Origin of the sequence: Pseudomonas sp. S31 (assembly GCF_016648105.1) — a bacterium.
In the GTDB taxonomy this organism is placed as follows: Bacteria; Pseudomonadota; Gammaproteobacteria; order Pseudomonadales; family Pseudomonadaceae; genus Aquipseudomonas.
Genome location: NZ_JACVVE010000016.1, coordinates 1 through 112,428, shown reverse-complemented (window position 1 = coordinate 112,428; position 112,428 = coordinate 1). Strand labels below are relative to the sequence as shown.

Annotated in this window: 104 protein-coding genes, 2 tRNA genes, 5 pseudogenes and 1 riboswitch (1 of these 112 only partly in view); of the genes and pseudogenes, 54 read left to right on the top strand and 57 right to left on the bottom strand. The window is 64.1% G+C overall.

The annotated features are described in order from the left end of the window. Positions 1 to 303: the end of a glycosyltransferase family 4 protein gene (locus tag IAE37_RS14180; protein WP_201174589.1), read on the top strand. It extends 921 nt beyond the left edge of the window; the window shows 303 of its 1,224 coding nt (coding positions 922-1,224); its start codon lies off the left edge, out of view; the stop codon is at positions 301 to 303. Between the two features lie 32 nt (positions 304 to 335). Here IAE37_RS14180 and IAE37_RS14175 read toward each other — a convergent pair whose 3' ends face one another. Both IAE37_RS14175 and IAE37_RS14170 read right to left on the bottom strand, forming a co-directional pair. Next, on the bottom strand, positions 336 to 818 hold the full coding sequence (locus tag IAE37_RS14175; RefSeq protein WP_201174588.1) for a glutathione peroxidase: 483 nt from the start codon (positions 816 to 818) through the stop codon (positions 336 to 338). A 147-nt stretch (positions 819 to 965) separates the two neighbouring features. After that, positions 966 to 1,451 carry an FKBP-type peptidyl-prolyl cis-trans isomerase gene (locus IAE37_RS14170; RefSeq protein ID WP_201174586.1) on the bottom strand — a complete coding sequence of 162 codons (486 nt, stop codon included), beginning with the start codon at positions 1,449 to 1,451 and terminating at the stop codon, positions 966 to 968. On the opposite strand from IAE37_RS14170, the gene IAE37_RS14165 reads away from it, so the two are divergent. After that, complete coding sequence (locus IAE37_RS14165) at positions 1,450 to 1,752, top strand: DUF3565 domain-containing protein (protein ID WP_201174584.1); 303 nt, start codon at positions 1,450 to 1,452, stop codon at positions 1,750 to 1,752. The genes IAE37_RS14170 and IAE37_RS14165 overlap by 2 nt on opposite strands. Positions 1,753 to 1,783: 31 nt before the next feature. Continuing rightward, a complete protein-coding gene (pta, locus tag IAE37_RS14160) occupies positions 1,784 to 3,871 on the top strand; it encodes a phosphate acetyltransferase (protein WP_201174582.1) in 2,088 nt (695 codons plus the stop codon). A gap of 103 nt (positions 3,872 to 3,974) precedes the next feature. On the opposite strand, the gene IAE37_RS14155 is transcribed toward pta, so the two are convergent. The 8 genes from IAE37_RS14155 to IAE37_RS14120 form a co-directional block, all read right to left on the bottom strand. Beyond that, positions 3,975 to 4,682: an OmpA family protein gene (locus IAE37_RS14155; protein WP_201174580.1), complete on the bottom strand. Its 708-nt coding sequence runs from the start codon at positions 4,680 to 4,682 to the stop codon at positions 3,975 to 3,977. Between the two features lie 111 nt (positions 4,683 to 4,793). Continuing rightward, positions 4,794 to 5,435, bottom strand: coding sequence for an MBL fold metallo-hydrolase (locus IAE37_RS14150; protein WP_201174578.1), 642 nt, complete (start codon positions 5,433 to 5,435; stop codon positions 4,794 to 4,796). Between the two features lie 123 nt (positions 5,436 to 5,558). Continuing rightward, complete coding sequence (locus tag IAE37_RS14145; RefSeq protein ID WP_201174576.1) at positions 5,559 to 6,251, bottom strand: sensor histidine kinase; 693 nt, start codon at positions 6,249 to 6,251, stop codon at positions 5,559 to 5,561. After that, positions 6,248 to 7,855 carry a tetratricopeptide repeat-containing response regulator gene (locus tag IAE37_RS14140; protein WP_201174574.1) on the bottom strand — a complete coding sequence of 536 codons (1,608 nt, stop codon included), beginning with the start codon at positions 7,853 to 7,855 and terminating at the stop codon, positions 6,248 to 6,250. Before IAE37_RS14140 ends, IAE37_RS14145 begins: the two co-directional genes overlap by 4 nt. A 162-nt stretch (positions 7,856 to 8,017) precedes the next feature. Beyond that, positions 8,018 to 10,735, bottom strand: coding sequence for a LuxR C-terminal-related transcriptional regulator (locus IAE37_RS14135; protein ID WP_201174572.1), 2,718 nt, complete (start codon positions 10,733 to 10,735; stop codon positions 8,018 to 8,020). Positions 10,736 to 11,001: 266 nt separating this feature from the next. Further along, positions 11,002 to 12,366, bottom strand: coding sequence for a DUF1329 domain-containing protein (locus tag IAE37_RS14130; RefSeq protein ID WP_201174570.1), 1,365 nt, complete (start codon positions 12,364 to 12,366; stop codon positions 11,002 to 11,004). 23 nt (positions 12,367 to 12,389) lie between these two features. Beyond that, positions 12,390 to 14,309, bottom strand: coding sequence for a DUF1302 domain-containing protein (locus tag IAE37_RS14125; protein ID WP_201174568.1), 1,920 nt, complete (start codon positions 14,307 to 14,309; stop codon positions 12,390 to 12,392). Positions 14,310 to 14,635: 326 nt separating this feature from the next. Next, positions 14,636 to 16,318, bottom strand: coding sequence for a fatty acid--CoA ligase (locus IAE37_RS14120; RefSeq protein ID WP_201174566.1), 1,683 nt, complete (start codon positions 16,316 to 16,318; stop codon positions 14,636 to 14,638). Positions 16,319 to 16,502: 184 nt separating this feature from the next. Between IAE37_RS14120 and IAE37_RS14115 the strand changes: the two genes are divergently transcribed. From IAE37_RS14115 to IAE37_RS14095, 5 genes are all read left to right on the top strand, one after another. Beyond that, complete coding sequence (locus IAE37_RS14115; RefSeq protein ID WP_201174564.1) at positions 16,503 to 17,468, top strand: 2-hydroxyacid dehydrogenase; 966 nt, start codon at positions 16,503 to 16,505, stop codon at positions 17,466 to 17,468. Between the two features lie 79 nt (positions 17,469 to 17,547). Further along, positions 17,548 to 18,546, top strand: a complete 999-nt coding sequence (locus IAE37_RS14110) for a class I SAM-dependent methyltransferase (protein WP_201174562.1) — start codon at positions 17,548 to 17,550, stop codon at positions 18,544 to 18,546. Between the two features lie 38 nt (positions 18,547 to 18,584). Beyond that, positions 18,585 to 18,706: riboswitch (yybP-ykoY riboswitch) on the top strand. 87 nt (positions 18,707 to 18,793) lie between these two features. Then, a complete protein-coding gene (locus IAE37_RS14105) occupies positions 18,794 to 19,378 on the top strand; it encodes a TMEM165/GDT1 family protein (RefSeq protein WP_201174560.1) in 585 nt (194 codons plus the stop codon). Positions 19,379 to 19,481: 103 nt separating this feature from the next. Then, positions 19,482 to 19,952: a hypothetical protein gene (locus IAE37_RS14100; RefSeq protein ID WP_201174558.1), complete on the top strand. Its 471-nt coding sequence runs from the start codon at positions 19,482 to 19,484 to the stop codon at positions 19,950 to 19,952. Between the two features lie 68 nt (positions 19,953 to 20,020). Then, positions 20,021 to 20,311 (top strand): PA4642 family protein, encoded by a 291-nt coding sequence (locus IAE37_RS14095; protein WP_201174556.1) that lies wholly within the window; start codon positions 20,021 to 20,023, stop codon positions 20,309 to 20,311. Positions 20,312 to 20,372: 61 nt separating this feature from the next. On the opposite strand, the gene mqo is transcribed toward IAE37_RS14095, so the two are convergent. Continuing rightward, positions 20,373 to 21,878, bottom strand: coding sequence for a malate dehydrogenase (quinone) (mqo, locus tag IAE37_RS14090; protein WP_201174555.1), 1,506 nt, complete (start codon positions 21,876 to 21,878; stop codon positions 20,373 to 20,375). A 748-nt stretch (positions 21,879 to 22,626) separates the two neighbouring features. Between mqo and IAE37_RS14085 the strand changes: the two genes are divergently transcribed. After that, entirely contained in the window at positions 22,627 to 23,211 is a 585-nt protein-coding gene (locus tag IAE37_RS14085) for a YajG family lipoprotein (protein WP_201174553.1), read from the top strand. 73 nt (positions 23,212 to 23,284) lie between these two features. On the opposite strand, the gene IAE37_RS14080 is transcribed toward IAE37_RS14085, so the two are convergent. Continuing rightward, positions 23,285 to 23,491, bottom strand: coding sequence for a hypothetical protein (locus IAE37_RS14080; RefSeq protein ID WP_201174551.1), 207 nt, complete (start codon positions 23,489 to 23,491; stop codon positions 23,285 to 23,287). Positions 23,492 to 23,648: 157 nt separating this feature from the next. On the opposite strand from IAE37_RS14080, the gene IAE37_RS14075 reads away from it, so the two are divergent. Further along, the gene (locus tag IAE37_RS14075; protein ID WP_201174549.1) at positions 23,649 to 23,909 is read left to right on the top strand and encodes a hypothetical protein; all 261 of its coding nucleotides are present in this window, start codon (positions 23,649 to 23,651) and stop codon (positions 23,907 to 23,909) included. A 24-nt stretch (positions 23,910 to 23,933) separates the two neighbouring features. On the opposite strand, the gene IAE37_RS14070 is transcribed toward IAE37_RS14075, so the two are convergent. Continuing rightward, positions 23,934 to 25,103, bottom strand: coding sequence for a 1-acyl-sn-glycerol-3-phosphate acyltransferase (locus IAE37_RS14070; RefSeq protein WP_201174547.1), 1,170 nt, complete (start codon positions 25,101 to 25,103; stop codon positions 23,934 to 23,936). Between the two features lie 118 nt (positions 25,104 to 25,221). Here IAE37_RS14070 and IAE37_RS14065 point away from each other — a divergent pair, with 118 nt between their 5' ends. The 4 genes from IAE37_RS14065 to IAE37_RS14050 all read left to right on the top strand — a co-directional run bounded on the left by IAE37_RS14065 (position 25,222) and on the right by IAE37_RS14050 (position 27,219). Beyond that, the gene (locus IAE37_RS14065; RefSeq protein ID WP_201174544.1) at positions 25,222 to 25,407 is read left to right on the top strand and encodes a CPXCG motif-containing cysteine-rich protein; all 186 of its coding nucleotides are present in this window, start codon (positions 25,222 to 25,224) and stop codon (positions 25,405 to 25,407) included. Beyond that, positions 25,407 to 25,667 carry a putative signal transducing protein gene (locus tag IAE37_RS14060; RefSeq protein WP_201174543.1) on the top strand — a complete coding sequence of 87 codons (261 nt, stop codon included), beginning with the start codon at positions 25,407 to 25,409 and terminating at the stop codon, positions 25,665 to 25,667. Before IAE37_RS14065 ends, IAE37_RS14060 begins: the two co-directional genes overlap by 1 nt. Positions 25,668 to 25,682: 15 nt before the next feature. After that, complete coding sequence (locus IAE37_RS14055; RefSeq protein WP_201174540.1) at positions 25,683 to 26,303, top strand: SOS response-associated peptidase; 621 nt, start codon at positions 25,683 to 25,685, stop codon at positions 26,301 to 26,303. Between the two features lie 100 nt (positions 26,304 to 26,403). After that, positions 26,404 to 27,219 (top strand): M48 family metallopeptidase, encoded by an 816-nt coding sequence (locus IAE37_RS14050; RefSeq protein WP_201174538.1) that lies wholly within the window; start codon positions 26,404 to 26,406, stop codon positions 27,217 to 27,219. A gap of 103 nt (positions 27,220 to 27,322) precedes the next feature. Here the strand turns inward: IAE37_RS14050 and IAE37_RS14045 are convergent, their stop codons facing one another. Continuing rightward, positions 27,323 to 27,880: a hypoxanthine-guanine phosphoribosyltransferase gene (locus tag IAE37_RS14045; protein WP_201174536.1), complete on the bottom strand. Its 558-nt coding sequence runs from the start codon at positions 27,878 to 27,880 to the stop codon at positions 27,323 to 27,325. Positions 27,881 to 28,039: 159 nt separating this feature from the next. Between IAE37_RS14045 and upp the strand changes: the two genes are divergently transcribed. Next, entirely contained in the window at positions 28,040 to 28,678 is a 639-nt protein-coding gene (gene upp, locus IAE37_RS14040) for a uracil phosphoribosyltransferase (RefSeq protein ID WP_201174534.1), read from the top strand. A gap of 2 nt (positions 28,679 to 28,680) precedes the next feature. Then, a complete protein-coding gene (locus tag IAE37_RS14035) occupies positions 28,681 to 29,955 on the top strand; it encodes a uracil-xanthine permease family protein (protein WP_201174532.1) in 1,275 nt (424 codons plus the stop codon). Between the two features lie 132 nt (positions 29,956 to 30,087). Here the strand turns inward: IAE37_RS14035 and hemH are convergent, their stop codons facing one another. After that, positions 30,088 to 31,101, bottom strand: coding sequence for a ferrochelatase (gene hemH / locus IAE37_RS14030; RefSeq protein ID WP_201174530.1), 1,014 nt, complete (start codon positions 31,099 to 31,101; stop codon positions 30,088 to 30,090). 13 nt (positions 31,102 to 31,114) lie between these two features. Continuing rightward, positions 31,115 to 32,020 carry a TIGR01777 family oxidoreductase gene (locus IAE37_RS14025; RefSeq protein WP_201174528.1) on the bottom strand — a complete coding sequence of 302 codons (906 nt, stop codon included), beginning with the start codon at positions 32,018 to 32,020 and terminating at the stop codon, positions 31,115 to 31,117. A 195-nt stretch (positions 32,021 to 32,215) separates the two neighbouring features. Here IAE37_RS14025 and IAE37_RS14020 point away from each other — a divergent pair, with 195 nt between their 5' ends. From IAE37_RS14020 to IAE37_RS14000, 5 genes are all read left to right on the top strand, one after another. Beyond that, on the top strand, positions 32,216 to 33,202 hold the full coding sequence (locus tag IAE37_RS14020; protein ID WP_201174527.1) for an NAD(P)/FAD-dependent oxidoreductase: 987 nt from the start codon (positions 32,216 to 32,218) through the stop codon (positions 33,200 to 33,202). Positions 33,203 to 33,346: 144 nt separating this feature from the next. Next, positions 33,347 to 34,315: a YbgA family protein gene (locus IAE37_RS14015; RefSeq protein WP_201174526.1), complete on the top strand. Its 969-nt coding sequence runs from the start codon at positions 33,347 to 33,349 to the stop codon at positions 34,313 to 34,315. After that, positions 34,305 to 35,174, top strand: coding sequence for a MerR family transcriptional regulator (locus IAE37_RS14010; RefSeq protein ID WP_201174525.1), 870 nt, complete (start codon positions 34,305 to 34,307; stop codon positions 35,172 to 35,174). The genes IAE37_RS14015 and IAE37_RS14010 overlap by 11 nt, the downstream gene beginning before the upstream one ends. A 9-nt stretch (positions 35,175 to 35,183) precedes the next feature. Next, positions 35,184 to 36,608, top strand: coding sequence for a deoxyribodipyrimidine photo-lyase (gene phrB / locus IAE37_RS14005; protein WP_201174524.1), 1,425 nt, complete (start codon positions 35,184 to 35,186; stop codon positions 36,606 to 36,608). A gap of 17 nt (positions 36,609 to 36,625) precedes the next feature. Then, entirely contained in the window at positions 36,626 to 37,327 is a 702-nt protein-coding gene (locus tag IAE37_RS14000) for an SDR family NAD(P)-dependent oxidoreductase (protein ID WP_201174523.1), read from the top strand. 21 nt (positions 37,328 to 37,348) lie between these two features. Here the strand turns inward: IAE37_RS14000 and IAE37_RS13995 are convergent, their stop codons facing one another. The 6 genes from IAE37_RS13995 to hemA form a co-directional block, all read right to left on the bottom strand. After that, positions 37,349 to 37,867, bottom strand: coding sequence for an acyloxyacyl hydrolase (locus IAE37_RS13995; protein WP_201174522.1), 519 nt, complete (start codon positions 37,865 to 37,867; stop codon positions 37,349 to 37,351). A 116-nt stretch (positions 37,868 to 37,983) separates the two neighbouring features. After that, on the bottom strand, positions 37,984 to 38,781 hold the full coding sequence (gene murI, locus IAE37_RS13990; RefSeq protein WP_201174521.1) for a glutamate racemase: 798 nt from the start codon (positions 38,779 to 38,781) through the stop codon (positions 37,984 to 37,986). After that, positions 38,774 to 39,529, bottom strand: a complete 756-nt coding sequence (locus IAE37_RS13985; protein ID WP_201174520.1) for a molybdopterin-synthase adenylyltransferase MoeB — start codon at positions 39,527 to 39,529, stop codon at positions 38,774 to 38,776. The genes murI and IAE37_RS13985 overlap by 8 nt, the downstream gene beginning before the upstream one ends. Beyond that, positions 39,523 to 40,353 carry a peptide chain release factor N(5)-glutamine methyltransferase gene (gene prmC, locus IAE37_RS13980; RefSeq protein ID WP_201174518.1) on the bottom strand — a complete coding sequence of 277 codons (831 nt, stop codon included), beginning with the start codon at positions 40,351 to 40,353 and terminating at the stop codon, positions 39,523 to 39,525. Before prmC ends, IAE37_RS13985 begins: the two co-directional genes overlap by 7 nt. Next, positions 40,353 to 41,435, bottom strand: coding sequence for a peptide chain release factor 1 (gene prfA / locus IAE37_RS13975; RefSeq protein WP_201174515.1), 1,083 nt, complete (start codon positions 41,433 to 41,435; stop codon positions 40,353 to 40,355). The genes prmC and prfA overlap by 1 nt, the downstream gene beginning before the upstream one ends. Beyond that, positions 41,432 to 42,709 (bottom strand): glutamyl-tRNA reductase, encoded by a 1,278-nt coding sequence (gene hemA, locus IAE37_RS13970; protein ID WP_201174513.1) that lies wholly within the window; start codon positions 42,707 to 42,709, stop codon positions 41,432 to 41,434. Before hemA ends, prfA begins: the two co-directional genes overlap by 4 nt. A gap of 218 nt (positions 42,710 to 42,927) precedes the next feature. On the opposite strand from hemA, the gene IAE37_RS13965 reads away from it, so the two are divergent. The 11 genes and pseudogenes from IAE37_RS13965 (at position 42,928) to IAE37_RS13920 (ending at position 53,019) form a co-directional block, all read left to right on the top strand. Beyond that, entirely contained in the window at positions 42,928 to 44,649 is a 1,722-nt protein-coding gene (locus IAE37_RS13965) for a tetratricopeptide repeat protein (RefSeq protein ID WP_201174511.1), read from the top strand. Between the two features lie 3 nt (positions 44,650 to 44,652). Then, positions 44,653 to 45,270, top strand: a complete 618-nt coding sequence (gene lolB / locus IAE37_RS13960; protein WP_201174510.1) for a lipoprotein insertase outer membrane protein LolB — start codon at positions 44,653 to 44,655, stop codon at positions 45,268 to 45,270. Between the two features lie 4 nt (positions 45,271 to 45,274). After that, positions 45,275 to 46,135 (top strand): 4-(cytidine 5'-diphospho)-2-C-methyl-D-erythritol kinase, encoded by an 861-nt coding sequence (gene ispE / locus IAE37_RS13955; RefSeq protein ID WP_201174509.1) that lies wholly within the window; start codon positions 45,275 to 45,277, stop codon positions 46,133 to 46,135. A gap of 20 nt (positions 46,136 to 46,155) precedes the next feature. After that, positions 46,156 to 46,230, top strand: a tRNA-Gln gene (locus IAE37_RS13950). A gap of 48 nt (positions 46,231 to 46,278) precedes the next feature. Continuing rightward, entirely contained in the window at positions 46,279 to 47,220 is a 942-nt protein-coding gene (locus IAE37_RS13945; RefSeq protein ID WP_003247410.1) for a ribose-phosphate pyrophosphokinase, read from the top strand. Positions 47,221 to 47,340: 120 nt separating this feature from the next. Then, a complete protein-coding gene (locus IAE37_RS13940; RefSeq protein ID WP_201174508.1) occupies positions 47,341 to 47,940 on the top strand; it encodes a 50S ribosomal protein L25/general stress protein Ctc in 600 nt (199 codons plus the stop codon). Positions 47,941 to 48,021: 81 nt separating this feature from the next. Beyond that, on the top strand, positions 48,022 to 48,606 hold the full coding sequence (gene pth, locus IAE37_RS13935; protein ID WP_201174507.1) for an aminoacyl-tRNA hydrolase: 585 nt from the start codon (positions 48,022 to 48,024) through the stop codon (positions 48,604 to 48,606). Between the two features lie 22 nt (positions 48,607 to 48,628). After that, entirely contained in the window at positions 48,629 to 49,729 is a 1,101-nt protein-coding gene (ychF, locus tag IAE37_RS13930; protein ID WP_201174506.1) for a redox-regulated ATPase YchF, read from the top strand. A 113-nt stretch (positions 49,730 to 49,842) separates the two neighbouring features. Beyond that, a pseudogene (locus IAE37_RS28820) lies at positions 49,843 to 50,094 on the top strand (tyrosine-type recombinase/integrase); the annotation flags it as partial. Positions 50,095 to 50,130: 36 nt separating this feature from the next. Further along, complete coding sequence (locus tag IAE37_RS13925) at positions 50,131 to 50,487, top strand: hypothetical protein (RefSeq protein WP_236409956.1); 357 nt, start codon at positions 50,131 to 50,133, stop codon at positions 50,485 to 50,487. 485 nt (positions 50,488 to 50,972) lie between these two features. Then, positions 50,973 to 53,019 (top strand): annotated as a pseudogene (locus IAE37_RS13920) (TOTE conflict system archaeo-eukaryotic primase domain-containing protein). Between the two features lie 230 nt (positions 53,020 to 53,249). On the opposite strand, the gene IAE37_RS13915 reads toward IAE37_RS13920, so the two are convergent. The 3 genes from IAE37_RS13915 to IAE37_RS28815 all read right to left on the bottom strand — a co-directional run bounded on the left by IAE37_RS13915 (position 53,250) and on the right by IAE37_RS28815 (position 55,527). Then, entirely contained in the window at positions 53,250 to 53,840 is a 591-nt protein-coding gene (locus IAE37_RS13915; protein ID WP_201174505.1) for a hypothetical protein, read from the bottom strand. Further along, positions 53,837 to 55,120, bottom strand: coding sequence for an AAA family ATPase (locus IAE37_RS13910; RefSeq protein WP_201174503.1), 1,284 nt, complete (start codon positions 55,118 to 55,120; stop codon positions 53,837 to 53,839). The genes IAE37_RS13915 and IAE37_RS13910 overlap by 4 nt, the downstream gene beginning before the upstream one ends. 185 nt (positions 55,121 to 55,305) lie before the next feature. Beyond that, on the bottom strand, positions 55,306 to 55,527 hold the full coding sequence (locus tag IAE37_RS28815) for a hypothetical protein (RefSeq protein WP_236409955.1): 222 nt from the start codon (positions 55,525 to 55,527) through the stop codon (positions 55,306 to 55,308). A 54-nt stretch (positions 55,528 to 55,581) separates the two neighbouring features. Between IAE37_RS28815 and IAE37_RS13900 the strand changes: the two genes are divergently transcribed. Then, positions 55,582 to 57,303: a SulP family inorganic anion transporter gene (locus IAE37_RS13900; RefSeq protein WP_201174501.1), complete on the top strand. Its 1,722-nt coding sequence runs from the start codon at positions 55,582 to 55,584 to the stop codon at positions 57,301 to 57,303. A 119-nt stretch (positions 57,304 to 57,422) separates the two neighbouring features. Here IAE37_RS13900 and IAE37_RS13895 read toward each other — a convergent pair. From IAE37_RS13895 to ehuR, 9 genes and pseudogenes are all read right to left on the bottom strand, one after another. Further along, positions 57,423 to 57,749 (bottom strand): annotated as a pseudogene (locus IAE37_RS13895) (DUF2955 domain-containing protein); the annotation flags it as partial. A gap of 78 nt (positions 57,750 to 57,827) precedes the next feature. After that, positions 57,828 to 58,646 (bottom strand): polyphosphate kinase 2, encoded by an 819-nt coding sequence (gene ppk2 / locus IAE37_RS13890; RefSeq protein WP_201174499.1) that lies wholly within the window; start codon positions 58,644 to 58,646, stop codon positions 57,828 to 57,830. 148 nt (positions 58,647 to 58,794) lie between these two features. Next, a complete protein-coding gene (locus IAE37_RS13885; protein ID WP_201174497.1) occupies positions 58,795 to 60,177 on the bottom strand; it encodes an aspartate aminotransferase family protein in 1,383 nt (460 codons plus the stop codon). Between the two features lie 12 nt (positions 60,178 to 60,189). Then, positions 60,190 to 61,656 (bottom strand): NAD-dependent succinate-semialdehyde dehydrogenase, encoded by a 1,467-nt coding sequence (locus IAE37_RS13880; RefSeq protein ID WP_201174494.1) that lies wholly within the window; start codon positions 61,654 to 61,656, stop codon positions 60,190 to 60,192. 36 nt (positions 61,657 to 61,692) lie between these two features. After that, positions 61,693 to 62,712, bottom strand: coding sequence for a N(2)-acetyl-L-2,4-diaminobutanoate deacetylase DoeB (doeB, locus tag IAE37_RS13875; RefSeq protein ID WP_201174492.1), 1,020 nt, complete (start codon positions 62,710 to 62,712; stop codon positions 61,693 to 61,695). A 3-nt stretch (positions 62,713 to 62,715) separates the two neighbouring features. Then, entirely contained in the window at positions 62,716 to 63,906 is a 1,191-nt protein-coding gene (doeA, locus tag IAE37_RS13870; RefSeq protein ID WP_201174490.1) for an ectoine hydrolase DoeA, read from the bottom strand. Between the two features lie 36 nt (positions 63,907 to 63,942). After that, on the bottom strand, positions 63,943 to 64,935 hold the full coding sequence (gene eutC / locus IAE37_RS13865) for an ectoine utilization protein EutC (protein ID WP_201174488.1): 993 nt from the start codon (positions 64,933 to 64,935) through the stop codon (positions 63,943 to 63,945). A 31-nt stretch (positions 64,936 to 64,966) separates the two neighbouring features. Then, positions 64,967 to 65,938, bottom strand: coding sequence for a hydroxyectoine utilization dehydratase EutB (eutB, locus tag IAE37_RS13860; protein WP_201174486.1), 972 nt, complete (start codon positions 65,936 to 65,938; stop codon positions 64,967 to 64,969). Positions 65,939 to 66,146: 208 nt separating this feature from the next. Continuing rightward, on the bottom strand, positions 66,147 to 67,541 hold the full coding sequence (ehuR, locus tag IAE37_RS13855) for a MocR-like ectoine utilization transcription factor EhuR (RefSeq protein WP_201174596.1): 1,395 nt from the start codon (positions 67,539 to 67,541) through the stop codon (positions 66,147 to 66,149). A gap of 241 nt (positions 67,542 to 67,782) precedes the next feature. Here ehuR and ehuB point away from each other — a divergent pair, with 241 nt between their 5' ends. From ehuB to ehuA, 4 genes are all read left to right on the top strand, one after another. Next, a complete protein-coding gene (gene ehuB, locus IAE37_RS13850; protein ID WP_201174484.1) occupies positions 67,783 to 68,637 on the top strand; it encodes an ectoine/hydroxyectoine ABC transporter substrate-binding protein EhuB in 855 nt (284 codons plus the stop codon). 62 nt (positions 68,638 to 68,699) lie between these two features. Further along, positions 68,700 to 69,359, top strand: coding sequence for an ectoine/hydroxyectoine ABC transporter permease subunit EhuC (ehuC, locus tag IAE37_RS13845; protein WP_201174483.1), 660 nt, complete (start codon positions 68,700 to 68,702; stop codon positions 69,357 to 69,359). After that, positions 69,356 to 70,012, top strand: a complete 657-nt coding sequence (ehuD, locus tag IAE37_RS13840) for an ectoine/hydroxyectoine ABC transporter permease subunit EhuD (RefSeq protein ID WP_201174482.1) — start codon at positions 69,356 to 69,358, stop codon at positions 70,010 to 70,012. Before ehuC ends, ehuD begins: the two co-directional genes overlap by 4 nt. A 59-nt stretch (positions 70,013 to 70,071) precedes the next feature. Then, positions 70,072 to 70,866 (top strand): ectoine/hydroxyectoine ABC transporter ATP-binding protein EhuA, encoded by a 795-nt coding sequence (ehuA, locus tag IAE37_RS13835; RefSeq protein ID WP_201174594.1) that lies wholly within the window; start codon positions 70,072 to 70,074, stop codon positions 70,864 to 70,866. Positions 70,867 to 70,953: 87 nt separating this feature from the next. On the opposite strand, the gene IAE37_RS13830 is transcribed toward ehuA, so the two are convergent. From IAE37_RS13830 to IAE37_RS28810, 4 genes and pseudogenes are all read right to left on the bottom strand, one after another. Then, the gene (locus IAE37_RS13830) at positions 70,954 to 73,380 is read right to left on the bottom strand and encodes a TonB-dependent siderophore receptor (RefSeq protein ID WP_201174481.1); all 2,427 of its coding nucleotides are present in this window, start codon (positions 73,378 to 73,380) and stop codon (positions 70,954 to 70,956) included. A 163-nt stretch (positions 73,381 to 73,543) separates the two neighbouring features. After that, positions 73,544 to 74,500, bottom strand: coding sequence for a FecR domain-containing protein (locus IAE37_RS13825; protein ID WP_201174480.1), 957 nt, complete (start codon positions 74,498 to 74,500; stop codon positions 73,544 to 73,546). Continuing rightward, a complete protein-coding gene (locus IAE37_RS13820; protein WP_201174479.1) occupies positions 74,497 to 75,000 on the bottom strand; it encodes a sigma-70 family RNA polymerase sigma factor in 504 nt (167 codons plus the stop codon). Before IAE37_RS13820 ends, IAE37_RS13825 begins: the two co-directional genes overlap by 4 nt. 93 nt (positions 75,001 to 75,093) lie before the next feature. After that, positions 75,094 to 75,388 (bottom strand): annotated as a pseudogene (locus IAE37_RS28810) (Fic family protein); the annotation flags it as partial. 101 nt (positions 75,389 to 75,489) lie between these two features. On the opposite strand from IAE37_RS28810, the gene IAE37_RS13815 reads away from it, so the two are divergent. The 3 genes from IAE37_RS13815 (at position 75,490) to IAE37_RS13805 (ending at position 78,916) form a co-directional block, all read left to right on the top strand. Continuing rightward, positions 75,490 to 75,879: a YybH family protein gene (locus IAE37_RS13815; protein WP_201174477.1), complete on the top strand. Its 390-nt coding sequence runs from the start codon at positions 75,490 to 75,492 to the stop codon at positions 75,877 to 75,879. Between the two features lie 93 nt (positions 75,880 to 75,972). Next, positions 75,973 to 77,472 carry a purine-cytosine permease family protein gene (locus IAE37_RS13810; RefSeq protein WP_201174475.1) on the top strand — a complete coding sequence of 500 codons (1,500 nt, stop codon included), beginning with the start codon at positions 75,973 to 75,975 and terminating at the stop codon, positions 77,470 to 77,472. 13 nt (positions 77,473 to 77,485) lie between these two features. Continuing rightward, positions 77,486 to 78,916, top strand: coding sequence for an aldehyde dehydrogenase family protein (locus IAE37_RS13805; protein WP_201174474.1), 1,431 nt, complete (start codon positions 77,486 to 77,488; stop codon positions 78,914 to 78,916). Between the two features lie 167 nt (positions 78,917 to 79,083). On the opposite strand, the gene IAE37_RS13800 is transcribed toward IAE37_RS13805, so the two are convergent. The 3 genes from IAE37_RS13800 to IAE37_RS13790 all read right to left on the bottom strand — a co-directional run bounded on the left by IAE37_RS13800 (position 79,084) and on the right by IAE37_RS13790 (position 83,362). Further along, on the bottom strand, positions 79,084 to 81,483 hold the full coding sequence (locus IAE37_RS13800; RefSeq protein WP_201174470.1) for a DUF3772 domain-containing protein: 2,400 nt from the start codon (positions 81,481 to 81,483) through the stop codon (positions 79,084 to 79,086). A 56-nt stretch (positions 81,484 to 81,539) separates the two neighbouring features. Further along, positions 81,540 to 82,589 carry a bifunctional DNA-binding transcriptional regulator/O6-methylguanine-DNA methyltransferase Ada gene (gene ada / locus IAE37_RS13795; protein ID WP_201174467.1) on the bottom strand — a complete coding sequence of 350 codons (1,050 nt, stop codon included), beginning with the start codon at positions 82,587 to 82,589 and terminating at the stop codon, positions 81,540 to 81,542. Between the two features lie 146 nt (positions 82,590 to 82,735). After that, entirely contained in the window at positions 82,736 to 83,362 is a 627-nt protein-coding gene (locus IAE37_RS13790; protein WP_201174456.1) for a DNA-3-methyladenine glycosylase family protein, read from the bottom strand. 173 nt (positions 83,363 to 83,535) lie between these two features. Between IAE37_RS13790 and IAE37_RS13785 the strand changes: the two genes are divergently transcribed. The 3 genes from IAE37_RS13785 (at position 83,536) to IAE37_RS13775 (ending at position 87,548) form a co-directional block, all read left to right on the top strand. Next, on the top strand, positions 83,536 to 84,051 hold the full coding sequence (locus tag IAE37_RS13785; RefSeq protein ID WP_201174452.1) for a sigma-70 family RNA polymerase sigma factor: 516 nt from the start codon (positions 83,536 to 83,538) through the stop codon (positions 84,049 to 84,051). Then, on the top strand, positions 84,038 to 84,994 hold the full coding sequence (locus IAE37_RS13780; protein WP_201174448.1) for a FecR domain-containing protein: 957 nt from the start codon (positions 84,038 to 84,040) through the stop codon (positions 84,992 to 84,994). The genes IAE37_RS13785 and IAE37_RS13780 overlap by 14 nt, the downstream gene beginning before the upstream one ends. A gap of 97 nt (positions 84,995 to 85,091) precedes the next feature. Next, entirely contained in the window at positions 85,092 to 87,548 is a 2,457-nt protein-coding gene (locus tag IAE37_RS13775; RefSeq protein ID WP_201174446.1) for a TonB-dependent siderophore receptor, read from the top strand. Between the two features lie 71 nt (positions 87,549 to 87,619). Here the strand turns inward: IAE37_RS13775 and IAE37_RS13770 are convergent, their stop codons facing one another. The 3 genes from IAE37_RS13770 to IAE37_RS13760 all read right to left on the bottom strand — a co-directional run bounded on the left by IAE37_RS13770 (position 87,620) and on the right by IAE37_RS13760 (position 90,307). After that, positions 87,620 to 88,780 carry an MFS transporter gene (locus IAE37_RS13770; RefSeq protein ID WP_201174444.1) on the bottom strand — a complete coding sequence of 387 codons (1,161 nt, stop codon included), beginning with the start codon at positions 88,778 to 88,780 and terminating at the stop codon, positions 87,620 to 87,622. Positions 88,781 to 88,849: 69 nt separating this feature from the next. Next, complete coding sequence (locus IAE37_RS13765; protein WP_201174442.1) at positions 88,850 to 88,993, bottom strand: hypothetical protein; 144 nt, start codon at positions 88,991 to 88,993, stop codon at positions 88,850 to 88,852. 99 nt (positions 88,994 to 89,092) lie between these two features. After that, positions 89,093 to 90,307, bottom strand: a complete 1,215-nt coding sequence (locus IAE37_RS13760; RefSeq protein ID WP_201174440.1) for an MFS transporter — start codon at positions 90,305 to 90,307, stop codon at positions 89,093 to 89,095. 180 nt (positions 90,308 to 90,487) lie between these two features. Here IAE37_RS13760 and IAE37_RS13755 point away from each other — a divergent pair, with 180 nt between their 5' ends. Both IAE37_RS13755 and IAE37_RS13750 read left to right on the top strand, forming a co-directional pair. Next, positions 90,488 to 91,429 (top strand): FecR family protein, encoded by a 942-nt coding sequence (locus IAE37_RS13755; RefSeq protein WP_201174438.1) that lies wholly within the window; start codon positions 90,488 to 90,490, stop codon positions 91,427 to 91,429. 95 nt (positions 91,430 to 91,524) lie between these two features. Further along, a tRNA-Met gene (locus IAE37_RS13750) sits at positions 91,525 to 91,601 on the top strand. Positions 91,602 to 91,657: 56 nt separating this feature from the next. Here the strand turns inward: IAE37_RS13750 and IAE37_RS13745 are convergent. From IAE37_RS13745 to IAE37_RS13735, 3 genes are read right to left on the bottom strand one after another with little or no spacing between them, the layout of a single operon-like run. After that, positions 91,658 to 92,239 carry a D-Ala-D-Ala carboxypeptidase family metallohydrolase gene (locus IAE37_RS13745; protein ID WP_201174437.1) on the bottom strand — a complete coding sequence of 194 codons (582 nt, stop codon included), beginning with the start codon at positions 92,237 to 92,239 and terminating at the stop codon, positions 91,658 to 91,660. A gap of 50 nt (positions 92,240 to 92,289) precedes the next feature. Next, the gene (gene rimI / locus IAE37_RS13740; protein ID WP_201174436.1) at positions 92,290 to 92,745 is read right to left on the bottom strand and encodes a ribosomal protein S18-alanine N-acetyltransferase; all 456 of its coding nucleotides are present in this window, start codon (positions 92,743 to 92,745) and stop codon (positions 92,290 to 92,292) included. Beyond that, entirely contained in the window at positions 92,742 to 93,530 is a 789-nt protein-coding gene (locus IAE37_RS13735; RefSeq protein WP_201174435.1) for an energy transducer TonB, read from the bottom strand. The genes rimI and IAE37_RS13735 overlap by 4 nt, the downstream gene beginning before the upstream one ends. 285 nt (positions 93,531 to 93,815) lie before the next feature. On the opposite strand from IAE37_RS13735, the gene mksB reads away from it, so the two are divergent. From mksB to mksF, 3 genes are read left to right on the top strand one after another with little or no spacing between them, the layout of a single operon-like run. Beyond that, the gene (gene mksB, locus IAE37_RS13730; RefSeq protein WP_201174434.1) at positions 93,816 to 95,093 is read left to right on the top strand and encodes an Mks condensin complex protein MksB; all 1,278 of its coding nucleotides are present in this window, start codon (positions 93,816 to 93,818) and stop codon (positions 95,091 to 95,093) included. Then, positions 95,083 to 95,790, top strand: coding sequence for an Mks condensin complex protein MksE (gene mksE / locus IAE37_RS13725; RefSeq protein WP_201174433.1), 708 nt, complete (start codon positions 95,083 to 95,085; stop codon positions 95,788 to 95,790). The genes mksB and mksE overlap by 11 nt, the downstream gene beginning before the upstream one ends. Further along, a complete protein-coding gene (gene mksF, locus IAE37_RS13720) occupies positions 95,787 to 98,618 on the top strand; it encodes an Mks condensin complex protein MksF (protein WP_201174431.1) in 2,832 nt (943 codons plus the stop codon). Before mksE ends, mksF begins: the two co-directional genes overlap by 4 nt. A 125-nt stretch (positions 98,619 to 98,743) precedes the next feature. Here the strand turns inward: mksF and IAE37_RS13715 are convergent, their stop codons facing one another. The 5 genes from IAE37_RS13715 to rplU all read right to left on the bottom strand — a co-directional run bounded on the left by IAE37_RS13715 (position 98,744) and on the right by rplU (position 102,431). Continuing rightward, positions 98,744 to 99,205 carry a CreA family protein gene (locus IAE37_RS13715; protein WP_201174430.1) on the bottom strand — a complete coding sequence of 154 codons (462 nt, stop codon included), beginning with the start codon at positions 99,203 to 99,205 and terminating at the stop codon, positions 98,744 to 98,746. After that, a complete protein-coding gene (gene proB / locus IAE37_RS13710) occupies positions 99,202 to 100,320 on the bottom strand; it encodes a glutamate 5-kinase (RefSeq protein WP_201174429.1) in 1,119 nt (372 codons plus the stop codon). Before proB ends, IAE37_RS13715 begins: the two co-directional genes overlap by 4 nt. A gap of 85 nt (positions 100,321 to 100,405) precedes the next feature. Next, the gene (gene cgtA, locus IAE37_RS13705) at positions 100,406 to 101,632 is read right to left on the bottom strand and encodes an Obg family GTPase CgtA (protein ID WP_201174428.1); all 1,227 of its coding nucleotides are present in this window, start codon (positions 101,630 to 101,632) and stop codon (positions 100,406 to 100,408) included. A 188-nt stretch (positions 101,633 to 101,820) separates the two neighbouring features. Further along, positions 101,821 to 102,078: a 50S ribosomal protein L27 gene (gene rpmA, locus IAE37_RS13700; protein WP_003247464.1), complete on the bottom strand. Its 258-nt coding sequence runs from the start codon at positions 102,076 to 102,078 to the stop codon at positions 101,821 to 101,823. Between the two features lie 38 nt (positions 102,079 to 102,116). Beyond that, positions 102,117 to 102,431, bottom strand: a complete 315-nt coding sequence (gene rplU, locus IAE37_RS13695; protein ID WP_023533254.1) for a 50S ribosomal protein L21 — start codon at positions 102,429 to 102,431, stop codon at positions 102,117 to 102,119. Between the two features lie 244 nt (positions 102,432 to 102,675). Between rplU and IAE37_RS13690 the strand changes: the two genes are divergently transcribed. From IAE37_RS13690 to IAE37_RS13680, 3 genes are all read left to right on the top strand, one after another. Next, the gene (locus tag IAE37_RS13690; RefSeq protein ID WP_201174427.1) at positions 102,676 to 103,644 is read left to right on the top strand and encodes a polyprenyl synthetase family protein; all 969 of its coding nucleotides are present in this window, start codon (positions 102,676 to 102,678) and stop codon (positions 103,642 to 103,644) included. A 162-nt stretch (positions 103,645 to 103,806) separates the two neighbouring features. Further along, on the top strand, positions 103,807 to 104,148 hold the full coding sequence (locus tag IAE37_RS13685) for a zinc ribbon domain-containing protein YjdM (RefSeq protein WP_133331179.1): 342 nt from the start codon (positions 103,807 to 103,809) through the stop codon (positions 104,146 to 104,148). A gap of 81 nt (positions 104,149 to 104,229) precedes the next feature. Continuing rightward, on the top strand, positions 104,230 to 104,475 hold the full coding sequence (locus tag IAE37_RS13680; protein WP_201174426.1) for a PA4570 family protein: 246 nt from the start codon (positions 104,230 to 104,232) through the stop codon (positions 104,473 to 104,475). 131 nt (positions 104,476 to 104,606) lie between these two features. On the opposite strand, the gene IAE37_RS13675 is transcribed toward IAE37_RS13680, so the two are convergent. The 5 genes from IAE37_RS13675 to IAE37_RS13655 all read right to left on the bottom strand — a co-directional run bounded on the left by IAE37_RS13675 (position 104,607) and on the right by IAE37_RS13655 (position 109,239). Then, positions 104,607 to 105,224 (bottom strand): FKBP-type peptidyl-prolyl cis-trans isomerase, encoded by a 618-nt coding sequence (locus IAE37_RS13675; protein WP_201174425.1) that lies wholly within the window; start codon positions 105,222 to 105,224, stop codon positions 104,607 to 104,609. A gap of 86 nt (positions 105,225 to 105,310) precedes the next feature. Then, complete coding sequence (locus IAE37_RS13670) at positions 105,311 to 105,616, bottom strand: DUF6482 family protein (RefSeq protein WP_136916691.1); 306 nt, start codon at positions 105,614 to 105,616, stop codon at positions 105,311 to 105,313. Between the two features lie 115 nt (positions 105,617 to 105,731). After that, complete coding sequence (locus tag IAE37_RS13665) at positions 105,732 to 106,220, bottom strand: TIGR00645 family protein (RefSeq protein ID WP_133331171.1); 489 nt, start codon at positions 106,218 to 106,220, stop codon at positions 105,732 to 105,734. Between the two features lie 82 nt (positions 106,221 to 106,302). Further along, positions 106,303 to 106,641, bottom strand: coding sequence for a PA4575 family protein (locus IAE37_RS13660; RefSeq protein WP_201174423.1), 339 nt, complete (start codon positions 106,639 to 106,641; stop codon positions 106,303 to 106,305). Positions 106,642 to 106,800: 159 nt separating this feature from the next. Further along, positions 106,801 to 109,239, bottom strand: coding sequence for a Lon protease family protein (locus tag IAE37_RS13655; RefSeq protein ID WP_201174421.1), 2,439 nt, complete (start codon positions 109,237 to 109,239; stop codon positions 106,801 to 106,803). A 252-nt stretch (positions 109,240 to 109,491) separates the two neighbouring features. Between IAE37_RS13655 and IAE37_RS13650 the strand changes: the two genes are divergently transcribed. From IAE37_RS13650 to IAE37_RS13640, 3 genes and pseudogenes are all read left to right on the top strand, one after another. After that, on the top strand, positions 109,492 to 109,980 hold the full coding sequence (locus IAE37_RS13650) for a DUF3015 domain-containing protein (RefSeq protein WP_133331165.1): 489 nt from the start codon (positions 109,492 to 109,494) through the stop codon (positions 109,978 to 109,980). 74 nt (positions 109,981 to 110,054) lie between these two features. Next, positions 110,055 to 111,908 carry an Lnb N-terminal periplasmic domain-containing protein gene (locus IAE37_RS13645; protein WP_201174420.1) on the top strand — a complete coding sequence of 618 codons (1,854 nt, stop codon included), beginning with the start codon at positions 110,055 to 110,057 and terminating at the stop codon, positions 111,906 to 111,908. A gap of 104 nt (positions 111,909 to 112,012) precedes the next feature. After that, positions 112,013 to 112,428, top strand: a pseudogene (locus tag IAE37_RS13640) (GreA/GreB family elongation factor); the annotation flags it as partial.

Here is a 112,428-nt window from a genome sequence, read left to right as displayed (position 1 = left end):
TACGACGAGGCCGCCGCCGCCCAGCATATCCGCCATGGCCACAGCGGTGCGCTGGCCATGCCGGGCGACCAGGCGGGCTTCATCGACGCCGCCTGCTGGTTGCTGGAAGAATCCGAGACCTTGCGCCGGGTTCGCCTCAACGCCCGGCAGCACGCCAGCCGCCAGGGTTGGCCGGCCATCGTCGAACAGTTCGAGGTCCACCTGCGCGATGCCTGCCATGCAGCAGGCGCGAACATCGGCCAACCTGCCGACGCGGCGCTGGCGATCAAGCCAGGATCGGCGGGCCGCGCTGGCCAGGGATAAGGAAGAGCGGGCTGCCAGGCAGCCCGGGTGGGTCAGCCCAGCGCTTTCTCGATGGCCTGCACTACGGCCGGGTCATCGGGCGTGGTACGCGGGGCGAAACGCGCCAGTACACGGCCATCCTTGCCGACCAGGAATTTCTCGAAGTTCCAGCTGATGTCCCCCGGGAACTCGGCGCCTTCGCCTGCCAGCAGGCGGTACAACGAATGGCGTTGCGGGCCGTTGACCTCGAGCTTGCCGCCCAGCGGGAAGCTCACCCCGTAGTTGAGGTCGCAGAACTCGCGGATTTCCTTCTCGCTGCCCGGCTCCTGCGCGGCGAACTGGTTGCACGGCAGGCCGAGCACCTTGAAGCCCTTTTCCCTGTACAGCTGGTAGAGGTTCTCCAGGGCTTTGTATTGCGGCGTCAGCCCGCACTTGGAGGCGACATTGACCACCAGCACCACCTGGCCCTTGAACGGTGCGAGGGGCAGATCCTCGCCGTTCAGCGCCTTCAACGTCAGGTCGTGAAATGCACTCATGTTGTGTTCCCCTCTCAGGTTCCCATAGACCGCGGGGCAAAATCCGCCCACTAAAAAGGCGCCCGTTCAAACCATCCACCTCCCATAGGGAAGGCAGGTCGGCTTGCCCGAGCGCCTTGGCGACTTTCTGAGCTTAGCGCAGAAAAATCAGTGGTGATGGCCACCTTCACCATGGACGTGACGGTGCGCGATTTCTTCTTCGCTGGCGTCACGAACGTCGACCACCTTGACCTTGAAGTTCAGGCGCTGGCCGGCCAGTGGGTGGTTGCCGTCGACGGTGACGTCGTCGCCGTCGATGTCGCGAATGGTCACGATTTGCATCTGGCCATCTGGCGCCGAGGCGTGGAACTGCATGCCGACTTCCAGTTGGTCGACGCCTTCGAACAGGCTGCGGTTCAGGGTGCTGACCAGCTCGGCCAGGTATTCGCCGTAGGCGTCTTCCGGCTCGATGGCGACGTCCAGTTCGTCACCGGCCTGCTTGCCTTCCAGGGCTTTTTCCAGGCCCGGAATGATGTTGGCGGCACCGTGCAGGTAAACCAGCGGCGCACCGCCGGCGGAGCTGTCGATGGTCTCCCCGGCGTCGTTGGTCAGGGTATAGTCGATGGAGACTGCCTTGTTGGCGGCGATCAGCATGGGGCAAGACCTTTTGCAAAAGAATGTAGAACGGACAAGTGTAACCAAGGCATCGCCCGATTGCGAACGCACCTCGGACGAGCAACGGCCCATCAGTCGGATCGAAGGCTTTCACCAGGACGAAGACGGCCACTGGGTGGTCGAGCTGACCTGCGGCCATACCCAGCACCTGCGCCACCAGCCGCCGTGGCAGGCGCGCCCGTGGGTGCTCGACGCCGAGCAACGGGCGCAGCGCATTGGCCAGCCATTTGCCTGTGGTTGGTGCGCACAGGCGACCGATAGCGCTACCCTTGGCCGTTGACCCCTTGCACCGCTTATTTCGAGAAGCACGCATGCAGACATTTTTCATTGCGCCGACCGACTTCGGTGTCGGCCTGACGTCGATCAGCCTCGGCCTGGTCCGCACCCTCGAGCGGGCCGGCCTGAAGGTCGGTTTCTTCAAACCGATCGCCCAGCCTCACCCTGGCGACACCGGGCCCGAGCGCTCCACCGAGCTGGTGGCGCGAACCCACGGTATCAACCCACCACTGCCGTTGAGCCTGGCCCAGGTCGAGCGCATGCTCGGCGACGGCCAGCTCGACGAGTTGCTCGAGGCAATCATCCGCCTCTACCAGCAGGCCTGCGTGGGCAACGACGTGGTGGTGGTCGAAGGTATGGTGCCAACCCGCCACGCCAGCTATGCCGCGCGGGTCAACCTGCACCTGGCCAAGAGCCTGGATGCCGAGGTGATTCTGGTCTCGGCACCGGAAAACGAGGTGCTCAGCGAACTCTCCGGCCGCGTCGAACTGCAGGCCCAGCTGTTCGGCGGGCCGCGCGACCCGAAGGTGCTCGGCGTGGTGCTGAACAAGGTCCGTACCGACGAAAGCATGGCAGACTTCGCCACGCGCCTGCGCGAGCACTCGCCCCTGCTGCGCGGCAACGATTTCCGCCTGCTCGGCTGCATCCCTTACCAGGCCGAGCTGAACGCCCCGCGCACCCGCGATGTGGCCGAACTGCTCGGCGCCCAGGTGCTCAACGCCGGCGACTACGAGCAACGGCGCATGAACAAGATCATCATCTGCGCGCGCACCGTGGCCAATACCGTGCCGCTGCTGACCCCCGGCACCCTGGTGGTGACCCCGGGCGATCGCGACGACATCATCCTCGCCGTGAGCCTGGCGGCGATCAACGGGGTGCCCCTGGCCGGTCTGCTGCTCACCAGCGACAGCAAGCCTGACAGCCGGATTCTCGAACTGTGCCGGGGCGCGCTGCAGGCCGGCCTGCCGATTCTGTCGGTGAGCACCGGCTCGTACGACACCGCCAACCAGCTCAATTCGCTCAATCGCGAGATCCCGGTGGACGATCGTGAACGCGCCGAATTCATCACTGACTTCGTCGCCAGCCACCTCGACGCCGCCTGGCTCCATCAGCGTTGTGGCACGCCACGCGAACCGCGCCTGTCGCCGGCAGTGTTCCGCTACCAGTTGATCCAGCGCGCGCAGCAGGCCAACAAGCGCATCGTCCTGCCCGAGGGGGCCGAGCCACTGCTGGTGCAAGCCGCCGCCATCTGCCAGGCACGCGGCATCGCCCGCTGCGTGCTGTTGGCCAAACCCGAGCAAGTCGAGGCCGTGGCCCGGGCCCAGGGCATCAGCTTGCCGCCCGACCTGGAGATCCTCGACCCCGAGCGCATTCGTGGCCGTTATGTCGAGCCCATGGTCGAGCTGCGCAGGAGCAAGAACCTGAACGCCCCGATGGCCGAACAGCAGCTCGAGGACCCGGTGGTGATCGGCACCATGATGCTGGCCCTCGACGAAGTCGACGGCCTGGTCTCGGGCCTGGTCCACTCCACTGCCAACACCATCCGTCCGGCGCTGCAGCTGATCAAGACCGCACCGGGCAGCAGCCTGGTGTCATCGGTCTATTTCATGCTGTTCCCCGAGCAGGTGCTGGTGTACGGCGACTGCGTGATGAACCCTCACCCGAGCGCCGCCGAGCTGGCGGAAATCGCCCGGCAGAGCGCCGAATCGGCGCAGGCCTTCGGGATCGCTCCACGCGTGGCGATGATCAGCTATTCGCACGATTCGGCGAGCGACGAGGAGGTGGAGAAGGTGCGCGAGGCCACGCGCCTGGCGCAACAGGGCCAACAGCCACTGCTGATCGACGGCCCTCTGCAATACGACGCTGCGGCTAACCCGCAGGTGGCTCGCCAGCTGGCGCTGCAAAGCCCGGTAGCCGGGCAGGCCACGGTATTCGTGTTCCCTGACCTGAACACCGGCAACACCACGCACAAGGCCGTGCAACGCAGTACCGAAGGGGTCAGCCTGGGGCCGATGCTGCAGGGCCTGCGCAAGCCGGTGAACGACCTGCCGCGCGGGGCACAGGTCGACGATATCGTGCACACCATCGCCCTGACGGCGATCCAGGCCAGCGTCGCCGACTGAGCGCGCGCCCTTCCCCCCTGCGCATCACCCTGTAGGAGCGGCCTTGTGCCGCTCCTACAGGTCAGATCCGGCCAGGCCGGGGGTCAGGTCAGGTCAGGTCAGGTCAGGGATACTGCTGCACGGTGCCCTGCTGGTCATACTGCTGACCAGGGATCGGCTTCAGGTTGACCTCGACGCGGCGGTTCTGCGCACGGCCGTTGGCATCGGCGTTGCTCGCGATCGGCTGGTCCGGGCCCATGCCACGGACGGTCACTCGCGAGCCATCGACGCCCTGGGAAGTGAGGTAGGTGCTGACCGCCTGCGCACGGCGCTGGGACAGGTCCATGTTGTGCTGGCGGCTACCGGTGCTGTCGGTGAAGCCGACCACTTCGATGGTGTTCTGGTTGAACTGCTTGAACGAGTTGGCCAGGTTGTTCAGGGGGGTGTAGAAGCTCGGCGCGATGTTGGCCGAGTCGGTGGCAAAGGTGATGTTGCCCGGCATGATCAGCTTGATCTGGTCACCTTGACGCTGCACTTCGACGCCAGTATTGGCCATCTGCGCACGCAGCGCGGCTTCCTGCTTGTCGGCGTAGTAACCATAACCGGCGGCGGCCGCGCCCACCGCGGCGGCGCCGATCAGCGCACCCTTGCCACGGTTGTTGTGGTCGATGGCGGCACCTGCTACGGCACCTGCCAGGGCACCCAGGCCACCATACTTGGCGGTCTTGCTCATGCCGGAGGAGCCTTGGGAATCGTATGGGTTCTGCCCGGCACAACCGGCCATCAGGGCCGCGGTGGTTGCGACGATAATCAGACGACGCATGGTGAACATGGACAAGCTCCTACTGAAATTCATAAGTGCGGCGGATCGCGAACGGATCATCGCCAGGGTTGGATCGTGCGACGGCAAAAAAATTCCATTGTGCCAGCAGATACCCTAGCCCTATGCCCGCACGAACGGGTTCTCGCGCATCTCGTCACCCAGACGCGTGTCCGCACCATGGCCAGTCACCACGATGGCGTCTTCATCCAGGCGGTACAGACGCTCCTTGATCGAGCGCACGATGGCGCGCTGATCGCCACCCCACAGGTCGGTGCGGCCGATACCGCGACGGAACAGGGTGTCGCCAGCGATCAGCAGCTTGGCGTCGGCGAACCAGAAACTCATCGAGCCTGGGGTGTGCCCCGGCGTGTGCAGGGCCACCCCGCAGCCACACGCCAACGCTTCATCGTCACCTAACCAGCGGTCGGGTGCCGGCACCGGGGTATAGGGCACGCCGAACATCTGGCATTGCATTTCCAGGTTGTCCCACAGCGGCTGGTCGTCCTTGTGCAGGTGCAAGGTAGCACCGGTCAGCTCCTTGAGCTTGCCGGACGCGAGGAAATGGTCGAAATGGGCATGGGTGTGGATGATGCTCACCAGGGTCAGGCCATGGGCCTGCAGGCGGGCGAGGATCTTCTCCGGGTCACCGCCCGGGTCGACGACGATGGCCTTCTTGCTGACTGGGTCGCCGATCAGGGTGCAATTGCATTGCAGCGGGCCGACGGGGAAGGTTTCGCGGATGAGAGAGGGTTGGGGCGGCATGAGGTTTACCAAGGAGATCATGACAGCGTGTAGCTTACCGTTTATTGGAGCCTGCATTCCAAACTGACCTATCCACAGGCTCATCACCACCTTGGGAAGCAGCCAAACACGCGCTGCTATTCCTCACGGCAAATACAAGCGGAACAGCCCCCCACCCAACGCCCCACCATTGCTGATCTCGATCCGCCCATGCACACCATCGCGCTCGTGCAGGGCGGCGATCCGTGCCGCGAAGTACAGTCCCAGGCCGGTGCTGCCGCTCTGCGCGTCGATGCCCTGCACGTAGTCCTGCTGGCGTTCGAGCATGCGCTGTGGATAACCCGGTCCGTCGTCGTTGACGCTGATCACCAGTTGCTCGTCCAGCTCCTCGATGCCGATCAACAGGGCGTGGCCGGCGTAGCGGATGGCGTTGGTCAGCACGTTGGCCACCACCGAGGCGACCAGCTCGCGGTCGAAGAAGCCCAGCGGGTTCTCCGTGTCGATGCGCCAGGTGGCGAGGATATCGCGGTGCTCCAGCACCTCCTGGTGCCCAGCCAGCTGGGCCTCGATGAAGTCTTCCAGTTCGTGGTAGTCCGGGCACAGCGGCAGCTGGTTCACGCCCAGTTTGTACAGGCCCAGCATCTGCACCAACATGCCGTTGAGGTGACGGAATTCGTGCTCGATCACGCCCTGCTCGCTGCCCTGGCGCAGCCCTTCGGGCAGCCGCGCGAGGAACTGGTCGTGGGCCTGGATCAACGCCGACAGGGAGTTTTTCAGGTCGTGCACGGTGGAGGCGATCACCGTGGAAAAGTCCAGCCCCTGGTCTACCTGGCTCATGCGCCGAACACCCGGATGTGCAACTTGCGATAACGATCATGGCGGCTGTCGCTGGTCGGAATCCCGGCGACACTTTGCAGACAGGCCCGGCACTCCTGCATGAGCTCGGCAGAAGGCGATTCACCGCCGATACGCAGCAGCGCTTGGGCGGTGTTGAGCGCGATGCTGATGTTCTTGGGCTGCAGGGCCAACGCCTTGCGGAACATCCCCAGCGCTTCGTTGAGCTGCCCGCCCTGGTAGCTGCGCACGCCTTGGCGGTTGAGGTCGACAGCCTCGGTGACGGCGCCGAGCACCGTTGGGTCGTCGGTCAGCTTGGCCACGCTCTGCATGACCTTGGGATCGTCACCGTAGGTTTCCACGCACCCCTTGAGAATCGCGCCACCGGCCGACTCCTGGCCCAACGCCTGCAACTGCTTGGCCACGGTCAGCGCCGCCTCGACGGAGAAGAACTGCTCCATCTTGTCCAGGCGCTGCATGGCTTGCTCGGTGAGCTTGGCAGCCGTCTCGGCGTCGCCGGCCTGCTGCAGGCTGGCCGCCTTCATCAAGCGCGCGCGCACCTGCAGGCCCTGATCCTCGACGTTTTCCTTGGCCACTTCACCGAGCACGGTGTTGATCTCTACCCGGGTGCGCGCGTCCAGGCCGAAGCCCGCGTTCTTGTTCATCAGCGCCTGGACCAGGCCGAGGTTGCTCTCGGCATCCTTGTAGCGCGAGCTCTGCCCCTGGTTCACCGCGTGGCGGTAGGCCTTGGAGGCACTCTCGAAATCTTCGTTGTCCAACGCCAGCTTGCCCAGCGCCGCCTGGCGGCGCACCGCCAGCGGCGACAGGCGTACGGCTTCCTCGAGCATGTTCTGCGCACGCTTGGTTTCGCCCTGGGCCACCAGCACTTCGGCCATGCCATCGTACAGCGCCGGCATGATCGGGAAGGCTTTCAGCGCCTGCTCGTACACGCCCTGTGCCTGGTCGTGCTGGCCCCGCTTGTGCAACAGGTTGCCCAGCGCCGAATACACCCAAGGCTGTGGGCGGCTGGCGAGGATCGACTTGAGGAACTTCTCCAGCTCGTCGAAACGATTGAGGTCGCGCAGCGCATCGGCCCGATAGCGCAGGCACAGCGGCGCGAAGCGCGGGTCCTGCTTGCACAGTTCGGCACAGGCCGCCAGCACCTCGGCCGGGCGACCACGATCCAGGGCCTGGAGGATCGGCTTGAGCAAGGTCTTGCGCTGCGTCAGCTTCTCCAGGCGCTGGGCCAGGCCGACGCGGTTGAAGGGCTTGGTCAGGTAGGCGTCGGGCTCGTGTTCCAGGGTGCTGAGCACGATCGACTGGCTGCTCTCGGCCGTGACCATGATGAACACGCATTCATGGCTGATCAGCTTGTCGAGAATCAGGTCCTCCAGCACCTGCTGGCCATTCTTCTTGCCATCGCCAAGGTGGAAATCCTGGAGGATGAAGTCGTAGCGCTTCTGCCCACACATGCGCAGCGCCTGTTCGCCGCTGTCGGCGGTATCGACGTCACGCACGCCCAACTCACGCAACATGGACCGGGTCGAGGTGCGGAAATCGGTGAAGTCGTCGACGATCAGAAAAGTTTTTTGCCCGTACTGCAGCATCAACGCGACCTGTCTGGGGTGATGGGAAAAGGGTGCGTGGCGATGCATCCCGCCGAATGCTTTATCGGCAACGGGGCTGGAAAGATGAGCGCGGAGCGTCGGACACATCAATAAGTGGCATCTTGCCAGTATTTTATCGGGCAATCCGCCCCAGGGCTACCTTCACGGCAACAGGCCCAGCGACTGCGCCCGGGCAACCGCCTGGGTACGCCGCTCCACGCCGAGTTTGCCGTTGATATGGCTGGCGTGGGTCTTGACCGTGTGCAACGAGATGAACAGCCGCTCGCTGATCTGCTGGTTCGAACAACCCTTGGCGATCAGCTCGAGCACGGCCAGTTCGCGCCCGCTCAACGCTTGCGCGCTGCCGCTATCGGCCAACGGCAGTTCCGGCAGGAACGCCAGCAACTGCGTGCGGGCAGGGCAGCCAGGGCTGGCCAGCAATTGCTCACGCAGCCAGCAAGGATGCTCTTGCAGCAACCGTTGGAAGGTTTGCAACACGCCGCCCCGGGACGCCTCCAGGGCCTGGCCCATCAACTCGGCAGCCTGGGCGTCATGCCCCTGACCAAGCCGCAGCGCCATCGATTGGCACAGTGCATGCGCCGTCAGCAACGTACCGCCACTGGCACGACCGCGCTCGACCAGGGCCTGCAGCCGCCGGGCCGCCTGCTCGGTGCGCCCCAGGGCACGTTCGAGCAAGGCCTGCTGCAGTTCGATATGCAGGGGCAGCAACGGGTGGAACTCCGGCGCCGCTGCCGGCTGCTCGCCGCCGTAGGTCTGGCCCAGGCGCAACAGCCACGACTCGGCCAGGTCGGTGCGGCCCTGGGCCAGCCAGAGCTCGCACTTCACCAGGGTAATCATGGCCAGGTAGAAGATCGGCGGCACGTCCCAGATGTGCATCAGCCGCTCGGCCTCGGCCAGCTCGGCGAAGGCCTCGGCGAACTGCCCCTCGCGGCCGTCCAGCGAAGCGATCACGCAATGCCCGATGAGCACGCTGATGTCCCGGCATGCACGGGCTTCGCTGAGCCCGGCACGCAAGCGCGCGCGCCCCTGGCTGTTCTGCAGGCGTGCGACCAGCAGGTAGCCTTCGTACAGGGTGAGCCGGGCACGCACCGCATACAGCCGCTGCGCCGACAAGCCCTGCAGCCGCTGCTGCCCCTCACGCACTTCGTCCAGGGCCCGCAGCACCTCGCCGCGGGCGTGCAGCACGCGCGCCCGGTCATAGTGGGCCAGGGCCTCGAACAAGGGATTGCCGACCCGTTGGGCCAGCTCCAGGGCCTCGCGGTTCCAGCCACGGGCGCGCCAGAAATCGGCATCGGCGATGGCCAGGTTGGACAGTGTCGAGAGGCATACCAGACGTTGCCCGTAACGTTTGTCCGGCAGGCTTTGTAGGGCCTCGCCACAATACGCCAGGGTCCGCGCGCGGTCACCGCGGCCTCGGGCGATCACCCCGCTGAGCGCCAGCCACTGGGCCAGCATCGAGCGCTGCGCGGTGGCCGAGGGTGCCGGCAGGAAACGGCTGAGGTAGCCTGACAGTTCTTCGGCGGCATCCAGCTGACAGGCCAGGCCCAGGGCCCAGCTGTACAGCACGATCAGGCGCGGCGTACTGATCAGCAGGCTGTCGGGCAGGTCCATCTTCCAGCGCAGCAACATGCCGACGTTCTGCTCGGCCAGCAGTTGCTCTTCCGACAGGCTCTGTACCAGATTGGCGGCCACGTCGAGGTGACCGGCCCGCAGGGCCTGCTCCACCGCTTCGTCCAGCAGGCCCTGGCCCTGGAACCAGCGGCAGGCACGCAAGTGCAGGCGTGCCAACGGTTCGCTGGCCTGGCGGCTGCGCAACAGGTCGGAAAACAGGTGGTGATAGCGGAACCAGTAGCCGTGTTCGTCCAGCGGCACCAGAAACACCTGGTGGGCCTGCAGGTAGCGCAGGATCGCCTGGCTGTCGTCGCGCTCGCGCAGGGCGTCGCACAACTGGGCACAGAACCGGTCCTGGCAGGCGGTATCGTCGAGAAATGCCTGCACATCCGGCGGCAGCAGGTCGATCACCTCTTCCAGCAGATAATCGCGTATCAACCCTTCGCCGCCGTGCAACGCCTGGGGCAAGGCCTGCTCGTCGCCAACCTCGCTGGCCGCCAGTTGCCAGAAGCGCAGCCCCGCCACCCAGCCGTCGCTGCGCTGGATCAGGTTGTCCAGAGCCTGTCCGCGCAGGCCGGTGGGCTGGCAGCCGATCACTTCCAGGGCTTCGTCGGCGGTCAGGCGCAGGTCCTGTTCGTTGAGTTCGACCAACTGCCGTGACAGGCGCAGCCGCGCCAGGTGCCAATCGGGGCGCTGGCGGCTGGTGACCAGCAGCACCAGGCCAGGCGGCAGGTGATTGAGGAAGAACTGCAGGCAACGGTCGAGCACCGCCCCCTGGGCCAGGTGGTAGTCATCGAGCACCAGCAGCAACGGCGTGTCGGGCTGCAGGTACAGGGCCAACTCGTCGAGCAGGCCGTCGAGCCATTCCTCGAAGGCGAACGGCTGGTGGCGCTGACGCATTTTCAGCAAGCCCATGGCCTGGCCTCCCAGGGCCGGGCAATACTGCTGCAGCCCTTCGAGCAGACGCTCCAGGAAGCGCCCGGGGTCGGCGTCGCGCTGGCTCAAGCCGAGCCACAGGCTGCGCCAGTGCTCGGGCAACGCCTGGCTGAACTCGATGGCCAACGAGCTCTTGCCGAACCCTGCCGGGGCGTTGACCAACAGCAAGCGCCCGCCAAGCCCGGCCTGCAAGCGCTGGCACAGGCGCGGGCGCAGCACATGCCCGTCCGGCAGTGGCGGCCGGAAGAAACGCCCGTCCAGCAGGCCCAGGGCCTGGCTGGCGAATCCATGCGTACGGGACAGATCTGTCATGGCCGGCTCGTTCTGGTTGGCAAACTACGGCGGTAAACGGATTGTTTGCGAGACTAGCCGGTAACGCGGCATATTTGAAGATGATGGGCGCAATTGCGTAGGGAAAGACTACGACAAAAAGCGACAAGGCCGATTGAAACCAGCTAGGGCGGGGGTTTGGCGGGGTATTCAGGGGTTTTATCGGGGATTTGCAGGGGGCTGAAATCGAGCGCCGCGCGGGCGGCGCTCGGTCTACCAGGCGCTGGAGATATAACGGCAAGCCGCTATCAGCGCACCCCATCCTGACGCAGCGCCGCTGGCTGGAAATCGCCCTTGCTGGCACTGAAACCGAAGTCGTAGGCGCGCTTCTCCTCGTTCTTCATGCCCAGCGCCAGGTAGCGGCCGGACTGCAGGTCGTAGATGGCTTCCAGGGTGTACCAGGGCACCTGCACGTTGTAGTAGTCCTGGGCGTGGGCCTCCGACACCCGCCAGAGCTGGCCACGGCCGTCGTACTGGTCGATCACCGCGGCCTGCCAGGTGTCTTCGTCGATGTAGAAGTCACGCTTGGCGTAGATATGCCGCTGCCCCGGTTTCAATGTCGCCACCACATGCCAGACCCGGCGCAATTCGTAGCGGGTCAGGTCCTGGTTGATGTGCCCGGCCTTGAGAATGTCGGCGTACTTCAGGCTCGGCGAGTCCAGCTTGTAGGTGTTGGAGGCGATATACAGTTCTTTCTTGCCCTCCAGCTTCCAGTCGTAGCGGTCGGGGGCACCGTTGTACATGTCCAGGTTGTCCGAGGTACGCAGGCCATCGGCAGCGGTGCCCGGCCCATCGTACGACACCTGCGGCGCCTGGCGCACGCGGCGCTGGCCGGCGTTGTAGATCCACGCCTTGCGCGGCTCCTTGACCTGGTCGAGGGTCTCGTGCACCAGCAGCACCGTCCCGGCCAGACGCGCCGGCGCGGTGACCTTCTGCTTGAAGTAGAACAGCACGTTGCCCGGGTCGTTCGGGTCGTAGTCCTTCATCCGATCACGAAAGACGAACTGGTCCTGGAAGTTCACCAGGCTGTAGGAGCCGTTCTGCTGCGGCGTGGCCTGGGTCACCAGACGGGTCACGCTGCCCCCCCGGTAGCGGGTGATGTGGTTCCAGATCACCTCGACGCCGCTCTTGGGAATCGGGAACGGCACAGCGGTACGGAAGTTGTTCAAGCCATTGCCGCCTTCGACCAGGGTGGTCTTGGTGGCGTTTTCCTTGATGGCGGCGAATACCTCGTCCGGCACGGTAGAGCCGCGGTGGGTCTTGTACACCGGGATCTTGTAGGTCTGTGGGTAGCGTTTGAACATCGCCACCTGCCCTGGCGACAGCTTGTCCTGGTACTTGTCGACGTTCTGCGCGGTGATGGTGAACAGCGGTTGCTCATTGCCGTACGGGTCGGCCAAGAAACCCTTGGCATCGACACTGCCCGCGGTCTTGGCCAGGGGCGCCCAGGCACCGATGCTGCCATCGGCATTGCCGGCCTTTTCCGCGCCCATCGGGGTCAGGGTGGTGCCGAGCTTGGCCGCTTCGTCGGCGGAAACCGCAGCCATGACGCTGGTCGCTAGCACCGACAGGCCCAGTACACCGGCCTGCAACAGACTTCTGGTCTTGTTCATCTCGTGTCGTCCTGGATCAGTTCTTAGAAGTTCACGCCGAAGCTGAGGGCGACGAAGTCGCGGTCATCCACGGTGCTGTACTTGCCGTCGAAGAAGTTGGTGTACGACAGGCTGGCGGTATAGGTGTTCTGGTACTCGGCATCCAGGCCCAGGCTGATCGCCTTGCGCCCTTCCTCGAAGTTGCCGCCCGGGCCCGGCGAATAGCCGTCGACGTCGTGCGACCAGGCCACGCTCGGGCGCAGGTTCACCCCGGCGAAGACGTTGTTGTAGTCCCAGATGGCGCGTACGCGGTAACCCCAGGAGTCGGTGGTGGTGTAGCCATCGTTCTCGCAGTAGCGCGAGACGTTGTTGGCGTCGCTGGTGCCCAGGGTGCTGCTGTTAAGCGCCTCGCACTGGCCGTTGGGCAACGGGCCCGGGCCGAACACCGGGTCGCGGCCGTAGCGGATCTTGCGGGTGCTTTCCAGGCCGCCGACGTGGGTCCAGCCGATTTCGCCGACCATGGTCAGGCGTTCGGCGCCCATCACCTGGTCGAAGAAGTGAGTGAAGGTGGTCTGCAGCTGGGTGATTTCCTTGCGCCGGTAGCCGGACTGGTCGGCACCCGGCGTGCCCTGGAGCACGGAGACGTCAGGATTGAGCGGGGTCAGCCCGGAGTAGAGGATGTCGGTGGTGTTGATCTGCACCGGGGCGTTCGGCCGGTAGCTGATCTCGCCGCTCCAGGCAGTGCCGGTCGGCAGCGTGGTGGAGAAGCTCAGGCCATACAGGCGGATGTCCTCGGGATACTCGACGTAGTAGCTGGAGTTGCCGGCCACCACCAGCGGCATCAGCGACGGCATCAGGTTGGCCAGTACCGAAGCCGGTACCCCAGCACCGACCAGGGCGGCAGCCAGGTTGTTCGGGTCAAAGTACTGGGCATCGGCGCCATGGCCGCTGAAGATCGGCGCGCGGCTGTGGTAGTTCATGAAGTAGCCACCGAACTCGGTGTTCAACGGCTCGAACATGTAGCGCATGGCCACGCCGAACTGGCCGCTGTCACGGGCATCGCGGTCGGCGCCGCGGCGCACGATCACGCCCTCATCGGGCGAGCCCCAGGTCACGTTCTGCGCCCCCAGGGTGCCGAGCACCGGCGCCGACAACGGGCCGAGGGCGCCGCTCAGGGTCGATTGCTTGGCCAGCACCGCCAGGTTGTTGTTGCAACCGTCGGCGATCACATCGGGCTGAGAGAAGAAGGTGCCACAGTTGTCGACCACCGTCTGGTCCCATTCCAGCTGGTAGAAGCCCTCGACCGACAGGTTGTCGGTGACGCTCTGCGACAGGTAGAACATGTTCACCGGGATCAGGCCTTCCTTGATTTCCGCACCTGGGCGGCGGAAGGCCGATACATCGATCGGGTTGATGGCGTTGATACCGCCGCCGATGAAGGTGCTTTCACCCCAGCTCACCACCTGCTTGCCCAGGCGCACGGTGCCCGGCAGGTCGGCGATGTTGTAGTTGTGGTAGACGAAGGCATCGAGCAGCTCGGCACCCGACGACTTGGCCCCTTCCTTGCGGTTGGAGTCGCTGATGTCCTTGAACTCGCGGCCCTCGTCCTTGAGTTCGAAGTCGTACCAGTACTTGCCCCGGACGAACACACCGGTGTCGCCGTACTTGAGCTCCAGGTCATGGATGCCCTTGAAGATCTTCGAGAAGGTCTCGCCCTTCTTGAAGTTCAGGTGGCCATCGTCGGAGGTCTGCGACAGCCCCTTGCCGCCGTTGTTGGCACCGATCAGGTTCTTGTTGGGATTGGCGGTGGACCAGCTGGCGCCGATGGAGAGCGACGAGTCGAACTGCGCCTCGATCTCCCCGATGTTGAAGCTGACGGCAAAAGCAGGACTTGCGAGCGTGGAAGCAAGGCTGACGGCCAGGGGCAGCTTGGCCCGGCGCCAGTACAGGTTTGCAGATTTCATCGACGCTACTCCATGTTTTTGTTATGGCAGTGAGTCCCTTCAGAAACGGCCCGTGCGACCGGTATGCAGGCCTGCACCCGCAGCGACACGGCTTGCGCGTGTCGCCCTCCCCCATTTCTGAAAATTCACCTGACCCGACTATAGCCAGCAAGACCAGGTGCTTGATCCCTCTAAAGTGTGATTTGCACGGCCACTGCGACACTTGCCGACGCAGGTCGGAACCTGCGCGTAACAGGCGCGAAAGCATGGCGCATTTTTTTCATTTGGCAAGGCCAGATCCCTCTATCGCGCGGGTTTCGAAGCGTTTTGCGCAACCCGCACTGCCTTCACAGCGTGGACAGGAATGCGCTGTTGCTGGCCTGCCACTGGGTGATGTCCAGACGAATGCGCTTCTTGTCCAACTTGCCGACGCTGGTCTTGGGAATTTCAGTAACAATGGCGATCTGGCTGGGAATGGCCCACTTGTTGATGTGACCTTCCTCGACAAAGGGCTTGAGGTGATCCTTCAGCGCCTTGGCGTCCACCGCGAGCCCTTCGCGCACCACCAACAAGGCGAACGGGCGCTCCCCCCACTGCGGGTCGGCCACGCCCACCACCGCCACTTCGCGCACGGCCGGGTGGCGGCTGATCAGGTCCTCGAGGTCCAGCGACGATACCCACTCACCGCCCGTCTTGATCACGTCCTTGATGCGATCGCGGATATCGATGTAGCCCATACCGTCTAGGGTGGCGACGTCACCGGTGTGCAGCCAGCCGCCCTGCCAAAGCTCCTCGCTCTTCTCCGGCTCCTTGAAATAGCCCATGGTCAGCCACGGCGCTCGCAACACCAGTTCGCCCTGGGTCTCGCCATCGGCCGGAAGGAAATTGCCGCCACCATCGACGATCGCCGCCTCCACCAGCGGCACCGGCACGCCGGCCTTGATTCGGTAGGTGACGCGCTCGTCTTCGCCACCGGCCTGCAGCTCGTCGTTCAGGTGCGCGGCCGAGATCAGCGGGCAGGTTTCCGACATGCCGTAGGCAGCGGTCAGCTGAATGCCCCGGGCCAGCGCGGCCTGGTACAGCGAGCGGTTGAGCGCGCTGCCGCCGATGATGATCTTCCAGCCGCCGAAGTCCTGACCCTGGGACGACGGGCAGTTGAGCAGCATCTGCAGGATGGTCGGCACGCAGTGGGAGAACGTCACCTGCTCATCGCGCCACAGCTTCACCAGCATCTCCGGCTCGTAGCGGCCCGGGTAGACCTGTTTCATGCCGAGCATGGTGGCAGCATAGGGGATGCCCCAGGCGTGGACGTGGAACATCGGCGTGATCGGCATGTACACGTCGTTGCTGCCCAGCAGCCTGACGCTGTCGATGCTGCCGGTGACCGAGGCTTCGGCGAGGGTGTGCAGGACCAGCTGGCGATGGGTGAAGTACACGCCCTTGGGGTTGCCGGTGGTCCCGGTGGTGTAGAACGTGGTGGCCACCGAGTCTTCGTCGAAGTCGGGGAAATCGTAATGCGGGCTGGCGGCGGCGAGCAGTTGCTCGTACTCGCCCACCAGCTCGGGCAGGTCGGCGCTCTTGCTCTGGCCATCGGTCAGCAGCAGGGTCTTCTCGACCGTGGTCAACTGCCCGGCAATGGCCTGGTAAAGGCCGACGAAGTCGCTGTTGACCAGTACCAGGCGGTCCTCGGCGTGGTTCATGGTGTAAAGGATCTGCTCGGGCGACAGGCGCACGTTGATGGTATGCACCACGGCGCCGATCATCGGGATAGCGAACATGCATTCCAGGTAACGGTGGCTGTCCCAGTCCATCACCGCCACGGTGTCGCCGGCCTTGACCCCGGCCTCGGTGAGGACGTTGGCCAGCCGCGCGATGCGTTCGTTGAGCTGCGGGTAGGTCAGGCGCAACTGGTCGCGGTAGACGATCTCGCGGGTCTTCTCGTAGCGGCTGCCCGACATCAGCAGGCGTTTGATCAGCAGCGGAAAGGTGTAGGCGCCCTCGGCGGGCTTGATGATGCGCGTCTGCAACATGGTTATCCCTTTTCTGAACAGCGTGCCGGATAAAGTCTGCAACTACTGTAGACCGACAATGTGACGGCTAAATCAGCCGAAGGAATGATTTGCCGGTGCGAGGTATGAGCGGCAGGCGTTGACGAGTGGCAGCCGCGGGCTAGACACTGCGCTGACAACAATCGCCAAGCCACCGGAGCCTCCCATGCCCACCCCGCGTCGCGCCGTGTTCCTCGATCACCAGTCCCTCGACCTGGGCGATCTCGACCTCTCGCCTCTGCAGCAGCAGTTCGACGAATTCGAGCTGTTCGCCGCCACCCGCCCCGAGCAGGTGGCCGAACGCTTGCAGGGCGCCGTCGCAGTGGTCAGCAACAAGGTGGTGCTCGACGCCCAGGTCCTGGCAGCCAACCCGCAACTCGAACTGATCCTGGTGGCGGCGACCGGCACCAACAACGTCGACCTGGCCGCCGCCCGCGCCCAGGGCATCACCGTGTGCAACTGCCAGGGCTACGGTACCCCCTCGGTGGCCCAGCACACCCTGGCGCTGCTGCTGGCCCTGGCCACGCGCCTGTGCGACTACAACCAGGCGGTGGCTGCGGGCCAATGGGCCAAGGCCAAGCAGTTCTGCCTGCTGGACTTCCCGATCGTCGAACTGGAGGGCAAGACCCTCGGCCTGCTTGGCCATGGCGAGCTTGGCGGCGCGGTGGCGCGCCTGGCCGAAGCCTTCGGCATGCGTGTGCTGAGCGGGCAGATCCCTGGTCGCCCGGCCCGTGACGACCGCCTGCCGCTGGACGAGCTGCTGCCGCAGATCGACGCACTGACCTTGCACTGCCCGTTGAACGAGCACACCCGGCACATGATCGGCAGCCGCGAACTGGCCCTGCTCAAGCCCGGCGCCCTGGTGGTGAACACCGCCCGTGGCGGCCTGATCGACGAACAGGCCCTGGCCGATGCCCTGCGCGCCGGCCACCTGGGCGGCGCCGCCACCGACGTGCTCAGCGTCGAGCCACCGGTCAATGGCAACCCGTTGCTGGCCGATGATATCCCCCGCCTGCTGATCACCCCGCACAGCGCCTGGGGCGCGGTGGAAGCCCGCCAGCGCATCGTCGGCCAGCTCAGCGAAAACGCCCAGGCGTTCTTCGCCGGCCAGCCGCGTCGCGTGGTCAGCTGAAGCTGCCCGGCAAGCTCGGCAGCTGAGCACGGCAGCCGCCTCTGCTAAACTGCGCGACTTTTTCCAGGAGGCGTCGTCCATGGACCCGCGCAGTGAAGTGTTGCTCCGCCAGGCAGACCTGTTCCAGGGCCCGCTGCTGCTCGCCGGTGCCCCCGCCGACGGTCTGCTCGGCCAGTTGCCGCAGGCCCAGGCATGGGTCTGGCATGCGGGCGACCAGACCATGCTCGAAAGCCACTTCCCCGGTCGCAGCCACTACGGTGTCGAGGCGCCGGCGCTGGCCTTCGACGCCGCTGTGCTGTTCCTGCCCAAGTCGCGTGACCTGGCAGCCTACCTGATCAATGCCTTGGCCTCGCGCCTGGGCGGACGCGACCTCTACCTTGTGGGCGAGAAGCGCGGCGGCATCGAGGGCGCGGCCAAGCAACTGCAAGCCCTGGGCAAGCCGCGCAAGCTCGACAGTGCCCGCCACTGCCAGTTGTGGCAGGTGACCGTGGACCACGCCCCGGCGGCCAAGCCGCTGGAAAGCCTGGCAGAACGCTTCGAGCTGGACCTGGAGGATGGTCCGCTGCAGGTGGTGAGCCTGCCCGGGGTTTTCAGCCACGGCCGCCTCGACCGTGGCAGCGCGCTGCTGCTCAAGCACCTCGACGATCTGCCGGTCGGCCACGTACTGGACTTTGGCTGCGGCGCCGGGCTGCTGGGCGCCACGGTCAAGCGGCGCTATCCGCAAAGCCAGGTGACACTGCTCGACGTGGACGCCTTCGCGGTGGCCGCCAGCCGCCTGACCTTGGCCGCCAATGGCCTGCAAGGCGATGTCATCAGCGGTGACGGCATCGATGCGGCACCCGGTGAACTGAGCCTGATCCTGAGCAACCCGCCGTTCCACACCGGAGTTCACACCAACTACCAGGCATCGGAAAACCTGCTGAAAAAATCTGGCCAACATCTGCGAAAAGGCGGCGAAATTCGCCTTGTCGCCAACAGCTTCCTGCGTTACCAACCGCTGATCGAAGGCGCCCTGGGCAACTGCCAGACCCGCGCCGAAGCCGATGGTTTTCGCATCTACCAGGCAACACGCGGATAACATCAGGGCTTGCCGAAATCGATTCGGCTAGGCAGAATCCGCTCCGTCCTAGGGGAGTAGTCTCCCGCGAGCACCCAGCTCGCCCGGTACGCGTCAACATACTTGGCCCACAGGCCATGGCGCGTGCGACCCGAGGTCCGCACAGACGGGCCCAGGGTTTGACAAGACCTATGACACGCACACCTTACCCGGGGCGGGGAGGTCGTACGTGTCATAGCCGTGTCGACCCGCCCCCGTAGGAAACCTGATGCTGGAATCTCTGCTCGTCCCCACCGCGATCGTCGCCCTCGCCGAAATCGGCGATAAAACGCAATTGCTCGCGCTCATTCTCGCCGCCCGCTTCCGCAAGCCTTGGCCGATCATCGCCGGCATCATCGCGGCTACCCTCGCCAACCATGCTGCCGCCGGTGCCGTGGGCGCCTGGGTCAGCGGGTTCTTCACCGAAACGATGCTGCACTGGATCCTCGCCGCGAGTTTCACGGCTACCGCGCTGTGGACCCTGGTGCCGGACAAGATGGACGACGACGAGAATCCGGCCCGCCGCTTCGGCCCGTTCCTGACCACCCTGATCGCCTTCTTCCTGGCCGAGATCGGCGACAAGACCCAGGTCGCCACGGTGATGCTGGCCGCGCAGTACCCGCACCTGATCATGGTCATCATCGGTACCACCCTGGGCATGCTGATCGCCAACGTCCCCGTGGTCCTGGCCGGTAATTTCGCAGCCGACAAACTGCCGCTGGCATTGATTCGCCGCCTGGCCGCCGCGGCCTTCTTCGTGCTGGCGATCATCGCCGTGTACTCGGCGATGAAGGCCAGTGGCTGGGTTGGCTGAAGATAGACGCGGGGCTGCCTGGCAGCCCTGTTGTGGTGCGGGTGAAGCGGCATGCTAGAGTGCCTCCTCCTGCCAAGGAGCCATACAAGGAGCTACACAAGTCATGCGTGCGATCCTTCCCCTCCTGCTGGTGCTGAGCCTGCCCGCCGTCGCCGCGCCGATGCATGGCCAGTTCCTGCCACCGGACGACCAGTCGCTGCGCCAGGAAGCGCCGACCAGCCAGCAATTGCTGCAGGTCACCGACTATTCGGTGGTGGTCGGTGCGCAACGTCCGTCCGACCAGCAGCCGATCCCGATCACTTCATCGTTACAGATGCGCCTGAAGGGCAAGCCGCTGAGCAAGGGCGCGACGATCGGCCAGGTGCTGCTGACCTTCGACGGCGAAGCCGGCAAGAGCCTGAAGAAACCGGTATACGACGAACAGACCCGCACCCTGAACCTCAACTACCCGGTCAGCGATTACCGGGTGATCATGGACCTGCTGCGCAACGAGACCCTGTACGTGCAGTTCCTGACCTACGCCAACGGCCATGTCTGGGCCGACCTGCACACCGGCACCGTACGTACGCGTTGAGGCGCGCCGCCCCAGGGGGGTACACTGCCGGCCTTCGAAATTCCGTGATGATCCAGTTGGAGCCGGCAATGCGCAAAGACAAGAAGCAGGTGATTGGTGACGAGATCAGCGATGACTACGTCAAGACGTTCCTTCAGTTCGAACCCGCCGATGGCGTGACCTCGCCGTCGTTGCACAAGCTGGTCAAGGCCTACCGTGGCCTGCGTGTCGACGACTTCGAGCGCTTCGTCGGCTTCTTCGTCGAAGCCGGCTACGACCTGGACGGCAAGGACGAACATGGCAAGACCTTCGTTCAGCTGATCGAAGACCAGCGCAATGCGCCGGAGTACATCGAGATCATCGCCAACGCCCGGGGTTGATTTCGGCCTGTGCAGGCCACGAAAAAACGCCCCGAAGGGCGTTTTTTCGTTTCAGGCCGGCTTAGGCGTAATGCTTGGCCGGGCTGTTTTCCACCAGCTCCAGCGCCACGTCGTTGTCGGCGCTGATCTTGTGGTACAGCGCCGCATCGGTCGCCAGGGTCTTCTCGCGGGCCGGGAAGATCTCCTTGAGCTTGGCGGCCCAGGCGCCCTTGGCCTGCTCGGGGAAGCAGCGTTCGATCAGTTCGAGCATGATCGAGACGGTTACCGAAGCGCCTGGCGATGCGCCAAGCAGAGCCGCCAGGCTGCCGTCCTGGGCCGAGACCAACTCGGTGCCGAACTGCAGGATGCCTCCCTTCTTCGGGTCCTTCTTGATGATCTGCACACGCTGACCGGCCACTTCCAGGCGCCAGTCCTCGGCCTTCGCTTCGGGGTAGAAGCGACGCAGCGATTCGAGGCGCTGTTCCATCGACTGCATCACTTCGCTGACCAGGTACTTGGTCAGGTCCATGTTGTCGCGCGCCACGGCCAGCATCGGGCCGATGTTGCCCATGCGCACCGACAGCGGCAGGTCCATGAACGAACCATGCTTGAGGAACTTGGTGGTGAAGCCTGCGTACGGCCCGAACAGCAGCGACTTCTTGCCATCGACCACACGAGTGTCGAGGTGCGGTACCGACATGGGCGGCGCGCCGACCGCAGCCTGGCTGTAGACCTTGGCCTGGTGCTGCTTGACGATCTCCGGGTTGTCGCAACGCAGCCACTGGCCGCTGACCGGGAAGCCGCCAAAGCCCTTGCTCTCCGGGATGCCCGACAGCTGCAGCAGCGGCAGGGCCGCACCACCGGCGCCGAGGAACACGAAGCGGGCGTCGACTTCACGGCTACCGCCGCTGTTGACGTCCTTGATGCTGACGGTCCAGCCACTGCCGTTACGGCGCAGGCCGACGACCTTCTTGCTGTACTTGACCTGGGCGTCCGGGGCATCGCCCAGCACCTTGAGCAGCTTGTTGGTCAAGGCGCCGAAGTTGACGTCGGTGCCCTTGAGCACGCGGGTGGCGGCGATGCGCTGGTCGGCCGGGCGGCCCGGCATCATCAGCGGCATCCAGTCCTTCATCACGGCCTGGTCTTCGGTGTATTCCATCTCGGCGAAGGCATGGTGCTGCTTGAGCAGCTCGTAGCGCTTCTTGAGGAAACCGATGCCCTTGTCACCCTCGACGTAGCTCAGGTGCGGGACCGGGTTGATGAAGGAACGGGCCGAGCCGAAGTTGCCTTTCTTGCTCAGGTAGGCCCAGAACGAGCGCGAGACCTCGAACTGGGTATTGATGTGCACGGCCTTCTTGATGTCGATGCTGCCATCGGCGGCCTGGGGCGTGTAGTTCAGCTCGCACAGGCCGGCGTGGCCGGTACCTGCGTTGTTCCAGGGGTTGGAGCTTTCAGCGGCCCCGGAGTCCATCGCCTCGACGACCTCCAGCTTGAGGGTCGGGTCGAGCTCCTTGAGCAGTACGGCCAGGGTGGCACTCATGATGCCCGCGCCTACCAGTACCACATCAACCGATTCGTTCTGCGCCATTTAACGCGTCTCCACAATCTACAGCTACCTAATTGACAGCATAGGACCACTGGGGTCGCCAGGGATCGCCATGTCCGACTCTTCGCAGTTCTTGCAACTTCCGCGGACACCGCCAATCAGTCTTCGGGTTCAGGTATTGAACGCCGTTTGCCACGGGTGCGGCAATTCGACTTATGGTCAAGGGTACCCAGCGTGCGTTAGAGAAACGGTTCAACCACCCATTCGCGATGAGCGATCTTGCCGCCTGTTCAGGGCTGTTCGGGACACATCTGCCGCTTTTACACATGCCAGACTGTTCATTGCTCGCCACACTCTCGTGAAGTTGTGAAAAACCGTTTTTTCACGCTCTTTTGGAGTCGTGAACCTCAAAAGGGGACTGCGCGATGGCAACCCACAGGTTCATGCAGTGCGAAGGGCCGGGAAAAGCAGGCACGACAGCCGATGCAAGACCTGAGTGGAAGGCTCTCTGTGGGCAAGGCGGTGAAGGTGCCGGGGTCAAGCGGCGAATGCGGGGCCCGATCAGGAGACGTCCTTATAATCGGGGGGAGATTATAACGATGTCGCAGGCAGAAAGGTCGGAAATCGTGGTTTTTATTGCAGCGTTTGTCCGTTTATCGGCGTGCGCACGTGCATGCGTTGCCGTGCGCGCCCGCAAAAACCCGCCCTGGCGGGCCTTCGCGGCCGATGACTGGGCGCCGCGAGGCTAGGTATACTGTGCGCCTTTGCCGTCTTTTCTGGAGAAATGCGCATGTTGCAACGTCTGTTGTTCGGTGTGCTCGCCGTGGCCAGCCTGAGCCTGGTCGGTTGTGCCCACAGCCCGCAACAACTCAACCCGCAACCCCAGCTCACCGCCCAGCTCGCCCCGGTCGGCCACGGCCAGCCGGTCGTGGTCCGCGTGGTCGATGGCCGGGCTTCGCAGTCGCTGGGCACTCGCGGTGGCATGTACCCCGAGACCAGCACCATCAGCGTCAGCGGCAACGACGTGGTGCCCAAGCTGCAGGCCCAGGCCGAAGCAGCCGTACGCCTGCTGGGCTTCACTCCGACGCCCAATGCTGGCAACGCCCCGCAATTGACCGTGACCCTGGCCGAACTCAAGTACCAGTCGCCCAAGGACAACCTGTACGTGACCGAAGCCACCATCGGTGCGACCTTCCGGGCCGATGTATCCAACGCCAGCCGCCGCTACAGCGGCCGCTACGGCGCTTCGCTGGACCAGCGCTTCGGCATGGCGCCGAACCAGGAAACCAACACCAAGCTGGTGAGCGACGTGCTCAGCGACGCCCTGACCCGCCTGTTCAAGGACCCGACCATCGGTCAGGTACTGGCCGAGTAAGCCTCTGCGCGCAACACCAAAAAGCCCGCTGCCTGGTTCCAGGCAGCGGGCTTTTTCATGTGCGAGTCAGGCCCTAGGCCGCTTCTATATGGAAATCGAGCAGGCTGACGCCAGTACCGGCATCGACCTCGGGCAGGTCGTCATGGGCATGCCCGCCCAGGGCACAGTAGACCAGCCACTGGCGGTCCTGGACATTGATGGCGAAACCGTCGATCAACGCCTGCTGCTCTTCGCTCTGGGCGACGAGGTAGAGGCGATCCTGGTTTTCGGCGTGCAGCATGACAAGCTCCGTCTGATCGAAAGGCCGACAGGGTGGGCTATTCTTATGACGAGCTTGTGACACATGAAATTAAATGACAGTTGGTCGCCAAGCCCGGGCGCGCCCCAGGGGTTTGGGTAGAATGCCAGCCTTTCGTTGTTCCAACCGAGGTTGCTCGATGTCCTTGCACGTGCTCTGGGGGTTCCTGGTCGCCCACCCGACCAAGCTGATCAATCTGCTGGCATTGCTGCTGACCTGCCCGGGCGGACTGTTGCTGCAGAACGCGCGGCGCCGCGCGGCCGTGACCCGCGAGCGCCTGGCGGTGGACGAAGGCACGGTGGAGACGTTCGACCAGCGCGTGCCGCGCTACTACTACATCCTTGGCTTCTCGTGCCTGGCCATGGCCCTGCTGCTGTCGTGGTTCAGCACCTGGATCTGAACCCGCCAAGCAGGCACCTGCGGCTCAGGCCACCGGCGCCTGCTGCCTGACCTGGTACTGGTTGCGCACCGGAGTGGCGTACTGCAACACCAGGTAAGGCCGCTGCTCCTGCGGGCAGGCGTCCAGGCGGCGCTGCCACTCTTCCCTGGCCTTGGCCAGCTCTTCGGCCGGGAATACCTTCTCGGCGCTCGGCACCTGCAGGGCCTCGTCCTTTTCGTCCCACATCGCGTAGGCCAGGTAGTGCACCGGGAACAAGCGGTAGCCACCGAGGATCTGCCGGTCGATTTCCTGCGCCAGTTGCTTGGTGTCCTCGTAGTACTCGGTCACCGGCGGGGCGAAGTTGATGTGCACCCGGCCCTTGTAGCCGGTAATGCCCTTGGCGATGCTGTTGTCGTCCTCGCCCGGCGCTTTCTTGTAGGTGCCTGTGGTGGCGCGGATGTAAAGCTCGCGGGCCTTGGCCTGGTCGCATGGGTCGTATTCGTAGCTGATCGACACCGGAATCAGGTTCAGACCCTGGATGACCGCGCCGAACGCCTCGTCCTTGCGGCTCATGTGGAACATCTTGAGGATCGCCGAATCGGTGCGGTCGTCACCGTCCTTGGCGCGGCCTTCGGCCTGGGCGATCCAGATCGACACGCAGTCGTTGCGGATCGAGTGGTTGATGTAGGCCGAGAGCAGCTGGTAGGCGGCGAGCTTCTCGCGACGGCCGCTGATCGAACGGTGCACGATGAAGCTCTTGTTCAGGCGCATCATGTCGCTGACGAAGGGCTTTTGCAGCAGGTTGTCGCCAATGGCGATGCGCGGCGTCGGCAGGCCGGCGTGGTACACGGCATAGTTGACGAAGGCCGGGTCCATGACGATGTCGCGGTGGTTGGCCAGGAACAGGTAGGCCGTGCCTGACTTGAGCTGCTCGACGCCCGAATAGGTGACGCCATCAGTGGCGCGATCGATGGTTCGGTCGACGTAGTACTCGACCTTGTCCTGCAGGGTCGAGACGCAAGTGACGCCGGTGAACTCCTTACGCAGGCGGCGGGCGATCAGCGGCTTGAGCAGCCAGCCAAAGGCGCCCGCCGCACGCGGGAAGCGGAAGTGGGTGAGGATATCGAGGAATGCCGGGTCGCTGAGCAGGCGCGCCAGAACGGCAGGGACCTCAGCGTCGTCGTACGGTCGGATGGCATCGAATTCGCCCATCATGCTCTCTTGTTGGAAACGGCTAGGGTAATAAATCAGGGGGCCCAAGAAACGGCTCGGACACGCACAGCCCCTGTAGACAGATCGGCAATTATACGCACAAGTCAGCCCGGAGGCCGCGATGCTGGAAACCGACTTCTATGATTGTCCTTATTGCGGCGAACGGGTGGAGACCACCATCGACCTTTCCGCCGGCGACCAGGTGTATACCGAGGACTGCCAGGTGTGTTGCCAACCCGTGGTGTTCATCCTGCAGGTGCACGGTGACGAATGGATGCTCGATGTCAGACGCGAGGACGATGCCTGATGCGGCGGATCTACGAGCCGGAAAATTTGCTGGAAGCGCAAATGCTGGTGGGCATGCTCGCCAGTGAGGGCGTCGAGGTGCACCTGATCGGACGCGACCTGATCGGCGCCGTGGGCGAACTGCCGGTGCACGGTTTGCTTGGCCTGGCCGTTCCCGACGCGCAGGCCGACTACGCACGGCAACTGATCGATGCGTACAATGGTGCCCAGCCGCTCGCCGGCGACGAACCGGAGCACGTACCCGGTACCTTGATCTGCTAGGTTTTCAATTCGCCCATGTGTGGACGCTACGCCCTGTTTCGCTGGCCCCAGGCCCTGGCCAACCTGCCAGGCTTTCCCCAAGGCCAACCTGCGCAATGGAACATCTCGCCGGGCGCCTCGGTACTGATCCAACGCCAGGTCGATGGCCTGGCGCAGGTGGCCAGGGCGCGCTGGGGGCTGACCCCGGCCTGGCTCACAGACCTTTCCCGCACCCCCGCCCATGCACGCGCCGAAACCCTGGCCGAACAGCCCATGTTCCGCGAGCCGTTCCGTCAACGGCGCTGCCTGATGCCGGCCAACGGCTTCTACGAATGGCGCGGCACGGCGCGCAAGCGCCCGTACTGGCTGACCCCAGGCGAGGGTTCGTCGCTGTGCTTCGCCGCGGTTTGGGAGGCCTACCCGGTGCAGGACCAGGTCTGGCTGAGCTGCGCGGTGGTGACCCAGGCGGCGATGAACCAGCGCCGGCCGTTGATCCTCGATGAAGCCGGACAAGCGGCGTGGCTGGACCCCGACACCCCGCTGGCGCGCCTGCACGAACTGCTCGCCAGCCCACCTGCGACCCTGCGCGAGCGAGCCCTGGCGAATTTCGTCAACGATCCCAAGCTGGATGCACCGGAGTGCCTGACGCCGGCTTGAAGCCTTGGGTTGCCCTGCCGATATAAATCTTCTGTGCGGCTATAGCCGCCCTGGGCCACTGGGCCTAGGATACCGCCATGCAAAAAAGGGAGTGTTTTTCATGCGTAAGTCATTTGTTGTCAGCGCCCTGAGCGCCAGCATCCTGCTGGCCGGCTGCCAGGCGGTGAACACCACCAGCGGCGGCGCCGTGGGGGTCGAACGCAAGCAGTACATGTTCAGCATGCTGTCGACCGATGAGGTCAACCAGATGTACGCCCAGTCGTACACCGAAACCCTCGGCGAGGCCAAGACCAAGGGCGTACTGGAGCAATCCAGCAGCGATGCCAAGCGTGTGCAGGCCATCGCCAAGCGCCTGATCGCCCAGGCGCCGCAGTTCCGCCCGGATGCCGCGCAGTGGAACTGGGAAGTCAACGTGATCAAGAGCGACGAGCTCAACGCCAACTGCGGCCCCGGCGGCAAGATCATCGTCTACACCGGCCTGATCGACCAGCTCAAGCTGACCGATGCCGAGATCGCTGCGGTGGTTGGCCATGAAATCGCCCACGCCTTGCGCGAGCACAGCCGTGAGGCGATGTCCAAGGCCTATGGCGTGGCGATGGCCCGCCAGGGCGCCGGTGCCCTGCTCGGGCTGGGGGATGACACCCTGGGCCTGGCGGACCAGGTGGTGAACTACGCCATGACCCTGCCCAACAGCCGTGCCAACGAGAACGAAGCCGACCTGATCGGCCTGGAGCTGTCGGCCCGCGCCGGCTACGACCCGAATGCCGCGATCACCCTGTGGAACAAGATGAGCGCCGCATCCGAGGGCGCGCCGCCCGAGTTCATGAGCACTCACCCGGCGTCGGCCAGCCGCATCGCCTCGCTGCAGGCGGCCATTCCGAAAGTGATGCCGCTGTACCAGGCCGCGAAGAAGTAGCGCCTACGAGATCGCGCGCCGCCCGCGCGGCGCACGATCTACGCAACACCACAACTCTCAAGCCAACGATCCGGATACACCCCACCAATCCAGCAAGAAGCCCTCAAAGCCCCTTGACGGCGAAGATGCCGTTGGCGTTGCGCCAGTAGCCCTTGTAGTCCATGCCATAGCCGAAGATGTAGCGATCGACGCACGGCAGGCCCATGTAGCTGGCCTTGAGGTCCGGGCTGGCCTTGCGGTCGTGGTCCTTGTCGATCAGCACCGCGGTGTGCACGGCGCGGGCACCGGCGTGCTTGCAGAAGTCGATGATGGCGCTGAGGGTATGACCCTCGTCGAGAATGTCGTCGACGATCAGCACGTCGCGGTCGATGAACGACACTTCCGGCTTGGCCTTCCAGAACAACTCGCCACCGCTGGTCTGGTTGCGGTAGCGGGTCGCGTGCAGGTACGAGGCTTCCAGCGGGAACTGCAGGTGGGTCAGCAGCTTGCCGGCGAAGATCAGCCCACCGTTCATCACGCAGAAGACCACCGGGTTCTTGTCGTGCAGGTCATTGCTGATCTGCGCGCCGACCTTGGCGATGGCGGCCTCGACCTCGGCTTCGGTGTACAGGCAGTCTGCTTCGCGCATGACTTGGCGGATATGCTCGAGATCGGCGGACATGGCGCTCTCCAGGGGTGCATTTTGGAAAAGCGGGCAAAGGTACGCATCCGCTCGTCACAGATCAAGCATTTATGGACTAACGTCCAGAAAGACGCACGACAGCACAGGCTGAATAGATTAATCTAGCGCGGTTTTTTTGCCCGCCTTTCGGAGCCCCCTATGCCCACTCGTGAGATCCGCCATCCGCTGATCCGCCACAAGCTCGGCCTGATGCGCCGTGCCGACATCAGCACCAAGAACTTTCGCGAACTTGCCCAGGAAGTCGGCGCGCTCCTGACCTACGAAGCCACCCAGGACCTGCCCCTGGAAACCTACGAAATAGACGGTTGGAGTGGCAAGGTCCAGGTCGAGAAGATCGCCGGCAAGAAGATCACCGTGGTGCCGATCCTGCGGGCCGGCATCGGTATGCTCGACGGCGTGCTCAGCCTGATCCCGGGCGCCAAGGTCAGCGCCGTGGGCGTTGCCCGCAACGAGGAAACCCTCGAGGCGCACACCTACCTGGAAAAACTGGCACCGGACATCAACCAGCGCCTGGCCCTGATCATCGACCCGATGCTGGCCACCGGCAACTCGATGGTCGCCACCATCGATCTGCTGAAGAAAGCTGGCTGCAAGGAAATCCGCGCAATGGTGCTGGTGGCCGCGCCCGAAGGCATCGCCACGGTCGAGAAAGCCCACCCCGACGTGAGCATCTACACCGCCTCGATCGACCAGGGTCTCAACGAAGACAGCTACATCGTCCCAGGCCTGGGCGATGCCGGCGACAAGATCTTCGGCACCAAGCAGAAGGACGCCTGACCATGCAGGACGGCTTCAACGACCCGCTCTGGCGCCAGGTCGTTTCGGGCGCGCAGATGCTCTTCGTGGCATTCGGCGCCCTGGTGCTGATGCCGCTGATCACCGGCCTCGACCCGAACGTGGCCCTGTTCACGGCCGGTATCGGCACCTTGCTTTTCCAATTGGTCACCGGTCGCCAGGTCCCGGTATTCCTGGCCTCGAGTTTCGCTTTCATCACCCCGATCATTCTCGCCAAGGGCCAGTTCGGTCTGGCCGAGACCATGGGCGGGGTGATGGCCGCAGGCTTCGTGTACACCTTCATGGGCCTGATGGTGAAGATCAAAGGCACCGGCTTCATCGACCGCATGCTGCCGCCGGTGGTGATCGGCCCGGTGATCATCTCCATCGGCCTGGCCATGGCGCCGATCGCCGCTAACATGGCCATGGGCAAAGGCGGTGACGGTGCGGCATTGATGCCCTACAAGACCGCCATGCTGATCTCCATGCCGGCCCTGCTGACCACCCTGATCGTCGCGGTGTTCGGCAAGGGTATCTTCCGCCTGGTGCCGATCATCTCCGGCGTGCTGGTCGGCTTTGCCCTGTCGTTCGCCTTCGGCGTGGTCGACACCGCCAAGATCGCCGCCGCACCGTGGCTGGAAATTCCCAACTTCACCGCACCGGCGTTCAACTGGCAGGCGATCCTGTTCATCGTCCCGGTCGCCCTGGCACCGGCGATCGAGCACATCGGCGGGGTCATCGCGGTGGGCAGCGTGACTGGTCGCGACTACCTGAAGAAACCCGGCCTGCACCGCACCCTGCTCGGCGATGGCCTGGCCACCACCGCTGCCGGCCTGTTCGGCGGCCCGCCCAACACCACTTACGCCGAAGTGACGGGCGCGGTGATGCTGACCAAGAACTACAACCCGAAGATCATGACCTGGGCGGCGATCTTCGCCATCAGCCTGGCCTTCATCGGCAAGTTCGGCGCGTTGCTGCAGAGCATTCCGGTCCCGGTGATGGGCGGTATTCTCTGCCTGCTGTTCGGTTCGATCGCGGCGGTGGGCATGAACACCATGATCCGCCACAAGATCGATCTGGCCGAGGCACGCAACCTGGTGATCGTTTCGGTGACCCTGGTGTTCGGTATCGGCGGCGTGCTGATCGGCAGCGGCGACGGCCCGGACGACTGGGGCCTGAAGGGCATCGCCCTGTGCGCCATCGTGGCTATCGCCCTGAACCTGATCCTGCCGGGCAACGACAGCTGGAAACACAAGAAGCTGGACGACCATTTGCCTTGAGCCCCGAGCTGACCTGACCCTGCGCCTTCGCGGGCAAGCCCGCTCCCACAGGACTCCCGCGCCCCTCAAGCGAGCGCGATAATTGTGGGAGCGGGCTTGCCCGCGAAGAGGCCAGATCAGCCATCCAAGCAATCAGACCCTCTCGCACATCCCCGCAAGCACCCTCACCCACTCCGGGTGATCATTCAGACACGGCACCAGCACCAGCTCCTCGCCCCCCGCCTCGACGAACTGCTCGCTGCCGCGCATGCCGATCTCCTCCAGCGTCTCGATGCAATCGGCGACGAACGCCGGGCACATCACCAGCAGCTTTTTCACGCCGGCCCTGGCCAACTCATCCAGGCGCGTTTCGGTGTAGGGCTCGATCCACTTGGCCCGCCCCAACCGTGACTGGAACGACACCGACCACTTGCCGTCCGGGATCCCCATCTTCGTCGCGAACGCCCTGGCAGTGGCCAGACACTGGCCGCGGTAGCACACCGCGCGCATCTCGGCGCTGGCGTCCTTGCAGCAATCGGCCGCCTGGAAATCGTGGTTGCCCGTGGGGTCGAGCTTCTTCAGGTGGCGCTCCGGCAAGCCATGGAAGCTCAGCAGTAGATGGTCGTAGTCCTGTTGCAGGTAAGGCTCGGCGCTGGCGACCAAGGCCTCGATATACTCGGGGTGCTCGTAGAAGGGCTGCAACACCCGCAGCTCGAGCGGCAACTGGCGCTCGGCCACGGTCTGGCGCGCCAGCTCGACCACGGTGGTCACCGTGCTGTCGGCGAACTGCGGGTACAGCGGTGCCAGAGTGACCTTGCGCACGCCCTGGGCGGCCAGGCGCGCAAGCACCTCCGGCAGCGCCGGTTGGCCATAGCGCATGGCAATTTCCACTGGGCCGTGGGGCCAGTGCCCGGCCATCGCCGCTTGCAGGCGGCGGGTCAACACCACCAGCGGCGAGCCTTCGTCCCACCAGATCGAAGCGTAGGCATGCGCCGACTGCTCGGGGCGCTTGACCAGGATCAGCGACACCAGCAGCCGCCGCACCGGCCATGGCAAGTCGATGACGTAAGGGTCCATGAGGAACTGATTGAGGTAACGGCGCACATCGGCGACCGAGGTGGAGGCCGGGGAACCCAGGTTGACCAGCAGCAGGGCGTGATCGGTCATGCAGCGTCCTATGTCAGAGGCGGCTGGACAAGTCGTCCAACGCCGATTGCAGATCGTTGAAGCGGAAAGTGAAGCCTGCCGCCAGTAGCCGCACCGGGCGGGCGCGCTGGCCGCCGAGCAGCAGGGTCGACAGCTCGCCCAACCCGACCTTGAGCACCAGCCCAGGCATCGGCATGAACGCCGGCCGATGCAGCGCACGGCCAAGACGCTTGGCGAATTCGCGATTGCGCACCGGTTCGGGCGCACAGGCATTATAAGGACCGCTGGCGTCCCTGTGCTGCAAGAGAAAATCTATCAGGGCGACCTGGTCGTCTATATGCACCCAGGGCATCCATTGCCGTCCATCGCCCAAAGGCCCGCCCAGCCCCAGCTTGAATGGCAGGCGCAGGCGCGACAAAAAGCCGCCGTCGCTGGCCAGCACCAGGCCGGTGCGCACCAGTACCACACGCATGCCCAGGGCCTGCGCGCGCTGGGCGGTTTCTTCCCAGGCGATGCACAGCTGGCTGGCAAAATCCTCGCGTACCGGCGGCGACGCCTCGGTCAGTTCGCGCTCGCCGCCATCGCCGTACCAACCCACGGCAGAGCCCGAGAGCAGCACCTCGGGGCGCTGCTCGCGGCTGCCGAGCCATTCGAGCAAGCGCTCGGTCAGGGCGATCCGGCTGGCCCACAGCAGGTTGCGCCGGGACGCGGTCCAGGGGCGGTCGGCGATCGGCGCACCGGCCAGGTTGACCACCGCGTCCACCTGCTCGTCGGCGGCGATATCCCCCAGCTCGGCGATGCCGCGCACGCCGCTGCCACACAAGCGGGCGACCTGCTCGGGGCGGCGGCTCCATACCGTCAACCGGTGGCCCTTGGCGAGCCAGAACTGGCACAAGTGCTGGCCGATCAAGCCGGTACCACCTGTCAGCAATATATGCATGGCTGTGTCCTCGCAGAGTGCGGCCATGGTCTATTTTTAAGATCAAGGCACTTTTCTAGACCGAACGCTCTCGGATAAGGATAGGACATAGGCCAACCTGTCCTATGAAGCGGAATAACCTTATACAGATATTTAGCATTGTACAGGTTTAACTGACAGCGTAGTCTGCGTAAAGCAAGGTTCGAAGAGGCCATCATGACAGTACCTATTGCCATTATCGGTGCCGGTATCGCCGGCCTGTCCGCCGCCCAGGCCTTGCAGAAGGCCGGGCAATCCGTTCACTTGTTCGACAAAGGCCACGGCAGTGGCGGGCGCATGGCCAGCAAGCGCAGCGAGGCCGGCGCCCTCGACCTCGGCGCCCAGTACTTCACCGCCCGCGACCGGCGTTTCGTCGAGCAGGTGCAACAATGGGTGGCCGACGGCTGGGCCGCGCAATGGAAGCCGCAGCTTTACAACTACCGCGACGGCGAACTGACTCCCTCCCCCGACGAACAGACCCGCTGGGTGGGTGTGCCGCGCATGAGCGCGATCACCCGCGGCTTGCTCAAGGACGTCACGGTGAATTTCGGCTGCCGCATCGCCGAGGTGTTCCGCGGCAAGCAGTACTGGCACCTGCAGGACACCGAAGGCTGCAGCCACGGCCCCTACAGCCGCGTGGTGATCGCCGTGCCGGCCCCCCAGGCCACGCCGCTGCTGGCGGCCACGCCCAAGCTCGCCGCAGTGGCCGCGGGCGTGCAGATGGAGCCCACCTGGGCGATCGCCCTGGCGTTCCAGACGCCTCTGGACACGCCGATGCAGGGCTGCTTCGTGCAGGACAACCCACTCGACTGGCTGGCTCGCAACCGCAGCAAGCCAGGCCGTGACGAACACCTCGATACCTGGGTACTGCATGCCACCTCGGGCTGGAGCAAGCAGCACATCGACCTGCCCAAGGAAGAGGTGATCGAACAGCTCTGGGGCGAGTTCGCCGAGCTGGTCGGCTGCGTGGTGCCCGCCCCCACCTTTGCCCTGGCCCACCGCTGGCTGTATGCACGGCCGGCAGGCAATCACGAGTGGGGCGCGCTGGCCGATGCCGATCAGGGCCTGTATGCCTGTGGCGACTGGTGCCTGTCGGGCCGGGTCGAGGGCGCTTGGCTCAGCGGCCAGGAAGCGGCACGCCGGTTGCTGGAGCACCTGGAATGAACACCTGGAATGAGCACCTGGAATGAGCACTTGGAATAACCCGCTGCAGTGTTAACACCTAAATAGGGGTTTGCTTGCAGGGCTGGCTGTGCTGCAATGTACTTGTACAAGATCTAATTGATGTACAAGTTTATGGAGGCCGCCATGCAAGATCCTGCTGCTCATACCCGACCCCGCATCGGTATCAGTGCCTGCCTGACCGGCCACAGCGTGCGCTACAACGGCGGCCACAAGTCATCGGACCTGTGTCGATCGCAACTGGAGGCGCACTTCGAATGGGTACCGGTATGCCCGGAAGTGGCCATCGGCCTCAGCGTCCCGCGCGATCCGATCCGGCTGGTGGGCGATCCAGCACAGCCCAACGTGGTCGGCACCCGTACCCCAGGCCCCGATCTCGCTGGCAACCTGCGCAGCTATGGCGAGACGATGGCCGAGCAGCTCGACGATATCTGCGGATACATCTTCATGCAGAAATCACCTTCGTGCGGCCTCGAGCGGGTCAAGGTCTACCAGGACGACGGTCGCCCGGCGCACCAGGGCGGTCGCGGCGCCTATGCCGCCGCCTTCTGTGCCCAGCGCCCGGACCTGCCGGTCGAGGAAGAGGGGCGCCTGCACGACCCGGTGCTGCGCGAAAATTTCATCAGCCGCGTGTATGCCTACGCCGATTGGCAACGTCAGTTGGGCGAGGGCTTGAGCCGTGGCGCGTTGATCCGCTTCCATTCCCGCTACAAATACCTGCTGATGGCCAACAACCCCCAGGCCTATCGGCAAATCGGCAACCTGCTCGGCAGCCTGCGCCGCGAGGACGACCCGGCCGTGATCGGCCCGCGCTATTTCAGCCAATTGATGCAGGCCCTGCGCCGCTGCGCCAGCCGAGGTACCCATGGCAACGTGTTGCAGCACCTCAGCGGTTACCTGCGCGACGCCCTCACCCCCCAGGACAAGCACGAGCTGCAGGAAGTGATCGGCCAGTACCAGCAAGGCGTGGTGCCGCTGGTGGTGCCGCTGACCCTGCTCAAGCACCATCTGCGCAAACACCCGGACCCGTACCTGCTGCAGCAGGCGTACCTGCAGCCCCACCCTGAAAACCTGGGCCTGCGCAATGCCGTCTGACACCCTGCTGGCCATCGGTGAGCTGGCACGTCGCACCGGGGTCAACCCCGTGACCCTGCGTGCCTGGGAGCGGCGCTACGGCCTGTTGAACCCCACGCGCACGGCCAAGGGCCATCGCCTGTATTCCCAAGCCCAGGTCGAACGGGTCGAGGCAGTCCTCGCCTGGCTGGCGCGCGGCGCCTCGGTCGGCCAGGTTCGCGACCTGCTGGACCGCCAACCCGAGGCCGCCCCCCTGGGCGACTGGGCAGCCCGCCAAGCGCAAATCATCGAGGCGATCGCCAACCTGTCGCAACGCGCGCTCGACCAGCAGTTCAACCAAGTGATGGCCCTCTACCCGGCCGTCACTCTCTGCGAGCAGCTGCTGCTGCCGTTGCAACAGGCCCTGAACCTGCGCTGGCATACCTTTTTCAACGAACAGCTCGAGCGGGTGTTCTTTCACACCTGGCTGCGCAGCAAGCTCGGTGCTCGCGTGTACCACGACAACCAGGCCTTGCACGGCCCCGCGGTGCTGCTGGCCGAAGACCACGAGCGCCCGCAGGATCCCAGCTTGTGGCTGTATGCCTGGCTGCTCAGCAGCAATGGCATGCCGGTCGAAGTGCTTGAGCGTCCGGTCGCTGGCACGCAACTCGAACGCGCGGTCGCGGCGCTGCAACCGCGCGCCTTGCTCTTGCACCTGGGCCCACGCCTCGATGCCAAGGCCCTGCAACGCACCTTGGCAGGCCTAGCGCTGCCCACCCTGGCGGGCGGCGCCTGCCTGCCTCTTCACCAGGCGCAGCTGCGCGCCTTCGACGTGCCCGGCCTGCACCTGTTCGACACCCCGCAGGCCGCCTTGCGGACGCTGCAAACCCTGCATTCCTAGAGAGGCTCCATGCAACTGATCTGGCTGCGCAGCGACCTGCGCATCACTGACAACACGGCCCTGAGCGCCGCCTGCGAGCGCGGCCCGAGCATCGCCTTGTGGCTGATCAGCCCCGGCCAATGGCAGGCCCACGACGACGCCGCGTGCAAGGTCGACTTCTGGCTGCGCAACCTGCGCGAGCTGCGCCAGGCCCTGGACGCGCTGAACATTCCGCTGCTGATTCGCAAGATCGACACCTGGGACGAAGCTGCGCCCATGCTGCTCAAGGTTTGTCGACAGCACAAGGTCGAGGCGGTGCACTGGAATGACGAATACGGCGTCAACGAAACCTGCCGCGACGACGCCACGCGCAAGCTGCTGAGCGATGCCGGCATCCTCGCCCACAGTTACCTTGACCAGTTGCTGCTGGCCCCCGGCACCATCCTCACCCGCAGTGGCGGCTACTACCAGGTGTTCAGCCAATTCAAGAAAGCCTGCCTGGAACAGCTGCACCTCAGCCTGCCGTCACTGGCGCCGAAGGTGCGCCGCCAGGCGCCGCTGGGCATCGCCAGCGACCCGATCCCCCGCCATGTCGAAGGCTTCGACAAGCCTGCCGACGGCCTGCGCGACCTGTGGCCGGCTGGCGAAGACGAAGCGCAAGACCGCCTGACCAGGTTCCTCGACGAAACCGTCGAGGACTACCAGCACCTGCGCGACCTACCGGCCAAGCCTGGCACCAGTCAGTTGTCCGCCTACCTGGCAGCAGGGGTGATATCCCCTCGGCAGTGCCTGCACGCGGCATTGAGCAGCAACCGGGGTGAGTTCGACAGTGGCAGCGTGGGCGTGCAGACCTGGATCAACGAGCTTCTCTGGCGCGAGTTCTACAAGCACATTCTCAACGGCTACCCCGAGGTCTCGAAACACCGCGCCTTCCGCCCGCACACCGAAGCCTTGCCCTGGCGCGATGCGCCCGAGGACTTCAAAGCCTGGCAGGAGGGACGCACCGGCATCCCGATCATCGATGCCGCGATGCTGCAACTGCTGCACACTGGCTGGATGCACAACCGCCTGCGCATGCTGGTGGCGATGTTCCTGAGCAAGAACCTGCTGATCGACTGGCGCCTGGGCGAACGCCATTTCATGCGCCACCTGATAGACGGCGACCTGGCCGCGAACAACGGCGGCTGGCAATGGAGCGCCTCCACCGGGACCGATTCGGTGCCCTATTTCCGGATCTTCAACCCGGTTTCGCAGTCTCAACGTTTTGATCCCCAGGGGCGTTTCATCCGCCACTGGCTCCCTGACCTGAAAGCCTTGGACGACAAAACCATTCATGCTCCGCTCATGCTTTCCGATAATTTGACTAATACTTGTTACTACGACCCTATCGTCGATCTCGCAAGCAGTCGCCGGCGTGCATTGGAGGCCTTCAAAGCCCTGCCTCGCCGGCAGTAATAGAGGGGTAAGGGTAAATGGTTGAGCACTCACGGAATTTCTGGGTGACGGGGGCCAGCGCCGGGCTCGGGCTGGCATTGGTGGAGCACTTGCTCGAGCAAGGGCATCGGGTAGCCGCCAGCAGCAACGCCTGCCCGGCATTGGACCTTCTGGCCCAACGCCATGGCCCTGCCTTGCTGCGCCTTCCCGGGCAATTGCAGACGCACGCCGGGGCGCAAGCCATTAGCGAAAGAATCGCCAGTACCTGGGGAACGCTGGATGTCTTGATCGTCAACGCTGGCACCTGCGACTACCTGAGCGACGAGGTGCCAGACAGCGAGGTGTTCGACTCGATCGCCAGCAGTAACCTGCAAGCGGCCGAGCACTGCCTGGCCAGCGCCCTGCCCCTGCTGGCCGGAGGCGATGCACCGCAGGTGATGGCTGTGTTCAGCCGCTATTCGGCGCTGCAGCTGTACGCACCTTCGCAATCTCCGAACGCCACCAACAACGCGCCGCAATGGTTCCGCCTGCAGCGCGATACCCTCGACGCACTGGGCATCGCGCTGACCCTGGTGGCACCGCAATCGTTGAAGAAACCGGTCACGCCCATTCAGGCGCTGCCAGAACGATGGACGGCGCAAGGCGCGGCAGAAGAGTTATTGCGACGGCTGCCGCAGCGGGAAGCGGAACTGGTGCTGGAAGCGCTGGACATGAACGCGTTGTGGCCGCTGTCGCGCTGAGCGGCCACAGGCCAACCTGGCTTACAGCGCCATGCGGTAGTGCAGGCTGTAGGCCTCTACCCCATCGTTGGGCTGCTTGATCCCGGCGTTGGAGTAGTGAATGGCACGTACGCCGATCTCATGCCCGCCAGCGAAGCGCAGGCCAAAGCCGATGCGGTCCTCGAACTGGAACGACGAGCCCAGTTCGTTGCTCTCCAATTCGGTACTGGAAAACGCTGCTACACCGATGCCGGCCTCGATGTAGGGCTTAACCGACTCGCCGGCGAACTCGTACACGAACACCGGCGCGAACGACAGGCTGTGGTTGCTGGCGGTCTCGTCACCATCCCAATAGGTGTAGGCGCCATCCCAGTAACCGGTGAGCCGGCCGACGCTGGTCTGCCACCAGCTTGCATCCCAATTCGATTGCAGCCCCAGGCGATAGACCATGGTCGAGTCCCCCGTCTGCCCCACCGCAAACGTGACATCGGCAGCCTGCGCCGGCACCAGTTGCACCATCCCCAGGGCAGCGAGTGCCGCCAAGCCAATCAGTTTCTTCATGAGAAACGTCCTTTTTCCTATGCTGTTGTAAGTATTCAGGCCTTCATCAGGCATTAGCATAGAAATCGGCGCTGGAACGATAGTTCAGTTAAGACCGGTAAATTTTCACACATTTTTTACACACTGAGCGATGACACCGAGGCGTCCGCCTGCCAGAGCACGGGCAGTATGCGGCGCAAGGCTTGCGGATCGGCACTGCTCCAGAAACCGACACCACGCGCCGGCCCTTCGGCAAGCAGCCCACGAGAGCCCAGCAGGCGTTGCAACTGGCGGGCCACGGCGGCGCCGGTGTCGATGATCGCCACATCGGCCGGCACCATGCCAGCCAGCATAGGACGCAGGAACGGGTAATGGGTGCACCCCAGGATCAAGGTGTCGCAGCCGGCGTCCAGCAAGGGCTGCACGTAGCCTTGCAGCAATTGGCGCAGCTGCGCGCTGGCCAGGTCACCCGCCTCGATGCGCTCGACCAGGCCCGGACAAGGCTGGGTGACCACGCGTACATCGCTGGCGAAGCGATCGAGCAAGGCTGCGAACTTGGCACTCTGCAGGGTACCGGTGGTGGCCAACACCCCGACCACGCCGGAGCGGGTGGCTGCCGCAGCCGGCTTGACCGCCGGCTCCATGCCCACCAGCGGCCAGTCCGGGTACAGCTCGCGCAGGTCGGCGACCGCTGCCACGGTAGCGGTGTTGCAGGCCAGGACCATGGCCTTGGCCCCTTGCTCGCGGAAAAAGCCGGCAATGTGCCGGCAACGCTGGCGAATGTAGTCCGGGGATTTTTCGCCGTAGGGCACATGGCCGCAGTCGGCCACGTAGAGCAACGACTCATTGGGCAGCAGGCGCTGGATCTCGGCGAGCACCGACAGGCCACCGACCCCAGAGTCCATCACGCCCACCGGCGCCGAGCGCTCAGCCATGCTGGCTGCCGCAGACCGCGCAACCCGGGTCGCGCTTGACCCGCAGCTCGCGCATGCGGGTGGTGAGGGCGTCGATCAGCAACAGCCTGCCAACCAGCGGCTCGCCGAAGCCGGCCAGCAGCTTCAGGGCCTCCAGCGCCTGCAGGCTACCGACCAGGCCCACCAGCGGGCCGATCACCCCAGCTTCGCTGCAGGTCAGTTCGGCCTCGCTGCCGTGCCCGTACAAGCAGTGGTAGCAGGGGCTGCTGTCACGCCGTGGGTCGAACACCGAGAGCTGCCCTTCGAGGCGGATCGCCGCGCCGCTGACCAGAGGTTTTCCGGCCTTCACGCACGCCGCGTTGACCGCCTCGCGCGTGGCAAAGTTGTCGGAGCAGTCGAGCACCAGGTCGACTGCCGCCACGGCTTCGGCCAGGGTGTCCTCATCCAGGGCCTGGCGATGCGGCACCAGGTTCACCTCGGGGTTGATCGCCTGCAGGCGCTGGATCGCCGAGTCGACCTTGGCCATGCCGACCGTGGCGCTGTCGTGGATCACCTGGCGCTGCAGGTTGGTCAGGTCGACCGTGTCGAAGTCGGCCAGGTGCAACTCGCCGACCCCTGCGGCGGCCAGGTACAACGCCACTGGCGAGCCCAGCCCGCCCAGGCCGACGATCAGCACCTTGCCCTGCTTGAGCCGCAGCTGGCCGTCGATATCGACCTGAGCCAGCAGGATCTGCCGGCTGTAGCGCAACAACTCCTGGTCGGTCAGCATGGCAGGCGCCCCAGGGTAATGCGCTCATGGCCACCCAGGTCGCGACGGCTGGCGACCTCGGCGAAACCGTGTGTGCTCAGCAGTTGGCGCACCGCCTCGGCCTGGTCGTAGCCGTGTTCGAGCAGCAGGCGGCCACCGGGCAGCAGATGCTCGGGAGCCTGGGCCACGATCAGGCGCAGGTCGTCCAGGCCGTCGGGGCCGGCGACCAGGGCGCTGGAGGGCTCGAAGCGCACGTCGCCGGCAACCAGGTGCGGGTCTTCGGCGGCGATGTACGGCGGGTTGCTGATGATCAGGTCGAAGCGTTGCCCGGCCAACGCGCCGAACCAATGGCTGGCCAGCACCCGGACATTGCCCAGTCCCAGGCGCTGGCGATTGCGCTCGGCCAGCGCCACGGCTTCGTCGACCCGGTCCACCGCGGTCACCTGCCAGGCCGGGCGCTCATGGGCCAGGGCCAAGGCGATGGCGCCGGTACCGGTGCCCAGATCGAGCACCTTGGCCGGGCCGCCCGCTTGCAGTTCCAGCGCAGCCTCGACCAGCAGCTCGGTGTCCGGGCGCGGGATCAGGGTGTGCGGGGCGACCTCAAGGTCGAGTTTCCAGAACCCCTGTTGCCCCAGGATATAGGCCACCGGCTCACCGGCGCGGCGCCGCTGCAGGTAGCCGGCGAAGGTCTCGGCCGCCTCGCTGCTGACGATACGCTCGGGCCAGGTGTGCAGGAAGCTGCGCGACTTGCCGATGGCCGCAGCCAGCAACAGCTCGGCATCCAGGCGCGCGGTGGGCGAATCGGGCAATTGCGCGTTGCGCAGCAGGCTGGCGATGATGGTCATTATTCCCCCAGGGCCGCCAATTGGTCGGCCTGGTATTCGGCCAGCAACGGCTCGATCACGGCGTCGACGCCACCGGCAAGGATGTCGTCGAGGGAGTACAGGGTCAGGTTGATGCGGTGGTCAGTCACCCGCCCCTGCGGATAGTTGTAGGTACGAATGCGCTCGGAGCGGTCACCGGAACCGACCAGCAGCTTGCGCTCGCTGGCGATGGCGTTCTGCGCGGCGCTGGTCTGCATGTCGTTGAGCTTGGCCGACAGCCAGGACATGGCGCGGGCGCGGTTCTTGTGCTGCGAACGCTCTTCCTGGCACTCGACGACGATGCCGGTGGGCAGGTGGGTGATGCGGATCGCCGAGTCGGTCTTGTTGACGTGCTGGCCACCGGCGCCGGAAGCGCGGTAGGTGTCCACGCGCAAATCCGCCGGGTTGATCTCGATGGCCACTTGCTCGTCCGGCTCGGGCAATACCGCCACGGTGCACGCGGAGGTGTGGATGCGGCCCTGGGACTCGGTCTCCGGCACCCGCTGCACGCGGTGCGCACCCGACTCGAACTTGAGCTTGCCGTACACGCTGTCGCCCTCGACGCGGGCAATGATTTCCTTGTAGCCGCCGTGCTCGCCTTCGTTCTCGGAGAGGATCTCGAGGCGCCAGCCGCGCTTCTCGGCGTAGCGCGAATACATGCGAAACAAGTCGCCGGAGAAGATCGCCGCCTCGTCGCCACCGGTCCCGGCACGAATCTCCAGGAACACGTTGCGCCCGTCGTTGGGGTCCTTGGGTAGCAGCATGCGTTGCAGCTGCGACTCCAGGCCGACCAGCTGTTCCTTGGCTTCGCGCACTTCTTCCACCGCCATCTCGCGCAGGTCGGGGTCGGCGTCCTTGAGCAGGGCCTGGGCCCCCTCGAGGTCGTCCTGGACCTTGCGCCACTCTTTATAGGCAGCGAACACCGGCTCGACTTCGGCATATTCGCGGGAATAGGCACGGAAGCGGGTCTGGTCGGAAATGACTTCGGCGTCACCGAGCAGAGCGGTGAGTTCCTCGAAGCGGTCCTGGAGCGTATCCAGTTTGTTCAGCAGCGACGCTTTCATTGCGGGGATTTGTCCGTCGAGCCCTCGTTGAGGGCAAAGAGTTCCTGGGCCATGGCCAGCGCATCGACGCGCCCCTCGGCCGAGAGCTTTTTCAACTGCACGCTGGGCGCATGCAGGAGTTTGTTGGTGAGCCCCCGGGCCAGTTGGGCCAGTACTTCTTCGGGGTTGCCGCCATTGGCCAGCAGGCGCTGGGCTTTTTGCAGTTCTTCGTCACGCAGGCGTTCGCTCTGCTGGCGATAGGCGCGCAGCACATCGACCGCGGCCAGTTCGCGCAGGCGCACCATGAAGTCTTCGGCGCCCACCGTGACCAGTTCCTCGGCGGCCTGGGCAGCGCCCTGGCGGCTCTTGAGGTTTTCCGCGACAACCTCGTGAAGATCGTCGACGGTATACAGGTAGACGTCGTCGAGCTCGCCCACCTCAGGTTCGATATCGCGCGGTACGGCAATGTCGACCATGAAGATCGGCTTGTGCCGGCGCTGCTTCAGCGCACTTTCCACCGCGCCCTTGCCGAGGATCGGCAACTGACTGGCGGTGGAGCTGATGACGATGTCGCTGTTGGCCAGTTCCTGGGGAATGTCGGCCAGCAGTACGGCATGCGCGCCGAACTGCTCGGCGAGGATGCTGGCGCGCTCCAGAGTGCGGTTGGCCACGACGATGCGCCGCACCCCCTGCTCGTGCAAGTGCCGGGCGACCAGGGTGATGGTTTCGCCAGCCCCGATCAGCAGTGCCTGGCTACGGCCGAGATCGCTGAAGATCTGCCGGGCCAGGCTGACCGCGGCGAACGCCACCGACACCGGGTTCTCGCCAATGGCGGTGTCGGTGCGCACCTGCTTGGCGGCGCTGAAGGTGGCCTGGAACAACCTGCCCAGCAGCGGGCCGATGGTCCCGGCCTCCCGTGCCACCGCATAGGCCGACTTCATCTGGCCGAGAATCTGCGGCTCGCCGAGCACCAGCGAGTCGAGCCCGGAGGCGACGCGCATCATGTGCTTGACGGCATCGTGCTCCTCATGGACGTAGGCACTGGCGCGCAGCTCGTCGAGGCTCAGCTGGTGATAGTCGGCCAACCATTGCAGCACGGCATCGGCTGCCAGGTGGTCCTGCTCTATATAAAGCTCGCTACGGTTGCAGGTCGACAGGATCGCCGCCTCGCGGCTGGCGGTGAGCCGACACAACTGCTGCAGGGCGTCGACCAGCTGCTCTGGGGTAAACGCCACGCGCTCGCGTACGTCTACCGAGGCAGTCTTATGGTTGATACCAAGTGCAAGAAAGGCCATGCAAGGTCGCTGGTTGGGACGTGAAGCCGATAATTGTCCTACTTCGCAGGTTTTAGAACAACCACCGTTCGCTATCGACGTGATAGGTGACAGGACACGCTTGAGGAACCCTGCCGCCGTCCGAAGGTCGCAATTAACCAGACACGCCACAGGTGGGTTTGCCCCCGCGCTTGTGTCATCATGCTCCGACCGCCGGTTAGTCCTCCTAAGCCTCCTCTATGAACAGACCCTACGCATTGCTGCTTGCCTTCGCCCTGCTCCAGGGCTGCCAGAGCCTGGCCCCGCACAAGGCCGAGCCTCCCGTCGCCGAGGCAGGCAAGGACGCGGCCGAAAAGCCCGTGGTGTACGGCTCGTTCAAGCAGGACACGCTGTATAGCCTGCTGGTGGCGGAGCTGGCCGGCCAGCGCAACCGCTTCGACATCGCCCTGGCCAACTACACCGACCAGGCGCAGAAAACCCAGGACCCAGGCGTTTCCGAACGCGCCTATCGCATCGCCGAGTACCTCGGCGCCGATGAGCCGGCGCTGGAAAACGCCCTGATCTGGGCTCGCAACGACCCGCAGAACCTCGACGCCCAACGCGCCGCCGCCATCCAGCTGGCCCGGGCCGGCCGCTACGACGATGCCATGGCCTACATGGAAAAAGTGCTCCAGGGCCAAGGCGACACCCATTTCGACTTCCTCGCCCTGTCGGCTGCCGAAACCGACCAGAGCACCCGCGACGGCCTGATGCAGAGCTTCGAGCGGCTGCTGGTCAAATACCCCGACAACAGCCAGCTGGTGTTCGGCAAGGCCCTGTTGCTGAACCAGGACGGCAAGGCCGAGGAGGCCCTCGGCCTGCTCGAGGCACACCCCCCGCAGAACGGTGAAATCGCCCCGATCCTGCTTCGCGCCCGCCTGCTCCAGGCCCTCGACCGTGGCCCCGAGGCCCTGCCGCTGCTGCGCGGGGCGATCCGCGACAACCCCGACGACAAGCGCCTGCGCCTGACCTACGCGCGCACCCTGGTCGAACAGGACCGCATCGCCGATGCCAAGGGCGAATTCCTCAGCCTGGTCCAGCAGTACCCCGAGGACGACGAACTGCGCTACTCGCTGGCTCTGGTATGCCTGGAGAACAAAGACTGGGACGAAGCCGAGAACTACCTGCGCGAATTGATCGAGCGCGACAGCAATGTCGATGCCGCACACCTCAACCTCGGCCGTATCCAGGAAGAACGCAGCGACCCCGAAGGCGCCCTGCGTGAATATGCGCTGGTCGGCCCGGGCCCGGACTACCTGCCAGCGCAATTGCGCCAGGCCGACATCCTCATCGCCAATGGGCGCGGCAGCGAGGCCTCGCGCCTGCTCGCCGAAGCCCGCGAGGCGCAGCCGGACTATGCCATCCAGCTGTACCTGATCGAATCGGAAAGCTACAGCAACAACAACAAGGACGCCCAGGCCGACCAGGTGCTGCAGCAGGGCATCAAGCGCTTCCCGGACGATCTCAACCTGCTCTATACCCGCGCCATGCTGGCCGAGAAGCGCAACGACCTGCCGCAGATGGAACAGGACCTGCGCACCATCATCGCCCGCGAGCCGGAAAACGCCATGGCCCTCAACGCCCTCGGCTACACCCTGGCCGACCGCACCACGCGCTATGCCGAAGCCAAGGCGCTGATCGAGAAAGCCCACCAGCTGACCCCCGACGACCCAGCCGTGCTCGACAGCCTGGGCTGGGTGAATTTCCGCATGGGCAACCTCGACGAGGCCGAACGCTACCTGCGCCAAGCCTTCGAGCGCTTCCCCGACCATGAAGTGGCTGCCCACCTGGGCGAAGTGCTCTGGGCCAACGGCAAGCGCCGCGAAGCCCGCCAGGTGTGGGCCAAGGCCCTGCAAGCCCAACCCGACAGCAGCGTGCTGCGCCAGACCGTGCTGCGCCTGACCGGATCAGAGACCCTTTAAGCCATGTTCCTGCGCCACTGCATCACCTTCACCCTGATTGCCCTGCTCGCCGGCTGTGCCGGCTTCGGTAGCCGCGAGGCCCTCCAGGGCCACGGCGATCCCAAGCAGTGGCAAGCCCATAAAACCCAGCTGAGCAGCCTCGACGGCTGGCAGATCAACGGCAAGGTCGGTATCCGCGCGCCCCGCGACTCCGGGAGCGGCACGCTGTTCTGGCTGCAACGCCAGGACTACTACGACATCCGCCTGGCCGGCCCCCTGGGCCGCGGCGCCGCCCGCCTGACCGGGCGCCCCGGTGGCGTGGTGCTGGAAGTGGCCAACCAGGGCCGCTTCGAAGCCGACAGCCCCGAGGCACTGCTCGAAGAACAGCTGGGCTGGCAGTTGCCGGTCTCGCACCTGGTGTGGTGGGTGCGCGGCCTGCCCGCACCAGACACCAAGAGCCAGCTGACCCTGGACGGCGACAGCCGCCTGGCCAGCCTCGACCAGGATGGCTGGCAGGTGCAGTACCTGAGCTACACCGAGCAGAACGGCTACTGGCTGCCCGAGCGCATGAAACTGCACGGTGAAAACCTCGACGTGACCCTGGTGGTCAAGGACTGGCAGCCGCGCCAGCTGGGGCACTGATCGCATGCCCACGCTGACCCTGCCCGCCCCGGCCAAGCTCAACCTGTGGCTGCACATCATCGGTCGTCGCGCCGATGGCTACCACGAGCTGGAAACCGTGTTCCAGTTCCTCGACCACGCTGACCAGCTGAGCTTCGCCCTGCGCGAAGACGGCGTGATCCGCCTGCACACCGAAATCGACGCCGTCCCCCACGACAGCAACCTGATCGTGCGCGCGGCGCGCAAGCTGCAGGAACAATCCGGAACACCGCTCGGCGCCGATATCTGGCTGGACAAGGTGCTGCCCATGGGCGGCGGCATCGGCGGCGGCAGCTCGGATGCCGCCACCACCCTGCTCGGCCTGGCGCACCTCTGGCAACTCGACTGGGACGAAGACCGCCTCGCCGCTCTGGGCCTGACCCTGGGTGCCGATGTGCCGGTGTTCGTGCGCGGCCATGCAGCGTTCGCCCAGGGCGTCGGCGAGCAACTGACCCCGGTCGACCCGGAGGAACCCTGGTATGTCGTGCTGGTGCCGCAAGTGTCTGTCAGCACTGTAGAAATTTTTTCACATCCGCAGTTGACACGTGATTCCCTCCCCCTTAAGATGCGCCCCGTTCCCGAGGGAAACAGTCGAAATGACTGCCAACCGGTGGTAGAGCAGAGTTACCCGGAAGTTCGCAATGCGTTGAATTCACTGGGTAAATTCACCAATGCTCGATTGACCGGCACTGGAAGTTGCGTGTTTGGGGCCTTCCCAAGCAAAGCCGAAGCTGATAAAGTTCTGGCCCTTCTTTCAGCGACCCAAGCAGGGTTTGTGGCGAAAGGAAGCAATGTTTCGATGTTGCATCGCAAGCTGCAAAGTCTGATCAAGAAGTCGAGCGCATAAGCGTTCGCAGCAACAGATACAGGGGCGTCGCCAAGCGGTAAGGCAGCAGGTTTTGATCCTGCCATGCGTTGGTTCGAATCCAGCCGCCCCTGCCATTTTCCTTATACTCATCCAGGTATACCCTCAGCCTTCAGGTACTGCGCGTGTCCAAGATGATGGTCTTTACGGGGAACGCTAACCCCGATCTGGCTCGGCGTGTCGTACGTCAGCTGCATATCCCTCTCGGTGACGTCTCTGTCGGTAAATTCTCCGACGGTGAGATCAGCACTGAGATCAATGAAAATGTCCGCGGTAAAGACGTCTTCATTATTCAGCCGACTTGCGCCCCGACCAACGATAACCTGATGGAACTGGTAGTGATGGCCGACGCCTTCCGCCGCTCCTCAGCATCCCGAATCACCGCCGTGATTCCTTACTTCGGATACGCCCGCCAGGACCGCCGTCCGCGTTCGGCACGTGTAGCCATCAGCGCCAAAGTCGTCGCTGACATGCTCACTGTCGTCGGTATCGACCGTGTACTCACCGTCGACCTGCACGCTGACCAGATCCAGGGCTTCTTCGATATTCCCGTCGACAACATCTACGGCTCGCCCGTACTGGTCGACGACATCGAAGACCAGCGTTTCGAGAACCTGATGATCGTCTCCCCGGACATCGGTGGTGTCGTGCGCGCACGTGCCGTCGCCAAGTCCCTGGGCGTCGATCTGGGTATCATCGACAAACGCCGCGAGAAGGCCAATCACTCCGAAGTGATGCACATCATCGGCGACGTCGAAGGGCGCACCTGCATCCTGGTCGACGACATGGTCGATACCGCCGGCACCCTGTGCCACGCGGCCAAGGCCCTGAAAGAACACGGCGCTGCCAAGGTCTATGCCTACTGCACGCACCCTGTCCTGTCGGGCCGCGCGATCGAGAACATCGAGAAGTCGGTACTGGATGAGCTGGTGGTGACCAACACCGTCCCGCTGTCCGCCGCTGCTCAAGCCTGTGACCGTATCCGCCAGCTGGATATCGCACCGGTTGTCGCTGAAGCGGTGCGCCGCATCAGCAACGAAGAATCGATCAGCGCGATGTTCCGCTAAGCGGAACGCGTGTTGATATGAAGCGCCCCGCCCCAGCATCCGTTGGGGCGGGGCTTTTTTGCCATCCCCGTCTGGCGCTGGTCGCAAACGCCTTTCGGGAGGCTATTTTGGAGAAACAAAATGACTGATTTCACCCTGAACGCCCAAGCGCGTACTGACCTGGGGAAAGGTGCGAGCCGCCGCCTGCGTCACTCCGCCAACATCCCAGCCGTTGTATACGGTGGCGATAAAGAAGCCCAATCCCTGACCATCGTGGCCAAGGAAATCGCCAAGCTGTTCGAAAACGAAGCTGCCTTCAGCCACGTTATCGAACTGAACGTCGACGGCGCCAAGCAGAACGTCATCGTCAAGGCCATGCAGCGCCACCCAGCCAAAGGCTTCATCATGCACGCCGACTTCGTTCGCGTCGTTGCTGGCCAGAAGCTGACCGCTGTCGTTCCAGTGCACTTCATCAACGAAGAAGCACCGGTCAAGAAAGGCGGCGAGATCTCGCACGTTGAATCGCAGATCGAAGTTTCCTGCGAAGCCAAAGACCTGCCAGAGTTCATCGAAGTCGACCTGGCCAAGGCTGAAATCGGCACCATCATCCACCTGTCGGACCTGAAAGCTCCGAAAGGCGTAGAGTTCGTCGCTCTGGCCCACGGTGATGACAAAGCTGTTGCCAACGTTCACGCTCCGCGCGTTGCCGCCGAAGCTGCTGACGAAGGCGCTGCCGAGTAATCCACTCGCGCGCCGGTGTTGATCGGGTTACAGTGCGCCCCGCGCCCTGTAACCCACCAACTCCAAGGAAGAGCCCCTGACGTGACCGCCATCCAGTTGATCGTCGGCCTGGGTAACCCCGGCCCCGAATACGAACAGACCCGGCATAACGCAGGGGCTCTTTTCGTAGAACGCATTGCCAGCGCCCAGCGCGTTTCGCTGACCGCTGACAAAAAGTATTTTGGCCTGACGGCTAAGTTCAGCCATCAGGGCAACGACGTTCGTTTGTTGATCCCCACCACCTACATGAACCGCAGCGGCCAGTCCGTGGCGGCATTGGCCAATTTTTTCAGGATCAAACCTGAGGCCATCCTGGTGGCGCACGACGAACTCGACCTGCCTCCGGGCGTTGCCAAGCTCAAGCGCGGCGGCGGCCATGGGGGGCACAACGGCCTGCGCGACATCATCGCGCAGCTCGGCAACCAGAACGACTTCCACCGCCTGCGGCTCGGCATCGGCCACCCAGGCGACGCCAAACTGGTCTCCAACTTCGTCCTGGGCCGCGCGCCGCGCGCCGAGCAGGAGAAGCTCGACGCCAGCATCGATTTTGCCCTCGGCGTGCTGCCCGACGTACTGGCCGGCGACTTCGCCAAGGCCATGCGCGAGCTGCACGGCCAGAAGGCCTGATTTCCTAGAGAGGGGAATACCCATGGGTTTCAATTGCGGCATCGTCGGCCTGCCCAACGTCGGCAAGTCCACCCTGTTCAACGCCCTGACCAAGTCTGGCATCGCGGCGGAGAACTTCCCCTTCTGCACCATCGAGCCGAACAGCGGCATCGTGCCGATGCCCGATGCGCGCCTGGCGGCGCTGGCGGAAATCGTCAAGCCCAACCGCATCCTGCCGACCACCATGGAGTTCGTCGACATCGCCGGCCTGGTAGCCGGCGCCTCGAAAGGTGAAGGCCTGGGCAACAAGTTCCTCGCCAACATCCGCGAGACCGACGCCATCGCCCACGTGGTGCGCTGCTTCGAAGACGAGAACGTGATCCACGTTTCCAACAGCGTCGACCCCAAGCGCGACATCGAGATCATCGACCTCGAACTGATCTTCGCCGACCTCGACAGCTGCGAGAAGCAACTGCAGAAGGTTGCCCGCAACGCCAAGGGCGGTGACAAGGAAGCCCTGGCGCAGAAGGCCATTCTGGAAAAGCTGATCCCGCACTTCACCGAAGGCAAGCCTGCGCGCAGCCTGATGAAGAACATGGCAGACGATGAGAAAGCGCTGATCCGTGGCTTCCACCTGCTGACCAGCAAGCCGGTGATGTACATCGCCAACGTCGCCGAAGACGGCTTCGACAACAACCCGCACCTGGACGTGGTCAAGGCCATCGCCGAGGAAGAAGGCGCTGTGGTAGTGCCGGTGTGCAACAAGATCGAAGCCGAAATCGCCGAGCTGGACGATGGCGAGGAGAAGGACATGTTCCTCGAGGCCCTGGGCCTGGAAGAGCCTGGCCTGAACCGCGTGATCCGCGCCGGTTACGAGCTGCTCAACCTGCAGACCTACTTCACTGCCGGCGTGCAGGAAGTCCGCGCCTGGACCGTGCGCGTCGGCGCCACCGCCCCACAGGCGGCCGGGGTGATCCACACCGACTTCGAAAAAGGCTTCATCCGCGCCGAAGTGGTGGCCTATGACGACTTCATCCAGTTCAAGGGTGAAAGCGGTGCCAAGGAAGCCGGCAAGTGGCGCCTGGAAGGCAAGGACTACATCGTCAAGGACGGCGACGTGATGCACTTCCGCTTCAACGTCTGATGGGCTCCGTGGGATTCCACGGTACATGAAAGACTCCAGAACCCCCGTGATCGCCAGGCGATACGGGGGGTTTGTGTTTTTGGACCACCATTTTCATCCATTGAGATCCGAGCGAAGGCATCAATCCCGCCAGACATCGACAACTGCTACGCATCAAGCAGCAGCAAGACAACGCCACTACATTCGAGGCGGTCGCGCAGGCTTCCGCCAAGAAAAAAAACGGCCTGACGATCGCTGCGGCGGCCAAACGAAGCGTGGCCGGTATTTTTGAACTCGCCGTCTCGACGCTGAGAGCAGATACAGACCCGGTCTATCCAGTCCGGCGCGCCCTGCCCGCTAACAAAACCCAGCACAAACGTTACCTCAGATCCTTAAGATCGCTGTCCACAACAGCATCCCAGGTGACCCGAACCTTCAAGGTCACGCCGCTCTCGCGGTGGTTCTCCGCGAGGACTATTCGCATCCGGCAGCTCGCCCGATCACTGGCAGTGATGGATGCTCTCTATACTTATGGCCCTCGTGCGCCAGCAACTCCGTACTCCGCTGTCCTGCAGCAACCTATCCGCTTGGCCGAATCTTGCGCCAACCTGCGCCCGTCACTTTCTGAAGAGACGGGCGCTTCTGACACTGCTGCAGCCCTGATCGCACAAGGCTTTGCGGCAATTCCCCTTGTGACAATGGGCGTGACAAACGCCGATGTCATCAGCCGCAACGATGCAGATGATGGTGCCGCAGACCAAGGAATGGACTGCACCTGACTGACAGTCACGTATGCCCCGGTCATCGCATCGCTGCTTTCACCTTGCTCAGGATCTCGCGGCGCTGGTCTCGTCAGCCAGCGTAGCCTCCACCCACCCACCGGTAACGGTGCTCAGGAGGCCTGATCATGAGATGCCCTCGCTCCGGTCGTACGGAGCCGCCATTCCCGCGTCAGTGGACATCCTCACAGGTCGCAGGGGCCTTGATCCCTGATAACACTCAACATTTCTTGGCGGGATGACGTGAGGATGGACTTCAGGCTAGCTAAGAGAGGACACAGATCATGGCTGTAGTTGAAACGCGGGTGGGTGGAAGGTCAGTCCCAAGACTAGCGAAGCCGGCCCCATTCAAGCTTCACGAAAGCCTGACGTTGGACACCTCGTCATCGCAAGGGCTATTGTTTGGTAACCTCTACGCTTACTGGTTCACTGAGGATTGTAGCGAGGGGCTACAAGCTTCACCTGGGACGTAGAGGCTGAAGACGGTGATAGATACTAGCCTGGTGGCGAAGCTAAAGGCTGAGAATGCAAGATTGGTCGCCTTGCTGGATGCTCATGGCATCGATTGGCGTCTGCCGGCCGAGCCAGTCAAGATCGAGGTTGTTCAAACAGAACACACACAACAATTCGGCACAGAAGCAAAGCTTGCCCTATTCCGGAGCTTGTTTCGTGGTAGGACAGATGTTTATCCAATTCGCTGGGAAAGCAAGGCAGGAAAATCAGGATACACACCCGCCTGCGCAAATGAATGGAAACCTGGCGTTTGTGAAAAGCCCCGAATTAAATGCGGCGACTGCGGTAACCGTCAGCTACTTCCTCTCACTGATGAGATCGTTTATCGCCATCTGGCTGGTGAAGTGGTTATTGGCATCTACCCTCTGCTCCCGGATGACACCTGCTATCTTATGGCGGTCGACTTTGATGAAGCCGAATGGCGTGATGATGCACGAGCCTTCGCTCAGTCGTGTCATGAACTGAACGTACCAATGGCACTGGAAATATCCCGTTCAGGTAAAGGCGCTCATTGCTGGATTTTCTTCAAGCAAAGTGTTCCCGCTCATGATGCCCGACGTCTTGGTGCGGCAATCATCAGCCATGCATGTGAACGTACACGCCAATTGGCACTCACTTCTTATGATCGGTTGTTCCCAAATCAGGACTACATGCCTAAAGGCGGCTTCGGAAATCTCATCGCGCTTCCATTGCAAAAGCGAGCCAGAGCTCACAACAACAGCGTTTTTGTCGACAGCGAACTTGAACCTTATCTCGATCAGTGGGCTTTCTTAGCATCGGTTCAGAAAATGCCTCCGGAGGATATTCCGTTCGTTGTCACCCAAGCGATGGGGAAGCAGGACCCTACAGGAGTCATGTATGTTGACGACGACGGAGATGCAGAACCTTGGAAGGCTCGTGAGTCGAAGTCACCAAAATTGACGTGCCCATTGCCAGCCTCTATCAACGTCACGCTGGCTAACATGATTTACTTTGAAAAGTCGGCGTTGCCGCAACCATTAGCAAACCAGCTTGTCCGGCTAGCCGCGTTTCAAAATCCTGAATTCTACAAAACTCAAGCCATGCGCATGTCGGTGTGGAACAAGCCGAGAATCATCGGTTGCGCCCAGAACTTCCCCAAACATATTGCGCTGCCACGTGGCTGCTTGGATGCTGCGCTGGAGCTGCTAGGGGTAAATGGCATCACCCCTGAGTTTCAAGATGAACGCTTCGCCGGTGACCCGATTGACGTGAGTTTCCTCGGGACCTTGCGTCCAGACCAGGAAGATGCCATCGGCAAAATGCTGAATCACGATACCGGAATTCTTTGCGCACCTACGGCGTTCGGTAAAACGGTCAGCGCAGCTGCATTGATTGCTAGACGTGGCGTTAACACATTAATACTTGTGCATCGGACCGAATTATTAAGACAGTGGCAAGAACACGTGCAAGCGTTCTTGGGTGTTGGCAAGGGTATGGTTGGAACGATTTGGGGGCGGAAAAGCAAAACCTACAGGCATCATCGATATTGCCGTAATGCAATCGTTATCGCGAAAAGGTGAGATCAGCGATCACGTAAAAAACTACGGGCAAATTATCGTCGATGAGTGTCATCACCTAGAACGGACGGAGCATGTGGATACCATGGAGCTTGAGTTGAAACAGCGCGTGAATAACCTTTTCACACTTCATGGGCGAATGCCTAAAAAACAACGAATTGCTCGTATGCAAGAGCTTGAGCGCCTTGCCCCGGATGCACCACGAGTACTGTTGGCGACGGGAAAACTAGTCGGTGAAGGCTTCGATCATCCGCCATTGGACACGTTGGTGCTGGCAATGCCCATCTCATGGAAGGGAATCCTCCAGCAATATGCAGGACGGTTGCATCGGTCACATGCCGACAAAGCCGGCGTGGGAGTGATTGACTTCGTTGACGAAGGCAGTGCTGCGCTAATGAGAATGTGGGATAAGCGCCAAGCAGGTTACAAAGCGATGGGCTACCGTATGGCCGACGCCCTGGTTACCATGGATCTACTTTAAACGTGATTCGACGGCTCATAGGGCACCACCCCTTTGTAATCGCGAAACCATAAACATCTTCAAAAGCGGGTTTCAAAACGGGCACACATCCAGCTTGATAGCACCCAAATCCGGATTTCATAGGGCCTGCACCCAATGACTTCTGGTTTAACGTCTGGTTCTGTTTCTACGCCCCAATGAAAAAGCCCGTTGGAAGCACTTTCCAAGGGGCTTTGTTTTTCTCAGAGGACCTATTGAGCATCCAGCCTTTCCACCGCTGCGGCAATCAGGGGCGCTACCTCTCGAAGGCCATCCAAATTGATTTTACCCTCCTGGTACTTTGAGTACCAAGCACGACGCTGCCTTAGCACCCTCTCATCATCACGCAGATGAAGGCGCGTCAACGTTTCTGTCGCTGCAACCCGCAACTCCTCAGGTACCTTCTCAAGCACGACGACAAGTTGCAAAGAAGGTAACAGAACCTCAAACCATCCTTCACGAACCAAATGAGGATCTAAAATTTCGACCGACTTCCTCTTACTACTATTGATCCAGCCAGAGCAAAAACGGTAATTGGTCCATTCGTAGGAAAGCGACTCATCAGCATCGACCGGTAAAAAGTGATCTACGGTCCCAACTGGCTCATACATTGCGCTATAGCCGCATCGATCCTGGTATCCGTCTGCGAGAGCAGATCTGAAAGGACTCCAAAAATCTCTTGGCCTCGTTTTAGGCGTTCGACTGACTTTTGGATTATCTCTCAGCCATTGCTCTCCCTTCTTTCGACACTTCGTATCGAACTCAGCTGGTTCAGCTAAACGTTCTAGATCGATTTCGATCATGCTTGCTCCGAAGGATGCTGCCGAGGTACTTGCTTCGTTTCCACCAACCAGCGAGGCCAAAAATCATCGTGCCCGGCTAAAACACGCTCTAATTCTCTATGAATGGCTGCCTGCGACTTGAGCGTTGGAGGCAAAACAGCTTTTTCTCCGCGCATCCAAGCCTCAGCAGCTTCAATTGCAGATTCAGCTTCGATGGATCGCGCCTGACGTAACCCAAAGGAGTCAGAGACCAACCAGTTCACGACATCCCCCTGCTTTGCCCATTGCTCCTTGATCACACTGGCTTGACCGTCACACAGTTGGATGTTGAAAATTGCATCTTTGGACTCGTCGAACTCCGGCTCGACAGAGGCCAGCACTAATGGCGAGTGAGTTGCAACGATAAGCTGAACCGGGACCTTCTTACCGGTCAAAGCCTGCATGACTTTCAACAAAGCCGGGACCACACGACGCTGCCATTGTGGGTGTAGATGGCATTCTATCTCGTCAATGAGAAAGATGATTTCCTTTGCTTGCTTACGCCCGGTTTGCTCGCATGCGAAAATGTGCTCACGCCAAGTCCAGACCAGTAAATAAGCCAGTGCCGCAACACGTCGCATGCCCGCAGAAGCATGAATCAACGCCACATCTTGCCCATAAGGCATTCGTAGCGATGGGTAATCTTTTACGTCCAACCCCAATCGCACCGGTTTGCCCGGTTCAAGCCTCTCAGCTCCAGAAGGAGATAAGGTATCCAGTACCTTGATCAGATCGTCAAAAGCCGGGTCTTGCCCTTTTTGCCACAACACCCAATCCTGAATTAAGCCATTGCAATAGCGGATCCCTCCAGGCCCCTCAAGGCCATTCCAAACTTGATCAGGTGAAAAGTTAAATGCCCGAGGGCGTTCGCCTGCTTCTTCATCCTGCCAATAGTTGCGAACAGGGTCCCATGCAGAAAAACTACCATCGACCCCGGCATAAATTACGACGCCGGGAATGGGCGGTCTGCCCTTTTTGGTCGGCCACTGTTGCTCCACGCGCTTGAAAACACTGGTCTCGTCGAAATCGCCAGGAGTGGACTTACTATAGGCATAAGCAATGCTGCTCCGCTTGCTGCCGAGAGGAGGCACAGCTGGAACGCCTCGAGCCCAGGTACGTGTCAATGCCCACCAAGCGATGTCGAGCAGGAAGCTCTTGCCTAGGCCGTTGTCGCCCGTGATGAAATTAAGGCGAGCGTCGAACTCTATCGGCCCAAATGTCGCTGCGGGCCCTACTCCGCTGAGCGTAAGGCTCTTAAGCATGCATCAATCTCCTGCAGCAAAAAATCATGGCATGTCCCTGTCAGCTTCTTTAAGACCTAGGGAGCAGCCGTTTAGTCCAATTTGATCATGCCTGTCGTTTATCGACCACTCAACTGGGGCATTCAGCTCGAAATTTAGCGAGCGCTCACATCTCGCAGGCTATCGTTTTCTGGATGCCCTCCGGCTCAAATTCCGCTGGACTCAGCAGCCGCTCCGTCAACACCCTCCCCATCTGCAAATTGTGCGCACCGCTTGCCGATGCCCGATTCGCCGGGATTGCCGCAGATGTATTCGTCACGGGTGTCTTCAACTCCGCGTAGTAACTGAATGACATAGAGCAATGTCTCAGCAGAGAAACCGCAGCGCCGTGCATAGGATAATTCCCAAGCTATCTTGATCTGAAGCAATTGGTTTCAAGTTCAGAACTCTCCTCCAACAGTGAGAAAACTGAGGCTTCATACATGCATGAAACGCCTCCCCACTCCCGCGTCGACTGGCAACGCTGGCTCCCGGGCCTCGCCACCCTGCTGCACTACCAACCCGCCTGGCTACCCAAGGACATCGCTGCCGGTCTGGTGCTCACCACCATGCTGGTGCCGGTCGGCATCGCCTACGCCGAAGCCTCCGGGGTGCCGGGCATCTATGGCCTGTACGCGACCATCATCCCCCTGCTGGCCTACGCCCTGTTCGGCCCCAGCCGTATCCTCGTGCTCGGCCCCGACTCGGCCCTGGCCGCGCCGATCCTGGCGGTAGTGGTGCAGTACGCCGCCAGCGACCCGCAACGCGCCATTGCCATCGCCAGCCTGATGGCCCTGGTGGCTGGCGCCTTCTGCGTGATCGCCGGGCTGCTGCGCCTGGGCTTCATCACCGAGCTGCTGTCCAAGCCGATCCGCTATGGCTACATGAACGGTATCGCGCTCACGGTATTGATCAGCCAACTGCCCAAGTTCTTCGGCCTGAAAGTCGACAGCGAGGGGCCCCTGCGCGACCTCTGGCACCTTGGCCAGGCGCTCTTGGCCGGCCAGGGGCATTGGCCAAGCTTCATCGTCGGTGCCGGTAGCCTGGTGCTGATCCTGCTGCTCAAGCCCTTCAAGCGGATACCGGGCATCTTGATCGCCGTGGTGCTGGCAACGCTCGCCGTGAGCCTGTTCAACCTCGACCAGATGGGCGTCAAGGTACTCGGGCAATTGCCCCAGGGCCTGCCCAGCCTGGTGTTCCCGTGGGTCAGCGACATCGATCTGGTCGAAGTGCTGCTGGGCGGGATTGCCGTGGCCCTGGTGTCATTCGCCGATACGAGCGTGCTGTCACGCTCGTATGCCGCGCGGCTGAAAACGCCCGTCAATCCGAACCAGGAAATGTTCGGCCTGGGTGTGGCCAACCTGGCCTCGGGGTTGTTCCAGGGCATCCCGATCAGCAGCAGCTCGTCGCGTACACCGGTGGCCGAGGCAGCCGGCTCGAAAACCCAATTGACCGGCATCATCGGCGCGCTGGCGGTGACCCTGCTGCTGCTGGTCGCCCCCAACCTGATGCAGCACCTGCCCAACAGCGCCTTGGCCGCCGTGGTGATCGCTGCGGCGTTGGGGCTGTTCGAGTTCGCCGACCTCAAGCGTATCTTCCGCATGCAGCAATGGGAGTTCTGGTTGTCGTTCACCTGCTTCGTCGGCGTGGCGGTATTCGGCGCGATCCCGGGCATCTGCATTGCCGTGGCGATCTCGGTGATCGAGTTCCTGTGGGATGGCTGGCGGCCGCACCACGCGGTGCTCGGGCGGGTCGATGGCACCCGTGGCTACCACGACGTCAAACGTTATCCACAGGCCCGACGGATTCCGGGGCTGGTGCTGCTGCGCTGGGATGCGCCGCTGTTCTTCGCCAACGCCGAGCAGTTCCAGGGCACGGTACTGACGGCGCTGGACGAATCACCGACGCCGGTGCAACGGCTGGTGATCGCTGCGGAGCCGGTGACCAGCATCGACATCACCTCGGCGGACATGCTCGCCGAGCTCGACCGGGCGCTGGAGGCTCGCGGGGTCGAATTGCAGTTCGCCGAGATGAAAGACCCGGTGAAGGACAAGATGAAGCGCTTCGAGTTGTTCGAGCCTATGGGCGAACGGGCGTTTCACCCCACGGTGGGCGCGGCGGTGGATGCCTATCTGGCGGATACCGGGATTGATTGGAAGCCTTAGATCGCCTGAACTGGCCTCTTCGCGGGGCAAGCCCGCTCCTACAGCTACAGCGTTGCCCATGAGGTCACACGATCCCTGTAGGAGCGGGCTTGCCCCGCGAAGAGGCCAGTACAGGAGTGTTAGGCAGCCCGCACCCGGCGCCGGTCGATCCAGACCAACATGGCGCTGGCATACAAAGACACGACCAGGAACAGTGCCATGCGCACCGCAAAGGCCTTGTACACATCCTGCCCGCCGGCGCTGTCCTGCACCGATTGCCCAAGCAGGATCAGCAGGGTCGTCAGGCAACTCACCCAGTACGCCGGGCTTTGCCTGGTATCCACCGCACGGTAGAGCCTGCGCGCCTGCCAGAGGACGAACAACAGCACCCAGAGGAAGAACATCCACAGGTGCACGAACAGGCTCAGCGCGCCCCACATCAACACCGCCAGCACCCCGGCCAGCAGGAACACCACCGTCGCCTGCTGCAGGCTGCCGTCATGTGGCATAGGTTCGCCCCCTTGCGACTCCCCGCAGGGAGGGGATCAGAATCGTTCTTCGACCACTTTGAAGGGGTAGGCCACGGCCTTGTACTTGCCGATCTTGCCGCGCTTGGGCAACTTCACCACCTGGTCGCGGGTGATGTCCTTGTAGGGGATGCGCGTCAGCATGTGGCTGACGATATTCAGCCGGGCACGCCGTTTATCGTTGGAGTGCGCCATGAACCAAGGCGCCCAGGACGAATCGGAGGCGGCGAACATATCGTCGCGGGCGCGGGTATAGTCGTCCCAGCGGGTGTACGACTTGAGGTCCATGGGCGACAGCTTCCACAGTTTGCGCCCGTCGTTGATGCGGTCCTGCAGGCGGCGGGTCTGCTCATCGGCGCTGACTTCGAGCCAGTACTTGATGAGGATGATCCCCGACTCGACCATCATCTTCTCGAACAGCGGCACCACGGTGAGGAACTTGGCGCTCTGCTCTTCGGTACAAAAGCCCATCACCCGCTCGACGCCAGCGCGGTTGTACCAGCTGCGATCGAAGATCACCACTTCACCGGCGGCCGGCAGATGGTGCAAGTAACGTTGCACGTACATCTGGGTCTTTTCCCGCTCGGTCGGGGCCGGCAGCGCCACGACGCGGAACACCCGCGGGCTGACGCGCTCGGTGATGGCCTTGATGGTGCCGCCCTTGCCGGCGCCATCGCGCCCCTCGAAGACGATGCACACCTTCAGCCCCTTGGCGACCACCCACTCCTGCAACTTGACCAGTTCTACGTGCAGGCGCTTGAGTTCCTTCTCGTAGGCTTTACCGCCCAGCTTTTCCAACCGCTCTTTCGGCGCTTTGTTCCTGGACGGCTTGGCCATGGCACTCTCCCGAAGGGCAATGAAGAGTCAGTATGGTCGATCCATGGCGACTTGCCGTTTCGCTTGTCAGTCGGTTGGCTGAAGGGCTGCCGGTGCCGGCAAGCGGACTGCCGCAGGAGCCCGCTTACCGACGAGCGAGGCGTCGAGGTCAACCCAGCTTGTCGGCCACCTCATCGACGGCCGCCTTGGTGATGGCGACGATCGTCTCGGCGTCGTCCTGGGTCAGCACCAACGGCGGGGCAAAACCGAGGATGTCGCCATGCGGCATGGCGCGGGCGATCATGCCGCGCTCCAGGCAGGCCGCCGACACCTGCGGGCCGATCTTGAGCGCCGGGTCGAACGCGGTGCGCGCCTCCCGATCGGCCATGAACTCGACCGCGCAGAGCATGCCGTCACCCCGCACTTCACCCACCAGCGGATGGCCTTCGAGCGTCTCGCGCATACGCCGGTTGAGGTACCCGCCCACCTGTTCGGCGTTCTCGGTCAGGTGCTCGCGCTCGAGAATATCGAGGTTGGCCAAGGCCGCCGCCGCGCAGATCGGGTGACCGGAATAGGTCCAGCCGTGGCCCATCGGCCCGGCCTTCTGCGAGCCTTCGTCGATCACATTCCAGACTTTTTCACCGACGATCACCGCCGAAAGCGGCGCATAGGCGCTGGTCAGCCCCTTGGCTGTGGTGATCAGGTCCGGGCGGATATCATAGCGCTGGCTGCCCATCTTCGAGCCCAGCCGGCCGAAAGCGCAGACCACTTCGTCGGCGATCAGCAACACGTCGTAGCGCTGCAGCACGGCCTGGATCGCTTTCCAGTAGCCCTTGGGCGGGACGATGATGCCGCCGGTGCCCATCAGCGGCTCGCCGATGAAGGCGGCGACCGTGTCCGGGCCTTCGGCGAGGATCATCTGCTCCAGCGCGTCGGCGCAGTGCTGCACGAAGGCCTGTTCGTCCATGCCGGCCGGGGCCTGCCGGTACCAGTGCGGGCAGACCGTATGCTTGACACCTTCCACCGGCAGGTCGAAATGCTGGTGGAAGCTGGGCAGCCCGGTCAGGCTGCCGGTCATGATGCCCGAGCCGTGATAGCCACGCTCGCGAGAGATGATCTTCTTCTTGCGTGGCCGCCCGAGGATATTGTTGTAGTAACGCACCAGCTTGACCTGGGTCTCGTTGGCGTCGGAGCCCGACAGGCCGTAATAGACCTTCTTCATGCCCGCCGGGGCCCAGTCGATGATGCGCCTGGACAACTCGATGATCGCTTCGGTCGAGTGGCCGACGTAGGTGTGGTAGTAGGCCAGTTCCTTGGCCTGGCGGTGGATCGCGTCGGCCACCTCGGTACGGCCGTAGCCGATGTTCACGCAGTACAGGCCGGCGAAGGCATCGATCAGTTCCCGGCCTTCGTGGTCACGCAGGCGGATGCCCTCGGCGCCGGTGATGATCCGGCCCTTGAGCGCACCGCTGGCGTGGTCGTGGGCATGGGTCGAGGGGTGCATGAAGTGGGCGCGGTCCTGTTCGAACAGCTGGCTGAAATCTTGGCTCATGGCAATCGCTCCTTAGAACTGACCGTGGTGGTGCAGGCAAACGTATTTGGTTTCGACGAAGGGCTCGAAGCCCTCGCTGCCGCCTTCGCGGCCCAGGCCCGAGGCCTTCATGCCGCCGAATGGAATGGGGTGGCCGGTGAACTTGACGCCGTTGATCGCCACCATCGCGTGATCGAGCCGGCGTACCAGCGGATGGACGACATCGAGGCGGTTGCCGACGATGTACGCCGCCAGGCCATACTCGGTGTCGTTGGCCATGGCGATGGCCTGGTCCAGCGTATCGAACGGCATGACCCCGGCGATCGGCGCGAAGTTTTCTTCCTGGTAGATACGCATCGCCGGGGTGACATCGGCCAGCACCGTCGGCTGGAAGAACCAGCCACCCAGGGCGTGGCCCTCGCCGCCGACCAGGCGCCGGGCACCGCGCTGCAAGGCGTCTTCGACCCGCGCCTGGGTCGCATCGAAGGCAGCCTGGTGCATCAGCGGGCCGACTTCTGCTGTCGTCTCTTCACCCTCGGCCATGGCCGGCCCCACCTTCAGTGCCCGCACCGCCTCGGCGAAGCGCGCCAGGAAGGCTTCGTACAATGGCCGCTGCACCATGATCCGATTGGCCGCGCAGCAATCCTGGCCGGAGGTCTGGAACTTGGCCGCCACGGCCACCCGTACCGCCAGTTCGAGATCGGCATCGGCGCAGACGATGAACGGCGCGTTGCCGCCCAGTTCCAGCGCCACCTTTTTCACATCCTGGGCCGCAGCCTGGAGTACCAGCTTGCCGACGCGGGTCGAGCCCGTGAAGCTGACTGCACGCACACGGCTGTCGCGGACCAGGGTTTGCATGACCATCTGCGGTTCGCCGATGACCACGTTGAATACCCCCGGTGGGAAGCCGGCGTCCTCTGCCAGTTGCGCCAGGGCCAACGCCGAAAAGGGCGTTTCATGGGCCGGCTTGACCACCACCGTACAACCGGCGGCGAGTGCCGCAGCCGCCTTTCGGGTAATCATGGCGCTGGGGAAGTTCCACGGCGTGAGCAAGGCGCAAACCCCGACGGGTTCCTTCAGCGTGCTCAACTGGGCCCCCGCGATATGGCTGGCAATGGTCTGGCCATTCAGGCGCCGGGCCTCCTCGGCGAACCAGGGGATGAAGCTCGCCGCATAGGCGATTTCACCCCGCGCTTCAGCCAGCGGTTTGCCCTGCTCCTCGCTGAGGATACGCGCCAGTGCTTCCTGATGTTCGAGGATCAGCTCGGCCCAGCGTCGCAACCGTGCAGCACGGCTGTCCAGGCTCTGCTGGCGCCAGGCCGGGAAGGCCCGCTCGGCGGCATCCACGGCGACCACGATCTGTTCCTGATCGAGCGAGGGCACCTCGCCGATGAGCCGACCGCTGGCTGGATCGTGCACGGCGATGCGGTTGCCACTGTGGCTGTGCAGCCACTGGCCGTCGACGTGGCACAGGCTATTGAATGGGTAGTGGTGTGACATGACTGTTCTCCATACCTCGTTGTCGTGGCGCCGGGGCTAGGGCAATACGTCGGCGATCACCGCCAGGGTGTCGCCGCACTTGACCAGCCCGGGGAAATGCCGGGCGGCGAGCAGGCCACTGCGGCGGGCGCGGTATTCCACCGCGGCGCTGCCGGTGCGGCGGATGTCGTGGATGCGGGCGATCACTTCGCCCTGGCCGACCGTGTCGCCCAGGTCGCGGCACATCTCCAGCAAGCCGTCGTGCTCGCTGGCGATGAAGCAGTCGCCATCGGGCATGTCGAGCAGGATGGTCTCGCCCTGCTCCATCTGGCCGGCGAGGATGCCGGCGTGGATCAGCAGGTTGCGCACGCCGCGCTCGGCCAGGGCCACGCTCTTCGCCGTGGAGGTGCCGCCGCCACCCAGCTCGGTGGTGACGAACACCTTGCCCTGCTCCTCGGCGGCGGTGTCGTACATCGCCTGCGCATCCAGCTCCAGCATGCGCATGCCGTAGGGCGCGGCGAAGGCCTGCATGCCGGCCTCACAGCGCGCCTGCTGGGCCTTGTCGGGCAGCACATGGCAGGCGGCGAAGGGCAGGAAGTCGAGGGTACGGCCACCGGAATGGATATCCAGGACGATATCGGCCAGCGGCAGCAAGGTGCGCCGGAAGTAATCGGCGATCTTTTCCGTCACGCTGCCATCGGGTCGCCCAGGGAAACTGCGGTTGAGATTGCCTTTGTCGATCGGCGAAGTACGGGTGCCGGCATGAAACGCCGGGGTGTTCATGAACGGGATGATGATCACCCGCCCCGTCACCTCATCGGCTTGCAGCTGTTGGGCCAGCTTGCTCAGCGCCACCGGGCCTTCGTATTCGTCGCCGTGGTTGCCGCCGGTGAGCAAGGCGGTCGGGCCGCTACCGTTCCTGACCACGGTCAGCGGGATCATCACTGCACCCCAGGCCGAATCGTCGCGCGAGTACGGCAGCTTGAGAAAACCATGCTGTACACCGTCCTGGTCGAAATCCAGGGTGCAACTGATCGGGTTGGCCATCACGCTGGTGGCCTGTGCGATTGCATTCATGCTTCAGTCCTTCACGAACAGCTGGCGCGGCACGTTGCACAGGGTCTCGACCCCGGTCTCGGTGATGAGGATGCTTTCGGTGATTTCCAGGCCCCAGTCGTCCATCCACAGCCCCGGCATGAAGTGGAAGGTCATGCCCGGTTGCAACACGCTGGTGTCGCTCGGGCGCAGGCTCATGGTGCGCTCGCCCCAGTCTGGCGGGTAGCTGATGCCGATCGGGTAGCCACAGCGGCTGTCCTTGTGGATACCGAACTTCTCCAGCACCGCGAAAAATGCACGGGCGATGTCGCCGGTGGTGTTGCCTGGCCGGGCCGCATCCAGGCCTGCCGCAATGCCTTCGACCACCGCCTTTTCCCCTTCGAGGAAGTGCTGCGGCGGCTTGCCCAGGTACACCGTGCGCGACAGCGGGCAGTGGTAGCGCTTGTAGCAGCCGGCGATCTCGAAGAAGGTGCCGGCACCGCGAGTGAACGGTGAATCGTCCCAGGTCAGGTGCGGCGCGCTGGCATCGGCGCCGGTCGGTAGCAAGGGCACGATGGCCGGGTAATCGCCGCCATGGCCATCGACGCCGAGGATGCCGCTGCGGTAGATCTCGGCCACCAGTTCATTCTTGCGCATGCCCGGTTCGATGCGTTCGAGAATGCCTGCGTGCATCTGCTCGACGATGCGCGCGGCGATGCGCATGTACTCGATTTCCTGCGGCGACTTGACCGCCCGCTGCCAGTTGACCAGGCCCGCCGCATCACTGAAGCGCGCCTGGGGCAAATGCGTGCACAGGGATTGATAGGCCGCTGCGCTGAAGTAGTAGTTGTCCATCTCCACGCCGATGCTCAGGCCGCCCCAGCCCTTGGCCAGGATCACTTCCTGGCACAGGTAGTCCATTGGGTGGCGCTCACGCGATTGCACGTAGATGTCCGGGTAGCCGACGATGTTGTCGTGTTGCATGAACACCGTGCGCTTGGCGCCGTTGGCGTCTTGCCCGCGACCGAACCAGATCGGCTCGCCATCGAGCGCCAGCAGCACGCATTGGTGCACGTAGAACGACCAGCCGTCATAACCGGTAAGCCAGGCCATGTTCGATGGGTCGGTGACCAGCAACAGCTCCAGGCCCTGCGCCTGCATGGCGGCGCGGGTCTTGGCCAGGCGCTGGGCGTATTCCTGCCGGCTGAACGGCAAGTTGACCACTGTCTGTGACATACGGATGCCCTTCTTGTGAGTGGGTTGCGAAAGGTGTCAGCTGAGAAACGCCAGGCCTTTGTTCGCGGCGACTGCGCGTTCGAAGGCCAGGTTGGCGATGGCGGTGTCCTGGGCGCCGGTGCCGGTCAGGTCGCACAGGGTGACCTCCTCGGCGTTGGCGCGGCCCGGGTGCAGGCCGGCGATGATCTGGCCCAGTTCGGAATGACTGGCCTTGTCGCTGATCGTGCCGGCAAGCAAGGCATGGTGCAGTTCGCCGAGCACGCGGGTCTGGCTCAGGCGATCGGCGACATAGCGGTCGAGCCGGGCCAGGGCCTGGGGGGCGATCTCGTTCTTGTGCTCGGCGTCCGAGCCCATGGCGGTGATGTGCAACCCCGGTTGCAGGTGATGTGGCTGGATCAGCGGCTCGCAACTGGGCGTGCAAGTGATGGCGATGTCCACCGCCTGCATGGCCTGGTCGACACTGTCGCAGGCCTGCACCTGCAGTTGCCCATCACGGCCCAGGTCGTCACACAAGGCGGCGGTCTTTTGCCCATCGCGGCCCCAGACCATGACCCGTTCGATCGGCCGCACCAGGCGCAGGGCCTGCAATTGCAAGCGGGCCTGTTCGCCACTGCCGATCAGGGCGACGCTGCGGCTGTTCTGCCGCGACAGCCAGCGGGCAGCCACCGCCCCCGCGGCAGCGGTACGCACGGCGGTGAGGTAGCCGTTGTCGAGGAGCAAGGCATCGAGCAGGCCAGTGCGTGCCGAAAGCAGCATCATCATGCCGTTGAGGCTGGGCAGGCCGAGCTTGGGATTGTCGAAAAAGCCCGGGCTGACCTTGATCGCGAACCGTTCGAGGCCGGGCAGGTAGGCGGTTTTCACATCCACTTCGCCATTGTGCTCGGGCACATCCAGGCGCAGGATCGGCGGCATCGCCACCTTGGCCGTGGCGAGCAAGGCGAAGGCCCGCTCGATGGCATCGAGCGCATCATGATCGAGGGTGATGCAGCTACGCAGGTCGGCTTCGCTGAGCAAGGTGATGGCCGGCATTGCAATACCTCCAGTGAACAAACGTGAGTTCTCAGGCGTCGCCGCCGTTGATGACGCGCAGGTGTTGTGCGCTGTCGACGTTGCGCCCGCTGAGCACCACCACGACCGGGCCGCGGGCCGGCACCAGGCCGTCGAGCAGCGCGGCGATGCCAACCGCGCCGGCACCTTCGAGCACCAGTCGCTCCTGCTGGTAGGCATGGCGCATGCCGTTGGCGATGGAGGCTTCCGGCAGCAGGTGGAGCTGGTCGAGCAAGCGTCCGGTCATGCCCAGGGTGTACTGGTTGCCCAGGCCGATGCCGCCGCCGAGCGAGTCGGCCAGGGTCGCCAGCTCCTCGACTTCGACCGGGCGGCCGGCCTGCAGGCTGGCGTGCATCGCCGCACCGCGCTGCATGCTGATGCCGTGGGTGGTGATCGCCGGATTGATGCTTTTCAGTGCCAGCGCCACGCCTGCGAACAGGCCACCGCCGGAGAGCGGGATCAGCACCTGCTGCACCTCGGGCAACTGCTCGATGATTTCCAGGCCCAAGGTCCCTTGGCCGGCGATGACCTGAGGATGGTCGAAAGGCGGGATCAGGGCGGCGCCGTGTTGCTCGGCATGCTGCTGCGCGGCGTGCTGGGCATCGTCCTGGGAGTGGCCGACGATGCACACTTCGGCACCCAGGTCGCGGATGGCTCGGACCTTGTTGGCCGGCACCAGCTGCGAAAGGAACACCGTCGCCTTCACGCCCAGTTGCGCTGCCGCGTGGGCCATTGCCCGGCCGTGATTGCCGGTGGACGCAGTGACCACGCCACCCGAGCGTTGCTCGGCGCTGAGCGCCGCGATGGCATTGCTGGCACCGCGCAGCTTGAAGCTGCCGGTGGTCTGCAGGGCTTCGAGCTTCAGGTAGACCGCAACGCCCAGATGACGCGACAGGCTGGCTGACAGCTCCAGCGGCGTGCTACGCACCAGGCCGTGGATACGCTGGCGGGCAAGGTAGAGATCGTGAAGCGAGAGCGCTGACATGACCGGGACCCAACGAGTGAGCTGAAGTTGGGCCGAGTGTATGAGGCGAAAATTGTCGTGATGAATGTACTAGGGCAATTTGCCGGGAAATTTGTTTTGGCCTGTGCCGGCCCTTTCGCGGGTAAATCGCAGCGGCGAACCGCCGCTCCTACAGACCGAGTTGTATCTGTAGGAGCGGGTTTACCCGCGAAAGGGCCGGCACAGGCGATCAAAGCTCATGGATCTGCGGATACTGCCCGAACAACTCGCGCATATCGCCCAGCGCCTGGCGCAGCTTGGCTTCGGAACACTCGGCTCCCACGCACAAGCGCACCGCCCGCGGTCGCGGTGTGCCGCGCACGAGGAATGGCTCGGGTGGCGTCACCGCGATCTGCCTGCGTCGCAAGGCCCGCACCAGGCTGTCCACTTCCCAGCGCTCGGGAATGTTCAGCCACGCGCCCAATGCATGGGCATGCTGACCCCGCACGTATTCCCCGAGGTACTCGCGCAGCAATGCCTGGCGCTCACCCAGCAATCTGCGCTGCAATTCCACCAACTGCATGGCACGCCCATCATTGATCCAGCGCGCGGCGATCTCCGCCACCAACGGCGTAGCCATCCAGCTGTTCACCCGCAGAATGCTTTCGGTGCGCAATGCCAGGCGCTTCGGCATCGCCAGGTAGCCCACACGCAGGCCAGTCAGCACCGACTTGGTCATGCTGGTGCAATAGAACGACAGCTCCGGGGCATACCAACTGAGCGGCCGCGCATGGCGCCCGCCCAGCAGCGGCCCGTATACGTCATCCTCGATGATGTGCACGCCAAAGCGCCGGGCGATGTCGGCGATCTCCTGGCGGCGGCTGTCGGGCATCAGGCTGACGGTCGGGTTGTTGAGGTTGGGCGTGCACACCAGCGCGGTCACCCGCTCGTTGCTGCAGATATCCTCGAAATGCTCCGGGTCGATGCCCTCGCGGTCCATTTCCAGGCCCTTGAGGGTAAAGCCGAGCACCTGTGAATTGCCAATCACGCCATGGTCGGTCAGGCCCTCGCACAGCACCACGTCGTCGGGCCCGGCCAACGAGGCCAAGGCCAGGAAGATGGCATGGGCAGCGCCATTGGTGACCAGCACATCGTCGCGCTCGACCTGCATGCCCAAGCCATCGAGCCAGCGCACCGCCGCTTCGCGATGGCTCTCGAAACCGGCGATCGGCCGGTAGGCATGGATCCACGGCTGCTCCTCCTCCTGCGCAAGCTCGGCACAGGTCTCGCGCCAGATGCGTTCGTGCACCTGGGTGTGGAGGATGCGGGTGATGGAAAAGTCGACCAAGGTGCGCTCGGGGAGGTCGATGATGTCATCCGACACCCGGTCGCTCATGCGCCGGCTGACGAAACTGCCACGGCCAATCTCGCAACGCACCAGGCCCTGGCGCTCCAGCTCCTTGTAGGCATTGGTCACGGTCTGCACACTGATGCCCAGGGCATCGGCCACCTGGCGCTGCGGCGGCAGGCGCTGGTCGTGTACCAGTACGCCGCGCTCGATCTCGGCGGTAACGGCTTGCACCAGGATCTTGTATTTGGACTCGCCGATGCGAGCGGCGTCGAGGGCTGCCTTCCAACTGTGCATCATCATGTTCGCTTCGCTTGCCGGGGCCAGGCTCACAGCATCACCTCTGCGAGCGCCTCGGGCAATTGTCCTAGTGCAATGCCATCGCCGATTCAGCTTTTGTATGCTCCGCCCAAGGTCGACACTCCACTGCCTGGCAGCCCCGAACAAACGACCAGACCCTGCGTTCGCTGTTTTGCTCCACTGCCTCCTAACACAGAGCCGTCCGCGACGGTTTTTATAACAAACAGGAGATTCATTGATGAGCCAGCCTTTCAACGTTTCACGCCCTTTCCAGCGCCTGCTGGTGGCCTGCGCCACCTTCGCCGTGCTGGCCAGCGCCCAGGCCGCCAGCCTGGACGAGATCAAGGAAAGCAGCCGCATCCGTATCGGCTATGCCAATGAAACCCCGTTCGCCTACACCGAGACCGATGGCCGGGTCACGGGGGAGTCGCCGGAGATCGCCAAGGTCATCTTCGAAAAGATGGGCATCGAGCAGGTCGATGGCGTGCTCACCGAGTGGGGCTCGCTGATCCCTGGCCTGCGTGCCGGGCGCTTCGATGTGATCGCCGCCGGCATGTACATCACCCCAGCGCGCTGCAAGCAGGTGATCTTCACCGACCCGCAGTACGCACTGCCCGACACCCTGCTGGTAGCCCAGGGCAACCCCAAGAACCTGCACAGCTATGCCGACATCGCCAAGAACCCAGACGTGAAGCTGGCGATCATGGCTGGCACGGTCAACCTCGCCTATGCACGCGATTCGGGCATCAAGGACGCGCAGATCCTCCAGGTACCGGACACCACCGCCCAGTTGCAGGCCGTGCGCGCCGGCCGCGCCGATGCCGCCGTGGGCACCCAGCTGACCATGAAGGGCCTGGCGAAAAAAGGCGGTGACAAGGTCGAAGCGATCGCCGACTTCACCGATGACCCAGCCCACACCGGCTACGGTGCCCTGGCCTTCCGTCCCGAAGACAAGGCCCTGCGCGATGCGGTCAACGCCGAGATGAAGAAGTGGCTGGGCAGCGAGGAGCACTTGAAGACTGTCGCGCCGTTCGGTTTCGACCGCTCCAACGTGACCGACAAGACCGCCGCCGAGCTCTGTGCCCAGCAGTGAATCGAGGTGGCATGGCGCTTGCCGTGCCATTCCCTGCGTAATCCGATTATTCAGGTCGAACCATGGGTGAATTGATACCGTTGTTACTGCAAGGCGTCTGGATCACCATCCAGATCACCTTCTTCGGCTCGCTGCTGGCCATCGCCGCCGCGATTCTCGCCGCACTCGGCCGGCGCTCGGCATGGCGCCCCTTGAGTTGGCTGTGCTTGGCCTACATCGAAGTGTTCCGCGGCACCTCGTTACTGGTGCAGTTGTTCTGGCTGTTCTTCGTGTTGCCATTGCCGCCGTTCAACCTCGAGCTCAGTGCCTACACCGTGGCCATCGTCGGCCTCGGGCTGCATATCGGTGCCTATGGCGCCGAAGTGATGCGCGGAGCGATCAGCTCGGTAGCCAAGGGCCAGTACGAGGCCTGCACCGCATTGAACATGCCCGCCGCCACCCGATTCCGGCGCATCATCCTGCCCCAGGCGTTGCTGGCCGCCATCGCCCCCGGCACCAACCTGCTGATCGAGCTGCTTAAAAACACCTCGCTGGTGTCACTGATCACCCTGTCGGACCTGAGCTTCCGCGCCCGTCAGCTGGACCAGGCGACCTTCCAGACCCTGGAAATATTCAGCCTCACCCTGCTGCTGTACTTCGTTCTGGCGCAGGTCATCAACTTCCTCATGCGCCGCGTCGAGCGGCGCCTGAGCCGTGGCCGCCTGCGGGGGAGCCTGTCATGAACTTCTGGGACTGGAACTACGTCGCGCAGATCCTGCCCGACCTGCTGCAGGCGTCACTGAAAACCCTCGGCATCACCCTGGTGGGCTTCCTGATCGCCGTGGTGCTCGGCCTGTTCCTGGCCATCGCCCGGCGCAGCCGCCAGGCCTGGCTGTCATGGCCGGTGGCGCTGCTGATCGAGTTCATCCGCAGCACGCCATTGCTGATCCAGGTGTATTTCCTCTACTACGTGCTACCGAACTACGGGGTCAACATGACCGCCATGCAAGCCGGCATCATCGGCATCGGCCTGCACTACGCCTGCTACCTGGCCGAGGTGTACCGCGGCGGCCTCGATTCGGTAGCGCGCAGCCAGTGGGAAGCGGTGGTCGCCCTGAACTTCGCGCCGTGGACCGCCTACCGGGCGGTCATCCTGCCCCAGGCGATCCGGCCGATCCTGCCGCCGCTGGGCAACTACCTGATCGCCATGCTCAAGGACACCCCGGTGCTGTCGGCCATCACCGTGGTGGAAATCATGCAGCAGGCCAAGAACATCGGCTCCGAGAGCTTCCGCTACCTGGAGCCGATCACCCTGGTCGGTCTGTTCTTCCTGGCCCTGAGCGTCGCTCTGGCCTATCTCGTTCGGCGCCTCGAATTGCGCCTGGAGCTCCGCTGATGATCGCGCCTGTGACCCAACTCGTCCCTGCCACCACCCCCCTGCCGTTGGACGCCAGCATGCCGACACCCGCCATCGCCCAACCGATCGTCAGTTTCAAGGACGTGACCAAACGCTACGGCAGCTTCACGGTGCTCGATGGCCTCAACCTCGATGTCGCCCCAGGCGAAAAGGTGGCGATCATCGGCCCCAGCGGATCGGGCAAATCCACCTTGCTGCGGGTGCTGATGACGCTAGAAGGCATCGACCAGGGCATGATTTCGGTCGATGGTGAGGCGCTCACTCACATGCCTGGGCGCAACGGTGCACTGGTCGCCGCCAGTGAACGCCATGTGCGTAAAGTGCGGGCCAAGATCGGCATGGTGTTCCAGAGTTTCAACCTGTTCCCGCACATGAGCGCCTTGCAGAACGTGATCGAGGCCCCGGTTCAGGTGTTGGGCGTGAAACCGGCCGAAGCCCGCGAACGCGCTGCCGAGCTGCTTGAAATGGTGGGCCTGGGCAACAAGTTCGAGCACTACCCGTCGCAGCTCTCCGGCGGCCAGCAACAGCGCGTGGCGATTGCCCGCGCGCTGGCCATGCGGCCCAAGGTGATGCTGTTCGACGAAGTCACCTCGGCGCTGGACCCGGAGCTGTGTGGCGAGGTGCTGAACGTGATTCGCCGGCTGGGCAGCGAGCACAACCTGACCATGCTGATGGTGACGCACCAGATGGGCTTCGCCCGCGAGTTCGCCGATCGGGTGTGCTTCTTCTACAAGGGGCAGATCCATGAACAGGGAACGCCGGCACAGATCTACGAAAACCCGCAGCAGGAACGGACGCGGGCGTTCCTGAGCGCAGTACGCGAGGCGAACTGATCGGGCCTCAGTATTCGCGCCGCTTGCTGAACGCCCAGCGCCCGGCCAGGAAAGTGAGGGGCGCCACCATCGCACAGGCCCACGCACTCACCAGCGGTAAGTGGCAGTCCCCAGCACCGTCCGCCCATTGCCATAGATGCACCGGGTAGCGTCGTAGCAACCCGCCACATACTCCTTGTCGGTCAGGTTGCTGGCATTCACCGCGAACCGCCACGGCCCGGTCTCGTAATGCACCGTGGCATCCAGCAGCGTGTAGGACGGGACGTTCAGCGAGTTGTCCGGTGCCCCTGGGTTGCGCCCGGTGTACCGCACCCCGGCGCCAAACCCAAGGCCTTTGAGCGCACCATCATGCAGTGTGTAATCCGCCCAGAGTGATGCCAGGTTGCGCGGCGTCGGAATGCTGATTGGCGTCTTGCCATCGCTCTCGTCGTTGGCCTTGGTGACCTTGACGTCCTGGTAGGTGTATGTGGCAATCAGGTTCAGCTCGTTGGACAGGCTGGCCACGCCTTCCAATTCGATGCCACGCGAGAGGACCTGGCCGGTCTGCACGTCGCTGTTGGGGTGGGTCGGGTCCGGATCGGCGGTCAGCACGTTGTCCTGGGTGATTTCGAACACAGCGGCGGTCACCGAACTGTTCGAACCCGGCGGCTGGTACTTGATGCCTGCTTCGTATTGCTTGGCCTCGGTCGGCTCGAATGGCTTGCCGTCGAAGTCGGTACCCGCATTCGGGGTGAAGCCTTCGCTGTAGCTCAGGTACGGCGCCAGGCCGTTGTCGGCCAGGTACACCAGGCCAACCCGGCCACTGAAGGCTTCGTCGCGGGTGCGCGCACGGCTTTCGGACGTGACAGTCCAATCATGGGTCTCGGAGCGGGCCCAGTCATAGCGGCCGCCCAGCGTCAGCACCCAGTGGTCGTCGAAGTGCAACTGATCCTGGAGGTACAGGCCGGTCTGGCGGCTGCTCTGGTGGCTGTAACTCCAGGTATCCGAGGTGAACTGGCTGGGGTCGACCGGGCCATAGTCGGTGCCACCATACAGGTCGAACGGCGTGGTCAGGATGTAGGCCTGCGGGTCGGAAGTTCGCTGGCGCTGCCAGTCCACACCGATCAGCAAAGTGTGGCGGATGTCGCCGGTGCTGAAGTCGGCCTGGGCCTGGTTATCCACCGTCCAGCGGCTGTACTTGGGGTTCTCGATACCGGCGTAGCGCAACAACGTGCGGTCATCGCCACCGGGCATCTGATAGTAGGCGGTGGTGCCCACACCGAACACCATGTTGTCGTTCAGGTCCAGGTGGGCGTAGCGCAGGTTCTGACGCAGCTGCCAGATGTCATTGAGGCGTGTCTCGAACTCGTAGCCAAGGCTGTACTGAGTTTTCTCGTATTTGGAGAAGTGCTTGTCGCCGGTGAAGGTGTCACGGCCGATCTTACCGTAGGCCGAGTGCGACAGGGTGCCGACAGCGGGCAAGAAATTGTCCTGGGCGTTGGAGTCGTCAGCCAGGTAACTGCCCAGCACGGTCAGCCGGGTATCGTCGGACGGCTGCCAGGTGAGCGCTGCCGAAAGCGCCTTGCGTTTGTCTTCCCATGGCGTGTCGCGAATGTTGGCTTCATGGCCGATGGCCGTGACCCGATAGCTCCACACACCTTCCTCGTCCAGCGCACCGGTGCTGTCGAAGCCGATCTGGCGGCGGGCATCGGTGCCGTACTGTACCTGGATCTCATGGCTGCTGACGGTGCTCGGGCGTTTGGACACCTGGTTGATCACACCACCGGGGTCGCCTTGCCCATACAGCACGCCCGCCGGCCCACGCAGCACTTCGACGCGCTCCAGCATGTACGGGTCGACCATCCAGCTGGCGAGGTTGATCGTGTTCGGCAGTTGCAGGCCATCGAGGTAGGTGGTCGGCGAAAAGCCGCGGATCACCGTGTACCAGTCGGAGCGGTTGTTGGCGCCATAGGATGACACGCCAGGGGTATAGCGCAGGGCTTCATTGACCGACTGCGCGCCCTGGGCCTCCATGCGCTCGCGGGTGACCACCGAGATCGACTGCGGGGTCTCGTGGATGGGCGTGTCGGTCTTGGTGGCAGTGACGCTACGCTTGGCCACATAGCTGCCAACCGGGCCCAGCGGGTTTTCCTCCCCCATGGCGGAAATGGTTTGCGCCTGCAAAGTGACGGCACCGTCGGTAGCGCTGCGCACCAGGCGCCAGCTGCCATCGCTGCTGGCCTCGGCGGCCAGGCCGGTACTGCCAAGCAAGGTGGCGAAGCCGACATCCAGCGGGTAGTCGCCAGACAGGCCGCGACTGCTCAGGCCACGGGTGAGCGCAGGGTCGAAGCTCAGCAATACACCGGCCTGACGGGCATAGGCGTTGAGCGCACCCTCCAGGCTACCGGCCGGGACTTCGAAGTGCTGGCTGGGTGCCGCCAGGGCGAGGCCTGCAAACGGCAGGTTGATGCCGAGCAAAGCGATACGCAGGGCATGGGCAAGCACGGTGCGGCGGGGGCGAAAGGGCGGCGCCATGGGAATTCCTTGTTGTCATGAGCTGGGATTTCAAGGAGGCCGAACCACCGCGAAAAAACTGCAAAGGAAATGAGATTTTTTTTCTGTGCCGGCCTCTTCGCGGCTAAAGCCGCTTCCACAGGGACGGCGTTGTGCTCATGGCCTGTGCATTGCCGCCTGGGTCTCAAACCGGCTCAAGGCTCACCCACCAGCGCGTCAGGTAGCGTGCCCGAACCGGCAGGCTGCGCCCCAGTGCTGCCAGTGCACGGTCCGGCTCATCCAACGGGAATACGCCGGAAATCATCAGGTCGGCGACCTTCGGATCACACCGCAGCACGCCATTGCGGTAGCGCGCCAGTTCTGCACACAGCTGCGCCAGGCGCCACTGGCGCACCACCAGCCACCCTTCGCGCCAAGCCAGGGCATCGCGGTCCAATGCCTGAGGGGCGAACAACCGCTGACGATCGAAACGCACCTGCTCGCCTGCCGGGATCACAGCTGCCGCTTGCGACAAAGCACCCGGGCGTACCGCCACGGCGCCCTGTTCTACCGCCAGCAATGCACTGTCTTCTGCCAGGCGCACTGAAAAGCCGGTGCCAAGCGCCTGCAGGCTGCCCATCGGCGTGTCGACCCAGAACGGTCGCTCGGCGCCGTCTTTGCCGGTCTGCACCATGATCTCCCCGGCCAGCAGGCGGATGCGCCGCTGCTGGTGGTCGAAGGTCAGGTCCAGTGCAGTGCCGCTGTTCATCTGCAGCCAGCCACCATCCGGCAATTGCAGCCGACGCCGTTCACCGGTGGCGGTACGCTGCTCGGCCAACCAAGGTGAGCCACGCAACCCCACGCTGCCGCCGCCCAGTAGCGCCGAACCACCCAACAGCAACGCCAGGCCTTTGAGTAGGGTGCGCCGATCACGCTGGCCCGGCGCCTGGCGCAGGGCGTGGCTGACCTGCGGCAACGGCATGCCGGCAAGGCGCCCGTCGAACACCGCCAGGCGCTGCCAGGCCTGCTCATGGCTGGGGTGCTGTTCGCGCCAACGAATACAGGCATCGTGTTCGTCGACGGGCGCCACGCCAGAGGCCAATCGCACCCGCCAATCGATCGCCTGCGCCACCACGTCCGGTGCCGGGTCGCCATGCCTCATGCGTAGAGCACCCGATAGCAATGGCCAAAGGCCTGGGTCATGTACTGCTGAACCGAACTGAGCGATACATCGAGCTGTTCGGCGATCTGTGGATAAGTCAGGCCATCGAGCTGCGACAACAGGAACGCCGAGCGTACTTTCGGCCGCAGGCCGTCCAGCATGCGGTCGATTTCCATCAAGGTTTCCAATACCAGCGCGCGCGATTCGGCCGAGGGCGCCTCGGCTTCAGGCAGCGCCGCCAGGCTGTCGAGCCAGGCACGCTCCAGGCTCTGGCGCCGGAAGTGGTCGATCACCAAGCCTTTGGCCACCGTTGCCAGGAAGGCCCGTGGCTCGCGCAAACCTTGTAGCGTGTCGCGCCCGAGCAGGCGCACGAACGTGTCTTGGGCCAGGTCAGCCGCCTGGTGATGACACTCCAGGCGCTTGAACAACCAGCCGCGCAACCAGGAATGGTGGCCACGGTAAAGCTCGCCGACCTGGGCGTTATGGGGGGACGACGGCACGGGATTACCTCGGGGCGGGTTACGCGAGGGCGTTAATGGGAAGCAGTATTATTTACGTTACCGATCATTACAATAGCCGACGATCTTATGAGTTCAGTTCTGTACGCGTCGATACTGTTGCGTCGGGCTACGGGGAGAGTCGGGGTCTGTCATTTCGATGAGTCCAGAAGCCAGAGCGGGCTTGAGATAGGACTTGCTGAAAGTAGGCCGGTGTGAAAGCCCCAATCGCTGCATCAACTCGCTGGCTTTCAACGCCTTCCCTGGCGGCAGGACGCTCAACAGGCTGGTTACTTGATCGGTTACTTGATCGGTTACTTGATCGGTCGAGGTTGCTTCAATCAGCGCCTGGAAAGGCTTGCAGCATGAGTTTTACAAACGGCATCACTTCACAAATTCCTGAACTAATTATTTCCTCCCAGCGATTTTTCCCCTCGCCCGCCCCCACCAGAATCGCAGCACCACAATCACAATAACCGTGAGGCCACTCCCGTGGACCAGACCCTCCAGGTACGCCAGGCCGCCGCCGACCTCGTCAATGCATTCGCCAGCAACGACACCGCCCGCTACTTCGCCTGTTTCAGCGAAGACGCCACCTTCCTCTTCCATACCTTGCCGCAACCGCTGCTGTCGCGCCGCGCCTATGAGCAAACCTGGGCCCAGTGGCAGGCCGAGGGTTTCGTCGTGCTCGGTTGCCAGTCGAGCAATGCCCAGGTCAGCCTGCAAGGCGACGTGGCGATCTTCATGCACGACGTGGCCACGCACATCCGCATCGCCGGGGAGGAACACCAGTTGGCCGAGCGCGAGACCATCGTCTTCCGCCGTCACGGTGAGCAATGGCTGGCCTGCCATGAGCACCTGTCGGTGGTTTCGCACGCCTGATCCACCGTTACGCGGCCCTGCCGCACTGCCATCGCACCCACAAAAGTGCCCGTGCACCGCACCGGCCTACAACAACCGCGCTGGAGCATCACCATGAGCCACTCGACCGGTATCGAGACCAATGGCGTCGAACAGATCCCCGACGATCAACGCGACGCCTCCCCGCTGGACCTGTTCCGCCTGATCTTCGGCGGCGCCAACACCTTCGCCACTGCGGTGCTGGGCAGCTTCCCGGTTCTGTTCGGCCTGTCGTTCCAGGCCGGCGTCTGGGCCATCCTGCTCGGCGTCGGCGTCGGCGCGCTGATCCTCGCGCCCATGGGCCTGTTCGGCGCCCTCAACGGCACCAACAACGCGGTGTCGTCGGGCGCGCACTTCGGCGTACACGGGCGCATCGTCGGCTCGTTCCTGTCGTTGCTGACGGCGGTGGCATTCTTCTCGCTGTCGGTGTGGAGTTCGGGTGACGCCTTGATCGGCGGCGCCAAGCGCCTGGCCGGGCTGCCGGAAACCGACCTGACCCTGGGCCTGGCCTATGGGCTGTTCGCGGTGCTGGTGCTGGTGGTGTGCATCTTCGGCTTCCGCTTCATGCTGTGGGTCAACAAGATCGCGGTATGGGCCTCGAGTCTGCTGTTCCTGCTGGGGATCGTCGCCTTCGCCGGGCCGTTCGACGCGGGCTATGCCGGCAGCGTGAACCTCGGCCAGGCCGGTTTCTGGGCAGCGTTCGTCGGCGCGGCGATCCTGGCCATGAGCAACCCGGTGTCGTTCGGTGCCTTCCTCGGCGACTGGTCGCGCTACATCCCACGGCAGACACCCAAGGCGCGCATCATGCTGGCGGTGATCGCCGCCCAGGCAGCAACCCTGATCCCGTTCCTGTTCGGCCTGTGCACCGCCACCCTGGTGGCCAGCCAGGCGCCGGACTACATCGCCGCCAACAATTACGTCGGTGGTTTGCTGGCAGTGTCGCCGAGCTGGTTCTTCCTGCCGGTGTGCCTGATCGCGGTGATCGGCGGCATGTCTACCGGCACCACCGCCCTGTATGGCACCGGCCTGGACATGTCCAGCGTGTTCCCGCGCCTGCTCAGCCGCGCCGGCGCCACCCTGCTGATCGGCGTGCTGGCCATCGCTTTCATCTTCATCGGCCGCTTCACCTTCAACCTGGTACAGAGCGTGTCGACCTTCGCTGTGCTGATCATCACCTGCACCAGCCCCTGGATGGTGATCATGATCCTCGGCCTGATCACCCGTCGCGGCTTCTACCACGCCGATGACCTGCAAGTGTTCACCCGTGGCCAGCGCGGCGGCCATTACTGGTTCCTGCATGGCTGGAACTGGCGCGGCATGGGCGCGTGGGTCCCCAGCGCGCTGGTCGGCCTGTGCTTCGTCAACCTGCCGGGCCAGTTCGTCGGCCCGCTGGGCGACCTGGCCGCAGGCATCGACCTGAGCTTGCCGGTGACCCTGGGCCTTGCCGGCGTGCTGTACCTGCTGCTGCTCACTCTGTTCCCCGAACCTGCTGGCGTGTACGGCCCCAACGGCCCGCGCTGGGTGCGTTGCAAAAGCACCGCGCACACGCCCGTGACCCTTGCCGACCCGGCCTGACTGGAAACCCACCATGACCACCTCCCACTACATCGCCGGCCACTGGGTCGAAGGCCAGGGCAGCGACTGCATCAGCGTCAACGACCCCTCGCTGGGGCTGCCATTCGACGAACTGCGGGCCGCCAGCGTGGCCCAGGTCGACCAGGCCGTGACCGCCGCGCGCCAGGCCCTGTCGACCTGGAAACACGTCGACGCCACGGCCCGCGCCGCCTACCTGCGCGGGTTCGCCGAGCAGCTCGGGCAGCGCCGGGAAGCGCTGATCGAGCTGCAGATGCGCAACAACGGCAAACCCCGCCACGAAGCGGAAATCGACCTGGATGACGCAGTGGCGACCTTCGCCTACTACGCCGACCTGGCCGAACAGTTGCCACGGCAAAACCGTGATGTGCCACTGGCCGCCGCTGGCTTCACTGCCCGCACGCGCCTGGAGCCGATCGGCGTGGTGGGCCTGATCGTGCCGTGGAATTTCCCCCTGGTGACCAGTGCCTGGAAGATCGCCCCGGCCCTGGCCGCCGGTTGCACCGTGGTGCTCAAGCCCTCCGAGGTGACCCCACTGGTCGAACTGGCCTACGGTCAGATCGCCGACACCCTGGGGCTGCCGGCCGGCGTGCTGAACATCGTCAACGGCAAGGCCGAGGTCGGCGCTGCACTGGGCAACCACGCCGGCCTGGACAAATTGTCGTTCACCGGCAGCAACAGCGTCGGCAGCCAGGTGATGCGCAGCGCCGCAGCCTACTGTCGGCCGCTGACCCTGGAGTTGGGTGGCAAGTCGGCGATCGTGGTGTTCGACGACTGCGAGGTGGACCAGGCAGTGGAATGGATCGTCGCCGGGATCACCTGGAATGCCGGGCAGATGTGTTCGGCGACCTCGCGGCTGCTGGTGCAGGACGGCATCGCCGATGCCCTGTTGGCGCGCCTGCGCCAGGCACTGGAAGCGTTGCAGGTGGGTAACCCGCTGCACGAAGACGTGCAGATGGGGCCGCTGACCAGCCAGGCGCAATGGCTCAAGGTCGCCGGCTACTTCGCGACTGCCCGCGAGGAAGGATTGCAGTGCCTGGCCGGCGGCAAGACGCTGGAGCGCGACGGCTGGTTCGTCAGCCCGACGCTGTATGCCGACGTGCCGACCGATAGCCGTTTGTGGACCGAGGAGATCTTCGGTCCGGTACTGTGCGCGCGGCGCTTTTCAACCGAGCGACAGGCCATTGCCGAGGCCAACGACAGCCGCTTCGGGCTGGTCGCCACGGTCTGCTCGGCCGACCTGGCGCGGGCCGAACGCGTGGCCGACGCGTTGGAGGTTGGGCATGTGTGGATCAACTCGGTCCAGGCGGTATTCGTCGAGACTTCGTGGGGTGGCACCAAGGGCAGCGGAATTGGCCGTGAGCTAGGGGCCTGGGGGTTGGCGGCGTATCAGTCGGTCAAGCATGTGACGCGTTGCCTGGGGTGACGAGCGCAATGACATGGCACCGGCTGCGCCGGTGTTCGCGGGTGAACCCGCGCCTACAGGTTCTGCGCCGGGTTCACAATCGGCGGTGATCCTGTAGGAGCGGGTTCACCCGCGAAGAGGTCAGCAAGGCCGACCTCGAACGGCGCCTCACCTGGCGTTGCCAAGCCTCAGACTGGCTCTTCAGGCGAACGCCCACCTTCCTGCACCAGCACCATGCTCTGCGGCGAAGACAGCGCAATACCCTCATCACGCAAGCGCCCCAGGATGGTGAACAGCAGATCGCTGCGCGTCCCTGACACCTGTCGCGGCCCCGCCACGTAACCACTGACGCTGATCACCATGCCGCTGGCCGTCAGGTCCTTGAATGACACCGAACACGCCGGCGCATCGAGGATTGCCTCATGCTCGTGGTAAGCCGCCAGCAACAGTTCACGCACGCGGTTGGCATCGGTATCCAGTGGCAAGGTCAGGGTGATTCCGACCACACCCAAGGCATTGCCCATGGTGACGTTGCGTACGTTCTGCGAGATGAATTGCGAGTTGGGCACGATCACCGTCGAGCGGTCGGACATCTGGATCTCGGTGGCGCGCACGTTGATGCGGCGAATGTCGCCCTCCACGCCCGCCAAGCTCACCCAGTCCCCCACCTTGACCGGACGCTCGGTCAGCAGGATCAGGCCGGAAATGAAGTTCTGCACGATCTGCTGCAAGCCGAAACCGATACCCACCGAGAGCGCACTGACCACCCAGGTCAGGCTGGTCAGGTTGATGCGCAGGGTCGACATCACCAGCATGGCCAGGAAGATGAAGCCCAGGTAGCCGACCAGGGTCACCAGCGAAGCACGCATGCCGGCGTCCATGTCGGTTTCCGGCAGCAGGCGCTCGCTCAGCCAACGCTTGACCACACGGATGCCGAACAGGCCGCCGAAGAACAGCACCAGCGCCACCAGGATGTCCTGCGGCACGATGTTCAGGTTGCCCAGCACCTTGCCACCGGTGCCGTCCCAATCGCCCAGGCTGGCCAGCAGCTCGGCGGGGCTGGTGCCCGATGGCATCAGCGCCAGGAGCAAGGCCAGGAATAGCAAGGTGGTGCGGCCGATACCGGCCAGCACGGTGCTGAACTGGGCCTGGTGACGCGGAGCCAGGCCGAGCGAGGCAGCCAGCGCCAGCCCGCCGGGCTGGCGGGGCGACAGCAAGGTCTCGCACAAATCACCGACGAAGGTGGTCAGCAGATAGGCGCAGGTAGCCACCAGGCTCACCCACAGCAGCTTGGCGGTAAGGAAATAGGCCAGGGTCAGATAGCCGGCGACCAGCGAAACCAGGATGGCAGCCAGCCAGACCACCATCACCGTCGGAATCAGGCCGGCGACCCCGGTCGGGCTTTCCAGTTCGTGCTTGCGCAGGGTACGGCGATAGCGCACCAGTGCCATGTAGAAGATCACCGCCACCACCAGCGCAGTGACGCCGTTGACCGCCAAGGTCAGCGCCAGGCTGGCACCGATCACGCTGTTGATGCGCTCCAGCGTGACCATGACCATCAGCGCCAGAGCCAGCAGTTTGGGGAACCAGCCCAAGGCACTGGCCACCTCGTCGTGGATCGGCGGCAAGCGCCAGGATGGGCGCTGCAGCATCAGCATGGCCCGGCCCAGGCCCGTGATGAAGGCGCTGAACACCACCAGGGTCAGCACATGGTTGGTCAGGCTCGCCATGTCCGAGCCCAGCTCGGCGCTGCTCTCCAGACCCCAGCGCAGCAATGACACGGCACTCGAAATGGTGCCCAGGGTGGCCAGGCTCACGCCCAGGGCCAGGGCGCTGCGGCGCAGGCGCCCTTCCGGCAGCCAGCGCACCATGGCATGGGCCAAAAAGCGCTCGACAAGGCCGCGGACCACCGTCCAGACCAGGATGGCCGCCACCAGGCTGCCGATGAACAACCAGCGATGCTCGGCGGAGAAGGCACTGGCGATGGCGTCGGCGGCCTCGCCGCGCAGGTCGCGCAGGCGCGCTTCGTCATCCTGGGTCGGACGCACGATGCTCTGCCAGAAAGCCGGGCTCAATGGCGAGGCGGCGCGGCTGGTGACTTGCGAGTTGAACTGGCTGCGCCGCAGGTTGACGATCTGGGTGGACAGGTCGCGCGCCGACAGCGTCAGCTTGGCGGCCTGATCCTGTTGGGCTACCAGTGTTTTTTTCTCGGCGTCGAGTTGCTTGCGCTGCTGGGTCAGCGCCTCGGCCTCGTCCGGCTGCACCGGGCCGAGCACCTTGAGCTTGTCGTCGAGCTTCTCCACATCGGCGGCGCGCTGTGCCGCCAGGGCATCGGCCTGGCGCTGGACCTGGATGGCGACCAGGCGCAACTGGGCGAGCAGATCGTCGTTGGCATCGCTGGTGACGCCTTGGCGGATCTGGTCCAGGCGGTCACTGAGCTGTTCGTAGCTGGCGTTTTCCTCCAGTGCCTGCTCGGCCACGGACAGGTCGGCCAACGGCGTCGCCGGGGCCGACCAGGCCGGGCCGACCAGCGCCAGCATCATGGCCATCACTGCTAGGTAAAAACGGGCAAGGCTGACACGCCTCATCGAATGTTCCTCTTTACATCTCGATTTGGCGGGAGATTCTACGCGGCTTCAGGTCATCAGGAGAATGCCGTTTCTCTTTCCAGCAGTAGCCGCTTGCGCTCCACGCCCCAGCGATAGCCACTGAGGTCTCCGTCACGACGCACCACGCGATGGCAGGGGATGGCCACGGCGATACGGTTGGCCGCGCAGGCCATGGCCACTGCCCGCACTGCCTTGGGCGCACCGATGCGCTCGGCGATGTCGGTGTAGCTGACCCGGCTGCCCACCGGTATGTCGCGCAGAGCCTGCCAGACCCGTTCCTGAAACGCCGTGCCCTGCACGTCCAGGGGCAGTTCCAGGCCCAAGGCCGGGGCCTCGACGAAGCCCACCACCTCGGCGACCAGGCGCTCGTAGTCAGCATCGCCACCGATCAGCCTGGCCTTGGGAAACTGGTCCTGCAGTTGTTCGAGCAAGGCTTGGGGGTCGTCGCCCAGCAGGATCGCGCAGATGCCCTTCGCGCTCTGGGCCACCAGGATCGCCCCCAGCGAGCACTGGCCGAGGGCGAAGTGTAGAGTCGCGCCGGCGCCGCCCGCTTTGTAGTCCCGGGGATGCATGCCCAGGCGCTGTTCGGCGCTGGCATAGAACCGGCTGTTGGAGTTGTAGCCGGCGTCGTAGATGGCCTCGGTCACCGAGCCACCTTCACCGAGGCGCTCGCGCAGGCGCCTGGCGCGGAAGGCACTGGCATAGGCCTTGGGGGTGAGGCCGGTCTCGGCCTTGAACAGGCGGTGCAGGTGGAAGGGGCTGATAGCCAATTGCGCACCGAGCTGGTCGAGGCTGGGCGGCGTGTCGGGGGTTTCGAGCAGGCGACAGGCGCGCGCGACCAGATCGCTGCGGCGGCTGTCGGCAGGCTTGGCCTGGCAGCGACGGCAGGGGCGGTAGCCGGCAGCTTCGGCGCTGGAGGGGGTGTCGAAGAACTCGACATTTTCGCGCTTGGCCATGCGCGATTTGCAGCCGGGCTGGCAGTACACGCCAGTGGTGCGCACGGCGTAGACGAAATGACCGGCGGCGGCGCTGTCGCGGGTTTGTACGGCGTGCCAGCGTTGCTCGGGGGTGGTGTAGAGGGGCATTGGTGGGGCCTCATCTGGTATGTCGTCTGCGCCGGCCTCTTCGCGGGTAAACCCGCTCCTACAGGCACAGCAGATTGTGCAGGATCACGTTTCCCCTGTAGGAGCGGGTTTACCCGCGAAAGGGCCGGCCCTGCCACTACACACCCTCAAGCCCGCCACAGGTACCAGGCCGCCACCGTCCGAAACGGGCTCCACGCCGCCCCCAGGGCCCTCAACTGCGCCGGCGTCGGCGGCTTGTCCAGGCCCTTGAGGCGGCGATACCCAGCGCGCACGCCAAAATCGTCGACCGGCAGGATGTCCGGGCGCTCCAGGCAGTAGATCAGCAGCATCTCCACCGTCCACCGCCCCACCCCGTGCAAGGCCACCAGGCGCTCGATCAGGCCTTCGTCGTCCATCTCCAGCGCCTCGTGCCGGCTGGGAATCAGCCCTTCCAGGCGTGCCCGGGCGATGCCCTGGAGGGTCGCCAGCTTGCTCGCCGAGAAACCGCATGCGCGCAAGGTCTCCGGGCTCAACGCCAGCATCTGCTCCGGCTGCGGAAACGCCACGCCGGGAAACAGCGCCAGCAGACGCCCGAGAATCGCCTCGGCGGCGCGCCCATGCAGTTGCTGGTGGGCGATGGCGCGCACCAAGGCCTCGTATGGCTCTCGCCCGGGTGTCGCCCGATGCAGGCAAGGGCCCACCGCAGCGATGTGTCGCGCCCAGTCCGGGTCCAGCGTAGCCAGGTGGTCGATGGCCTCGCGATAGGCATCCGCTGGCGGTTCGGCAACGCTCATGCAGGGCTCCATGGGTTCGGAAAGGCTCCAGCTTAGCCCCGCATGCGCGCCAGGGAAACGCCGGATCTTGCGCGACTAATTCCTGGCATACCATTGCCTCAGGCCGCACTCCCCGCATAGAATTGAGAACTATTCACAATCGCATGCATTCTCGGAACCCGGCTATCGATACGATGCAGATCAACGACACGCTCAAACCGACCGAGGTCGCCCTGCTCTATCAGTCCCACCATGCCTGGCTGCGGGGCTGGCTGCGCAGCCGGGTCGGCTGCCACGAACATGCCGCCGACCTGGCTCAGGACACCTTCGTGCGCCTGCTGCGGGCACGCCAGCTATCGCCGCTGAAAGAGCCACGGGCCTACCTCAGCAGCATTGCCCGCGGCCTGATGATCGACCAGTTCCGCCGTCGCGCCCTGGAGCGCGCCTACCAGGACAGCCTGGCCATGCTACCCGAGGGCGAAGTGCCCAGCGAGGAACACCGGCTGGTCATTCTCGATACCCTCGAACGCCTCGACCGTGCCCTGCACCAGCTCAAGCCACGGGCACGCCAGGCGTTCCTGCTGGCGCAGCTCGATGGCCTGAGCATCCCGCAGATCGCCCTGCGCCTGGACGTCTCGCGGGCCACCATCGAACGCGACCTGGCCAAGGCTCTGGGCGTCTGCTACCGGCTGCGCTATGCCGAACACTGACCACAATCCGGCCCAGGCCCAGGTCGACCAGGCCATCGAATGGCTGGTCAAGTTGCGCTTCGACAGCCCCAGCCCGGGTACTCTGCAGCAGTTCCAGCACTGGCTGGCCAGCCATCCGCAGCACGCCCATGCCTGGCAACGGGTCAGCAGCCTCAGCGACGAACTGGCTGGGTTGCCCAGCGAATTGGCCCGGCACACCCTCGACGGCAGCCAGCGCCAGCGCATCAGCCGGCGCGACCACCTCAAGCTGCTGGCCGTGCTGGCAGTGGGCGGCAGCCTCGGCTGGGCTGCCCGCGAACCGCTGGGCCTGCCAGCGCTGCTGGCCGACAGCAGCACCGCCACCGGCGAGCGCCGGCAGGTACAGGGCAGCGATGGCAGCCGCATCCAGCTCAACACGGCCAGCGCCATCGACCTGCGCTACAGCGCCGAGCAGCGCGAACTGACCCTGGTACGTGGCGAGGTGAGCCTGGACAGCAATGCCGCAGACAATCGCCCGTTCCAGGTCAACACCCGTTTCGGCGCGCTGGGCACCCGCAACGGCCAATTGCTGCTGCGTGAAAACGACCGGGGCCTGCTGCTGGCGGTTCGCCGGGGCGAGGTCACGTTGTTTCCCCACTCTCCCGCCGCGCGTCGGGTGGGTGCCGGCGAAGTCCTGCAGGTCGCGGCGGGCGAGGCCCACCCGCTGACCGACCTGCACGCAGACCCCTGGGGCTGGACCGACGGCGTGCTCAGCGTGCAACAGATGCCACTGGCCGAGTTCGTCAGCGAACTGTCGCGCTATCGCCCCGGCCTGCTGCGCTGCGCCCCGGAAGTAGCCGAGCTGAAAGTGTCCGGCACCTACCAGCTAGGTGATACCGAACAGATCCTGCAATTACTGGCGCGCAGCCTGCCGGTACGTATCGACTACCGCACCCGCTACTGGGTCAGCATCGGTGCCGCGTGAAAAAAATCTGAAAAAGAATGAGGTGGAATCTCATTCTCGTGCGGCCTGAAGGGAACAAAGCCCGAAAAGTGGTCTACGAAACCTTCAGGAGCGGTCCATGATTCACCCGTTTTCCCCTTGCAACGCCACGCTGCGCCATGCCGTGCGCGCCGCCGTGTTCGGCCTCGGCCTTGGCAGCGGCCTGGCATTGCCGGCCATGACCCTGGCAGCGCCCGCTGGCCAGCATCAACAGATCGACTGGAACATCCCGGCCGGTCCCTTGGCCCCGGCCCTGGATCAACTGGCGCGCCAAGGCGGGCTCAGCCTGTCATTCGACGCCAGCGGCCTGCAAGGCAAGACCACCCGAGGGGTGCAGGGCCGCCATGAAGGTGCCGAAGCGCTGTCGATCCTGCTCCAGGGCAGCGACGTGCAGGTGCAGCAGGAAGGCGACAACAGCTTCTTGCTGATTCCCGCCATGGACGCCGGCAGCGCCCTCGAGCTGGGCGCCACCAGCATCTCCAGCAACCGTCTGGGCGAAACCACCGAGCACAGCGGTTCCTACACCACCGGCGCGGTGACCATCGGCAAGATGCCGCAAACCCTGCGCCACACCCCGCAGTCGGTGAGCGTGATCACCCGCCAGCGCATCGAAGACCAGAACATCACCAACCTCACCAACCTGCTGGAGCAGACCCCTGGGGTGGTGGTGAACTACACCGACAGCGAGCGCGTGCAGTACTACTCACGCGGCTTCCAGATCGACGCCATCCAGTACGACGGCGCCACCGTGGTGCAGAGCAGTGGCGGCGGCTCGTTCATCCAGAGCGACTCTGCCTTCATCGACCGCGCCGAAGTGCTGCGCGGCGCCACAGGCATGCTGCGCGGCGCCGGCAACCCGTCGGGCACGGTCAACCTGGTGCGCAAGCGCCCGACCTATGACTTCCAGGCTTCCGGCACGGTGACCCTGGGCTCGTGGAACGCGCAGCGCTATGTGGCCGACATTTCCGGGCCGCTGACCGAAACCGGCAACGTGCGCGGCCGGGTGATCGCCGTACACGACGACCGCGACCTGTTCCAGGATTCGCGCATGGAGCGCAAGGAAGCCTTCGCCGGCTCCCTGGCCTTCGACCTGGACGAACGCACCACCCTGACCACCGGCCTGGAGTGGACCAAGCTCGACGCCACCGGCGCCTGGGGCAACCTGCCCGCCGATTTCGACGGCTCGCCGCTGGATCTGGGGCGCAGCACCTACCTGGGCGCCGAATGGAACCGCTGGGACCGCAGCAACCTGAACACCTACGCCGAGCTCGAGCACCGTTTCGACAACGATTGGACGCTCAAGCTGATGGCCCTGCGTAGCCACTTCGAGCTGGACAACAACGGTTTCAAGCAGACCTACATGACCCGCGCCAGCACCACCAACCCCTACCTGATGAACTACCAGGTGACCGAGGGCGATGGCGGCGAGAGCCTGCAGAACAACCTCAGTGCCACGCTCAACGGCCCCTTCGCACTGTTCGGCCGCACCCATGAGCTGATGGTCGGTGTGGAGCGGATCCGCAACGATTCGTACGCCTCCGGCACCAACCGCGTGGTGTTCTCGGACGTCTTCGATATCCGCGAATGGGACCCGAAGACCAGCCTGGCCGAGCCGACCATCACCGATATCCCGCACCCGGTGCGCACCCGCACCACCCAGGAAGCGGTGCATGCGACCTGGCGTATCTCGCTGGCCGACCCGCTCACCGCGATCATCGGCGCGCGCGCCAACTGGTACGACTACGAGCAGGAAAACAACACCGGCGCCAATGGCAAATTCAGCGTCGACGAGAAGATCGTGCCGTACGCCGCACTGATCTACGACCTCGATGACAATTTCAGCGTGTATGCCAGCTACACCGAGATATTCAACCCACAGACGGTGGTCGACAAGAACAACAAGGTGCTCGACCCGATCGTCGGCGAGGCTTACGAGACCGGGATCAAGGGCGAGTTCTACGAGGGTCGGCTGAATGCGTCGCTGGCGTACTTCCGCATCAACCAGGTAGGCACGCCGATCGATGACCTGTCGGTGCCGATCGGCTGCAACGGCGGCACCGGCTATTGCAAGATCGCTTCGGGCAAAAGCCGCAGCGAAGGCGTCGACCTGGAGATCTCCGGCGAGGTGCTGCCGGGCTGGCAGCTCACCGGTGGCTACACCTACAACACCACCGAGTACGTGAAGAACACCGCCGAAACCAACGGCAATGCCCTCCGTACCACCGACCCCGAGCACATGCTGCGCCTGTTCACCAGCTACCGCCTGCCCGGTGCGCTGGATGCCTGGACCATTGGCGGCGGCGTGCAGGCGCAGAGCGACATCTACAGCAAGAGCGGCACGGCCAAGGCCACCCAGTCGGGCTACGCGGTGTACAACGCCATGGCCAGCTACCGGTTCAACGACAACTATTCGGTGCAGTTGAACGCCAACAATATTTTCGATCGCAAGTACTACCGGCAGATCGGCACCACGGCGACCGGGTATTACTGGGGGGACCCGCGCAACATGTCGGTGACCTTGCGCGCGAGCTTCTGATCGCGGTTGCCTGTCCCGGCCTCTTCGCGGCGGTTCGGCGCGAAGAGGCCGGTGCAGACAGCCCAAATGCCTCAATCCACCACCGCCGGCAACCGCCCCGCCCGCCGATACGACTGCCGGGCGAAACACACGAACAATCCCGCCATCAACGCCAGCGCCATCGGCAGGCCATGGGGCGCCACGTCCATCGCCGCACCACTGACCAGTGGCCCGACCAGGCTGCCCACACCCCACAGCAAACCCACGCTGGCATTCGCCGTGACCAGGTCCTGGCCTTTGAAACGCTGGCCAATCAACACCAGCGCCAAGGTATAGATGGCCCCTGCCACAGCTCCCAGCAGCACCAGCATCGGCCACAGCAGCCAGGCCACGTCCAGCAGCCAGGGCAAGGCGATGCCAATGGCCATCGCCACCAACCCGCACACCAGGTGCAACCCGGTGCGTTCGACGCGGTCGGCCAGCCAGCCGAGCGGCAACTGGAACACCATGTCACCGGCGAACACTACCGTCACCATCAACGCCGCGACGCCCACGGCGAAACCATGGCTGCTGGCGTACACCGGCAGCAGCGACAGCACCACGGCATCGAAGAAGGAAAAGAACAGCACCGCCACGCATAGCGCCGGGGCCACGCGGAAGAAGCCGGCCAGGCCGAAGCTCTTGTCACCCTCCTCGCCATGCTCCACATGATCGTTGGGCACCGTCAGCAGGATGCACAGCAGGGCCAGGCCATAGCAGGCGGTGACCACGCCGATGATCCATGGGCTGTCGGCACCGAGCAGCGCCAACAACGCCGGGCCAAGCACCTGGAAGCCAGTGAAGCTGGTGGCGTACAAGGCCATGATCTTGCCGCGGTTGTGGTCCGGGCACAGCTCGTTGACCCAGGACTCGCCAAGGATGATCGCGATGCCCATACCAAGACCCAGCCCAAGGCGCAACACCGCCAACAGCCACAGCGAATCGAACGCCGACTCGAGCAAGGCGATGCTGACGGTGCACAGGCTGAAGCACAGCAGGTAGATGGTGCGCCGGGTCAGGTAGCGGCAACAGGCGTCGACCAGGAACGCCGACAGCATCATGCCTGCGGCGGGAATCGCCGAGATGACGCCGATCTCCAGGGTTCCGGCCCCGGCCTCGTGCAGGCGCAACGATACCAGCGGCAGGCTGGCCCCCAGGCTGAAGCCCACCACCGACACGGCGAACAACAAGCCCGCCAGCAAACGCATGTTCATGTACCACTTCCTCGACAACTGAAAAGACGCGCAAATGCAGACGCCCAGGCGGACGACGCGCGGGCGGGGTCAGATCAGGCCGAAGTGTGGCGAGAAGGTGAAGGCGAACAGCACGCTGCGCCGCCGCTTCAGTACCGTGTCGCTCGGCCAGGCACGACGCAGGGCCTGCAGGGCAGGCTGGCGGGTGCGAGGTAGGGACTGGATACGGCGCATTGCGGTGGCTGCTATGGAAGGGTTTGGAAGAGGCGGCACTCTAGGCGAAGGGTGCCACTATCGTCAAATGCCATGGGCTGCAAAGCAGCCCCAGCGATCTCAGCGCTTGCTGGTATTGGGCAGGAACACCGCCAGCAAGCCGAACAATGGCAGGAACGAGCACAGCCCATACACATACTCGATCCCGCGCAGGTCCGCCAGGTAGCCCAGCAGCGCCGCACCGATGCCGCCGAAGCCGAACATCAGGCCGAAGAAGATCCCGGCGATCATGCCCACGCTGCCAGGCACCAGCTCCTGGGCATAGACCACGATGGCGGAAAACGCCGAGGCCAGAACGAAGCCGATCACCACGCTGAGCACGGTGGTCCAGAACAGGTCGGCGTAGGGCAATGCCAGGGTGAACGGGGCCACGCCCAGGATCGAGAACCAGATCACCGCCTTGCGCCCGATACGGTCACCGATCGGCCCGCCAAAGAAGGTCCCGGCCGCCACCGCGCCAAGGAACAGGAACAGGTGCAGCTGGGAGCTGGCCACCGAGAGCTGGAACTTCTCGATCAGGTAGAAGGTGAAGTAACTGGTGAAGCTGGCCATGTAGAAGTACTTGGAGAACACCAGCAGCCCCAGCACGATCAATGCCGCGATCACCCGTTGACGGGAGATGCCATGGGTCGCCTGCACCACCTTGCGCGCCTTGGCCTGGTTGAGGTGTTCCTTGTACCAGCGGCGCAGCATCAAGGTCACCCCGAAGAACGCCAGGCCGACCACGCCGAACCAGGCCACATGGGTCTGGCCGAAAGGAATGACGATGGCCGCCGCCAGCAGCGGGCCCAGCGCGGAACCGGTGTTGCCGCCCACCTGGAAGGTCGACTGGGCCAGGCCGAAACGCCCACCGGACGCCAGCCGGGCAATCCGCGAGGTTTCCGGGTGGAAGGTGGACGAGCCGATGCCCACCAGTGCCGAGGCCAGCAGGATCATCGGGAAACTGCCGACGAACGCCAGCATCACGATGCCGACCAAGGTGCACAACGTGCCGACCGGCAGCAGGTTTGGCGTGGGCCGACGATCGGTGAAGAAACCGACCCACGGCTGCAGCAGCGAAGCGGTGATCTGGAATGTCAGGGTGATCATGCCAATCTGCGCGAAGCTCAGGTTGTAGCTGGCCTTGAGCATCGGGTAGATCGCTGGCAGCACCGACTGGATCAAGTCGTTGGTCAGGTGCGCCAGGGCACAGAAGGTGATGATGCGCATCACCAACGGGCTGGCCTGGCTGGCCGTGCCGTTGGTTGAAGCCGAGGAGGCGCTGCTGATCGCCATTGGCTTTGTTCTCCGTCCGCGGGTTGGGATCCGATTATCGGGAAACAAATAGATACATAGCTACCTTTATTTGCCGCTCACGCCCTACATACTTGTAAATGGTTCTCAATATATTTAGCATCCTCAGCCTGTCACTCCGTTATCGCTGGGCGAAACGCCCACCTTCAGCGAGCCGTCGCCATGAGCCCTATGTCCGCCGTGCAGCCCCAGCCCCAACCCGATCCTCAACAAGAGGCACTGCGCTGGTTTTCAGTGCTGCGCCAGCCGGGTTGCGACGCGCAGACGCGCCAGGCCTTCGGTGCCTGGTGCCAGGACCCGCTCAATGCCCATGCCTATGCCGAGCTCGAGGCCTGCTGGCAGCAATTGCAGCCCGCACCGCCTGCCCGCCCTCGACCGCGGCTGATCAAGGCGCGTCGCAGCCGGCTGGGCAAATGCCTGGCACTGTTGTTCCTGCTGGTACTCGGCGCGTTGGCCTACCTGTACTGGCCGCTGATGCAGCGCCTGGGCAGCGAACTGCACACCGACGTCGGCGAGCGGCGCAGTGTGCGCCTGACCGATGGCTCGACCCTGCACCTGGACAGCGCCAGCGCCATGAACGTCGACCTGCGCGGGCGCACCCGGCTGCTGCACCTGGTGCAGGGCCAGGTCGACGTGGAAGTGATGCTCGATGGCCGTGCGATGGAGATCGAAGTCGCCGATGCGCGCATCCAGGTGTACGGCACCCGGCTGACGGTCGCCCGGCACGCTGGCTATAACGAACTGACGGTCCTGAGCGGCAAGGCCATGGTCATCCAGGGCGGCGACCAGCGCATGGTTTCCAGTGGCGAACGGGTCACCTTCAACGACGCCCATATCGACGCGGTGAAAAAAACCGACGCCGCGGCCGCAATCGCCTGGCGCAAGGGTTATCTGCAAGCCCACGACATGCCTCTGGGCGATGTGCTGGAACGCCTTGCCGGCCACCAGGGCCAGCGCCTGGCACTGTGGAACGAACAGGCCGTCTATCGGCGGGTATCGGGAACCTTCAACCTCGACCGCAGCGAAGAAACCCTGGCCAAGCTGGCTGCGGAGCAGCACTTGCAACTGCACAGCCTGCTCGGCCAATGGCTGATCGCCCGCTGAAGCAGTGCCCGGCGGCTAAGTTTTTGAAAGCGTGCAAATTTTTTTTCGAATGAGTGTTGACAGCAAGGCGCCGCAAGAGAATAATGCGCGCCATCGGCTACATAGCTCAGTTGGTTAGAGCATAGCATTCATAATGCTGGGGTCCGGGGTTCAAGTCCCTGTGTAGCCACCAAACAAGTCAAAGGGCTTACCGCAAGGTAAGCCCTTTTTCTTTGCCTGCAGAAAACACTAACCGGCCGGTTTGCGCTTCACGCAGAACGACGACTCGGCACCGCCATCGCCACCCCAGGTCCGGTAACCCGCAGTATCGAGATGGATGCGCCCACTCGGATAGCGGCCCAAGCCCATGTTCCAGGTCTGCCCATACTGCTGCCAGAACCGGCACAATGGATTGGGATCGGCCCAGGCGGGCAACAGGATATCGACAGCGAAGGCGCGGGTATGGGCGCTGGCCACCGCGCCACCGGCGCAGCGATTCAGTGGCGGGTCGCGGTAAGCCGATACCACTTCGAATTCACCCAGGATGCCCTCTCGACCCAGGGTCTGCACCAGCGACAGGGTCGAGCGCACTGCGGGCCAGTTGCCGACCGGCGGCACCGCGAACGGCGAAGCGTGGCATTGCTTCCAGTCCGAGGCCGAGCGCAGCAGTTGGTGAATCGGCACCACGCCGTAGAGCCGGGCATCCACCAGCATTTCGCGAAACGGCCGAGTCTGGTGATCCCCCGCCCACTGGGCGAACATCCACAGGTCGCGCTCGTCAGCCTGAGCCGCGCCCGCCACGATCATTGCCGCCAGCACCATCCTGCGCATCGCCCCTCCCCCGCCCGCGCCAGGCGCGCGAGCACTGAGAAGCAGTCAAGTCACTCTTCGAGCAGGGTGCAAGCCATGACCAGGGCATCTTCGCGGCCACCGGCGATCGGGTAGTAATCGCGGCGGCGGCCTATCTCGTTGAATCCGTAGCGCTCGTACAGGCGATAGGCCGATTGGTTGCTGGCGCGCACTTCGAGGAAGCATTCGCGTCCATTGAGCTGGAAGGCTCGGGCCATCAGGTGCTCAAGCAGGCGCAGGCCCAGGCCGCAGCCCTGGTTCTCGGGCTTGACGGTGATGTTGAGCAGGTGCGCCTCGTCGATGATCACGTTGATCACCCCGTGGCCCACCTGTTGCTGGCCGTCGAACATCAACCAGACTTCGTAGGACTTGAGCGCGTCCTGGAAAATCCCCCGGGTCCAGGGATGACTGAACGCGGCATATTCGATTTTAAGCACGGCATCCAGATCCGCCTCGGTCATCGGGCGGAAACTGATCGAGTCACTCATTCAACGCTCTTCCAGCGCGCCATCAGCTGGCGCATGGCTTTCCAGACGTCCGCCTTGCGCTGCGGCTCGTCCATCAACAGTTCAAGGCCTGGCACGGCCCAGGCATCGCCGAGGCCGTCGACCTTGAGTTCTTGGTAGTAGGCCTCGGCCTCGACATTGCCGGCAAAGCGCAGGGCCGGCAGACCGATCAGCCACAGGCAGGCACTGGGCGACTCTTCCAGGCGCGCCTGGATGAAGCCCTGGACAAAATCACGGGCCGCATCCGGGCCCTGGTCCATGTTGCCACGCACCAGCAACGGCCAACGCACCGGCTCGCCGATGATCTGCGGGGCATCGGGCAGGCCGGCGGCGCGCAGCATGTCCTTGAGCAGCAGGTAGGACGGGTCGCGGCTCTGGAACGGCTGGCCGGTGGCGAGCTCCACCAGCAGCAGGCAACGCCCGGCACGCAAAAGCTGCAAGGCGAAGCGCGGTGGCGGCACCGGGGCTGGGCGTGGGGCGGGGGCCTCCTGCTCGGCCTCGGCCACCTTGGCAGCGGGCTTGGCCAGGCTGGCAGGGCGCGGGACCTCGATCTTCGGACGCTCCACGGAACGCGCCTGCGGCGCGACCGCTGCCTCGCTGGCGACGGGCGCCGCTGGCCGAGGCTCGAAATCGATCTCCTCGACCGGTGCCTGAGGCAGCAGCAGCTCGGGGCGCGAGGGCGCAGCGAACGGCAGTTCGGCACGCGGCAGCCAATGCACCACTTGCATGGCGGAAAGGTAGGCGCGGCGGCGGGGCTCGGTTAGCAAGGCACGGGTATCCGGGGGGTGAAGTCAGTCGGGCATTCTAACGCCGTTGGAGGGCCAGCGCCGCAACAGGTCGGCAGAAAATTGCTGCCTGGACCGGCCTATTCGCGGGTAAACCCGCTCCTACAGGGATCTGCGCACAGCCTGTAGGAGCGGGTTTACCCGCGAAAAGGCCAGCAAATCCCCCACCGCAGCGAGGGTTATGCCTCATTACAGACCAAGGGGTGAAATCCTCCCCCTAGGATGCAGTACAATCGCCCCCTTTTACTTGGCAACGAGTCGACGCCAATGATCGAACCCAAGCGCGTCCTGCGCGCCCTAGCCGAACACTGGGCCCTCATCGAGCCGCTGTGCGAGCGTTTCGACCAGGGCACCCTGAGCCTGGTCGAGCTGCGCCAGCAACTGGGCCGCCAGCAGGTGGAAAGCACCCCGCAGGACATCACCCAGCTGCTCGATGTGTGGATCCGCCTGGACATCCTCGTGCCGGTGGCCAAGAGCCCGAACCGCTTCGAGCTCAATGCCCAGATCCACGACTTCCTCGCCTACCTGCGCCGCGAACACCGCCTGGGCCTGTGCCTGGAGATCGAAGCCTACCTGCGCCACCTCGAGCGCCTGGCCGGGCATATCCAGGACGCCTTCGACAACCGCGACAGCGACGACCTGGCGCGCCAGCTGCGCCTGCTCGACATGCGCGTGCGCGACGTGCTCAAGAAGCTCGACAACGACGAACAGGCCCTGGTCGCCGTGGCCGAGCGGGCCAAGACCAGCAACCGGCAGATCCCGCTGCGCCAGCGCTATGCAGAAGTCCTGGCCACCTGGGATGAGTACGTCGAGCCGATGATCCAGCTGGTCAACGCCGACGGCGCCTTCGAGCAGGGCGTGCGCAAGGTCGAGACCGTGCTGCTGAAACTGCTCGGCGAGCAGGCCCGCCTGGGCCACCTGGTCGACGACGACATGCTGCTGCGCACCCATGCGCGCATCCTCGAAATGCAGACCAGCGCCCAGCTGACCCTGCGCCATGCCCGCGAACTGCTGCTGCCGTTGCGCGAGGAAGCGCGCCGGCACAACGCCGTGACCCGTGGCGCCGCGCTGGCCCTGTCGGTGATCCGGCGCAAGGGCATCGACGCCGTGCCACAGGCCGCCATGCCGCTGTTCACCCGCCCGCAGAGCACCTTCCTCGGCAGCGCCAGCCAGGTCGAGGCGTACGTCTACGCCCTGGCCCGCTTCGAGCCCAAGCCGGCGCGCTTCCCCAAGGCGCACAAGGCCCAGAAAGGCCCCCTGCCGCGCGCGCCGCGCACGGTCAAGGAAATGCTCGAGCGCTGCGAGGACGCCCTGCCGCTGCCCGACCTGATGGTCTGGCTGCTGGACCAGGAGCCCGAGGGCGCCACCGACGAATTGCTGTACTGGTTCTCGCGCCTGTCGCGTGAGAAACGCTTCAAGCGCGAGCGCCTCGAGCGCCGCGAGTACAGCACCCAGGAACACCTGGTCAGCCTGCGCTCCTTCGCCCTGACGTCCAGCCGCGAAGCGCAACCTGAAACCAACGCGAGCCCAGCCAATGCATCTTGATCTCTCCGAACTGCCCCAGCTCGCGCCGATCTTCCGCGAGCTGTTCAAGGGCTTCCACGTCAGCCGCCGCGACCCTGAAATGTACGCCCAGCTGTCGAACTTCCAGGACCAGTACCGCACCCTGTTCAAGGCCCTGGGCTTCGAGCTGGTGTGCGACACCCGCGGCTTCTACTACTTCGTCCCCGAGCAGGCCGCCGCGCAGGTCAACAAGACCGCACAGCGCCTGTCGCTGTTCACCTTCATCCTGGTCGAGCACCTGGCCGACCAGGGCCGCGACCCGATGGCCGTGCTCGACGGCGGCAGCATCGGCCGCGACGAGCTGCCTTCGCTACTGGACAAGTACCGCGACCTGTTCCTGCAGGCCGAAGTGCAGACCGTCGACGAGCTGGAAGAAAAGATCATGCGCCGCATGACCCAGCTCGGCTTCGCCCACGAAGAAGGCGGCATCTACCGCTTCCTGCCGCCGATGCACCGGTTCCTCGATGTGTGCCTGTCGGTGCAGCAGGACCGCGACCTGGCTGCCAGCCTGCACAGCGACCTGCCACTGCCAACCCCGGTGCTGGTGGAGGAAGAAAGCCCCGAACAACTCAACCGTACCGACGACCCGCTCGACCTCAGCCCGTTCGAGGGCGAAGAAAGCGAAGAGGACGCCCTGGCCCGGGCGATTCGCGAAGAGCAACAGGAGATTGACGCATGAGCCAGGAACGCTACGGCATCCGCCGCTTCGCACTGCTCAACACCGCCGGCTACAGCCTCGGCCTGTTCCCCCTGGAGCACCCGCTGTCGGTCTACGGCGCCAACAACCTGGGTAAATCGGCATCGATCAACGCCTTGCAGTTCCCGATCCTGGCGCGCATGTCCGACATGAGCTTCGGCAAGTACAGCCTGGAGCAATCGCGCCGGTTCTATTTCGCCAGCGACACTTCGTACATTCTCTGCGAGCTGAACCTGCCCCACGGCCCGCACGTGATCGGCGTGGTCGGTCGCGGCCCCGGTGGCGGCTTCGGCCACCAGTTCTTCGCCTACAAGGGCGAACTGGACCTGGCCCACTACCAGAAGAACGACACCTGCCTGCGCCAGAAGGAGTTGTTCACCAACCTCGAGCGCCTGGGCCTGAAGGCCTACGAGCTCAAGCCGGACGAACTGCGCCGGCTGCTGGTCGGCGGCCACACCTCGGTGCCGCTGGACCTGACCCTGATTCCGCTGCGCTCGACCAGCGAGCAGAGCTTGAAGACCTTCCGCGCGCTGTTCATCAACCTGCTGCACATGCGTGAGATCACCGCCGCCAAGCTCAAGCAGCTGTTCCTCGACGCCTTCGAGCACAGCCTGCGCTCGGGCAGCGTCGACTACATCGCCGCCTGCGAGGAGGCCTTCCGCGACGTGCGCCGCATGGAGCAGGACTACAACGCCCTGGTCGCCGCAGGCCCATTGGTCGAGGCCCTGGCCGGCGGCGTGGCCCAGCGCGACATTCTGCGCGGCAAGCTGCACCGTCTCTCGCCCGTGCTCGACAACCTGTTGGGTACCTGGCAGGAATACGCCATGGCGCGCAAGGAAGAGCTGGTCATCCAGGCCGAGCACTTCCGCGGCGAGCAGGACCGCCTGCAGAACGACCAACGCGGCGGCACCCAGGAGCTGATGCGCCTGGAGCGTGAGATCACCGGCATCCAGCGCTGGCTTGGCGAGCTGTCGGTGCTCAAGCACCGCTTCGCCCTGGTCGAGGACGCCAAGGTGCTGGAACAGGCACTGCTGGCGGCCAAGGACGCCCACGACGAGCTGGCCGGTGCCCTCGCCCAGTCACGGCAGTTCTCTGCCGAAGACCTCGACGAGCGTGTGCGCGACCTGGAAAAACGCGTCAAGCAGGTCAAGCAGCAGCTCGACCACGCCGACAACAACAGCTACGCCCGCCTGCGCGAAGAGTTCTCGCAACAAGACGTCGACCGCCTGATGCGCCTGTTCAACGGCGCGCTGTTCAGCCTGCCGCTGGGTGATCGCGGCATCGAACTGGACGACAGCGACCTGTGGGTGAAATCCCTCGAGGCGGTGCTCGACAGCTTCAAGGGCGAACGCTTCGAGGCGCCAGGCATCTCCATCGACCTGTCGCACATCGACCCGCCGGCGCTGCAGGCCCTGGCCGACCGCGCCGCCCTGCGCGACCAGAAGGAGCGCCTGGAGAAAGAGCTCAAGCAGCTCAAGACCCAGCAGTCGGTCGCCGCGGACCGCACCGCCTCCAAGGCCCAGACCGAAGCGCTGTACCAGCAGGTGCTGGACGCGCAGAAAGCCCTGGAAGACTACCGCCGCAGCGAGACTTTGTCGGCCGAAGAGCCGGAGAAGCTCGAGCAACTGGCGCAACTGGAAGCCGCCCAGGACGAACTCAAGCGCTCCAGCGACGCCTTCACCGAGCGCGTCCAGCAGCTGTCGGCCAAGCTGCAGCTGGTGGGCCGCCAGATCGCCGACCTCGAAGCCAAGCAACGCACCCTCGAAGACGCCCTGCGCCGCCGCCAGCTGCTGCCGGCCGACCTGCCGTTCGGCACGCCGTTCATGGAAGCCATCGACGACTCGATGGACAACCTGCTGCCGCTGCTCAACGACTACCAGGACGCCTGGCAGAGCCTGCAGCGGGTCGACAACCAGATCGAGGCGCTGTACGCCCAGGTGCGCCTAAAGGGCGTGGCCAAGTTCGACAGCGAAGACGACATGGAGCGCCGCCTGCAGCTGCTGGTGAACGCCTATGCCCACCGCACCGACGAGGCCCTGACCCTGGCCAAGGCGCGCCGCGCCGCAGTGACCGACATCGCCCGGACCCTGCGCAACATCCGCAGCGACTACGACAGCCTCGAGCACCAGCTGGCGCTGTTCAACCGCGAGATCAACAAGCGCCAGGTGTCCAACCTGGAAAGCTTCCGCGTGGTCCTGGCGCCGAACAAGGAAGCGCTCAAGCACATCGACCAGATCATCCACAGCGCTGGCCAGTACGAGGAAGGCGAGACCCTGTCGGTGTTCGACCTGACCCAGAGTGCCGAGCAGGATCACAAGAACGAAGAGGCCAAGGAATACCTGGCACGGCTGGTGGCGGCCAACCACAACCAGCTGGGCCTCAAGGACCTGTTCGAGCTGGCCTTCGAGATCACCAAGATCAATAGCCAGCCGGTGATCCACGCCGACATCGACGGCGCCGCGTCCAACGGCACCACCATGACCATCAAGGCGCTGACCAACATGTACCTGTTGCTGCACCTGATGGACCGCGACCTGGCCGGGCGTATTCGCCTGCCCTACTACCTCGACGAGGCCGCGGACATCGACGAACGCAACCAGGCGGCACTGCTGGAAACCAGCCTGCAGCTGGGCTTCGTGCCGATCCTGGCGAGCGTCAAGCCGCAGGTGTCGGCGCGGGTGGCGATCGACCTGGAAGGTGGCAGCGGGCCGAATGGCATCTACATCGACGAAGCGGACTGGAAGTTCATCAGCCGTCTGGATGAGGTGAAGGCGATCGTGCGTGAGGATGAGGCTGAAGAGTTGGCTTGAGATAGCCGGGGCCGCTTTGCGGCCCATCGCGGCACAAGGCCGCTCCTACAGGGATATGCATTCCCCTGTAGGAGCGGCCTTGCGCCGCGATGGAGGCCAAAGGCCTCCCAGCATCTGAAAACCTATCACTGCGCCCAAGGCAGGATCGGAATCGCCGTCACCGCATTCTGCGGGCTGCCCTCGATCATGCGGTCGCTGTACACCAGGTACACCAACGTGTTGCGCTTCTTGTCGAGAAAACGCACCACCTGCATGGTCTTGAACACCAGCGAGGTGCGCTCCTTGAACACCTCCTCGCCATCCTTCAGCTCACCCTTGAAGTTGATCGGCCCGACCTGACGGCAGGCAATCGAGGCCTCGGCACGGTCCTCGGCCAACCCCAAGCCACCCTTGACCCCGCCAGTCTTGGCCCGCGACAGGTAGCAAGTCACACCCTCGACCTTGGGATCGTCGAACGCCTCGACCACGATGCGGTCGTTCGGCCCGAGGAACTTGAACACGGTGGAAACCTGGCCGATTTCCTCGGCGCCAGCCAGCATGGGCAGCGCCAAAGCTGCCAGGGCGATCACACGCTTGAGCGACTTCATACCAGCACCAGGTTGTCGCGGTGCACCAGCTCCGGCTCGGCGATGTAGCCCAGTGCCGACTCGATCGCATCGGACGGTTGGCCAATGATCTTCTGCGCTTCCAGGGCGCTGTAGTTGGCCAGGCCACGGGCGACTTCGAGCCCGTCCGGGCCCACGCAGACCACCATCTCGCCACGGCGGAAGCTGCCCTGCACGGTCTTCACGCCGACCGGCAGCAGACTCTTGTTGGCCTGGCGCAGGGCCTGCACGGCACCGGCGTCGAGCACCAGGGTGCCACGGGTCTGCAGGTGGCCGGCCAGCCATTGCTTGCGCGCCGCGAGCATGCCGCGCTCGGGCGACAGCAACGTGCCCAGGCGCTCGCCAGCCTTGAGGCGGTCGAGCACGCGCTCGATGCGCCCACCGATGATGATGGTATGGGCACCGGAACGGGCGGCCAGGCGCGCGGCGCGCAGCTTGGTCTGCATGCCGCCACGGCCCAGGGCACCACCGGTACCGCCGGCCACGGCGTCCAGCGCCGGATCGTCGGCACGGGCCTCGTAGATCAGCTGGGCCTCGGGGTTGTTGCGCGGGTCGGCATCGAACATGCCGTCGCGGTCGGTGAGAATCACCAGCAGGTCGGCCTCGACCAGGTTGGCCACCAGCGCCGCGAGGGTGTCGTTGTCACCGAAGCGGATCTCGTCGGTGACCACCGTGTCGTTCTCGTTGATCACCGGCACCACGCCCAGGTCGACCAAGGTACGCAGGGTGCTGCGGGCGTTGAGGTAACGCTTGCGGTCGGACAGGTCGTCATGGGTCAGGAGGATTTGCGCGGTGTGCTTGCCGTGCTCGCCGAAGCTCGACTCCCAGGCCTGCACCAGGCGCATCTGGCCGATCGAGGCGGCAGCCTGCAGCTCGTTCATCGCGCTCGGTCGCGAGGTCCAGCCCAACTGGCTCATGCCAGCGGCCACGGCCCCGGAGGAAACCAGTACCAGTTCAACGCCCGCTTCCCGCAATGCCACCATCTGCTCGACCCAAACGGCCATGGCGCCGCGGTCGAGGCCCTTGCCATCGGCCGTCAGCAGGGCGCTGCCGATCTTCACGACCCAGCGCTTGGCGCCTGTCACCTTGCTTCGCATCTTCTTCCAACCTATGTCGAATCTGTAGATACCGTAGATACAAAAACGCCGCTCCAGTGAGCGGCGTTTAGTGTACTGCAACCGATCAGTCGCGCACGTAAATGATTTCCGGACCGTCTTCGTCGTCCTCGAAATCATCGTCCCAACCATCGTCGTCGCCGATGTCGTGCACGCTCTTGACGCCGGTACGGCGCAGGGTACGCGCGTCGTCCAGCGCCTGCAGCTGGGCACGGGCTTCGTCCTCGATACGCTGGTCGAGGTCGGCCAGCTCTTCGGCGTAGGCCGGGTCGTTGGCCAGGCGGTCGGCGCGCTCTTCGAGGTAGCGCATCAGGTCGTGGCTGAGTTGCTCGGTGCCCTGCTTGGCGATGGCCGAGATCATGTATACCGGGCCTTCCCACTGCAGGCGCTCGATGACTTCCTTGGCCCGCTCGTCGCGCTCGTCGTCCATCAGCATGTCGCACTTGTTCAGCACCAGCCAACGCTCGCGCTCGACCAGCGACGGGCTGAACTGGGTCAGCTCGTTGAGGATGACTTCGGCGGCATCGGCCGGGCTGCTTTCATCCAACGGCGCCAGGTCGACCAGGTGCAGCAGCACACGGGTACGGGCCAGGTGCTTGAGGAAGCGGATACCCAGGCCGGCACCATCGGAAGCGCCTTCGATCAAGCCTGGAATGTCGGCGATGACGAAGCTCTTCCAGCGGTCGACGCTGACCACGCCCAGGTTCGGCACCAGGGTGGTGAACGGGTAGTCGGCGACTTTCGGCTTGGCGGCCGAGACCGAGCGGATGAAGGTGCTCTTGCCGGCGTTCGGCAAGCCCAGCAGGCCGACGTCGGCCAGCACCTTGAGCTCCATCTTCAGGTCACGCTGGTCGCCCGGCTTGCCTGGCGTGGTCTGGCGCGGGGCGCGGTTGGTACTGGACTTGAAGCGCGTGTTGCCCAACCCGTGCCAGCCGCCCTGGGCGACCATCAGCTTCTGGCCGGGGGCGATCAGGTCACCGATCACTTCCTGGGTGGTGGCATCGATCACCGTGGTGCCCACCGGTACACGCAGGAACAGGTCTTCACCCTTCTTGCCGGTGCAATCGGTGCTGCCACCATTGGAGCCACGCTGGGCCTCGTGGTGACGGGTATAGCGGTAGTCCACCAGGGTGTTGAGGTTTTCGTCGGCGACCATGTACACCGAACCGCCGTCACCACCGTCGCCACCGTTGGGGCCACCGTTCTCGATGAACTTCTCGCGGCGGAAGCTCATGCAACCGTTACCGCCGTCACCGGCCTTTACCCGAATCGATACTTCGTCAACAAACTTCATCTAAAACCGCCTCTCGTCGACCGACGAGCTGAATGACACAAACCCTGAGGCTCTTGCAAAAATGAGCGCGGCGGCCCCGTACGACCGTAGAAACCAACGCCGGCAGCCCATACGAACAGCTTTGCAAGAGGCTCACCACAAACGAAAAAGCCCCGTCGCATGACGGGGCTTCTGGAGCGACGTCGCGATTAAGCGGCGACGATGCTCACGTAACGGCGCATGAACTCGCCTTTCTTCTCGAACTTGATCACGCCTTCGATCTTGGCGAACAAGGTGTGGTCCTTGCCCATGCCAACGCCGTAGCCAGCGTGGAATTCGGTGCCGCGCTGACGGACGATGATGTTGCCTGGCTTGATGACCTGGCCGCCATACATCTTCACGCCAAGGCGTTTCGATTCTGAGTCGCGACCGTTACGAGTACTACCACCAGCCTTCTTGTGAGCCATGGTTCAATTCTCCAAATAAATTCAGGGGACCTAGGGGATTAAGCCTGGATACCGGTGATTTTGATCTCGGTGAACCACTGGCGGTGGCCCATACGCTTCATGTGGTGCTTACGGCGACGGAACTTGATGATGCGTACTTTATCGTGACGACCTTGCGAAACGACTTCGGCAACCACTTTAGCGCCGGCGACGACTGGTGCGCCGATGGTGACTTCTTCACCGTTGGCAACCAGCAGAACGCGGTCGAAAGTCACGGATTCGCCGGTGGCGACTTCCAGCTTCTCGACCTTGAGGAATTCACCTTCAGCGACTTTGTACTGCTTGCCGCCGGTAACGATTACTGCGTAAGACATGGTATTTCTCCGATAATCCTGCTCACCCAGCGCTTTATATGATGAGTATTGGCTGGCATGGCTGCACTGGGCTGGAACGGCCCGGTGCAATTGCGTAAGGCAGGTGCTGCCCAGGAAGTTAGGGTGCGCGATTGTACGCAACCCGGGTTTTGCTTGCAAGTGGCGGCCCCGGGCCACGGGCAGCGTGCCTTGACACACCGGTACCCGCGACCTAGCATGCCGCGCAACCTCAATGGAGCAGCCGATGCAACCCCAAACCTTCTACCGCGCGGTAGCTGACGACTTCAGCGCCGTCGACGAGATCATCAAGAAGCAGCTGACCTCGCGCGTGCCGCTGGTATCGAAGATCGGCGACTATATCACGTCCGCTGGCGGCAAGCGCCTGCGCCCACTGCTGGTGCTGCTGTGCGGCAAGGCCCTGGGCCGCGAGGGCGACGACCTGCGCCTGCTGGCCGCGACCATCGAATTCCTGCACACCGCCACCCTGCTGCACGACGACGTGGTCGACATGTCGGGCATGCGCCGTGGCCGCTCCACCGCCAATGCCCTGTGGGGCAACGCGCCAAGCGTGCTGGTGGGCGACTTCCTGTATTCGCGCTCGTTCGAGATGATGGTCGAACTGGGTTCGATGCCGGTCATGCAGATCCTCTCCAAGGCCACCCGGGTGATCGCCGAGGGCGAGGTACTGCAGTTGTCGCGCGTGCGCGATGCCAGCACCACCGAGGAGGTCTACATGGACGTCATCCGCGGCAAGACCGCGATGCTGTTCGAAGCCTCGACCCACAGCGCCGCAGCCCTGGCCGGCGGTACCGATGCGCAGCGCGAAGCCCTGCGCACCTTCGGCGACCACCTGGGGGTCGCCTTCCAGCTGGTCGACGACCTGCTCGACTACGAAGGTGATGCCGAGGCCCTGGGCAAGAACGTCGGCGACGACCTGGCCGAGGGCAAGCCGACCCTGCCGCTGATCTACACCATGCGCGAAGGCACGCCGGAGCAGGCGGCGCTGGTGCGCAAGGCGATCCAGAAGGGTGGCCTGGAAGACCTGGAGCAGATTCGCGAGGCGGTGAAGGCATCCGGTGCGCTGAAGTACACCGCGGAGCTTGCGCGGGAGTACGTCAAGCGGGCGATCGAGTGCCTGGAAGTGCTGCCGGCCAGCGAATACCGGGATGCCTTGGTCGAGCTGAGCGAGTTTGCGGTAGCGCGTACGCACTGACAGACCGAGCTGGATTCTTCGCGGGTAAACCCGCTCCTACAGGGATCGCGCAGCCTGTAGGAGCGGGTTTACCCGCGAAGCTTTTGTACGGACAAAAACACTTCGCCAGCAAAACCTTATACAATGTGGGCTTTAACCCCCCCGTCTGTTTAAGGAACCGAAGTGAGCACGCTGCCCCCCTGCCCCAAATGCAACTCCGAATACACCTACGAGGACGGCACCCAGCTGATCTGCCCCGAGTGTGCCCACGAGTGGTCGGCCAGCGGCGAACCCGAGGCGGCCAGCGACGACGTGGTGAAGAAGGACTCGGTCGGCAACGTCCTGCAGGACGGCGACACCGTCACCGTGATCAAGGACCTCAAGGTCAAGGGCTCGTCCCTGGTGGTCAAGGTCGGCACCAAGGTCAAGAACATCCGCCTGTGCGACGGCGACCACGACATCGACTGCAAGATCGACGGCATCGGCGCCATGAAGCTGAAGTCCGAGTTCGTGCGTAAGGTCTGATTACAAAATCCGCCAATTGGCGCTTGCTATTTTGATAATAAGAATTATTCTCATTGGGACAGCTTTCCAAGGAGAATAGCCATGACTTATCTGATCGACGCCTGGCTGGACCGCCCCCACCCCTACCTGCGCATCCTGCACCGGGAAACCGGTGAGGTGTGCGCGGTGCTCGAGGAAGAAGCACTGGACGAACTGCGCGACCAGGGAGACCTGGACCTCAGCGGGCTGAGTTCGAGCGAACCGATCGTGCTCAAGGAGCTGGTGCGGAATCTGTTTCTGTTCTGCTATGCGCGGGCGTTGCGCCCTGGGGGGACAGATTGGAACTGACGACCTGGCGAGGGCTTCGCCCTCGATCGCGGCACAAGGCCGCTCCTACATGGGAATGCATGTCCCTGTAGGAGCGGCCTTGCCGGGGCGCCGGACCGGCCGGAATGGGCCGCAAAGCGGCCCCAGTGGCATTACAGAACGTCAAGCAGCTCGACGTCGAACACCAGGGTGCTGTGCGGCGGGATGCTGCCGACGCCTTGGGCGCCGTAGGCCAGCTCGCTCGGCACGTACAGGCGCCATTTGCTGCCGGCGTTCATCAGCTGCAGGGCTTCGGTCCAACCAGCGATCACGCCACCGACCGGGAATTCGGCCGGCTGACCACGGTCGTAGGAGCTGTCGAACACGGTGCCGTCGATCAGGGTGCCGTGGTAGTGGGTACGTACGTTGCTCTCGCGAGTCGGCTTGGCGCCTTCACCGGCGGCCAGCACTTCGTACTGCAGGCCCGAGGCCAGGGTGGTGATGCCGTCACGCTTGGCGTTCTCGACCAGGAATTCCTTGCCAGCGGCAGCGGCGGCTTCGGCCTTGGCGGCAGCTTCGGCTTGCATCACTTCGCGGATGACCTTGAAGCTGGCCGACAGGTCGGCTTCGCTGACACGGCTGTCGGCGCCATTGAAGGCGTCGGTCAGGCCGGCCAGGATGGCTTCCAGGCTGACGCCTGGTGGCGGGTTGTCACGCAGCTGGCCGCCCAGCTGGCGGCCGATGCCGTAGCTGACGCGGGTTTCGTCGGTGGACAGGTTGAGTTCGGACATGGTCGTGCTCCACTGCAGGGCGCAGTGCAGCCGCGCCCTTGATGAAAAGGGCGAGCAGCCTAGCACACTGCGGTGCCTGCAAGCAGCTACCAGGCCGAACGCTGGGAAATCGGCACCTTGAGGTCTTCTTCGGGGTGTGTGCCCATGCCGCACATCTCGTCCTGCACCGACCAGTGCACCAGGTTCATCGACATCAGGGGAATCGCCTGCAGCAGCAGGCGTGCGTCCTCGACCGAATGCACCCGCAGGCGCTTGCCGCGATTGTCGGCCAACGGATGGGCACGGCCACTGACCCGCGCTTCGAGCAGATAATCCCCCCCTTCGATGGCGATCAGGTTGAGTTCGTCGACATGGCCCGCCCGGGCCTCGGTGTTGAGTTGATGCAGGTTCATGAGAGCACCTCACGCAGGGGATCACGCATGAGTGCTCATTTTTTGTACAGGGCGGGCAATTTCACAAGGGATTACCGACGCCGCTCGTCAGATGCGGCCCATCCCAGGCGCACCTTCAGTGCTTGGTCAGCTTGTCCAGGTAGCCCATGCAGAAGGCGGACACCACGAACGTCATGTGGATGATCACGTACCACATCAGGTAGTCGGTGGAGATGTTCTGGGCATCCATGAACACCCGTAGCAGGTGAATGGAGGAAATCGCCACGATCGAGGCCGCGACCTTCATCTTCAGCGACGATGAGTCCATCTTGCCCAGCCAGTTGAGCTTCTCTTTGCTGTCGTCGATGTCCAGTTGCGAGACGAAGTTCTCGTATCCGGAAATCATCACCATCACCAGCAGGCCGCCGACCAGCGACATATCGATCAGCGAGAGGATCACCAGGATCAGGTCCGCCTCGCTCAAGGCGAAGACGTTCGGCAGGACGTGGACCACTTCCTGGAAGAATTTCAGCGCCAGGGCCAGCAGGCCGAGGGACAGGCCGAAGTAGATGGGCGCGAGCAGCCAGCGCGAGGCATACATCGCATTTTCGAGGAAACGTTCCATGGAGGGTTGGGACTCGTCAGGTGGCAAAAAAACGACGGCGAGTATAGCCAGCCACCTGTGACAGCAACAGCCTCGGAGTGCCTCAGCCTTCGGGATGGAACTGGTAGTCCCCCAGATTGCGGCAGCGCTCGCCATTGATTCGCCGCAGTTGCGCCTGCAGGTGCAGGCACCAGATCTGCGGGTCCTCCGCCACCTGGTAGCCATGCAGGGTCAGGCTGTCGACGATGGCGTTGAGCACCGACTCGGCCACCAGCGGCCCATGGAACGGCCCTTGCGCCTTGATCGCCGAGGGTTGTTCGCCGGCCATGCCGGCGGCGAACAGCAGCGTCCACATGCCGTTGTCACCGGCCAGCGGGCGAATGCTGCATTCGATGCGGGTCACCAGGCCCAGGCACTGGCGGGTGAGGCTGAGGTTGCGCATGGCCGCGTCCCCTCCACGAAGCGAAATTCAACCCGCACCAGCGGGCTGTTTTCATCCTGACCGTACTGCCGTCCCTATGCTCCAGCATAGAAGACCGACGGCGCAGCTGGAAAACCGGCGCTGAACGGTCGCCATGACCGCCAGCGCCGGGTTCTTGACTCAGGCCGGCTTGGCCTGGGCCACCATCTCCTCCAGGCGCTCCTTCTCGGCGTCCTTGATTTCTTCCTCGCTGATCATCTCGGCGATTTCGCGCAAGCGCTCGACCACCCGGGCGTTGACGCTGCCCTCGGTGAACTGCCCCTGGTCGTCCAGTACACCGGCCTCCTCGCCCACCAGCAGGCTGAGCGCCTCGTCGGCCTGTTTCACCGCATAGACATGGAACTGCCCGGCCTCGACAGCCTGCAGCACGCGTTCGTCGAGCATCAGCGTGGCGACGTTGGCCCGCGGAATGATCACCCCCTGGTCACCGGTCAGGCCACGCGCTTCGCAGAGGCGGAAGAAGCCTTCGATCTTCTCGTTGACCCCGCCTACCGCCTGCACTTCGCCGAACTGGTTGATCGAGCCGGTGATGGCGAAGCACTGCTTGAGCGGCGTGCGCGACAAGGCCGAGATCAGCGTGCACACCTCGCCCAGCGACGCACTGTCGCCATCGACGTAGCCATAGGACTGCTCCAAGGCGATGCTCGCCGAGATCGCCAGGGGGAATTCCTGGGCGTAGCGGCTGCCAAGGTAGCCGGTGAGGATCATCACGCCCTTGGAGTGGATCGGCTGGCCCAGGTTGACCTCGCGCTCGATATCGACGATGCCGCTGCCGCCAGGGTACACGGTGGCCGAGATGCGCGCCGGCATGCCGAACGCCGAGTCACCGACCTCGAGCACGGTAAGGCCGTTGCACTTGCCGATCGCCGCGCCTTCGGTGTCGATCAGGATGATGCCGGCCAGCATGTCGTCGAGTACCCGCTGCGAAACCCGGCCGGTGCGCGTGGCCTTGGCCTTGAGCGCCCGCTCGATGTGCCCGGCGTCGGTCATCTCGTCACTGGCCAGCTGGCGGATGAAATCGGCCTCGCTGACCAACTGGAACAGGTCGCCGATGCGCGCCGACAGACGCGACTGGTTTTCCGCCAGGCGGGCGCTGTAGGTGGCCAGCCGCGCCACGGCATCGCTGGTCAGCGGCGCCATGCCCTCCTCGTTGGTGCGGGTGCGCAACAGCTGGGCGAACTGTTCGAGGTTCTCGTCGACCATCGGCATGTCTTCGTCGAAGTCGACCAGCACGCGGAACATCTCCTGGAAGTCCGGATCGTGGTCCTGCAGCGCGTAGTACAGCTGGCGCGAGCCGATGATCACCAGCTTGACCTTGAGCGGGATCATCTGCGGCGTCAGGCTCACCGTGGCGACCCGGCCGAGCTCGCCCAGCGGCGACTCCATCTTCAGCTTGCGCGACTGCAGGGCCCGCTTGAGCGCATCCCAGACGAACGGCTCGCCGAGCATCTTCTCTGCTTCGAGGATCAGGAAACCGCCATTGGCCCGGTGCAGCGCGCCAGGGCGCAGCTGGCGGTACGAGGTATACAGCGCCCCCTGGTCGGTGCTGTATTCGATACGCCCGAACAGGTTGTCGTAGGTCGGGTGCGGCTCGAAGACCACCGGCGCGCCGCCGTCGGCGTGATGGCCGACCACCAGGCTGGGAGCGTACTGCTCCTCGAGCAGCTTGCGCGCCACGGCGTCGGTCTTGCTGTCATCGACCAGTTGCTCGACCACGGTACGCAGCAGGTTCAACTGCACCGACTGCAGGTAGGCGCACACCGCGGCGTTCTCGGCGTATTTTTCCGACAGCGGCGCCAGCAGCGGCTGCAGGGCCAGGGTGATGGTTTCTTCGTTCAACTGGCGCAGCTGGTTGTTCGATTCGCGCTTCCACTGGGGCAGGCTGGCCAGCTCTTCGTTGAGGCGTTCCTCGAGGGCGGCGATGTCCTCGTGGAACTGTTCGCGCACCGACTCGGGCAACTGGGCGAACTCGGCCTCGTCGAGCGCCTTGCCGTCGGCCATGGGGGTGAAGGCGACGTTGCTGGCGTCGCGGTACAGGGCCACGTCCTTCTCCAGCGAGGCCCGTTCGATCACATCCAGGGCACGGTCGTAGCGCTGGTTGAAGGCGCGGTCGATGGCGCCCTTCTTCTGCTGGTAGGACGGGTGTTCGAACACTGCGGGGAAGGTGGCCAGCAGGTTATCGATCAGCCCGCCCATGTCGGCGATGAAGGCGTGCGCGGTACCCGAGGGCAGCTCCAGCGCGCGGGGTTCGCGGGTGTCGTCGTAGTGGTTGACGTAGACCCAGTCGGACGGGGTCTGCTGGCGCTTGCCCTCGGCCTTGAGGTAGCGCTTGACGAACGAGAAGCGCCCGGTGCCGGGCTCGCCCATCACGTAGACGTTGTAACCGGGGCGCGGCATGGCCACGCCGAATTGCAGGGCCTCGACAGCACGTTCCTGGCCCAGGACACCTCGAAACGGCTCCAGATCGTCGGTATGGGTAAACGCAAACTGCTCGGGGGAAAAACGCCGGGTCAGGGCTTCAGGCGCGAGACGCAGGCGCGCAGCGACGGGATCGGGCATTGGGTTTCCTTACTTCGGCGGGGCGATACGCAGCATTCTGGCGCTGCCCGCGCGCGCCTTGCAAGGCTCCCCGGGACTTTATGTCGCAGCCGTGGCGGCCGGGCATGTAGCAAATTTTTCGCAATCAACGACGCAACCTTTAGATCGTGCCTAAACTCCAAGCTGCGCGGGTGGGTAAAACGCGTTCCCGCCTGGCAACCGAGTTGCCAGACAAACCTGACCCTTGGTTAAGACAAATAGAGAACAAATGCTATGAAACGGATTCTTCTGGGTACTCTGTTCACCGTGGTCTCCCTCAACGCCATGGCCGAAGCGCCAGGTGGCCCGAACTGCGGTTGGGGTAACCTGTTGTTCGAAGGCCAACGTGGCACCCCGGCCCACTTCCTGGCCTCCACCACCAACGGCACCTCCGGCAACGCCACCTTCGGCATGACCTCCGGCACCAACGGCTGCTCCACCAAGGCTGCGCTGACCTACGGCGGCAAATCCTGGTTCGCCATGAATGGCATGATGAACGAACTTTCCGAAGACATGGCCATGGGCCAAGGCGAAGCGTTGACCACCTATGCGGTGGTGCTGGGCGTCGCGCCTGAAGACCGCGGCTACTTCGCATCGGTCACCCACCAGCACTTCAACCAGATCTTCAGCAGCGCCGACGTGAACGCCGAAACCGTCCACGCCAACACCCTGGCTGTCCTGAAGAGCGACCCACGCCTGGCCAAGTACGCCACCGAGGCCTGAGTCCGGCATCTCCCGCCCCGACATCGGGGCGGGTTTCGCTTTTTCTTCGGCATCGTTGAGAAGTAGTTGCCCTCATGCTCAAACGCCTCGCTTCCCTGGCGCTGTTGTTCTGCGCCCCTCTTCATGCTGCGCCGGTGCTGGATGACGCCCGTGTTCGGCAACTGGCCAACACCCCCTACTGGATCGCCCTGGGCCATTATGAAACCGCCAAGCTCGGCGGCTGGCGCAGCTACGTGGACGATGACGCCTTCTTCCTCGCCGCCGACGGCGCTCACCATCCTGACCAGGAACTGCGCGCCACGGTCGAGGCGCTGTATGCCCCGGCCAGTCTCGGCGACAAGCATGCCCAGTGCGTATTCCCGGCACGCACCCGCTGGTTGCGCGAGCAGCTTGGGCTGCAAGGCCTGCCGCAGCCGGACTGCCAGGAGTTCAAGACCTGGTACCGATCGATCGACCCGCACAGCGCCGCGCTGATCTTCCCGGCGGCCTACCTGAACAGCCCGTCATCGATGTTCGGCCATACCCTGCTGCGCATCGACCAGTCCAATACCCGCAACGACGACACCACACTGCTGAGCTACGCGATCAACTTCGGCGCTTATATCGAAGGCAGCGACAACAGCATCCTCTACGCCTGGAAGGGCCTGATGGGAGGCTACCCCGGGCTGTTCGCGCTGATGCCCTACCAGGAGAAACTCTCCGAATACCGCAGCCTGGAAAACCGCGACCTGTGGGAGTACCAGCTGGACCTGACACCAGAAGAAACCGGGCGCATGGTCGAGCACGTGTGGGAGCTCAAGCAGATCCAGTTCGATTACTTCTTCTTCGATGAAAACTGCTCCTACCGCCTGCTCGAACTGCTGCAAGTGGCGCGCCCGAGCCTGGACCTGACCTCGCAGTTCCCGCTGACCGCCATCCCCACCGACACGGTCAAGGCGGTGAAACAGTCGGGGCTGGTGTCGAGCATCAACTACCGCCCCTCGCGCGAACGTGAATTGCTGGCGCGCGCCGAACCGCTCGACCATGCCGAAAAACGCCAGGTACTGGCGCTCAGCGCCGATACCGGGCAATTGCAGGCCACCGATTTCACCGCCCTGCCCCGCGACCGCCAGGCCCTGGTGCAGGATGCCGCATACCGCCTGGAGCGCTACCGGGCCAACGGCCAGGAGCGCGACCCCGAGCAGGCCCGGCGCAGTTTCGAATTGCTGCGGGCGATCAATCGCAACCCGCCGCCGCCGCTGCAGATCGAACGCCCCGGGCTGCCGGAGGACGGCCATGACTCGCGCACCTGGCAGCTGGGCGTGGGCACCCGCGAAGACCGGGCCTACGCCGAGTACGGCCTGCGCATGGCCTACCACGACCTCAACGACAATGCCTACGGCTTCCCATTGGGTGCGCAGATCGAGATCCTCCAGCTCAAGGTCCGCCAGTACGAGGGCAACGACTGGCAGGTGCAGCGCCTGGACCTGGCCACCATTCGCTCGCTGACACCGCGCAACGAGCTGCTCAAGCCCTGGTCTTGGCAGGTCGCTGGCGGCCTGGAGCGGGTGCCGGGCAAGCATGACGACGAAGTGCTGGTCAGCCATGTGAACGGCGGTGCCGGTGGCACCTGGCAACTGGCGGACGGCCTGCTGGGCTTTGCCCTGGGCACATTGCGGGTCGAGCACCACAACGACTTCGCCCAGTTCGTGGCGCCGGCAACGGGTTTCAATGGCGGGCTGCTGTGGCGCAACGGCCTGGGCAATATGACCCTGGAGGCCAAGGGCGACTATTTCACCAATGGCGAGGTGCGGCGCAGCGTGAGCTTGAACCAGCAATGGGAGATCAGCCAGAACCTGGGGTTGCGGTTGAGTGCTTCGCGGCAGTTCAGTCACCTGGCCAGCGCGCAGAACGAGGTGATGCTCGAGCTGAAGTGGTATCACTATTGAGTGAAGCCCAGCTGACGGCGCGGCCAGGTCGGGACCGGGGCGCGCACGGACATCCGCCGAAACCCGGCACCTGCCACAGTGGTCTTCTGCAAAAGGAGGCCCCAATGAGCCGAGCATTCGTCAACGAAGACCACGCCGCCGCCCAGGCCGACCAGCCAGTGGAACGGCGCGTCAGCGACCAGCCCAACTATGTCACCGCCAACGGCCTGCGCCAGTTGCAACAGCGCGTAACCGAGCTCAACGCCTTGCGCAACCAGCTTCAGGCCCAGGGCGAACGGGGCGACAAACAGCGCCTGGCCGATACGGAGCGGGATATCCGCTACTTCGCCGCCCGGGTGCAGAGCGCCCAAGTGGTGCCCGCCGCAACGTCGCGCAGCAAGGTACAGATCGGTAGCCGGGTCAGGTTCGTCGATGAGCAGGATCAGGAGCACTAGGTGCAGTTGGTGGGCGAGGATGAGGCGGATGCCGGGCGCGGGATGATCAACTGGGGGTCGCCACTGGGGCGGGCGCTGTTGGGGGC

Bases quoted from the DNA above. Each gene is read 5' to 3' on its own strand.
- IAE37_RS13785 (WP_201174452.1), top strand. From the start codon at position 83,536: ATGCAGATCAACGACACGCTCAAACCGACCGAGGTCGCCCTGCTCTAT.
- IAE37_RS14140 (WP_201174574.1), bottom strand. From the start codon at position 7,855: ATGCTGCAGTACGGGCAAAAAACTTTTCTGATCGTCGACGACTTCACC.
- IAE37_RS14000 (WP_201174523.1), top strand. From the start codon at position 36,626: ATGGTTGAGCACTCACGGAATTTCTGGGTGACGGGGGCCAGCGCCGGG.
- IAE37_RS14070 (WP_201174547.1), bottom strand. From the start codon at position 25,103: ATGATGGGCGAATTCGATGCCATCCGACCGTACGACGACGCTGAGGTC.
- IAE37_RS14165 (WP_201174584.1), top strand. From the start codon at position 1,450: ATGGGGCAAGACCTTTTGCAAAAGAATGTAGAACGGACAAGTGTAACC.
- IAE37_RS14025 (WP_201174528.1), bottom strand. From the start codon at position 32,020: ATGCATATATTGCTGACAGGTGGTACCGGCTTGATCGGCCAGCACTTG.
- ppk2 (WP_201174499.1), bottom strand. From the start codon at position 58,646: ATGGCCAAGCCGTCCAGGAACAAAGCGCCGAAAGAGCGGTTGGAAAAG.
- IAE37_RS13995 (WP_201174522.1), bottom strand. From the start codon at position 37,867: ATGAAGAAACTGATTGGCTTGGCGGCACTCGCTGCCCTGGGGATGGTG.
- IAE37_RS14115 (WP_201174564.1), top strand. From the start codon at position 16,503: ATGCCCACCCCGCGTCGCGCCGTGTTCCTCGATCACCAGTCCCTCGAC.
- IAE37_RS13830 (WP_201174481.1), bottom strand. From the start codon at position 73,380: ATGGCGCCGCCCTTTCGCCCCCGCCGCACCGTGCTTGCCCATGCCCTG.
- phrB (WP_201174524.1), top strand. From the start codon at position 35,184: ATGCAACTGATCTGGCTGCGCAGCGACCTGCGCATCACTGACAACACG.
- IAE37_RS14045 (WP_201174536.1), bottom strand. From the start codon at position 27,880: ATGTCCGCCGATCTCGAGCATATCCGCCAAGTCATGCGCGAAGCAGAC.
- IAE37_RS14080 (WP_201174551.1), bottom strand. From the start codon at position 23,491: ATGCTGCACGCCGAAAACCAGGATCGCCTCTACCTCGTCGCCCAGAGC.
- ychF (WP_201174506.1), top strand. From the start codon at position 48,629: ATGGGTTTCAATTGCGGCATCGTCGGCCTGCCCAACGTCGGCAAGTCC.
- IAE37_RS14065 (WP_201174544.1), top strand. From the start codon at position 25,222: ATGCTGGAAACCGACTTCTATGATTGTCCTTATTGCGGCGAACGGGTG.
- IAE37_RS13985 (WP_201174520.1), bottom strand. From the start codon at position 39,529: ATGCTGACCGACCAGGAGTTGTTGCGCTACAGCCGGCAGATCCTGCTG.
- IAE37_RS13885 (WP_201174497.1), bottom strand. From the start codon at position 60,177: ATGAGCCAAGATTTCAGCCAGCTGTTCGAACAGGACCGCGCCCACTTC.
- doeB (WP_201174492.1), bottom strand. From the start codon at position 62,712: ATGAATGCAATCGCACAGGCCACCAGCGTGATGGCCAACCCGATCAGT.
- doeA (WP_201174490.1), bottom strand. From the start codon at position 63,906: ATGTCACAGACAGTGGTCAACTTGCCGTTCAGCCGGCAGGAATACGCC.
- IAE37_RS13715 (WP_201174430.1), bottom strand. From the start codon at position 99,205: ATGAAGTCGCTCAAGCGTGTGATCGCCCTGGCAGCTTTGGCGCTGCCC.
- IAE37_RS14145 (WP_201174576.1), bottom strand. From the start codon at position 6,251: ATGAGCCAGGTAGACCAGGGGCTGGACTTTTCCACGGTGATCGCCTCC.
- IAE37_RS13800 (WP_201174470.1), bottom strand. From the start codon at position 81,483: ATGAGGCGTGTCAGCCTTGCCCGTTTTTACCTAGCAGTGATGGCCATG.
- IAE37_RS14020 (WP_201174527.1), top strand. From the start codon at position 32,216: ATGACAGTACCTATTGCCATTATCGGTGCCGGTATCGCCGGCCTGTCC.
- IAE37_RS14035 (WP_201174532.1), top strand. From the start codon at position 28,681: ATGCAGGACGGCTTCAACGACCCGCTCTGGCGCCAGGTCGTTTCGGGC.
- mqo (WP_201174555.1), bottom strand. From the start codon at position 21,878: ATGGCGCAGAACGAATCGGTTGATGTGGTACTGGTAGGCGCGGGCATC.
- mksF (WP_201174431.1), top strand. From the start codon at position 95,787: ATGAGCCAGGAACGCTACGGCATCCGCCGCTTCGCACTGCTCAACACC.
- cgtA (WP_201174428.1), bottom strand. From the start codon at position 101,632: ATGAAGTTTGTTGACGAAGTATCGATTCGGGTAAAGGCCGGTGACGGC.
- IAE37_RS13655 (WP_201174421.1), bottom strand. From the start codon at position 109,239: ATGCCCGATCCCGTCGCTGCGCGCCTGCGTCTCGCGCCTGAAGCCCTG.
- IAE37_RS14125 (WP_201174568.1), bottom strand. From the start codon at position 14,309: ATGAAATCTGCAAACCTGTACTGGCGCCGGGCCAAGCTGCCCCTGGCC.
- IAE37_RS13675 (WP_201174425.1), bottom strand. From the start codon at position 105,224: ATGTCCGAACTCAACCTGTCCACCGACGAAACCCGCGTCAGCTACGGC.
- ada (WP_201174467.1), bottom strand. From the start codon at position 82,589: ATGCCCCTCTACACCACCCCCGAGCAACGCTGGCACGCCGTACAAACC.
- rimI (WP_201174436.1), bottom strand. From the start codon at position 92,745: ATGAGTGACTCGATCAGTTTCCGCCCGATGACCGAGGCGGATCTGGAT.
- IAE37_RS14060 (WP_201174543.1), top strand. From the start codon at position 25,407: ATGCGGCGGATCTACGAGCCGGAAAATTTGCTGGAAGCGCAAATGCTG.
- IAE37_RS13770 (WP_201174444.1), bottom strand. From the start codon at position 88,780: ATGAACATGCGTTTGCTGGCGGGCTTGTTGTTCGCCGTGTCGGTGGTG.
- IAE37_RS14075 (WP_201174549.1), top strand. From the start codon at position 23,649: ATGTCCTTGCACGTGCTCTGGGGGTTCCTGGTCGCCCACCCGACCAAG.
- mksE (WP_201174433.1), top strand. From the start codon at position 95,083: ATGCATCTTGATCTCTCCGAACTGCCCCAGCTCGCGCCGATCTTCCGC.
- ispE (WP_201174509.1), top strand. From the start codon at position 45,275: ATGCCCACGCTGACCCTGCCCGCCCCGGCCAAGCTCAACCTGTGGCTG.
- mksB (WP_201174434.1), top strand. From the start codon at position 93,816: ATGATCGAACCCAAGCGCGTCCTGCGCGCCCTAGCCGAACACTGGGCC.
- IAE37_RS13940 (WP_201174508.1), top strand. From the start codon at position 47,341: ATGACTGATTTCACCCTGAACGCCCAAGCGCGTACTGACCTGGGGAAA.
- lolB (WP_201174510.1), top strand. From the start codon at position 44,653: ATGTTCCTGCGCCACTGCATCACCTTCACCCTGATTGCCCTGCTCGCC.
- IAE37_RS14175 (WP_201174588.1), bottom strand. From the start codon at position 818: ATGAGTGCATTTCACGACCTGACGTTGAAGGCGCTGAACGGCGAGGAT.
- upp (WP_201174534.1), top strand. From the start codon at position 28,040: ATGCCCACTCGTGAGATCCGCCATCCGCTGATCCGCCACAAGCTCGGC.
- IAE37_RS14105 (WP_201174560.1), top strand. From the start codon at position 18,794: ATGCTGGAATCTCTGCTCGTCCCCACCGCGATCGTCGCCCTCGCCGAA.
- IAE37_RS13780 (WP_201174448.1), top strand. From the start codon at position 84,038: ATGCCGAACACTGACCACAATCCGGCCCAGGCCCAGGTCGACCAGGCC.
- IAE37_RS13670 (WP_136916691.1), bottom strand. From the start codon at position 105,616: ATGAACCTGCATCAACTCAACACCGAGGCCCGGGCGGGCCATGTCGAC.
- pta (WP_201174582.1), top strand. From the start codon at position 1,784: ATGCAGACATTTTTCATTGCGCCGACCGACTTCGGTGTCGGCCTGACG.
- prfA (WP_201174515.1), bottom strand. From the start codon at position 41,435: ATGAAAGCGTCGCTGCTGAACAAACTGGATACGCTCCAGGACCGCTTC.
- rpmA (WP_003247464.1), bottom strand. From the start codon at position 102,078: ATGGCTCACAAGAAGGCTGGTGGTAGTACTCGTAACGGTCGCGACTCA.
- ehuR (WP_201174596.1), bottom strand. From the start codon at position 67,541: ATGCACAGTTGGAAGGCAGCCCTCGACGCCGCTCGCATCGGCGAGTCC.
- IAE37_RS13645 (WP_201174420.1), top strand. From the start codon at position 110,055: ATGCTCAAACGCCTCGCTTCCCTGGCGCTGTTGTTCTGCGCCCCTCTT.
- hemH (WP_201174530.1), bottom strand. From the start codon at position 31,101: ATGACCGATCACGCCCTGCTGCTGGTCAACCTGGGTTCCCCGGCCTCC.
- IAE37_RS13790 (WP_201174456.1), bottom strand. From the start codon at position 83,362: ATGAGCGTTGCCGAACCGCCAGCGGATGCCTATCGCGAGGCCATCGAC.
- IAE37_RS13810 (WP_201174475.1), top strand. From the start codon at position 75,973: ATGAGCCACTCGACCGGTATCGAGACCAATGGCGTCGAACAGATCCCC.
- IAE37_RS13690 (WP_201174427.1), top strand. From the start codon at position 102,676: ATGCAACCCCAAACCTTCTACCGCGCGGTAGCTGACGACTTCAGCGCC.
- IAE37_RS13965 (WP_201174511.1), top strand. From the start codon at position 42,928: ATGAACAGACCCTACGCATTGCTGCTTGCCTTCGCCCTGCTCCAGGGC.
- IAE37_RS13755 (WP_201174438.1), top strand. From the start codon at position 90,488: ATGAGCCCTATGTCCGCCGTGCAGCCCCAGCCCCAACCCGATCCTCAA.
- eutC (WP_201174488.1), bottom strand. From the start codon at position 64,935: ATGCCGGCCATCACCTTGCTCAGCGAAGCCGACCTGCGTAGCTGCATC.
- proB (WP_201174429.1), bottom strand. From the start codon at position 100,320: ATGCGAAGCAAGGTGACAGGCGCCAAGCGCTGGGTCGTGAAGATCGGC.
- murI (WP_201174521.1), bottom strand. From the start codon at position 38,781: ATGGCTGAGCGCTCGGCGCCGGTGGGCGTGATGGACTCTGGGGTCGGT.
- hemA (WP_201174513.1), bottom strand. From the start codon at position 42,709: ATGGCCTTTCTTGCACTTGGTATCAACCATAAGACTGCCTCGGTAGAC.
- IAE37_RS13660 (WP_201174423.1), bottom strand. From the start codon at position 106,641: ATGCGCAACCTCAGCCTCACCCGCCAGTGCCTGGGCCTGGTGACCCGC.
- IAE37_RS13775 (WP_201174446.1), top strand. From the start codon at position 85,092: ATGATTCACCCGTTTTCCCCTTGCAACGCCACGCTGCGCCATGCCGTG.
- IAE37_RS13745 (WP_201174437.1), bottom strand. From the start codon at position 92,239: ATGCGCAGGATGGTGCTGGCGGCAATGATCGTGGCGGGCGCGGCTCAG.
- IAE37_RS14010 (WP_201174525.1), top strand. From the start codon at position 34,305: ATGCCGTCTGACACCCTGCTGGCCATCGGTGAGCTGGCACGTCGCACC.
- IAE37_RS14155 (WP_201174580.1), bottom strand. From the start codon at position 4,682: ATGTTCACCATGCGTCGTCTGATTATCGTCGCAACCACCGCGGCCCTG.
- IAE37_RS14015 (WP_201174526.1), top strand. From the start codon at position 33,347: ATGCAAGATCCTGCTGCTCATACCCGACCCCGCATCGGTATCAGTGCC.
- IAE37_RS14120 (WP_201174566.1), bottom strand. From the start codon at position 16,318: ATGTTGCAGACGCGCATCATCAAGCCCGCCGAGGGCGCCTACACCTTT.
- IAE37_RS14055 (WP_201174540.1), top strand. From the start codon at position 25,683: ATGTGTGGACGCTACGCCCTGTTTCGCTGGCCCCAGGCCCTGGCCAAC.
- IAE37_RS14110 (WP_201174562.1), top strand. From the start codon at position 17,548: ATGGACCCGCGCAGTGAAGTGTTGCTCCGCCAGGCAGACCTGTTCCAG.
- ehuA (WP_201174594.1), top strand. From the start codon at position 70,072: ATGCCGACACCCGCCATCGCCCAACCGATCGTCAGTTTCAAGGACGTG.
- IAE37_RS14100 (WP_201174558.1), top strand. From the start codon at position 19,482: ATGCGTGCGATCCTTCCCCTCCTGCTGGTGCTGAGCCTGCCCGCCGTC.
- IAE37_RS13760 (WP_201174440.1), bottom strand. From the start codon at position 90,307: ATGGCGATCAGCAGCGCCTCCTCGGCTTCAACCAACGGCACGGCCAGC.
- IAE37_RS13680 (WP_201174426.1), top strand. From the start codon at position 104,230: ATGACTTATCTGATCGACGCCTGGCTGGACCGCCCCCACCCCTACCTG.
- ehuC (WP_201174483.1), top strand. From the start codon at position 68,700: ATGGGTGAATTGATACCGTTGTTACTGCAAGGCGTCTGGATCACCATC.
- IAE37_RS14170 (WP_201174586.1), bottom strand. From the start codon at position 1,451: ATGCTGATCGCCGCCAACAAGGCAGTCTCCATCGACTATACCCTGACC.
- ehuB (WP_201174484.1), top strand. From the start codon at position 67,783: ATGAGCCAGCCTTTCAACGTTTCACGCCCTTTCCAGCGCCTGCTGGTG.
- IAE37_RS13765 (WP_201174442.1), bottom strand. From the start codon at position 88,993: ATGCGCCGTATCCAGTCCCTACCTCGCACCCGCCAGCCTGCCCTGCAG.
- IAE37_RS14135 (WP_201174572.1), bottom strand. From the start codon at position 10,735: ATGACAGATCTGTCCCGTACGCATGGATTCGCCAGCCAGGCCCTGGGC.
- IAE37_RS13650 (WP_133331165.1), top strand. From the start codon at position 109,492: ATGAAACGGATTCTTCTGGGTACTCTGTTCACCGTGGTCTCCCTCAAC.
- IAE37_RS13900 (WP_201174501.1), top strand. From the start codon at position 55,582: ATGCATGAAACGCCTCCCCACTCCCGCGTCGACTGGCAACGCTGGCTC.
- IAE37_RS13805 (WP_201174474.1), top strand. From the start codon at position 77,486: ATGACCACCTCCCACTACATCGCCGGCCACTGGGTCGAAGGCCAGGGC.
- IAE37_RS13880 (WP_201174494.1), bottom strand. From the start codon at position 61,656: ATGTCACACCACTACCCATTCAATAGCCTGTGCCACGTCGACGGCCAG.
- prmC (WP_201174518.1), bottom strand. From the start codon at position 40,353: ATGACCATCATCGCCAGCCTGCTGCGCAACGCGCAATTGCCCGATTCG.
- IAE37_RS14085 (WP_201174553.1), top strand. From the start codon at position 22,627: ATGTTGCAACGTCTGTTGTTCGGTGTGCTCGCCGTGGCCAGCCTGAGC.
- IAE37_RS13915 (WP_201174505.1), bottom strand. From the start codon at position 53,840: ATGATCGAAATCGATCTAGAACGTTTAGCTGAACCAGCTGAGTTCGAT.
- IAE37_RS14095 (WP_201174556.1), top strand. From the start codon at position 20,021: ATGCGCAAAGACAAGAAGCAGGTGATTGGTGACGAGATCAGCGATGAC.
- rplU (WP_023533254.1), bottom strand. From the start codon at position 102,431: ATGTCTTACGCAGTAATCGTTACCGGCGGCAAGCAGTACAAAGTCGCT.
- IAE37_RS13910 (WP_201174503.1), bottom strand. From the start codon at position 55,120: ATGCTTAAGAGCCTTACGCTCAGCGGAGTAGGGCCCGCAGCGACATTT.
- IAE37_RS13825 (WP_201174480.1), bottom strand. From the start codon at position 74,500: ATGAGGCATGGCGACCCGGCACCGGACGTGGTGGCGCAGGCGATCGAT.
- IAE37_RS13665 (WP_133331171.1), bottom strand. From the start codon at position 106,220: ATGGAACGTTTCCTCGAAAATGCGATGTATGCCTCGCGCTGGCTGCTC.
- IAE37_RS14050 (WP_201174538.1), top strand. From the start codon at position 26,404: ATGCGTAAGTCATTTGTTGTCAGCGCCCTGAGCGCCAGCATCCTGCTG.
- IAE37_RS14130 (WP_201174570.1), bottom strand. From the start codon at position 12,366: ATGAACAAGACCAGAAGTCTGTTGCAGGCCGGTGTACTGGGCCTGTCG.
- ehuD (WP_201174482.1), top strand. From the start codon at position 69,356: ATGAACTTCTGGGACTGGAACTACGTCGCGCAGATCCTGCCCGACCTG.
- IAE37_RS14150 (WP_201174578.1), bottom strand. From the start codon at position 5,435: ATGCCGCCCCAACCCTCTCTCATCCGCGAAACCTTCCCCGTCGGCCCG.
- eutB (WP_201174486.1), bottom strand. From the start codon at position 65,938: ATGTCAGCGCTCTCGCTTCACGATCTCTACCTTGCCCGCCAGCGTATC.